Here is an 88,703-nt window from a genome sequence, read left to right as displayed (position 1 = left end):
GAATAACCCTAAAGAAGAAAAAAGAATGAAAATGAAGCTATTTAAAGTAATAGTAATGATTTTTTGTTTTTCAGGTTTTCCAAGTGCTCCTAAAATAATCTCTATGATAGGAAACGTTATTTCTACCACAAGTATATATTTTAAATAATTACAGCAATGACTGCGATAAAAAGGAAGACAATAATGAAAAAAGTGTAGTTCGTCTTTTCATTATTGTCTTCCTTATAAATAAAATGAATATAAATGATATGCTTTATATTAAAGCATAGGGAATAAGTATACAAACCGTTATGTGTACAATAGATCTCTAGAAATATATATTCTAATTTCTTATCCTTTTTGCATATAGTTACAATTCTTCTTTTGAATATAACTAAAACACGAACGTTATTGGTGAGTAATAAAAAAACATTCGATTATTTATTGACATTGTTTATGAAATATTGTTAATATAGCCATAGAAACAATAATATATAAGACCTCATATAATCGCGGGGATATGGCCTGCAAGTCTCTACCTAACGACCGTTATTCGTTAGACTATGAGGGAAAGTCACTCGGTATTTTTCTATTCACAAGGGATACGTATGCCTGAGTAGAGCGCTTTCTCTCATAGTAAAAGAGAAACTGTTCTATTTCAGGCTTTTTTTATTTGAATCGGGGGGATTCTAATATGAAATCACTAGTTGGAGTCATAATGGGAAGCACGTCAGACTGGGAAACAATGAAATATGCTTGTGACATTTTAGATGAATTAAATATACCGTATGAGAAAAAAGTTGTATCTGCTCATCGGACTCCGGATTATATGTTTGAATATGCAGAGACGGCTCGTGAACGTGGGTTGAAAGTTATTATTGCTGGAGCTGGTGGAGCAGCGCATTTACCAGGAATGGTTGCAGCGAAGACGAATCTTCCTGTAATCGGAGTTCCAGTTCAATCAAAAGCGTTAAACGGCTTAGATTCATTATTATCCATCGTCCAAATGCCAGGAGGGGTTCCAGTTGCAACTGTTGCAATTGGTAAGGCTGGTTCAACAAATGCTGGTTTACTTGCTGCACAAATACTTGGATCATTCCATGATGATATACATGATGCATTAGAATTGAGAAGAGAAGCAATTAAAAAAGATGTGCGCGAAGGTAGTGAGCTAGTATGACGAGAATCATTTTACCTGGAAAAACAATCGGCATTATTGGAGGCGGCCAGCTAGGAAGAATGATGGCATTGGCAGCTAAGGAGATGGGATATAAAATTGCTGTTTTAGATCCTACAAAAAATTCACCATGTGCACAAGTTGCTGATATTGAAATTGTTGCACCATATGACGATTTAAAAGCAATTCAGCATTTAGCGGAGATCAGTGATGTTGTGACATATGAATTTGAGAATATTGATTATAGATGTTTACAATGGCTTGAAAAACATGCTTACTTACCGCAAGGCAGTCAGTTGTTAAGTAAAACACAAAATCGTTTTACAGAAAAGAATGCGATTGAGAAAGCTGGGCTACCAGTAGCAACGTATAGATTAGTTCAAAATCAAGATCAGCTTACTGAAGCAATCACTGAGTTATCATATCCTTCCGTCTTGAAAACGACGACAGGCGGATATGATGGGAAAGGTCAAGTTGTTTTAAGAAGTGAGGCTGACGTTGATAAAGCACGAGAGCTTGCGAATGCAGCAGAGTGTATTTTAGAGAAATGGGTGCCTTTTGAAAAAGAAGTATCAGTTATTGTGATTCGTAGTGTAAGTGGTGAAACGAAAGTATTTCCGGTAGCGGAAAATATTCATGTAAATAACATTTTGCATGAATCTATCGTTCCAGCTCGCATTACAGAAGAACTTTCTCAAAAAGCAATTGCTTATGCACAAGTGCTCGCGGATGAACTAGAACTTGTGGGAACACTAGCGGTAGAGATGTTTGCTACAGCTGATGGTGAGATTTACATTAATGAATTAGCACCAAGACCTCACAATTCAGGACACTATACACAGGATGCATGTGAAACGAGTCAATTCGGTCAACATATTCGAGCAATCTGTAATTTACCTCTTGGAGAAACAAATTTGTTAAAACCAGTTGTCATGGTAAACATTTTAGGCGAACATATAGAAGGGGTCCTAAGACAAGTGAATAGATTAACCGGGTGCTATTTACACTTGTATGGAAAAGAAGAAGCAAAAGCGCAGCGAAAAATGGGGCATGTTAATATTTTAAATGATAATATTGAAGTCGCTCTAGAAAAAGCGAAGAGTTTGCATATTTGGGACCATCAAGAACAACTGTTGGAGGGAAAAAAATGATTAGTCGTTATACACGCCCAGAAATGGGTGCAATTTGGACGGAAGAGAACAAATTTAAAGCGTGGTTAGAAGTTGAGATTTTAGCTTGTGAAGCATGGGCTGAGCTTGGCGATATTCCAAAAGAAGATGTTAAAAAAATTCGTGAGCATGCATCATTTGATATTGATCGTATTTATGAAATTGAAAAAGAGACACGTCATGACGTAGTTGCATTTACTCGTGCTGTATCAGAAACACCAACATTAGGTGAGGAACGTAAATGGGTTCATTACGGTTTAACATCTACAGACGTAGTAGATACAGCGTTATCTTACATCTTAAAACAAGCGAATGAAATCATATTAAAAGACTTAGAAAACTTTGTAAGCATTTTAGCTAACAAAGCGAAAGAGCATAAATACACGATCATGATGGGAAGAACACACGGTGTTCATGCAGAACCAACAACATTTGGTTTAAAAATGGGTCTTTGGTATGAAGAAATGAAACGTAACGTAGAGCGTTTCAAACAAGCTGCTGATACAGTTCGCGTTGGTAAATTATCTGGTGCGGTTGGTACATACGCAAATATCGATCCATTTGTAGAAAAGTATGTTTGTGAAAACTTAGGATTAGAAGCAGCACCAATTTCAACACAAACATTGCAACGTGATCGCCATGCTCATTACATGTCAACACTTGCACTAATCGCAACATCTATCGAAAAGATGGCAGTTGAGATTCGTGGTTTACAAAAGAGTGAAACACGTGAAGTTGAAGAGGCTTTTGCAAAAGGCCAAAAAGGTTCTTCTGCAATGCCACATAAACGTAATCCAATCGGATCAGAAAATATGACTGGTTTAGCTCGTGTTATCCGCGGTTATATGATGACAGCGTATGAGAATGTTCCATTATGGCATGAGCGTGATATTTCTCACTCTTCGGCAGAACGCGTAATTTTACCAGATGCTACAATCGCATTAAATTACATGTTAAATCGCTTTGGTAATATCGTTAAAAACTTAACTGTATACCCAGAGAATATGAAACGCAATATGACAAGAACATACGGCTTAATTTATTCTCAGCGTGTAATGCTTACATTAATCGACAAAGGTATGGTACGTGAAGAAGCTTATGATATCGTACAGCCTAAAGCGATGGAAGCGTGGGAAACACAAGTACAATTTAAAGAGCTTGTAGAAGCTGATGAGCGTATTACGAGCAAGTTATCACAAGAAGAAATTAATGAATGTTTCAACTATGAGCATCATATGCAACACGTTGATACAATCTTTGAACGCCTTGGGTTAAACGAAGCGTAAAATTTCATATGGCACAGAATAGAGTCATTCTGTGCCATTCTTTATTAAAAAATTATTCACATTTTTCAAACTACAGGGGGCTTGCGAAATGCAAAAGCTAGAAATGCTGTATGAAGGTAAGGCAAAAAGAATTTATCGTACAGAATCAGCAGATATGGTTTGGGTAGAGTACAAAGATAGTGCGACTGCTTTCAATGGGGAGAAAAAAGAGACGATTACAGGAAAAGGTCGTTTGAACAATGAGATTACAACTTTATTGTTCAGAAAGTTACAAGAAGTAGGAATAAAAACACATTTTGTAGAGAAGTTATCTGAAACAGAGCAACTTGTTAAAAAAGTGAGTATTATTCCTCTAGAAGTTGTCACAAGAAATGTAATTGCAGGAAGTCTTTCAAAACGATTAGGAATGGAAGAGGGAACTGTACTTGCAGAACCAATCGTAGAATTTTACTTCAAAGATGATGATTTAGGAGATCCGCTTGTAACGGAAGATCATATTCGTGTATTAAACGTTGCATCACCAGAGCAAGTAAGCGTATTACGAGATATGGCTCTACAAATCAATCAAGTGTTGATTGATCATTTCGCAAGCTGTCGTGTAAGATTAGTAGATTTTAAATTAGAGTTTGGTGTAACAGATGAAGGGGAAATCATTTTAGCAGATGAAATTTCACCAGATACTTGCCGTTTATGGGATGAAACGAGCAATGAAAAATTTGATAAAGACGTATTCCGTCGTGACCTTGGAAATTTAACAGAAGCTTATGAAGAGATTTTAAAACGTTTAGGGGGAATTTCACATGTATAAAGTTAAGGTATATGTAACGTTAAGAGAAAGCGTATTAGATCCACAAGGAACAGCAGTAAAAGGGGCACTTCATAGTCTTTCGTTCACAGAAGTACAAGACGTTCGAATCGGAAAATATATGGAATTAACAATTGATAAATCAGTATCTGACCTTGACGCAAAGGTAAAAGAAATGTGTGAAAAACTATTAACAAACGTTGTAATGGAAGACTTCCGTTATGAAGTTGAGGAGGTTGTCGCACAGTGAAATTTGCAGTCATAGTATTCCCAGGTTCGAACTGTGATGTCGATATGTTCCATGCAATTAAAGATGAGCTTGGTGAAGAAGTAGATTACGTTTGGCACGATAGAGAGAATTTAGATGAATATGATGCAATTTTACTACCTGGTGGATTCTCTTACGGTGACTATTTACGTTGTGGTGCTATTTCTCGCTTCGCGAATGCAATGAAAGCAGTGCAAAAAGCTGCTGAGCAAGGAAAGCCGATTTTAGGTGTATGTAATGGATTCCAGATTCTTGTTGAATCAGGATTACTACCAGGAGCGTTAATGAGAAACGAAAACTTAAAATTTATGTGCCGAACAGTTCAGCTGCGTGTTGAAAATAATGAAACGATGTTTACATCACAATATGAAAAAGATGAAGTAATCAATATTCCAATCGCGCATGGTGAGGGGAATTACTACTGTGATGAAGAGACTCTTAAACAATTAGAAGAGAATAATCAAATCGCATTCCGTTACGTAGAAAACCCGAATGGAAGCGTTTCAGATATTGCTGGTATTGTAAACGAAAAAGGAAATGTACTTGGTATGATGCCACACCCAGAGCGTGCTGTAGATGAATTACTTGGCGGTGCTGAAGGGTTAAAAGTCTTTCAATCTATCTTAAAACAGTGGAGGGAAACATATGTCGTTAATGCTTGAACCAAATCCAACACAAATTAAAGAAGAGCGCATATATGCGGAAATGGGGCTAACAGACGAAGAGTTTGCCATGGTTGAAAAGATTTTAGGCCGTCTGCCAAATTATACAGAAACAGGATTATTCTCTGTTATGTGGTCTGAACATTGCAGTTATAAAAATTCAAAACCAGTACTTCGAAAATTCCCAACAACAGGTGAGCGCGTTCTGCAAGGACCTGGGGAAGGTGCTGGAATTGTAGATATCGGTGATAATCAAGCGGTTGTATTTAAAATGGAAAGTCATAACCATCCTTCTGCTATTGAACCATATCAAGGAGCAGCAACAGGCGTTGGTGGTATTATCCGTGACGTATTCTCTATGGGAGCACGCCCGGTAGCTCTATTAAACTCACTTCGCTTCGGTGAATTACAGTCACCACGTGTGAAATATTTATTCGAAGAAGTAGTAGCAGGGATTGCAGGATACGGTAACTGTATCGGCATTCCGACTGTTGGCGGCGAAGTACAGTTTGATCCATGTTATGAAGGAAATCCACTTGTAAATGCAATGTGCGTAGGCTTAATTAATCATGAAGATATTAAAAAGGGGCAAGCGCACGGTGCTGGAAATACAGTAATGTACGTAGGAGCATCAACTGGTCGTGACGGTATTCACGGTGCAACATTCGCATCTGAAGAGTTATCTGAAAGCTCAGAAGCGAAGCGTCCAGCAGTTCAAGTAGGAGATCCATTTATGGAGAAACTTCTTATTGAAGCTTGCTTAGAACTTATTCAGTCGGATGCACTTGTTGGAATTCAAGATATGGGGGCAGCTGGTTTAACATCATCTTCTGCAGAAATGGCAAGTAAAGCAGGTATGGGTATTGAAATGTACTTAGATGATGTACCACAACGTGAAACAGGAATGACACCATATGAAATGATGCTATCTGAATCACAAGAACGTATGCTAATCGTTGTGAAAAAGGGTAGAGAGCAAGAAATAGTAGATTTATTTGAGAAGTATGGTCTTGCAGCCGTTACGATGGGGAAAGTAACGGAAGACAAAATGCTTCGCTTATTCCATAAAGGTGAAAAGGTAGCTGAAGTTCCAGCAGATGCTCTTGCAGAAGAAGCACCAATTTATCATAAGCCATCAAAAGAAGCAGCATACTTTGCTGAATTCCAGGCAATGAAAATGGAAACACCAAAAGTAGAAAATTATAAAGAAACGTTATTCGCTCTATTACAACAACCGACCATTGCAAGTAAAGAGTGGGTTTATGATCAATATGATTATCAAGTTCGCACAAGCACAGTTGTTACACCAGGTTCAGATGCAGCAGTTGTACGTGTACGCGGTACAGAAAAAGGATTAGCAATGACGACAGATTGTAACTCTCGCTACATTTATTTAGATCCAGAAGTGGGCGGTAAAATTGCAGTAGCAGAGGCAGCACGTAATATCGTATGTTCTGGGGGAGAGCCACTTGCAATTACAGATTGCTTAAACTTCGGTAATCCAGAAAAACCAGAAATCTTCTGGCAAATTGAGAAATCAGTAGATGGTATGAGTGAAGCTTGTCGTACATTACAAACGCCAGTTATCGGCGGAAACGTATCAATGTATAACGAACGTAGTGGTGAAGCTGTATATCCAACACCGACAGTTGGGATGGTTGGACTTGTACACGATTTAAAACATGTAACAACACAAGAGTTTAAGCAAGCTAGCGATTTAGTTTATGTAATTGGAGAGACGAAAGCTGAGTTTGGTGGAAGTGAATTACAGAAAATGATTCACGGCAAAATTTTCGGTCAGTCACCAAGCATCGATCTAGATGTAGAATTAAAGCGCCAAAAACAAGTATTAGCAGCAATTCAAGCTGGCCTTGTTCAATCTGCTCACGATGTTGCAGAAGGTGGCTTAGCAGTTGCAATTACTGAAAGTGCAATTGGTGCAACAGGTTTAGGTGCTACTGTGAAATTAGATGGAGAAGCAACAGCAGCATTATTCGCTGAATCACAATCGCGCTTCGTTATAACTGTAAAACGTGAAAATAAAGAAGCGTTCGAGAAAGCGGTAGAAGCAATTCAAGTTGGAGAAGTGACAAATACAAATGAAGTAACAATTCATAATGAAGAAAATGAAGTATTACTTACGGCAAATGTAGATGAAATGAGAAAGGCTTGGAAAGGGGCAATCCCATGCTTGCTGAAATAAAGGGGTTAAATGAAGAATGTGGCGTTTTCGGAATTTGGGGGCATGAAAATGCAGCACAAGTTTCGTACTACGGATTGCATAGTTTACAGCACCGTGGACAAGAAGGCGCAGGCATCGTTGTAAATAATGGTGAGAAAATCGTCGGTCACAAGGGGTTAGGTTTAATATCGGAAGTATTTTCAAGAGGTGAGCTAGAAGGCTTAAACGGAAAATCAGCAATTGGACACGTACGATATGCGACAGCTGGCGGAAGTGAAGTTGCTAACGTTCAACCATTATTATTCCGCTTTTCCGATCATAGTATGGCATTAGCTCATAACGGAAATTTAATTAATGCAAAGATGCTTCGTCGTGAATTAGAGGCAGAGGGAAGTATTTTCCAAACAAGTTCAGATACAGAGGTACTTTTACATCTCATTAAACGTAGTACGAAAGATTCTTTAATTGAAAGTGTAAAAGAGGCCCTAAATAAAGTGAAAGGTGCGTTTGCATATCTTTTACTAACTGGAAATGAAATGATCGTTGCGCTAGACCCGAATGGATTCCGTCCTCTTTCAATTGGAAAGATGGGAGATGCTTACGTTGTAGCATCAGAAACATGCGCTTTCGATGTAGTAGGTGCAACATACATTCGTGATGTAGAACCAGGTGAATTACTTATCATCAATGATGAAGGAATTCACGTAGATCGTTTTACAAACGAAGTAGATCATGCAATTTGTAGTATGGAGTACATTTACTTTGCACGTCCGGATTCTAATATTGCAGGTATTAACGTCCATGCAGCGCGTAAAAACATGGGAAAACGTTTGGCGGCAGAAGCCCCTATTGAAGCTGATGTTGTTACTGGTGTACCAGACTCTAGTATTTCAGCGGCAATTGGTTATGCGGAGGCGACAGGAATTCCGTATGAGTTAGGATTAATTAAAAATCGTTACGTTGGACGTACGTTTATTCAACCTTCTCAAGAACTGCGTGAGCAAGGGGTTAAGATGAAGCTTTCAGCAGTAAGAGGCGTAGTTGAAGGAAAACGAGTTGTGATGATTGACGATTCTATCGTAAGAGGAACGACGAGTAAACGAATTGTTCGTATGCTTCGCGAGGCTGGAGCGACAGAAGTCCATGTAAGAATTGCTTCACCACCTCTTAAGTATCCATGTTTCTATGGCATTGATATTCAAACGAGAAAAGAATTAATCGCAGCAAATAATTCAATAGAAGAAATCCGTCAAATCATCGGAGCAGATTCTTTAACGTTTTTAAGTGAAGATGGATTAGTAGATGCAATTGGACGTCCATATGAAGGGAAATATGGCGGTCTATGTATGGCGTACTTCAATGGAGATTATCCAACAGCTCTTTATGATTATGAGCAAGAGCTTTTAGAAAGTATGAAATAAGAAGAAAAAAGCTTCTACTTCTTTTGATGTAGAAGCTAGCTTCTTTCTTAAAACGGCCGGCCCTGTATAGGGAGAAATTAAAAGACGAGGTGTAGATAACGATGGCGAATGCATATAAGCAAGCAGGAGTAGATATTGAAGCTGGATATGAAGCGGTATCTCGCATGAAAAAACACGTACAAACAACAATGAGAAAAGAAGTACTAGGCGGTCTAGGCGGTTTTGGAGGTATGTTTGATCTATCAAAATTTGCATTAGAAGAACCTGTATTAGTATCTGGAACAGATGGCGTGGGAACGAAATTGATGCTCGCTTTTATGGCAGATAAACATGACACAATAGGTATTGATGCAGTAGCAATGTGTGTAAATGATATTGTTGTCCAAGGAGCAGAACCGCTTTTCTTCCTTGATTATATTGCTTGTGGTAAAGCTGAACCTAGTAAAATTGAAAACATCGTCAAAGGTATATCAGAGGGCTGTCGCCAAGCTGGTTGTGCATTAATTGGTGGAGAAACAGCTGAAATGCCAGGAATGTATTCTACGGAAGAATACGATTTAGCTGGTTTTACAGTTGGAATTGTTGATAAAAAGAAAATTGTAACAGGTGAAAAAATTGAAGCTGGTCAAGTATTAATTGGCTTAGCATCTAGCGGTATTCATAGTAACGGTTATTCTTTAGTACGAAAAGTATTACTAGAAGATGGAGAACTATCTTTAGATCGCATTTACGGACGCTTAGAACTACCTCTTGGTGAAGAATTATTAAAACCAACGAAAATTTATGTCAAACCTATTTTAGAACTATTGAAGAAATATGAAGTATACGGTATGGCGCATATTACAGGTGGCGGATTCATTGAAAATATTCCACGTATGTTACCAGAAGGAATCGGTGCAGAAATTGAATTAGGATCTTGGAAAATTCAACCGATCTTCAGTTTACTTCAAGAAGTGGGAAAACTAGAAGAGAAAGAAATGTTCAATATTTTTAACATGGGTATTGGTATGGTAGTAGCAGTGAAGGAAGAAGAGGCAAAAGATATTGTTCGTCTTCTTGAAGAGCAAGGAGAAACAGCTCGCATTATTGGACGTACTGTACAAGGGAATGGCGTTACCTTCAATGGGGGCACAGCACTATGAGTAGATTAGCAGTTTTTGCTTCTGGAAGCGGCTCTAACTTTCAATCTCTCATCAATGCGGTGGAAGAAAATAGATTAGACGCAGATATTAGTTTATTAGTATGTGATAAACCAGAAGCACGTGCTGTTGGACGGGCACATTATCATCATATTCCATGTTTCGCTTTTTCAGCGAAAGCATATGAGTCAAAAGAAGCATTTGAAAAAGAAATATTAAAGAAGCTAGAAGAGTATGAAATTGATTATGTTATTTTAGCTGGATATATGCGTTTAGTTGGGCCGACATTACTAGAAGCTTACAGCGGGAAGATTATTAATATTCATCCATCACTATTACCAAGCTTTCCAGGGAAAGATGCTGTTGGTCAAGCGTTAGAAGCAGGTGTGAAAGTAACTGGAGTAACGATTCATTATGTAGATGCAGGTATGGATACGGGACCAATTATTGCGCAAGAAGCAGTAGTTGTTTCTGAAGGGGATACGAGAGAAAGCTTACAAAAGAAAATTCAACAAGTTGAACATAAATTATACGTAAATACAGTGAATCAAATTGTTCAATCTGTGAAAGAACCAACTGTTAACTAACATACAACCAGGGGTGAAGGATAAATGAAAAAGCGTGCATTAGTAAGTGTTTCAGATAAAACAGGAGTAGTGGAATTTGTTAAAGGTTTACTAGAACAAGGGATCGAAGTTATCTCAACAGGTGGTACGAAAAAATTACTAGAAGAAAATGGCTTACAAGTAATTGGTATTTCTGAAGTAACTGGGTTCCCAGAAATTATGGATGGCCGCGTAAAAACATTACATCCAAACATTCATGGTGGTCTATTAGCAGTTCGCGATAATGAAACGCATGTAGCGCAAATGAATGAGTTAGGTATGCAGCCAATTGATTTTGTTGTTGTTAACTTATACCCATTCAAAGAAACAATCGCTAAGCCTGATGTAACATTTGCTGATGCAATTGAAAATATTGATATCGGTGGTCCAACAATGATTCGCTCTGCTGCGAAAAATCATAAATTTGTATCAGTAATTGTAGATCCAGTAGATTACGATGTTGTATTAGCGGAACTGAAAGAGAACGGTGAAGTAAAAGAAGAAACGAAACGTAAATTAGCAGCGAAAGTATTCCGTCATACAGCGGCATATGATGCGTTAATCTCTAACTACTTAACAGAGCAAATGGGTGAAGAAAGTCCAGAAACATTAACAGTGACATTTGAGAAAAAACAAGATTTACGCTATGGAGAAAATCCACATCAAAAAGCAACATTCTATAAAGCGCCATTCGCTGTAACTTCTTCTGTTGCATACGCAGAACAATTACACGGTAAAGAATTATCTTACAACAATATTAACGATGCAGATGCAGCACTTAGTATTGTAAAAGAATTTACAGAGCCAGCAGTAGTAGCGGTAAAACATATGAATCCATGTGGTGTTGGAGTGGGTACTGATATTCATGAAGCATACACACGCGCTTATGAAGCAGATCCAGTATCAATCTTTGGTGGTGTTATTGCAGCAAATCGTGAAATTGATAAAGCTACAGCAGAAAAGTTACACGAAATTTTCTTAGAAATCATTATTGCACCTTCTTTCTCAAAAGAAGCTTTAGAAGTATTGCAAAGTAAGAAAAACTTACGTCTACTAACTGTAAATATTGAAAAAGCGACAAGTGCAAGCAAAAAACTAACTTCTGTACAAGGTGGTCTTCTCGTTCAAGAGGAAGATACGTTATCATTAGATGAAAGTACAATTTCAATTCCGACAAAACGTGAACCATCAGAGCAAGAGTGGAAAGATTTAAAACTAGCTTGGAAAGTTGTAAAACATGTGAAATCAAACGCAATTGTTTTAGCGAATGATAACATGACAGTTGGTGTAGGTGCAGGACAGATGAATCGTGTAGGTTCTGCAAAAATCGCAATTATACAAGCTAGTGAAAAAGCACAAGGTAGCGCACTTGCATCTGATGCTTTCTTCCCAATGCCAGATACAGTAGAAGAAGCAGCAAAAGCAGGGATTACAGCAATCATTCAACCAGGCGGATCAATCCGTGACGAAGATTCTATCAAAGTGGCGGATAAGTATGGGATTACGATGGTGTTCACTGGCGTACGTCATTTCAAACACTAGTAGAGGATGTTTAAAAGGTCCGGTCAAGATAACTGTCGCATGTCGTCGTTGCATTGCCAGTGCGGTACTCATGTAGGAAAGCTACATTCCGTGTCCTCCTGTCAAATGCGCCTCGACCTGCTCGGTTCTCTGATCCTCCTTTTTAAACCTTTATTGATATGAAAACAAACTAGGAGCAGAGCTTCTAGTTTGTACTTATTTAAGTATTGGGGGATGAAATATGAATGTTTTAGTAATTGGCCGCGGTGGGCGTGAGCATGCTTTAGCTTGGAAGTTTGCGCAATCTGAAAAGGTGGAAAAGGTATATGTAGCACCGGGTAATGAAGGTATGCGCGATGTTGCAACACCAGTTGATATTGATGAAAATGATTTTGATGCATTAGTTTTATTTGCTAAAGAGAATAAGGTTGAATTAACTTTCGTTGGACCAGAAATTCCACTTATGAATGGAATTGTTGATCGGTTTAACGAAGAGGGACTTCGCGTATTTGGTCCGAATAAAGCGGCTGCTGTTATTGAAGGTAGTAAAGCTTTTACGAAAGAATTGATGAAAAAATATGATATTCCAACTGCGGCGTATGAAACTTTTACAGATTATGAAGAAGCAGTACAGTACATTCAAAAAGTTGGTGCACCAATCGTTATTAAAGCTGACGGCCTAGCTGCTGGTAAAGGCGTGACAGTAGCAATGACACTTGAAGAGGCATTACAAGCTGCGAAAGAAATGCTACAAGATGTAAAGTTCGGCGAAGCAAGTAAGAAGGTTGTTATTGAAGAGTTTTTAGATGGACAAGAATTTTCATTAATGGCATTTGTAAATGGAACGACTGTGCATCCGATGGTAATTGCGCAAGATCATAAACGAGCTTTTGATGGTGATAAAGGTCCAAATACAGGTGGAATGGGTGCGTATTCTCCAGTACCACAAATTCCAGAATCAGCAGTTCAAGAGGCGATAAAAACGGTATTACATCCAACTGCTAAAGCGATGATTGCAGAAAACCGCTCGTTTACAGGAATTTTATATGCGGGACTTATTTTAACAAATGATGGCCCGAAGGTAATTGAATTTAATGCACGCTTTGGCGATCCTGAAACGGAAGTTGTATTACCACGCTTAGAAAATGATTTAGTTGATGTATGTAACGCTGTATTAGATGAAAGTGAGTTAACGTTACAATGGTCAGAAGAAGCCGTAATCGGTGTCGTACTTGCTTCGAAAGGATATCCAGAAGCATATAAAAAAGGTGACATTATTAACGGATTAGACGCATTGCAAGATGTAATTGTTTTCCATTCAGGCACAGCGATGAAGCATGGTGATTTTGTAACAAATGGTGGCCGTGTACTATTTGTTGCTTGTAAGGCGGACAGTTTACAAGTAGCGAAAGATAAGGTGTATAAAGAAATCGGTAAAATTGAGAGTGATGGTCTATTTTACCGAAGTGATATAGGATATCGTGCAATTGATCATGAGATGACGAGAAGCTAATATGTAAAAATCCCGCTGATTTCTCAGCGGGATTTTTTATGCATCTTTATCTTTCTTCAATTTTCCTTTTTGCTTTGCCATTTCTCGAAGCAAATACTCGATGTGTGCATTGACGCTACGAAACTCATCATTCGCCCATTTTTCGATGACTGCGTGTAATTCAGGATCAATACGTAATGGAAAGCTTTTCTTTTTAGCCATAATGATTTACAACCCTTTAGTATAGGCTTCCTGTATTAATAACTGGTTGCGCACCTTTATCTGAAACGATGGCAACTAATAAGTTGTTCACCATATTTGCTTTACGCTCGTCATCGAGTTCCAGTACGCCTTCTTCATCTAACATATGGATTGAATCTTTCGCCATCTTCACAGCACCTTCAACAATCTCTTTTCTAGCAGCTAATACTGCTTTTGCTTGTTGACGTTGTAGCATTGCATGGGCAATTTCTGTTGCGTAAGCTAAATGTGTTAAACGAGTTTCTAATACTTCTACGCCAGCGATTTCAAGGCGTGCTTCTAACTCACGCTTTAATTCTTCAGAGATTTCTTCAGTGTTTCCGCGTAACGTGATACAAGTTTCATCTTGGAAATTGTCATAAGGATATTTTGTTGCGACGTGGCGGATTGCTGTTTCGCTTTGAATTTCTACAAATCGATCGTAATGTTCAACACCGAACATTGCTTTTGCAGAATCAACAACTTTATATACGATAACGGCTGCAATTTCAATTGGATTTCCCTCAATATCGTTTACTTTTAACTTCTTACTATTAAAGTTTTCAACACGTAACGATACAGTTTGACGGAATGCGAATGGAATTGTTAAAAATAAACCGTTTTGACGAATTGTTCCTAAATAATTACCGAAAAACGTAATAACTTTTGCTTGGTTTGGTTGAACAATACCAATACCTGTAGCAAGAACTGCGGCTAAAATAATAGTTAATGCCGCTCCTATGAAAATTTCTTGTACAAGGAAAAATACACCGATAGCGGCTAAAATTAAAATCCCGATAATACCGAGAAAACCATTTACATAAAAAACTTGTTTTTCTTTCATATGATCGCCTCCTGATATAAGAATGATATCACTTTTATATCATTTTATGCAAGTGCTTTACACCTAATTTTCTGAAATTATTGATAAGGTATCTCTTATGTATATTTTGAGGTCCGAAACAAGAATATATGTTCTGTTTTATGGTAAAATAAAGAAGACTTAACCGCCCACTGCAGCAGCTAAGTCCCCTTGAGAGCATCTTGCATCGTGACAAATGATTCAAAGCGGTTTTGCCAGGATTATATCTTCAATCGCTGACTCAATCTCTTTGTCAGAAGCGTCAAAACTTCCATTTGACTGTGGTTTGTCGTGATTGGAAGTTTGATTCACTTCTTCTTTAGCATGTCCCTTTTCAGTAAAATTCATGCTAGGCATTTTAAATGCCCCCATATTCATGTATTTTCCGAATTTCCACATTTCAACAACGGGGCAGAAACGAACAATTCCCTCTGCGATTTTCATTGCACCAATCCATAGCAAGACGTTAGACCAAGTGCACCACGGCTTGCGTACAAGTTTAGCACTACTACAGCCGAAGAGGATAAGTCCGAGTGTAATTCGAATTAGGGCATTTATTGTACCGATGTTTTGCTTCATTAGAAAAACACTCCTTTTTATGAAAGTTGAAATAGATAATACTATTTCTCTTATTAGTATCCCGTGTGATTTTTGGGATATGTAATCCAACATTTGACGTTGAAAAAGATGTTGGAATGTGCGTGTGTGTAAGTAGCTTTTTTTGTTATAATGAAAGAATGCACAAAAGGAAATTCAAAATTAAATCCTCTCGTTTGAAAAACTATGGAAGAGGGAATTCCAAACTTAATTCTCCGTTTTAAACAAATATTTAAGATGAAGTTAAAAAAATCCTGATGAAAATAAACTGTTATTTTGACCAGAAATATATAACTAGAGAAAAGAAAGGGTGTTTTCATGTACGATATTTCCGGGTGGAAACATGTATTTAAGCTTGATCCGAATAAGGAGTTAAGTGACGAACATTTAGAAATGATTTGTGAGTCTGGAACAGATGCTGTTATTGTAGGCGGAAGTGATGGAGTGACAATTGATAATGTACTACACATGCTAGTTAGCATTCGTAGATATGCGGTTCCTTGTGTGTTAGAGGTTTCTGATGTGGAAGCAATTACACCAGGATTTGATTTTTATTATATCCCAAGCGTTTTAAATAGCCGAAAAGTAGAATGGGTAACAGGCGTTCATCATGAGGCTTTGAAAGAATTTGGGGATATTATGGATTGGGACGAAATTTTCATGGAAGGGTATTGTGTTTTAAATCCTGAAGCGAAAGTAGCCCAACTTACAGATGCGAAATGTGATGTAACAGAAGATGATGTGATTGCATACGCGCGTTTAGCAGACAAGTTATTGCGATTACCAATATTTTACTTAGAATATAGCGGTACGTATGGAGACAGTGAACTTGTTAAAAATGTAAAAGCAGAATTAAAACAAGCGAAGTTATATTATGGCGGCGGTATTTCTAATGCTGAACAAGCGAAGGAAATGGCACAATACGCTGATACAGTAGTTGTTGGAAATATTATTTATGATGATATAAAAGCAGCGTTAAAAACAGTTAAAGCAGTAAAAGGAGAGTAGGTGCAGGCGTATATGAGTAAGACAGATAGGTTATTAAATGGTTTAAATCCGCAGCAACAAAAAGCAGTACAAACAACGAACGGACCACTTCTATTAATGGCAGGTGCAGGTAGTGGTAAAACACGTGTGTTAACACATCGTATTGCGTTTTTACTTGGTGAAAAAGGTGTAGCGCCATGGAATGTACTAGCTATTACCTTTACAAATAAAGCGGCTCGTGAAATGCGCGAGCGTATTGATACACTTGTCGGACCAGAAGCAGAAGATATTTGGATTTCTACGTTCCACTCTATGTGTGTACGTATTTTACGACGTGATATCGATCGTATTGGTATTAATCGTAACTTTACAATCTTAGATTCAGGCGATCAGTTAACTGTAGTCAAAAAAATTATGAAAGAGCGCAATATTGATCCGAAGAAATTTGAGCCGCGCTCTATTTTAGCTGGTATTAGTAATGCGAAAAATGAATTGTTATCTGCAGATAAATATGCGAAAAAAATTACAATCGCTGATCCATATGAAAAATTAACGAGCGATGTATATACAGAATATCAAAAACGTCTTCTGAAAAATAACTCATTAGATTTTGATGATTTAATTATGACAACGATTCAGCTATTTGAACGTGTTCCAGAAGTACTAGAGTTTTATCAGCGTAAGTTCCAATATATTCACGTGGATGAGTATCAAGATACGAACAAAGCGCAGTACCTTCTTGTAAAACATTTAGCAGCACGTTTTAAAAATTTATGTGTTGTAGGTGACTCAGATCAGTCTATTTACCGCTGGCGCGGGGCTGACATTTCTAACATTTTGTCATTCGAAAAAGACTATGAGAATGCGCAAGTTATTCTGTTAGAACAAAACTATCGTTCGTCACAAAATATTTTAAATGCAGCGAATGCTGTTATTGAAAAAAATTCAAACCGTAAACCGAAAAAATTATGGACAGACAATCAAGTTGGAAGCAAAATCTCATATTACCGTGCTGCGACGGAAAAAGACGAAGCATATTTTGTTGCGAAAAAAATTCGTGACGATATTCAAATGGGAAAACGAAAATATACTGATTTTGCAGTGTTATATCGTACAAATGCGCAGTCTCGTATGGTCGAGGAGATTTTCCTGAAATCTAATATTCCTTACAAAATTGTCGGCGGTACGAAGTTCTACGATCGTAAAGAGATTAAAGACATTTTGGCGTATTTACGTTTAATTGGGAATCCAGATGATGAGATTAGTTTCGCACGTATTATTAACATGCCAAAGCGCGGAATTGGTGCGACTTCTATCGATAAAATTATTAATTACGGTGTACAAAATGGAATTTCATTAACTGCTGTATTCGATGAGATTGAGCATGTTGGAGTAAGTGCAAAAATTACAAAGGCAGTAAAAGAATTCGCTGGTTTATTACACAACTGGGTAAATATGCAAGAGTATTTATCTGTTACAGAATTGGTAGAAGAAGTTATTGAAAAAACAGGCTATCGCGATATGTTGAAAAACGAGCGTACCTTAGAAGCAGAAGGTCGTTTAGAGAACTTAGATGAGTTTTTATCTGTTACGCAAACATTTGAATCTCAAAGCGAAGATAAGAGCCTTGTTGCATTCTTAACAGACTTAGCGCTTGTTGCTGATATTGATCGTGTCGATGAAGATCCAACTACTGGTGAGGAAGTTATTTTAATGACGATGCACTCAGCGAAAGGATTAGAGTTCCCAGTTGTCTTTATTGTTGGGTTAGAGGAAGGAATATTCCCGCATACTCGTTCTCTAATGGAAGAAGATGAAATGCAAGAAGAGCGTCGCCTTGCTTATGTAGGTATTACTCGTGCAGAAGAAGAGTTATATTTATCTAATGCACAAATGCGTACTTTATTTGGTAGAACAAGTATGAACGCTGCTTCTCGATTTATTACAGAAATCCCGGCAGAGCTAGTAGAATCGTTAAATGAAACAGCGCCAAAGCGTGAAACTTCGTTTGGTGCAAAAGGCAGAACGACAACTACAAGTAAAATGACAACTACAACCACAACACGCTCTCGTTCAGCTTTCGCGCGTCCTGCAGCTAAGACGACAGGCGGCGAGCAAATTGGCTGGGCAGTAGGTGATAAAGCTTCCCACCAAAAATGGGGAGTCGGTACAGTTGTCAGTGTAAAAGGTGAAGGTGATGCAAAAGAATTAGATATTGCGTTCCCAAGCCCAATTGGTGTTAAACGTTTGTTAGCTAAATTTGCACCTGTGACGAAACAATAGGAAAGGAATGAGGATATGTCAAAAGAGATAGCAAAACAACGTATAGAAGAACTGCGTGATTTGTTAAATACATTTAACTATCAGTATCACGTATTAGACAATCCTTCTGTTTCTGATGCGGAGTATGACCGTAATATGCAGGAGCTTATAAAATTAGAAGCAGAGAATCCAGAGTTTATGAGTGAAGACTCTCCCTCCATTCGCGTTGGGGGAACTGTTCTTGATATATTTGAAAAAGTAACACATAAGTCACCGATGTTAAGTTTAGGAAATGCATTTAACGAAGGAGATTTACGTGATTTCGACCGACGAGTACGCCAAGGAATTGATGATGCGAATGTAAGATATATATGCGAATTAAAAATTGACGGACTTGCTGTTTCACTTCATTATGAAAAAGGACGCTTCATTCAAGGGGCAACACGTGGTGATGGTGTAACAGGTGAAGATATTACCCAAAATTTAAAAACGATTAAAGCGATCCCGCTCCGTTTAAATGAAGAAGTAACGTTAGAAGCACGAGGCGAAGCTTATATGCCGAAGCGTTCATTCGTTAAGTTAAATGAAGAAAAAGAACAAAATGGTGAAGATGTATTTGCGAATCCGCGTAATGCGGCAGCAGGTTCAATACGCCAACTTGATCCAAAAATTGCAGCGAAGCGTAACTTATCTATGTTTGTGTACGGTCTTGCGAATGTAGAAGAAAAAACAATTCCATCACATAGTGAATCGCTTGATTTCTTAGGTGAACTTGGATTCAAAACAAATCCAAATCGTCGTACATGTGAAACAATTGAAGAAGTTATAGCTTATGTAGAAGAATGGCAAGAAAAACGTCCGTATCTTGATTATGAGATCGATGGAATCGTTATAAAAGTAGATGATGTTGCTCTTCAAGAAAGTTTAGGAACTACAGCAAAGAGTCCAAGATGGGCGATTGCTTATAAATTCCCGGCTGAAGAAGTTATAACAAGATTAACAGGTATTGAATTAAGTGTTGGTCGCACAGGGGTTGTAACACCGACTGCAGAGCTAGAGGCAGTGCGAGTGGCTGGTACTATCGTTCGTCGTGCCTCTTTACATAACGAAGATTTAATTCGTGAAAAAGACATTCGAATTGGTGACTATGTTGTTGTGAAGAAGGCAGGAGATATTATTCCTGAAGTTGTGAACGTTATTTTTGATAAGCGTACTGGTGAGGAAGAAGAATATCATATGCCGACGCATTGCCCAGCATGTGAGAGTGAACTAGTTCGTTTAGAAGAAGAGGTAGCACTTCGCTGTATAAATCCCACTTGTCCGGCTCAAATTCGAGAAGGATTAATCCATTTCGTTTCAAGAAATGCAATGAATATTGATGGACTTGGAGAGCGTGTCATTACACAACTCTTTGATGCTGATTACATTCGTACATTCGCTGATTTATATTCGTTGACGAAAGAGCAATTATTACAGCTAGAAAGATTCGGTGAAAAATCAGCAACGAATTTAGTACAAGCAATTGAGAATTCTAAAGACAACTCATTAGAGCGATTATTATTTGGTCTTGGTATTCGCCATGTCGGAGCAAAAGCAGCACGTACATTTGCAGAGCATTTCGAAACGATGGATGCACTTGTGAAAGCAACGGAAGAAGAACTAAAAGCAATTAATGAGATTGGTGAAAAAATGGCTCAATCCGTTGTGACGTATTTTGATAATGAAGACGTATTAGAGTTATTACAACAATTTAAAGAGTATGGCGTGAATATGGCGTACAAAGGTATAAAAATTGCTGATTTACAAAATGTTGAGTCGTACTTCGCAGGAAAAACTGTCGTTTTAACAGGGAAATTAGAAGTTATGGGACGTAGTGAAGCGAAGAAAAAGATTGAGGCATTAGGTGGAAAAGTAACAGGAAGTGTTAGTAAAAGTACGGATTTAGTTGTTGCAGGTGAAGCGGCAGGTTCAAAATTAGCACAAGCAGAGAAGCATAATGTTGAGGTTTGGAATGAAGAGAGGTTCTTACAAGAGCTAAATAAGTAAGAGGTGCAAACTTACCATGAAAAAAATAGCATTAGCGGTATTAAGCCTTGGCCTACTCGTAAGTGGATGTAGTACAGGTGCCGATAAAGATGAAAAAGTGGTTGAGAAATCGGGGAAAGCAAAAGAACAAGCAATCGTTCCGAAGTACTCTATTTCGGATGAATATTATAAGACGACTATTCCATTTGACGCAGGAGCTGCACGTGGTTTAGTTGTACAAGGAGTAAGTAATCGTCTTGATATAGATGAATTTGAAACAGGATTAATGCGTATTGCAAAAGAATCCTTTAGTACGAAAGATCATTTCTTTAAAGGTGGAAGTGCTCTAGATACTCAAAATTTGCAGATGCTTGTTAAAAGAAAGCGTACAGATGCTGAACAAAAGGAACTAGAGGACAAGTTAAAAAAAGATGCAGTTAAATTTCCAAACATTGGGTTAAACCCAGCGTTAGGTGGAGGATCTGAATCATTAGAGGAAAAAAATAAAAAAAATCCAATATATATTTCAAATATTTTAGAGCATGATTATTATGTGAAAAAAGACGAGAAAGATGAGAAAGGTGAGCGCCAAGGCATTGTAGTTGGCTTAGCGATGAACTCGGTTCATTATTATGAGGAAGAGCATGGTTATCCGCGTGAAGCTAAAATTGAACAAGAAAAAATGTTAGCTGAAGGGAAAAAAATGGCGCAAGAAATCATAAAAGTTATGCATAAAGAAGATCCTGAAACAAAAACTCTTCCGATAACATTTGCGATTTATCGTCAGGCTCCAAAGGCTTCACTCGTGCCAGGTAACTTTGTTTCTTATGCGAATGTTGAAAAAGGCAGTGAAACGGTTGAGGATTGGAAACAAATTAATGAGAAATATTATTTGTTCCCATCTGAACAAGCGAAAACAGATAATAAACGTGAAGATCTGGCGAGAGTATCGAACTTTAAAGCAAAACTAAGTGATTATTTCCAAGGCGACTATACAGCTGTTATCGGTACTGGTATGTATAGAGACGATGAATTAAGAGAAATAAAGCTTGATATTCCTGTCCAGTTTAATGGGAAAGCAGAAATAATAGGCTTTACACAATATGTAGCCGGGCTTGTTATGGAATACTTCCCGAATTATATGAAAGTACAAGTAACGATTAAATCTGTAGAACGCCCAGAAGCGATTATTATACGTGAAGCGAAGCAAGATGAACCGTTTGTGAAAATTTTAGATTAAATAGGAGGGCCGTTCCTTTATGGAACGGCTTTTTTTCTTGAATAATTTTGTTATAATTTAAAATGTTATAAATAATGGGGGTAAGGGGTAAGGCACATGGACGAATTAAGTTTCCAAGTCATTATTTTATTAATTGGATTCGGCTTTTTAGCAGCTTTTATTGATTCAGTTGTTGGTGGTGGAGGATTAATTTCGCTTCCGGCACTTATGTTTGTTGGTTTACCACCAGCTTCGGCAATTGCAACAAATAAATTAGCGGCAACGATGGGGACGTTTACGAGTGCAATTTATTTTATTCGATCAGGAAAGGTCGATTTTAAAATTGTAGGAAAGTTAATCCCGTTAACTGTTATAGGAGCGGTCGCAGGTGCTTTAGTAGTAAAGTTTATTCCGCCGGATATTTTACGTCCGTTAGTGCTTGTGATGTTGGTGTTTATTGCCATTTATATTATTGCGAAAAAGGATTGGGGAAGTGTATCCACCTATAAGAAGATGACGAAAAGAAAAACATTAATATTTTTCTTTGTTATTTTAATGATAGGGTTTTACGATGGATTTTTTGGCCCAGGGACAGGATCTTTTTTAATTTTTGCATTTTTATTAATTGGTTTGGATTTTATTCAAGCGGCAGCATCTGGAAAACTTTTGAACTTTGTTAGTAATATCGTATCTTTAATTACTTTTTTATTTTTAGACGTAATTCATTTTGAATACGGTATTATTATGGGATTATCAATGATCTTAGGTGCTTATTTTGGATCAAAGTTTGCAGTTCAAAAAGGTGTTGGATATGTTAGGACTTTATTTTTATTAGTAACTATTTTATTAATTGGAAAAAATGTTTTGGAATATACTCATATTTTGTAGAGTTATACTTTTGTATAACTCTATTTTTTTATTATATTTTAAAAATTTATTAATTTTTAAAATATAAGTCTAGGAATATTTGAATAAATCTAAATTATCGTGTAGAATAATGTTGTAAAATGTAAACGTTTTTCTAAGGGGAGGCTAAAAAAATGGTAGTAGCATACAAACATGAGCCATTTACAGATTTTTCAGTGGAGGCTAACAAATTAGCGTTTGAAGAAGGTTTAAAGAAAGTAGAATCTTATCTTGGACAAGACTATCCATTAATTATTGGGGGAGAAAAAATCACTACAGAAGACAAAATTGTTTCTGTAAACCCTGCAAATAAAGAGGAACTTGTTGGTCGCGTTTCAAAAGCAAGCCGTGAGTTAGCTGAAAAAGCAATGCAAGTAGCGGATGAAACATTCCAAACTTGGAGAAAATCAAAGCCAGAAATGCGTGCAGACATTTTATTCCGTGCTGCAGCAATCGTTCGTCGCAGAAAACATGAATTCTCTGCTATTCTTGTAAAAGAAGCAGGTAAACCATGGAATGAGGCAGATGCTGATACAGCAGAAGCAATCGACTTTATGGAATATTATGGTCGTCAAATGTTAAAATTAAAAGACGGTATTCCAGTAGAAAGCCGTCCAATTGAATATAATCGTTTCTCTTACATTCCATTAGGAGTAGGTGTTATCATTTCTCCTTGGAACTTCCCATTCGCAATTATGGCAGGTATGACAACAGCTGCTTTAGTTTCTGGTAACACAGTATTACTAAAACCAGCTAGTACAACTCCTGTAGTAGCAGCGAAATTCATGGAAGTATTAGAAGAAGCTGGCTTACCAGCTGGCGTAGTAAACTTCGTTCCAGGTAATGGTTCTGAAGTTGGTGACTACTTAGTAGATCACCCTCGTACACGTTTCGTGAGCTTCACTGGATCTCGTGATGTAGGTATCCGTATTTATGAGCGTGCAGCGAAAGTAAACCCAGGCCAAATTTGGTTAAAACGCGTTATCGCTGAAATGGGTGGTAAAGATACAATCGTTGTTGATAAAGAAGCAGATCTTGAATTAGCAGCTAAATCTATCGTTGCATCAGCATTCGGATTCTCAGGACAAAAATGTTCTGCATGTTCTCGTGCAGTAATCCATGAAGATGTATACGATCACGTATTAAATCGTGCTGTTGAATTAACGAAAGAATTAACAGTTGCTAACCCAGCTGTATTAGGTACAAACATGGGTCCTGTTAATGACCAAGCTGCATTCGATAAAGTAATGAGCTATGTTGCAATTGGTAAAGAGGAAGGTAGAATCTTAACAGGTGGCGAAGGAGACGATTCTAAAGGCTGGTTCATCCAACCAACAATCGTTGCTGACGTTGCAGAAGATGCTCGCTTAATGAAAGAAGAAATCTTCGGACCAGTAGTAGCATTCTGTAAAGCAAAAGACTTTGATCATGCACTTGCAATTGCAAACAATACAGAATACGGTTTAACAGGTGCTGTTGTTACTAACAACCGTGACCATATTGAAAAAGCACGTGAAGAATTCCACGTGGGTAACTTATACTTCAACCGTGGATGTACTGGTGCAATCGTAGGTTACCAACCATTCGGTGGCTTTAACATGTCTGGTACAGACTCTAAGGCTGGTGGCCCTGACTACTTAGCACTTCACATGCAAGCAAAAACTACTTCTGAAACTTTATAAGAAATAATAGAAGAGATCTTCGCAGCCTGCGAAGATCTCTTTTTTTTGAAAAACTTGCTATATGTGAATTAAGATAGATATACGTAGAAAAACTAATAAGGTTTACTTCAGTAAATAAGATATATTATATTTGTTGAATAGATTCTCTTTACGGACAAGAAAAGTAGGTGAACAAAGTGGGAAAATATCAATTGGATTACAAGAGTCAGGTAGCTGTGGCAAAGTTTCATGAAAAACAGACGCCTGCCAAATTTGATAAAAAGCAGCAAATTGAAAATTTGCGTGCGGAGTATTTGAAAAAGAAGCAAAAACAAACAGATAAATAATATGTTACGTTTTTGATAGGAGAAACTAGTTCTAATTACCATATATTACTATTCGGTAATTAGAACTAGCTAAACCCTATTAATATCTGGATAAACATGTAAATAGAAACAAAACAACGAGAAAAGTTGACTTATTAGTCATATTTTTTAGTATTCATTTTAAGGATTTCCTGTATAATACAATTTGAAAGAAAATCTATGGTTTGACAAGAAACACTCTTTTCGGTTTTGCTCACTGAAGGGAGTGTTTTTTTGTAGCCAAAAACTCCTCTGTACTCATTACATTTGCATATACTCCATTTAAACTAGCCAAAATTGTGTTGTGAATATAAACGGCTGGTATCGTAGCATTCTTAAAAGAAAGATCTTTTGTAGCACAAGCATCATGTATAACGGTACATGGAAAGCCGAAATCAAAAGCAGCTCTTACGGTAGCATCAATACACATATGAGTCATCATCCCGCATATGACGACGTGCTTAATGTCTAAACGTTGTAATTGTTCTAGAAGATCAGTTTCGCGAAAACTATTAGGATAATGTTTGAGTATAACGGTTTCTTCTCTAAGTGGACGTACGCTTTCATGAATATGTACACCTTCTGTATTGGGTAGGAAAAAAGTAGCGCCATCTTTTATTGCTACATGTTGGATATGAAAAATAGGTTCGTTTTTCGTTCTAAAGAGTTGTAGCAGCTGACTAGCATATTCGCTTGCTTCTACTGGATTACGCAATTCCATCTTTCCATGTGGAAAATAATCATTTTGAATATCAACGAGTAAAAGAGCTGTTTTCATATATTTATCTTCCTCCGATTTCATATTCAAATAATGGTATTCAATTTATAGAGAGGATTCTCCTTTTAAAAAATATGAAGGAGGAGAATTTAACATAACTTTAAAAATCATTATTGTATGTGATTTTTTATTTGAAAATTTCAATAGAGAAATAATTAATATTTTCTAAAAAATGTATTGACTCTTATTATTCTGAGTTCTATAATGAGAATTAATTAAACGACAATTAAATCGATACATTCTTATCCAGAGAGGTGGAGGGACTGGCCCTACGATACCTCAGCAACGGGTTTTTTAATACCGTGCTAACTCCAGCAAGCCTATAAAGGCTTGGAAGATGAGAAGATGTGAACGAGTACATATAAGTGCTCTCCTTCTTATCTTTATGGTTGATAAGAAGGAGAGCACTTTTTATTTTACCTCGAAAGCTCTACTTCAAGTTTTTACAGCATATAGGAGGGAAGAAAATGATTTCTTTTAACAACGTAAGTAAAGTATATGAATCAGGTGGGCAATCTGTTCATGCGGTGGAGGATGTAACATTATCAGTTGAGAAGGGCGAAATTTTCGGTATCATTGGTTTTAGTGGCGCTGGAAAGAGTACGTTATTACGCCTAGTAAATATGTTAGAGAGACCAACGGCAGGAACGATTTCAATAGATGATAAAGATATTACATCTTTATCGACGAAAGAATTACGGAAGTTAAGACAAAGAATCGGGATGATTTTTCAAAGTTTTAATTTATTTAATTCAAGAACAGTGTTTGGGAATATTGCTTATCCATTAAGGTTAGCGAAAGTACCAAAGAATGAGATAAAAGAAAGAGTAAACGAACTGCTGAAATTTGTAGGATTAGAAGATAAAGCAAACTATTATCCAGAGCAACTATCAGGTGGTCAAAAACAACGTGTTGGCATTGCTAGAGCACTTGCAACATCGCCAGACATTCTTATATGTGATGAGGCAACATCAGCTTTAGATCCAGAAACAACGACAGAGATTCTGAACTTATTAAAGAAAGTAAATCGAGAATACAATGTAACGATTCTACTCATTACACATGAAATGCATGTTGTGAAAGAAATTTGTCACCGTGTAGCTGTAATGGAGAAGGGAAAGGTTATTGAAGAAGGAAAACTGTTTGACGTTTTCACACAACCAAAAACAAAGACAACTCAAAACTTTGTACGCTCCATTATTAATGATCATTTACCGGAAAGTGTTCTAGGGAAAATTCAAAATGGTGGACAAATTTATCGCTTAACATTTACTGGTGAAGAGACAGGGCAGCCGGTACTATCATATATCGCGAAAAACTATAACGTCGATGTAAACGTACTATACGGAAATATTATTGAACTTCAAAATGTGCTATTTGGAAATCTACTTGTAGAACTGCAAGGTGAGCAGAAAGAAATTCAAAAAGCATTACAACATCTACGACTACAAGTGCAGCTGAAGGAGGTAGAAGCTCATGCGAGTTGATTGGAGTATATTTTGGCCTCGCATAGTAGATGCGACGGGGGATACCCTCTTAATGGTAATTGTAACCCTTATATTTGCTACAATTCTTGGTATACCTCTAGGTTTACTTTTATATGTAACGAGAAAAGGGAACTTTTTAGAAAATAAATGGGTCTTTTCTATTCTTAATATCATTATTAACACAATTCGTCCGGTTCCATTCATTATCTTCTTAGTAGCTTTAAGCCCACTAACAAGAAGTGTTATCGGAACGACGATTGGAACAGCAGCAGCAATCTTTCCAATGACGTTAGTTGCATCAATTGGTATTGCTAGAATGGTTGAAACAAATCTTGTTTCAGTTCCAAAGGGAGTCATTGAAGCAGCTCAAGCGATGGGTGCTTCACCATTTAGAATTGTTTTTGAAATTCTTGTGCCAGAAGCGTTAGCTCCATTGATTTTAGGTGTTACGTTTATGACAGTTGGTTTAATTGAATTTTCTGCAGTTGCTGGGCTTGTCGGTGGTGGCGGTCTTGGTGACTTAGCGATGACATATGGTTATCAACGTTTTGATACATCAGTTATGTTCGTAACGGTCGTTTTACTTATTATTCTTGTACAGGTAGCTCAAAATTTAGGAAACTACTTTGCGAAAGTCTTTTTACGCAGATCATAAAAAGGAAGAGGGAAAAAGAAAATGAAGAAAATTTTAGCATTTGCATTATCAGCGATTGTAGGAATTTCAGCGTTAAGCGGCTGCTCAAGTGGAGACACGGGGGCAGGAGCAAAAGAGAAAGTAGTTCGCATTGGTGTAACTGGAACGGATGGAAACGCTTGGGAAATTGTAAAGGAAAAAGCTGAAAAAGAAGGGATTAAAGTTAAACTAATTGAGTTCTCTGATTACACAACGCCAAATAAAGCGTTAGCTGATGGAGATATTGAACTAAACTCATTCCAGCACGTTGCTTTCTTAGAGCAATTTAAAAAAGAGCATAAGTTAGATATTACAGCTGTTGGTACAACGCAAATTGCACCAATGGGCTTATACTCTGAAAAATATAAGAAGGCAAATGAAATTCCAGATGGTTCAGAAATTGCGATTCCAAATGATCCAACGAACCAAGCTCGTGCATTAAAACTTCTTGATGCAGCAGGTTTATTAAAGCTTAAGAAAGACTTTGGTTTATTTGGAGATCCAAGCGGCATTGCTGAAAATCCGAAGAAGTTAAAAATTACACCGGTTATCGCACAGCAAACACCTCGTGTATTAAAAGATGTAGCAGCTTCAGTCATTAATAACGGTGTTGCTGGTCAAGCTGGATTAGATCCAGCGAAGGATCCAATTTTCTTAGAAGATCCAAAGAATGAAAATGCGAAGCCATATATTAATATTTTCGCAGCTCGTACAAAAGATAAAGATGATCCAACACTGAAAAAAGTAATTGAACTATATCATTCAAAAGAAGTAACAGATGCAATTAAGAAAGAAACAAACGATGGTTCCATTTCAGTAGATCTTTCACTTGATGAGCTTGAAAAAATCGTAAAATAACTATCGGGTTTAACGATTAACAGTAGGAACCCCTCCGCTGTTAGCTCGTTCAACATATAATCTACTTAACAAACAAAACCCTAATTCTGTACCTTCCAATTCTGTATAACGTAGAATCCAATGTTTGTTAAGTAGAGTGATGGACCAGGAGTTTTCCTGGTCTTTTTTTATGAATGAAAGTAGCTAGCGAATAGTAAAGTAATCCAAATTATAACAGGGTAAGAAAATAAGCTGAAAATGAGTGTAAGTATGAATTGTTTTTTTAAAATGAGGTGTTTTTCGAATGAAAAAAAGAAAATAGAAAAGATAACAATGAAAACTGCTGATATTACGCCAGGATTATAAGAACGATATATGGAAAACAAAATAATATGTTGAACGGAGTTGAAGAAGATAGCCCCTTGTATAAAAATAATCCAGTATATAGAAGACAAGAAGTTTAGTTGATATAGAAAGGTGATAAGTAAGACAAAGATTGTTAGTGCGGAAATGGCAATGAAAAATTGTTGGCTTGTTATAAAATGAATTGAAAATTGATTAGCAAGATATTGAGGCATTTGGAAAGATTCTTCTAGATTATGAATGAAAAATAACAAGGGAATAACCCAAAGCATAATAGTGGAATGTTTTTTCAACAACTTACATCACTCCAATATGGAGATAGAAAGCCTAGAGAGGCTCTCTATCCAGAGATGTTCATTCAATTATGATACTTTTTAAATTATTTTCTTGGTGCTCTTGTTCTTTCGGATAAGCAGCTAGCTCCTCTTGCAAAATATTTAGTATTTGCTTAGCTGATTGTTGGATTGGGGTAGGGAACTCTTCTAATATATTCATACCGATTTTTATTTTTGTACGAATTACCTTTCTTAGTAGTTCCTCATGCATGTACTACACCTCCAAATCGAATATTTAGTACATCTTCTTCGAACTTAGCTCCTTGAATAGAAAGGTGTGTTAACGTTTTTGGCAATGTGATGTTCCGTTTCACAGAACCTGAACGAATGATAAGTTCATCACCTTTTTGATTTAATGAAAGTTCACTTTTGTTTGAGAAGGGAATGGAGAGAACGAAAATATACTCATCGCCATCTTTTTTTACATATTGAGTGCGCCCGTTAAATTTCACTTTCGTAGGAGAAGAATCTGATTTAAATAAAGCGTCTCCTACACGCTCTAACATGGACAAACCGACAACTTCTTGTTCAAACATAGGAGCTTCGTAAATAGGAAGCGGCTGAAAACTATCTTGAATTAATGTTTTATATTTTTTTTGAGTATCTTTCCATGCTTGAAAATAAGGATCGGTGACAGTGTTAGGGATGACGCGGTTAATCATAATGGCATCTACGTTATAATCGTATAAATTTAAATAAGTAAAGCTACGCTGAGCTTCTTTAATGACCATTTTTTCGGGATTTACAACGATGCGGATACTTGTTATTTCTCGGTTTGATAAAATATCTCTCATTTCTCCGAGCTGTTCAAGTGTATTCGTTAATTCATCCATAATATCATCGGTTGGAAGAGGAACACCAAGAAGTGGTTGAGCTACAGGGCGAACAACTTTTAAAACTTTTCTTTTAATAGGAAAGAGTTTTTCCATCCACCAGCTGAGCATGTCTGGAAAGCTGAGCATTGCTAATGTTTCTCCTGTTGGAGCACAATCAATGATAATAACATCATATGTGTTTTGTTTATAATAATCGAGTACGCGAAGTAAGCTAATTAAATCTTCCATACCAGGAAACATCGTTAACTCTTCTGTTGTAATATCATCAGCTGCTTTGGAAGTGAAGAGTAACGTAATATATTTCTGTAATTTCCCCCAGCCTTTTTCCATCTCATAAATCGTATTAATTTCTTGTGCCCACAAATTTTCACGAATTTCTAATGGCTCAGAAGATAGCTTTATACCAAATGAATCTCCTAAACTATGAGCAGGATCTGTACTCATTACTAATGTTTTTAATCCTTGTTTTGCGCTTTGAAGCGCTGTTGCTGCTGAAATGCTAGTTTTTCCTACGCCGCCTTTACCTGTATACAAAATAATTCTCATTATTCTATCCCCTTTGTTTCGAGTGTCGAATATTACGAGTATCGAAATAAAATATTGAATAAAAACCCAACTAGGGTTTTATTCAATCGGAATGTTTTTCATTTTAGGTGTAGAAACCTTTTCTTCTGTTTTTTGCTGTGACGTAGCGATGTGATTCATGATCTTTTGGAAGATTTGTAGTAAGAATGCTTTTTCTTCTTCTGATAATGCTTCTGTCACTAGGTTAAAGTAATGGGCTGCATTTTGTTTTACTTCTTGGACGAGCATTACGCCGTTTTCTGTTAAACGAATTAATACAATGCGTCGGTCGTTTTCATCACGGTACCTTTCAATATATCCCTTTTTTACGAGGCGATTTACAACACCTGTCGTTGTACTCATCGGTATATCAAGAAGGTCAGCAATTTTTGTCATTGTAATATCTGTATTTCGCTCCATCCAAAGTAAACAAAATACTTCTGTTTTAGAAAGTGTTAAATCTAGGCTTACCCATTCTTCAGGATAAAAAAGCTTCTTGGCGTTATCTAGCAGCAAGTCTAAAAAATGTTCATATTGCAACAATTATTTCCACTCCCGTATATTTCGAGGTTCGTAATATTTGTTTTTATTTTATGTAGAATTGAAATAAATGTCAATGATTTTAAATGTTTTTTCAGATTAGACAGAAAACTAACTTTAAAATAGTATTCTTTTATGATAGATTTATAAATATAAAACTAGAATTTACATAAAAATCCATCGTGGTAAATATACTTATCTATAATGGATGTACAGCTAACGAGGGGGAGAACGATGAGAAGACGTAATACGCAAGCGTTCACGTTTTTAGCATGGACTTCATTTGTTTGTGCACTTTCAGGTATGCTAATTGGAATTTATACGTTAGATGAAACGCTTAGTGTAAAAGGATATTATTTAATTGGAACATTATTTTTAACGATGTCTTGTTTTGTATTACAAAAAACAATTCGTGATAATGAAGAAGATAACGAGAGATTTCCGAAAAATAAACCGTTAGATAAGGAGTAAATTGTAAAGAAAGGCATTTGCCTTTCTTTTTTTATGTAAAAATGCCGTAAGTGCCGTGTGTTGACTTGCTTGAAGTACTGAAAATTTGGTATCATCAATAGTATTGTAGATTGAACGATATATTATGGAGGTGGCCTAGCCGTGTCAAGAATTTCCGTTGAGAATGTAAAGCACGTAGCACATTTAGCACGTCTTGCAATTACTGATCAAGAAGCAGAAAAATTTCAAAAACAACTGGATGCAATCGTTACATTTGCAGAACAGTTAAATGAATTAGATACAACAGATGTAAAACCAACAACTCATGTATTAACTATGAAAAATGTTATGCGTGAAGATGTACCAGAAAAAGGTTTACCAGTTGAAGAAGTATTAAAAAATGCACCGGATCACAAAGATAATCAAATCCGTGTTCCAGCAGTATTAGAATAGAGGAGGGGAATTTCGATGTCATTATTTGATCATTCCGTATCAGAGTTACATAAGAAATTAAACAACAAAGAAATTTCCGTTACGGATTTAGTAGAAGAATCTTACAAACGTATTGCGGATGTTGAAGATAACGTAAAAGCTTTTCTTGCATTAGATGAAGAAAACGCACGCGCGAAAGCGAAAGAATTAGACGCGAAAATTGGTGCTGAAGATAATGGTTTATTATTCGGTATGCCAATTGGTGTAAAAGATAACATTGTAACTAACGGTCTTCGTACAACTTGTGCGAGCAAAATGTTAGCAAACTTTGATCCAATTTATGATGCAACAGTTGTGCAAAAGCTAAAAGCTGCTGACACAGTTACAATCGGTAAATTAAATATGGACGAGTTCGCAATGGGTTCTTCAAATGAAAACTCAGGTTTCTACGCTACGAAAAATCCATGGAACTTAGATTACGTTCCAGGTGGATCTAGTGGTGGTTCTGCAGCAGCTGTAGCGGCAGGAGAAGTATTATTTTCTCTAGGTTCTGATACGGGTGGTTCTATCCGTCAGCCAGCTGCATATTGCGGCGTTGTAGGTTTAAAACCAACTTACGGACGCGTATCTCGTTACGGATTAGTAGCATTCGCATCTTCACTTGACCAAATCGGACCGATTACACGTACAGTAGAAGATAATGCGTACTTATTACAAGCTATTTCAGGTATTGACCGTATGGATGCAACTTCTGCTAACGTTGAAGTCGGAAACTACTTAGCTGGTTTAACAGGCGACGTTAAAGGTTTACGCATTGCTGTACCGAAAGAATACTTAGGAGAAGGTGTTGGCGAAGAAGCTCGTGAGTCAGTACTAGCTGCTTTAAAAGTATTAGAAGGTATGGGCGCAACTTGGGAGGAAGTATCTCTTCCGCACTCTAAATACGCTCTAGCAACGTATTACTTATTATCTTCTTCTGAAGCATCAGCTAACCTTTCACGCTTTGATGGCGTACGTTACGGTGTTCGTTCTGATAATGTAAATAATTTATTAGACCTTTACAAAAACACACGTAGCGAAGGTTTCGGTGATGAAGTAAAACGCCGTATTATGCTTGGTACATTTGCACTTAGCTCTGGTTACTATGATGCATATTACAAGAAAGCACAACAAGTACGTACATTAATTAAAAACGACTTTGAAAATGTATTTGCTAACTATGATGTTATTATTGGACCAACAACGCCAACTCCGGCATTTAAAGTGGGCGAGAAAGTTGATGATCCAATGACAATGTATGCAAATGACATTTTAACAATCCCAGTAAACTTAGCGGGTGTTCCAGCGATTTCTGTTCCATGTGGATTCGGTGCTAACAACATGCCACTTGGTTTACAAATCATTGGTAAACACTTCGATGAAGCGACAATTTACCGCGTTGCACATGCGTTTGAGCAAGCAACAGACTATCATACAAAAAAAGCAAGTCTGTAAGGAGGCGAGCATAGATGAATTTAGAAACAATTATTGGTTTAGAGGTTCACGTTGAGTTAAAAACAAATTCGAAAATTTTCTCTGCGAGTCCAACAGAATTCGGAGCGGAGCCAAATACACAAACAAGTGTAATTGACTTAGGATACCCAGGGGTACTTCCTACTTTAAATAAAGAAGCAGTTAACTTTGCAATGAAAGCTGCAATGGCATTAAACTGTGAAATCGCAACGGAAACGAAGTTTGACCGTAAAAACTATTTCTACCCAGATAATCCGAAAGCTTATCAAATTTCTCAATTCGATAAGCCAATTGGTGAAAATGGTTGGATTGAAATTGAAGTAGACGGTAAAAAGAAACGTATCGGTATTACACGTCTTCATTTAGAAGAAGATGCTGGTAAATCAACGCATACAGCTGATGGTTCATTAGTAGACTACAACCGTCAAGGTATGCCTTTAATCGAGATCGTATCTGAGCCAGATATGCGTACGCCAGAAGAAGCATATGCATACTTAGAGAAGTTAAAATCAATCATTCAATATACTGGCGTATCTGATTGTAAGATGGAAGAAGGTTCTCTACGCTGTGATGCGAACATTTCCCTTCGTCCAGTTGGACAAGAGAAGTTCGGTACAAAAGCGGAACTGAAAAACTTAAACTCATTCACTTACGTACAAAAAGGTCTTGAGCACGAGCAAGTGCGCCAAGAGAAAGAATTGTTATCTGGTGGTATCATCCAACAAGAAACACGTCGTTATGATGAAGCAACGAAGAAAACAATCTTAATGCGTGTGAAAGAGGGATCTGACGATTACCGTTACTTCCCAGAGCCAGACTTAGTTGAACTTTACATCGATGATGAGTGGAAAGAAGAAATTCGTGCTTCGATTCCAGAACTTCCAGATGCACGTAAAGCTCGCTACGTTGCAGAAATTGGCTTACCAGCTTATGATGCACACGTATTAACATTAACGAAAGAAATGTCTGATTTCTTTGAAGCAACTGTTGCAGACGGTGCTGACGCGAAATTAACATCAAACTGGTTGATGGGTGAAGTGCTTGCATACTTAAACAAACAACAAAAAGAATTAAAAGACGTTGCATTAACGCCTGCTGGTTTATCTAAAATGGTTCAATTAATTGAAAAAGGTACAATTTCTTCTAAAATCGCGAAGAAAGTATTTAACGAATTAATTGAAAAAGGTGGAGACCCAGAGGAAATCGTTAAAGCAAAAGGTCTTGTTCAAATTTCTGACGAAGGTACACTTCGTAAGGTTGTAACAGAAATTCTTGATAATAATGAGCAATCTATTGAAGACTTTAAAAACGGTAAAGACCGTGCAATTGGCTTCTTAGTTGGTCAAATTATGAAAGCTACAAAAGGACAAGCAAATCCGCCGCTTGTTAACAAAATCTTACTTGAAGAGATTAATAAGCGATAATAGTAGTAACTTTTAAAGATTAAGCAGAAAAACACCCGTACATGGGTGTTTTTCTAGGTTAATCAAACGTTTGTTTAAATGAGAGAAGATCGTTTAAACAAACGTTTGATTAACTGTCAAAAGTGGAAAAATGTTTGTATAGCAACTATGGTATGATAGTTGCAAAAAGGTGGGAATAATGATAAATCTAGACATAGAGGTTTTTTTCATCTCATGAAATAATAGATAATTATTATTCGTTATATGTAAATTGTTGTGAGGAAATAGATAGACATAAATTTTTTGTCAAATAAAACAAAACCATTGAAATGAATATTTACTTTTGATGGACTACACGAATCGGGTTCTTACTGCCTGTTTGAGCGGGATAAAAGAAGGATAGGAAGATGAGAGGAGGTAGGCATAGGAATACTGAATAGAAGTTCGGTATGTTCTTTTTGATATATAAAGAAATTTCCTGTGCTAATAAATGATGAAGCGAGCAAGAATTATTTATAATCCTACTTCTGGGCGCGAGCTATTTAAGAAGAGCTTACCGGAAGTATTACAAAAATTAGAACAAGCTGGATATGAAGCGTCTTGTCATGCGACAACTGGTCCTGGAGATGCGACTGTGGCAGCGAGGCAAGCTGCGGATCGTAAGTTTGATGTTGTTATCGCAGCTGGTGGTGATGGTACATTAAATGAAGTGGTGAACGGTTTAGTAGGACATGAACATCGTCCAAAGTTTGGAATTATTCCAGTTGGAACGACAAATGATTTTGCGCGTGCGATCGGTGTACCTCGTGCTATTGAAGAGGCTGCGGATATTATTTGTGAAGGGAAAACAGTTCCGTTAGATCTTGGTAGAGCGAATGATACATATTTCATTAATATCGCTGGTGGCGGCCGTATTACAGAATTAACATATGAAGTGCCAAGCAAGCTAAAAACGGTATTAGGCCAACTTGCTTATTATTTAAAAGGAATCGAAATGCTACCATCATTACATCCAACATATGTTGAAATCGAGTATGATGGAAAGTTGCTACAAGAAGAAATTACGATGTTTTTAATTACGAATACTCGTTCAGTTGGTGGATTCGAAAAAGTAGCACCATATGCATCGATTAATGATGGCTTATTTGATTTATTAGTACTGAAAAAAGGTTCTATCGCTGACTTAATTAAAGCAGCAACACAAGCGCAGCGTGGTGAACATATTAATAACCCAAAAGTGCTATACACACAAGCAAATCGAATTAAAGTGCATTCACCAGATAAACTAATGATTAACTTAGATGGTGAATACGGTGGAGATGCACCGATGGAATTCGAAAATATATATCATTGTCTTGAACTATTTGTTCCTGAACAACAAGAGGATGCCCTGTAAAGGCATCCTTTTTATTATATAGAGGAATTGTAAATTGGAAGTTAGTTTGATTTTCATGGTATTTTTACAATTCGTTTATTTTATATCCATACTTTATTGATACACTGGAGGAGATAAGAAACGAGAGGTAGGGTGCTATGGAGAAGGTAAAAGCAATATTATTTGATAAAGACGGGACATTAATGGATTTTCATTCAATTTGGATAAAAGTAGCTGAAGAACTTGTGGCGGAATGTATAAATCTATATCAACTTCCAAAGTCAATGCAGCAGGATTTATTAAAAGAGATCGGTGTGGATGGGGCATTTGTAAACCCTCGTAGCGCAATAGCGGCAGGAACAAGCCTTGATGTTGCAAAGGGGCTTTGTAAGTATATTACGTCATCTAAGGAAGAGGAGATGCATGAGTGGGTAAGTGAAAAGTTATTTTCTCTTATGTATGAGCATCGTTCTTATATGAAAATGACGGCGGATTTACCGAGAATTTTACAAGTTTTAAAGGATAGAGGATTTATTTTAGGTGTTGTGACAGCCGATGATTTTGCACCAACAGAATTGTTTTTGAAACAATATCAATTAGAGTCTTTTTTTGATTATGTTGTAGCTTCAGATACATTTCCGGCACAAAAACCAGATAAAAGAATTGTAGAATCTTTTTGTGAGAAGTTTCATTTAGAAGCATGTGAAGTAGCCGTCGTTGGAGATACACCAACTGATTTACATTTAGCGAAAAACGGTGATTGCTATGCAATTGGGGTGCTATCTGGTACGGGAGACCGTCAAACATTAGAACCACTTGCGGATATGCTCGTACAATCTATTGGGGATTTTATTTCTCATTCGGGTGAGTTGACTTGGGAACAAGGAAAGTCTAATGTGTAAGGAAAATAAGTCTATAAGGACTCTTAATGAGTCTTTATAGACTTATTTTTTATGTCGACATAGAAGGTAAGTAGGATGAATGCTGGAAAAGAATGTTGGCATACATTTTGCAACGAAAAGAGAAAACAATGTAAAGAAAAGGATGGGATACGTAATGAACACAAAAAAATTTGCTAAAGTAAATGAACAAATTCCTGGACCGAAAGCAGCGTCTTTATTAGAACGCCGCCAAAATATAGTACCAAAAGGAGTAAGTAACGGCATCCCAACGTTTGTACAGTCTGCAAATGGTGCTCTTTTAACAGATGTTGATGGTAATCAGTACATTGATTTCGCAGGAGCAATCGGAACAATTAACGTAGGGCATTGTCATCCAGCTGTTAAAGAGGCGCTCCATAAACAAGTAGATCAATATATTCATACTGGATTTAATGTCATGATGTATGAGCCATATATTGAATTAGCAGAAAAACTTGCGGCATTAGCACCAGGAAGTTTTGATAAGCAAGTACTATTTTTAAATAGTGGTGCAGAAGCGGTTGAAAACGCAGTGAAAATCGCTCGTAAATATACAAAAAGGCCTGGTATTATTGCATTTTCTAAAGGATTCCATGGGCGTACATTAATGACAATGACGATGACAAGTAAAGTAAAACCATATAAATTTGGATTTGGCCCATTTGCGCCTGAAGTCTATAAAGCACCATTTCCATATGAATATCGCCGCCCAGAAGGATTAACGGAAGAGCAGTACGATGACTTTATGATTGAAGAGTTTAAGAATTTCTTCATATCAGAAGTAGCGCCAGAAACAATTGCAGCCGTTGTAATGGAACCTGTTCAAGGGGAAGGCGGATTTATCGTTCCAAGTAAGAAATTTGTGCAAGAAGTACGCAATATTTGTTCAGAACACGGCATCTTATTTGTAGCGGATGAAATTCAAACAGGATTTAGTCGTACAGGAAAATATTTTGCCATTGATCATTATGATGTCGTTCCAGATTTAATTACGGTATCTAAATCATTAGGCGCTGGTGTACCGATTAGTGGTGTTATTGGGCGCAAGGAAATTATGAATGAGTCTGCGCCGGGAGAGCTTGGTGGAACGTATGCAGGAAGCCCACTAGGATGTGCGGCAGCATTAGCAGTGCTTGATGTAATAGAAAAAGAGAATTTAAATGATAGAGCGATAGAATTAGGGAAAGTTGTAATGAACCGATTCGAAGAGATGAAAAATAAATATAATTGCATCGGTGATGTGCGCGGCTTAGGAGCAATGTGTGCATTCGAGCTCGTTCAAGACCGTAAGACGAAAGCACCTGATAAAACGTTAACAGCTAACTTGTGCGCAGAAGCAAACAAACGCGGATTACTTCTACTATCAGCAGGGACATACGGTAATGTTATTCGTGTGTTAATGCCATTAGTTATTACAGATGAGCAACTTGAAGAAGGATTAACAATAATTGAAGAATCATTGCAAGTCTGTTATGAGAAAGCAAATACTGCTCGTGTTTAAAAGCTAAATAATAAATCGCAAACATTCTAGCTGACTCTATATAAAATGCAGAAAATTCACTTTATAATAAAGGTAGTGAAGTGAATCGATGGATTGGAAGTTAGGGGTGGCTAGGATGGTTGGAGAAAAGGAACGAGTGTTAATGGATTTACAAGATGTATTTGAATATGCGTTTGACGAAATTTTTGTGACTGACGAAAAGGGAATCGTTGTGCGTGTAAATAGTACATGTGAAAGGCACTATCAACTAGCTGCTAAAGAGTTAGTAGGTAAGCATGTGAAAGAATTGCAGAAGGATGGTATCTTTTATCCATCGGCAACGTTAGAAGTAATTGAAAAAAAGAGACCGATTGAACTCGTTCAAACGACAAAATCAGGAGAGTATTTACACGTTCGTACAAGGCCTGTTTTTGATAATGAGGGAAATTTAAGAAGAGTAATTAGTTATTCTCGTGATCTTACAGAACTCTACCAATTACGTCAAAAGGTAGAGGAAATGGATAATCAGTTAAAAACATATAAAAAAGAATTAAGAGAAACATATGAACATGAAGGACTTATTTTTAAAAGTATCGCTATGCAAAAAATAGTCGAGACAATCAAGAAAGTATCCGTGGTAGATAGTACAGTTCTCATTTTAGGTGAGACAGGAGTAGGGAAGAGTCGATTAGTACGTCATTTACATGAAGTGAGTAACAGGAAGAATGAAAGTTTCTATGAAATTAATTGTGCGGCATTGCCAATGAATTTAATTGAATCAGAGCTTTTTGGATACTCAGGTGGATCTTTTACAGGTGCGAATCGTGAAGGGAAAAAGGGACTATTAGAATCAGCGCATAGAGGAACTCTTTTCTTAGATGAAATTGGCGAAATGCCGCTTGAAATTCAAGCGAAACTTTTGCAAGTATTGCAAGAAAAAACGTTTCGCCCTATAGGCGGAAGAGAATTAAAAAAAGTTGATGTTAGAATTGTAGCGGCAACAAACCGAGATTTAAGTATGATGGTGAAACAAGGAACATTCCGGAAAGATTTATATTATCGTCTGAATGTCATTCCAATTTTAATTCCGCCACTTCGGGAAAGAACCGAAGACATTTTGCCACTCATTTATCATTATTTACAGCACTTTAACGAGAAATATGGCCGAAATGTAAAATTAGCACCTAGCACATTGCAAATGTTTGTTGGTTACCCATGGGAAGGAAATAATAGAGAAATTGAAAATGTGATTGAGCGAATTGTTATAACTGCTGATGATATCGTTACGATAGAAGATTTGCCAATAGCGATGCAAGAATCAACGGTTGAACAGTCCGGTCAAAGTCTCTATAAAATGTTAGAAGAAGTAGAACGTAATATTATTTTGAAAGCATATAAAACATATGGATCGAGTTATAAAGTAGCGGAGTTTTTAAAAATAAGTCAATCTGCTGCCACTAGGAAGATAAAGAAACTTTTAGAGGAGGAAGAAAACATTGGATAAAAAAGCGGCGTTTGTAAATGTAGAGAAAAAGGCGATGTATATAAATGGTGAGTGGATTACATTGCAAGAACAAATCGAAGTAAATAATCCAGCAACGAAGGAAATATTTGCGACGGTACCAAAGGGCGGGGTAACAGAGGCAAAGCAAGCTGTTGATGCTGCTCATGAAGCTTTTAAATTATGGTCTAATTTAACAGCAGCAGACCGTGCAGTGAAGTTGAAAAAATGGTTCACACTTATCGATGAAAATAAAGAAGAGATTGCAGCGATCATGACGAGAGAACAAGGAAAGCCATTTGCAGAAGCACTTGGTGAAGTGAATTATGCAAATAGCTTTGTTGAATGGTATGCGGAAGAAGGAAAACGCGTATACGGTGAAATGATTCCTGCTTCTCATCCGAATAAACGTATTTTAGTTATGAAGCAACCAGTTGGAGTTATGGCAGCTATTACACCTTGGAACTTCCCGGCTGCTATGATTACGAGAAAGGTAGCACCGGCACTTGCGGCAGGATGTACGGCAGTTGTAAAACCTGCAAGTCAAACGCCGTTAACTGCGTTGAAATTAGCTGAATTAGCTCATAAAGCGGACATTCCAAAAGGCGTAATAAATATTGTAACAGGTAGTGCGAAAGCAATTGCTGATACGTGGATGGAAGATGGACGTGTTCGAAAAGTTTCCTTTACAGGATCAACGGAAATTGGGAAGGAATTAATGGCCAGTGCTGCACAAACGATGAAAAAGGTTTCACTTGAGTTAGGTGGTCACGCGCCGTTTATTGTTATGAATGATGCGGACTTAGATAAAGCGGTAGAGGCGGTAATCGGTTCGAAATTCCGTAACGCAGGACAAACGTGTATATGTACAAACCGCGTCTTTGTTCAAGAAGAAGTTTACGAAGAGTTTGCAGGAAAGTTCACAAAAGCTGTAGAGCAGCTTAAAGTTGGAGACGGATTTGGCGAAGGAACAACTGTAGGTCCACTTATTGATGCGAATGCAATTTCGAAAGTACAAGAACATATTGAAGATGCAATTCAAAAGGGTGGAGAAGTTTTATACGGTGGCCATAAATTTGCAGAGTTAGATGGATATTTCATTCAGCCAACCGTAATTGGATTGGCAAATGACACGATGCTTTGTATGAATGAAGAAACATTCGGTCCGGTTGCACCAGTTGCTAAATTTAAAACGGTTGAAGAAGTAATCGAACGTGCAAATAATACACCATATGGCTTGGCTGCTTATATTTTCACAAAAGATATTAGTCAAGCATTCCAAATTAGCGAAGCGTTAGAGTACGGAATTATTGGCTTAAATGATGGACTTCCATCAGTTGCACAAGCACCGTTCGGTGGCTTTAAAGAAAGTGGTATCGGCCGTGAAGGAGGCCATTTCGGTATCGAGGAATATTTAGAAATTAAATATATTTCGTTAGGGCTATAAGTAGTATACTAGAATCTCTATAAGGTAACAGAGAAGGAGATTCTAGTATGGTATATTGGCTATTATTACTCGTAACAATTATTTTTGAAGTAGCAGGAACAATTGCGATGAAATTATCAAACGGTTTAACAAAGCTCGTTCCAAGTGTACTTATTTTCGTATTTTATGGAATTTGTTTCAGCGTATTTGCTATCGTTGTCAAAAAAATTCATTTAAGTATCGCTTATGCCATTTGGTCTGGCGTAGGAACATTACTTATTACAATCATTAGCGTATATTTCTTTAAAGAACACATTAGCTTATTCCAAGCGTTTTGTATTCTATTTATCGTTTTAGGAGTAATTGGACTTAAGGTTTCATCAGCATCATAAAAGGCTATCTTCCAGTGTGGAAGATAGCCTTTTGTTTTTATTAAAATGCCCAGTTACCTTTACGGAAAATCGGTTCATGTCTTCCGTCAGCTGTAATACCATCGATATCAAGCTCAGCTGATCCGATCATGAAGTCGTTATGTGTAATACTAGTGTTTGCTCCGTTTTCAGCAAGTTCTTCTTTAGACATTGTTTTTCCGCCTACTAAGTTGAATGCATAAGCACTTCCGATTGCAAGGTGGCAAGATGCGTTTTCGTCAAATAGTGTATTGTAGAATAAAATATTTGTATTTGAAATTGGTGAATCATGAGGTACTAAAGCAACCTCGCCTAAGAAGTGAGAGCCTTCATCTGTTTCTACTAAATGTTTTAAAGCTTCTTCTCCGGCTTCCGCTTTGTAGTCTACGATACGCCCGTTTTCAAATGTTAACGTGAAGTTATCGATAATGTTACCTGCAAATGCTAACGGTTTTGTGCTAGATACTTGGCCGTTTACACCTGTTTTAAGTGGCATTGTAAATACTTCTTCAGTTGGGATGTTCGCCATAAATGGTACGTTCTTTTCATTTAAGCTACCAGCACCAGCCCATACATGCTTTTCTGGAAGTTCGATCGTTAAATCTGTTCCAGGAGCTGTATAGTGAAGGGCTTTATAATGCTTTTCGTTTAAGTAATCAACTTTTGTATGTAACGTTTCATCGTGTTCTTTCCATGCTTCCACAGGATTTTCTAAATCCGCACGAGTAGCTTTGAAAATAGCATCCCATAGTTTTGCTTCTTGTTCTTCTGGTGCAACGTCAGGGAATACTTTCGCAGCCCATTCTTTCGTAGGAACAGAAATGACACACCAGCTTACTTTATCAGCTTGTACGTAATCACGGTATACTTTCATTGCTTCACCAGCTACTTTATGAGCTGTTGCGATACGCGTTGATTCTACACCTTTTAATAAATCAGGGTTTTCTGCATAAATAGACATAAATGCAGCACCTTCTTTTGCTAATTCTTCACGAGCGTGTGCTTTCCAAGATGGGAACTCAGCGAATGCTTCTTCAGGAGCTAGATCGAACTTTAAGCGTGTTAACGTCTCATCATTCCAGTCCACATATACGTGTTTTGCACCAGATTTATATGCTTTTTCTGTAACGAGGCGTACAAATTGTACAGCCTCAAGAGGTGCACTAATTGATAATGTTTGTCCTGGTTGAATATTAACACCAACATTGACTGCAAGGGCAGCATATTTCTCTAACGTTTGTTCAAATGACATATGTATAATCTCCTTTAATTTGAAAGATTTCTTACTATATATAATACAAGAAAATTCAAAAAATATATATAAATATAGCGTGAAAAGAGAGCTCAAAATATATTGAGCTCTCATCGTTATTTAATCGAAGAAGCAAATTGTTCTACAGTCGTCGAATTGTGTATGCGAACACGCTTCATTTTTAGTAATTCATCGGGTTCACCTTTCGTAATGAACTTTCCGGGTTTTGTTGTCGTCGCAAATTGATAATATTTCTTCGTTTCTGCAACAACTTTATCATCCACATGACCGAATGGATAAGCAACTGCAATAACAGGCTTACCTGTTATTTTCTCTAGCTTTTCCTTTGATTCTTTTAATTCTTCTTCATAGTTTGTAATTTTCGGCAAGTCTGCATGTGTTGCAGTATGAGATTGCATAGAGAAAATGCTGGAATCAACCATTTCTTTTATATCAGATGTAGAAAGTGATCCTTCTACATCAACGTTATCAACAATCATATATTCTGTTGCTGTAGGTTTAAACGTATCGTCTTTTAGTTTTTGTAAAACATGAAATGCATTCATATTATTTTTCATACCGTCATCAAATGTAACAAAGATAGGTTTATTTACTTTATTAATATCGCCCCAACGTTCAAAAGTTAGTAATGTATAGCCGTTGTCCTTTAAATATTTCATTTGGGCTTCAAAATTAGCAGGTGATACGAATAAGTCTTTAATGCCTTGTCCATGATAATCATCGATTGCATGGTACATAAGAACGGGAACCTTTTGCTCGAAAGTAATAGTAGATTTTGTGAGTGGAATGTTTTTCCCATCTTCTTTCATTCCTATTGCTTCAATTTGAAACTCACCGCGTTTTCCTTCAAATTCTTTTATGTCAAAAGGAAGTGTAAATTGTTTCTCCTTTTCTTTAGAAGAAAAAGATTTAGCACTTTCCTTCCCATCAGCTGTGCGCCAAATTTTATATTGTACCTCACTTAAAGTATCCTTTATATCTGTCATATGAATAGTAGTGTTTGTAGATTCGTGTGTAATCGGATGATAAGAAATTTTACCTTGTTCTTGCACAGTCTCTTCTTGTTTCTTAACTTCTTGAACCTTTTTCTCTTTTTTAGGCTCTTGACTTACATCGCTAGTATTACAACCTGCTAGAATGGCAGACGTACATAAAGCGATTGCTGCGTATTTTCTCATAAGATCACCTTCTATTGTGTATTATGTTGCATACGTATTTAAAATCCCCACCGCTGTAAGAGAGGTGGGGACATACCCTTGTTCATCATATCATTTTAGTAATGAGATAGGTTAGTGACTTTTAATAGAGCTATTTCTATCATCTTTTAGTAAAGTTTACTGTATCCCGCTATTTGTGGGCAGTAAGACCCCACCTCAGAATTCAGCAAAAGCAAAGAGGTTAGGTGGGATCAGCTGCCCGTAAAAGCCCGATTGGTGAGGGCTAATAATCAGTGGGGGTGAACAAAACCCCCACTGATTAAAGTTTTACTTTATAAGAGATATGAATTTTTCCATTGATGTATTAGGCCCTACAAAGTGGCGTTTAATTAAGTACTGTTCGTTTGGCATCCCTTTTGTAATGTGATTACCGTGATCAGTAGTTACTGCGAACTCATAATGTTTTTTTGTTTCTTCAACAGCTGGGTCATTATAAGAACCTACTGGATAGGCGAGAGCGATGACCTTTTTACCAGTAAGGGCTTCGATTTTTTCTTTCGAACTACGTAATTCCTCATCATAATTGCTTGAATGAGCCATCATCGTATGATTAGCAGTATGTGATTGAATAGAAAAAATGCCTGAATCCATCATTTGTTTTATCTCATCTGTTGATAGACGATTTGGTTTGTCTATCTCATTTGCAGTAAGAAATTCAGTAGCCGTAGGTTGGAATCTATCATCCTTTAATTTTTGTAAAATATGAAGAGCATTCATATTATTTTTTCGACCATCATCCATCGTTACAAAAACAGGTTTATTTACACGATTTATATCATTCCAACGTTCAAACGTAAGCATCGTATAACCGTTATCTTTCAAATACTGCATATGCTTTTCGAATTGCTCAGGTGGTACATATAAGCCGTAATCCCCATCACTTGGCCCAGGGTATTTTTCAATCGCATGGTACATTAAAACGGGTACATGTTGCTGGAATGTAATTTTAGATGTTACTAGATTTGTTTCAGTATGATCTTCTTTGATTCCTACTGTTTCAATTTGAAATTCGCCACGTTTTAAATGAAATGATTTTAAATGTAGTGGGAGGGCAAAGTCACGCTCTTTTTCTTGTGAAGTAAAAGCTTGTTTGCTTTCAGGACCGTCAGCAGTACGCCAAATAGTGTAACGTACTTGTTTGAAGGAATCTCTTAAATCCTTTGTATAAAGCGTGGTGTTTTGTGCGTTATATTCATACGGATCCCATGTAATAATCCCTTGCGTTAAAGGCAGTTCAACCGCTTTCGCTTTTTTTTGTTCAACTGTTTGTTTCGCCGTTGCTTCTTTTATTTGTTTATCACTAGTGCTACTAGTGTTACAACCTACGAGAATAGCAGAAGAAAGTAAAGCGATATATGTATATTTTTTCATTCTATCATCCTTCTATTGTGTTTTAATTATCATCACTTATGTCTTGAAATTATCATTCGTATAAGTGAAACTAACTCAAATTTTCGATTTTAAAAATTTGAATTATACCCTTGTACATCATATCACTATAGAATATAGAGGGGAATACATTTTTGGAATAATTCGGAAAAAACCTTATATTTTTCTGGTGGAGTTTACATAAAAATACATATAGAAGAAAGTAAAAAACTCCACCTAAATTTCCTTTTGAAAAAGGAGAAGTAAGGTGGAGTTTTTTATTATATAAACAATCCAGCGATTGTTGCAGATAAGATAGAAGCAAGTGTTGATGCAAATAACATTTTCCAACCGAATCTAGATACGACACTTCCCTGTTTTTCAGAAAGAGCACGGATTGTCCCAACGATCGCACCAATTTGGCTAATACTTGCGAAGCTAATTAAGAATACTGTAACGATTCCAACTGTACGTGGAGATAATGTTGATGCAACACCTTTTAAATCAAGGATTGCTACAAACTCGTTTAATACGATCTTCGTACCCATAATTCCACCAGCTGGGATAATATCTTGAGTTGGAATACCCATTAAGAATGCGAATGGAGCAAGTATATAACCGAAGATTTGTTGTAAAGTAACAGCATATCCCATTGCACCTGAAGCTGCGCTAATTACGTAGTTTACAACTTCCATCACACCGATGAAGGCAATCATTAATGCAGCAACGATACCAGCTACTTTTAAACCATCAAGCGCACCGTTAATCATTGCGCCGATAAAGCTGTCTCCGAATAAAGTTCTATCAAATTTTTGAATCACTTCATCTTCTTTCTTCGTATCAACTGGTGTTAATAGCGAACAAACGATTAAGCTTGAGAATAAGTTTAGTGGAAGAGCTGCTAGTACATATTTCGCATCTAACATCATTACGTATGATGCTGTAACAGAAGCAGAAACGGAACTCATTGCAGAACAACAAATGATGAACATACGGTTTTTGTTAAAATGCTGTAAATCGTTTTTAATAACGATTAACGCTTCACTTGAACCGAAGAATACAGAGTTTACTGCGTGGAATGACTCGACGCGTGGTAAACCAGTAATTTTTGAAATTGCACCGCCGACAACGCGAACGATGAATGGTAAAACACCTAAATAACTAAAGATAGAAAGTAGTGCTGAGAAAAATACGATAATTAATAATACATTTAAGAAAAAGACAAAATCTCTTTGAATTCCATTAAAGAGAAAATCGACACCTGTCGTACCAAGTTTAATTAGTTTGTTGAAAACTTTACTAATGAAGATGATAATTTGTTGACCAATTTTTGTGCCAAACATAAACCAACCGATTAAAATTTGGAAACCAATCATAATAGCAATTGCACGGAAGTTGATTTTACTTCTATTGTTTGACAAAGCAAAGCATAAACCTAAAACGACAAGAATACCGATAATGCTCATTACATATTGCATGTAGTTGCCCCTTTCAGAAGTTCGTATAAAGTTTGTACATAAAACGCTCGTTATATTACTAAAAATAAAACAAAGAGGTTTTATGTCATACGTAAGATGTCTGACCTTTTAGAAAAATAAAAATAAAAAAAGACCCATATGGATTCACTTTCATCTATGAGAGAAAGCTAATCAATATGAGTCCTTTTTTGCACATAGGCTAATATTCATTAGTTTTCCCCATAGTCCAGCAATTTAAGGTTGCCGGGTAGAAACTCTCGATCCATATTATCGAATATATATGAGGTAACATCGTCCGTATTAAATTAGTAGTAGCGTAACATTAACAGAGAACTATCGTCAATAGCTTTTTTTCTTCCGATAGAAATAGACCATATAAGTATGATAAAATGTAACGCAGTGTTATGAAAAAGAGAGGTCGGAAAATGAGTACAAAAATGACGCCACCAGTTGAGAAAAATGAGTTTATAGATGTAGTATTTGAAGATTTAACACATGATGGTGCCGGTGTTGCGAAAGTAAAGGGCTATCCTATTTTCGTTAAAAACGGATTACCAGGTGAAGAAGCACAAATTAAAATTATTAAAGTGAAGAAAAACTTCGCATTTGGTCGTTTAATGAAGCTTCATACAGAGAGCCCATATCGTAAAGATGCAGAATGCCCAGTGTACAATCAGTGCGGCGGTTGTCAGCTTCAGCACTTAACATATGAAGGACAATTACAAGCGAAAGAAAAACAAGTACGTGACGTTATGCAGCGCATTGGCGGATTAAGCGATGTTCCTGTGCACCCTGTACTTGGTATGAAGAACCCATGGGTATACCGTAACAAAGCACAAGTACCAATTGGAGAACGTGAAGGTGGACTTGTAGCTGGTTTCTATCGCCAAGGAACACATGACATTATTAATATGGAATCATGTTTAATTCAGGCAGAAGAAAACGATACATTAATCCAGGAAGTAAAACATATTTGTGAAAAACATGGTATTTCGGCATACAACGAAGAGCGTAATAAAGGAACACTTCGCCACGTAATGGCTCGTTACGGACAAGTAACAGGGGAAATCATGCTTGTCTTCATTACTCGTACAGCAGAATTACCAAACAAAAAAGCAATCATTAAAGAAATTGCAGCGAAATTCCCAGAAGTAAAATCGATTGTTCAAAACGTAAACACGAAACGTACAAATGTAATCTTTGGAGACACAACGACAGTACTGTACGGATCCGAATACATTTATGACTTTATCGGTGACATTAAATTTGCAATTTCAGCACGTTCATTCTATCAAGTAAATCCAGAACAAACGAAAGTACTATACGATAAAACGTTAGAATATGCAAAATTAGATGGCAACGAAACAGTAATTGATGCCTATTGCGGAATTGGATCAATTTCCTTATTCCTAGCGCAAAAAGCGAAAAAAGTGTACGGCGTTGAAATCGTCCCAGAAGCAATCGAAGACGCAAACCGAAACGCAGCACTAAACAACATGACAAACGCTGAGTTTGGCGTAGGAGAAGCAGAAGTAGTTATTCCAAAATGGTACAAAGAAGGCATAGTCGCCGACACAATGGTCGTAGATCCACCGCGTAAAGGTTGTGATGATGCACTACTAAACACAATCATCGACATGAAACCAAAACGCGTCGTATACGTATCATGTAACCCAGCAACGTTAGCACGTGACTTAAAAGTACTAGAAGAAGGCGGATATAAAACGCAGGAAGTACAACCTGTTGATATGTTCCCGCATACGACTCATGTGGAGTGTGTGGCTTGGCTTAAGTTGGTATAATAGGAAAGCAGTTGATATAGGAGAATCTATACCATCTGCTTTTTGGTTTATTGAGAGTTTGAAATTGTATTCATAGTGAGAGGATTTGAATTTGAAATGATAGATAATTTTTGGCGTGATTTACCACGACCATTTTTCGTACTTGCACCAATGGAAGATGTGACAGACGTTGTTTTTCGTCACGTAGTAAGTGAAGCTGGTAGCCCAGACGTATTCTTCACAGAGTTCACAAACTCGGATAGCTATTGTCATCCAGAAGGTATGAAAAGTGTACGTGGCCGTTTAATTTTTACAGAAGATGAACAACCAATCGTGGCGCATATTTGGGGAGATAATCCTGAATATTTCCGTCAAATGAGTATTGGTATGGCAGAGTTAGGATTTAAAGGTATTGATATTAACATGGGTTGCCCTGTACCGAACGTAGCATCAAGAGGAAAAGGTAGTGGTCTTATTCTACGTCCAGACGTTGCGGCAGAACTTATTCAAGCAGCAAAAGCGGGCGGACTACCTGTCAGTGTAAAAACACGACTGGGCTTTAAAGAATTAAGCGAATGGGAAGATTGGTTAACGCATATTTTCAAACAAGATATTGCAAACCTTTCTATTCACTTACGTACAAGAGAAGAAATGAGCCAAGTCGATGCGCACTGGGAGCTAATTCCGGAAATTAAAAAATTACGTGATCGTATTGCACCAAATACGCTAATAACAATAAACGGAGACATCCCTGACCGTAAAACAGGGCTAGAACTTGCTGAAAAATATGGCATTGATGGCGTTATGATTGGAAGAGGAATCTTTAAAAATCCGTTTGCTTTCGAAAAAGAGCCAAGAGAGCATAGCAGTAAAGAACATTTAGATCTTTTAAGACTACAACTTGATCTTCAAGATCAATATGCAGAAGTACTGCCACGCTCCATCACAGGGCTTCATCGCTTCTTCAAAATTTATGTAAAGGGCTTCCCTGGAGCTGCTGAACTAAGAAATCAATTGATGAACACAAAATCAACTGATGAAGTACGCGCATTACTTGATAAGTTTGAGACGAGTGTTAATGTGGTAGAAGGTAGTGAAACAGTGTAACTTTTGAAAGTTACACTGTTTCATTTTAATTAAGGTAAACCGTATCATAAGTAAGTGAGGTATTCTATGTAAAAAAGGGTAAGAAAAGAATACAGGAGAAAAGTGAAAATGGTAGGTTGGTCTTGATTTTCAATGATAGTATCATGTTTATTTTATTATGCCTATAATTGGAGGCCATGTGAATGTTAAGTGATCAGGCGAGATATTCTAGGCTCGCGAATATAACAAAAATAATAAATACAAAATTAGAACTACGTGAAGTATTGCAGCGTGTAACAATGGCGATATCAGAGGAGATTGTTAAGTGCAACGCTGTTGGAATCTATTTACCCCAGGAAGATGGAACATTTAGAGGATTTGCAGGAAAACCAGAGACAATAAATGGCGTAACGCTCGATACTCAGGTAATTGATCCTGAAATAGACTTACTGGCAAAAGAAGTTATTGAAACTAAAAAAACCATTTATATTCCTGATACATCAAAGGATCATCGGCCGGATCCGAGACCAGTTGCTGCGTTCAAAATTAAGTCCTTATTAGCTCTACCTATCTCATTTGGGCAAGAGTTATTTGGTCTGGTTTTTTTATTTGATTATGGAATTCCAATGAACTTAACAAATTCAGAAATTCAAAGTGTTGAAGCTTATGTAAATATGGCTGCGGTCGCAATTCAAAACGCAAATAATTTAACACAAAAGGAAAACCTTATTGCCGAGAAGCAGCTGTTACTAAATGTTACCCGTGATTTATCAATGTGTTCCTCGATACAGGAGAGTTTTGATAAATGTTTTCTTTACTTAGGACAGATTTTAGAGAGTAAAAACATGGCAGCCCACCTTTTAGCCCCCCTAGACAAAACAACGATTAAAACAACGAAGTTAAGCAAGAACTGTGATTGGACAGAAGCGGATTGGATGGAGAAAAGCTATGAAGCTAGGATCCAAGAGGTTATTCAAACAAAAAATATAGATAGTAAGGGTCTACTGATGATTCCATTGGTTTCAATGGGAGAAGTATTAGGGGTAATCGTCGTTGGCAAAGAGGGAAAAGCTCACAATTATGATAATTCCCAAATGCAACTGGCAAAATCTATCGTTGATGCCACAGCGCCTACGTTTTCCAACTTGTTATATATGGATCGACTTGAAAGCATGGTGGAAGAGCGAACGAGAGAACTAGCTGTTGCTAATGAAAAAGTTACAAGTGTTATTGAAAGTATTACGGATGGATTTTTTACTTTGAATAATACATGGGAATTTACGTACGTAAATAAGCATCAATATTTTCCACAAAGAAAAACAGCAAATGATGTATTAGGTAAGAATATATGGGAGATTTTCCCGAGTAGCGTGGACGAAGTTATGTATAAGGAACTTCATCGTGCAATGTCAGAGCGAACTACAGTGTATTTTGAATTTTTTTCTACCTCTGATGAATATTGGCACGAAGCTATTGCATACCCGTATGATGATGGTATTTGTTGTATTTTTAAAAACATAACGGAAAAAAAGCAATATGAGCAGGAATTGAAAAGGTTATCGAACATAGATTTAATAGGGCAAATGGCAGCAGGTATCAGCCATGAGATTAGAAATCCAATGACAACAGTACGAGGATTTTTGCAGTTATTAAAAGAAGAGCCCACCTATGAGAAACATAATAAGCACTTAAATTTAATGATTGAAGAACTTGACCGTGCCAATTCTATTATTACTGAATTTCTCTCAATGGGTAATACAAGGAAATCGGATTTGCAGATGTTAGATTTAAATTCAATTATCCGCGATATTATTCCTTTAATAAAGATTGATACGTATAATCAAAATAAAGATATTCAAGTCGATACAAATGACATTCCGGAATTACTGTTAAATCGTAATGAGATACGGCAATTATTAATAAACCTATATCGTAATGGCTTAGAAGCGATGGGCACAGAGAAAGTTCTAACCATTAGCACCTACAAAGAAGGTCGAAATTGTGTGGTGCTTGCAGTGAGGGATCAAGGAAAAGGTATCAGGCCTGAAGTATTAGAGAAACTGGGTACTCCATTTTACACGACAAAAGATAATGGAACTGGATTGGGGCTAGGCATATGTTATGCCATTGCTGCCCGTCATAATGCAAAAATAGAAATTCAAACAGGATCGGAAGGCACGACCTTTTTTGTTAAATTTAATCATGAAAATAATGAATAATAACCTCATTTAGATTAGTTACGGTGAACCGTACCACAAATAAAAAGTAAAACCTAAGTAAACATAATCAATCTATTTCACCTGGATTTTGCGTAACATTTACGTTTGAGTTGCCTACTAAATTAGAGTTGCATAAAAAGAAATGGACTAACCTATATCAGGTTAGTTCATTTTTTAGTGTGTTAATTAATAGTAAATCCCCATCTTTTTTTGCTTTATTACTATCATCCTTAAAGGAAGGAGTTATCCGACTACCAACTAAAATACTTTTTACAGTATTTGATTGAAGGCGTTTCTATCGATAGGACCTTTCTTAATTTCTAATACAATAAATTCGTTATTAGAAATATCTCTTAATAAATAAAATCACCCCCATAAGCATTAATCCACCTAAGACTACAAAACCTCCCATTAAAATGTTAAAGTAGTAACTTGACGACATTAATTTATACATGCTAAAAGCATTACTATAATCAACATTTCAGGAGGAAAAACAATGGCAATGAGCAACAACGATATATTAAAGAGAGTAAGGTACGCTTTAGATATAAGAGATATAGATATGGTAGAAATCTTTAAACTTGGTGGTATGGAAGTAACGAAAGAAGACGTAGTTGATATGCTTACAAAAATAAAGAGAGCACCTCAGCATGAATCTGAAAATGATGATGTAATAGAAGATGAGTACGTATTAACATGCGACATGATGATGTTAGAGGCATTTTTAAATGGATTTATTACTTTAAAAAGAGGGAAGCAAGATCCGAAACCAGGACAACCGGCACCTGTACAAAGCAAAGAGAGTGCGAATAACCTTCTGCTAAAGAAAATGAAAATCGCACTATCTTTAACGAGTGAGGATGTACTTGATATATTAGATAGCGTAGGCGTTATAGTAACAAAGGGAGAACTAGGCGCACTATTAAGAAAAAAAGGCCATAAAAATTACAAAGAGTGCGGCGATAGATATGCAAGGAATTTCATTAAGGGATTAGGTGTAAAGTATAGAGGGTAATGAGTCCGATGAATTGGTAAATGATATAATAGGTAGAGTAGGGCTTTTGTGTCCTATTCTTTTTTATTTGTAAAATAATACACTAGGTGATGAAATGGTACATACATATTTAGGTGAGACAATTAATTTTCATATAACTTATAAAAAGAAAAAGTCGGTGCGTCTTTTTGTAGATTCGTACGGAAATGTGGAAGTGCAGGCTCCAAAGGGAACACCTGTTGAATACTTAGTCCAGTTGCTAGAGGAGAAATGGGATTGGATTCAGAAAACACGTAAGGAAATGCAAGAGCGAGCGCTTGGACCACAGGAAAAGGATTATGATCAAGGAGAGGGATTTCTGTATTTAGGAAGTACGTATCCGATACAGATTTCTCAAGATGCAAGTATTACGCAAGACAATGCAGTATTTGAAGGGAATAAGCTACATATTTATGTGAAAGAGCTTAAGGATGAGAAAATACAACAAGCGTTAAAACGATTTTACTATAAGCAGTGTAAGTCATTAGTAGAGAAGAGTATTAAAGTGCATCAAAGTAACTTCAAAACAAAACCGCGTTCTATTCGTATTACAGATAGTAGTCGTACGTGGGGAACTTGTGATTCAAATCTACAACTAACATTCAATTGGAAGCTAGCGATGGCACCACAGCAAGTAATTGATTACGTAGTTGTTCATGAAATGTGCCATATGGTTCATTTAAATCATGATCGATCTTTTTGGCGTCTTGTCGGGAAAATAATGCCCGATTATAAGGAAATGGAGAATTGGTTAGCGTTATCTAGTTGGAAGATGACGGTTTAATGGTGAACTTTATATAGGTTGCGATTATTATCAATACTTGTCGGTAAGTCGATATATTTCAAAAATCGCTGATATATTTGGAGTTACAATCGATATGTTCAAAAAAACGCTTATATAATTTCATTTACCAATGCATTTTTCAATGAAGAGAAAGTAAAAGGAGATGTCACAGCAGACATCTCCTTTTTTTCAGGTATATAAATCATCGTCCAAACTTCACAACAAAATCTCCGTCTACTTTCTCCATTCCATACCCACGATAACCGTTCGAAAGTAAAGCCTGCTGTCCAACAGCGTCACTCATCGGAACACTCTTAACATCCGTCCAATTTCTTTCCTTGCCTCCACGCAATTCCTTCACAAAAACATACCGCATACTCCCGCCATATTTCGCCTTCAATGCAGCCATCTCCATTCCTTGCGCAAACTTATCTTTTAAACTTGGAATGTTAAAAGGAGCAACGGTGCAGCAAACGTAATCGTATTTGCTATCTTTGTTTTGTAATTCGTCCATGATGACTGTCGCTAATATTTTTTGCATCCCATTTCCTCGGCTGTTCGGGTGAACATTTGAAATTTCTTGATAGATGACGCGATGTAGTTCGCTTTCTGCTATGCCAATATCAAGTCCTAAATGTTCGTCGTCGATAGGAGGGACGAGTAGGGCACGAAATGCGATGAGTTTGTTCTCGATAAAAGCACCGATCATCATACCGTTTCCTTCTAGAATGTATTGAAACTCTTCTAGCGAGAGTGGTTGTAAGCGACTTTTATCTTCTAGCGCCTTAACTACAACGTTTTGTAGTGATAAGATGTGTTCGATATGCTCAAGTGATAGTAATGTAACGTGAAATGACTCGTTATTTTGTTTTAATGCTCCTTTGTATAGAACTGTCATGCGTTAGTCCTCCTTTAGCGTACAACGTCTTGAAAGACGGTTAGTTCTTGTAATATATCTTCATTTATTTCAATGCCGAGTCCTGGCTTTTCGTTTAAGCGAATAAATGGTACGTCGTAATGTAAGTTTCCGATGTCTTTCGTGAACTTTAATGGACCTGTAAGTTCAACGCTCGTAATGATTTTTTTCGAGAAAGCGACATGGAATCCTGCGGAAGAGGCAACGGATGATTCGACCATGGATCCAACTTGGCATTCAATGCCGACCATTTCTGCTTGATGAGCGAGTTTTACAGCGGGATATATGCCGCCGCATTTCATTAGTTTTATATTTACTTTATCAGCCGCATCTAATTTAATGATTTGGCGCATTTCACGAGAACCTTTTAATCCTTCATCAATCATAAGCGGAAGGTCTGTTTTAGAACGAATGTGAGCCATTGCGTCAATATCTTCTGCGACAACAGGCTGTTCAATCCAGTCGATGTTTAAATGACCTAATGAACGAAGTGCCGTTAATGTGTTGGCGCTATTTTTCCATCCTTGGTTTACATCAACACGAATCGCGATATCATTTCCTACACGTTCACGTACCGCTTCAATTCTTTTTACATCTTCTATTACATTTGTACCGACTTTCATTTTGAAAGATTGGTAACCTTTTTGAATCATAGAGGCAGCCTCTTCAGCCATGTCTTCAGGTTCGGCGATACTTAAGACGTGAGTGACAGGGAAGTCTTCATGGTAGCGTCCGCCAATTAATTGATATACAGGTTGATTTAGTTTTTTGCCCATTATATCAAAACAAGCAATATCTATTGCGGCTTTTGCAGTAGGAACACCGTAAATTGTATTGTCCATTATATCGTGTATTTTCTCGATATTCATTGGATTTTGCCCAATGAGCGCAGGAGCAAGTGTATGTTTTAAAGTATGGAAAGTACTTTCCCATGATTCGCCTGTAACGTGATCATCAGCGACGCCCTCACCGTATCCGATAATGCCTTCATCTGTTTCCATTTTGACGATAATAGAAGGCATATCAGAATAAGAACCATAACTAATAACAAACGGATCGCGAAGTGGTAAACGAATTGCGTAAAGATGAATAGCTGTAATTTTCATTAGGTAGAGACCCCTTTCTGTTTACAATAGTTTTGTACATTTGATATAGTTGACGTTAAATAGTCGTTAATTAATGATAAGGAGTTAGAGAAATGATGATAAAAATTGCAGTTGTCGGTTCAAAAGAGTTTATGGAGACACTTTTACCTGTCGCTCATAAACTAGAAGAAATAGAGATTGATCCATATATTTACCTTCATCCGGCGGAATCTTCTGAACTTTTAAAGCGTTTAAAGCCTTGTGACTTCATCTTTTTCTCAGGTGCTTTACCTTATTATATGGCAAAAGAAATAAGAGAACAATTACGAATTCCAAGTACGTACTTACAGCAAGACGAGACAACGGTCGTATCTTCCATTCTTTCTGTCATGTATCACCAAGGTATTCAACCACATAACATTTCAATTGATTTAGTAGACCGCTCATTCATTACAAATGTGTTCCATGATATCGGTATAAAAGAAAGTCCGCAAGTGTTTGATTATGAAAATATGCTGTGGAGTAAAGATGAAATAAAGAGAGTTATTGATTTTCATGTAACTAAACATCGATCTGGGGAAGCTCATTTAGCTTTAACTAGTATTCATGCTGTCTATGATGAACTTCAAAAAATAGGTATTCCTTCAGAGCGTATGATAGATCTGAAGCAATCGATTATAAATGGGTTAAAAGATGCGAAAATAAAAGCTGAGCTAGCGAAAAGCCATTCAGCTACTGTTGGTGCTTGTATGATTTCTTCTTTAGAATTACGAGAAGGTTTGCTTGAACAATTAGATGTCATTTCAAAAGAACTGCGTGGTTCATTTAAAAAAGTTGATGAAATGACGTTCATTTTGTATACGACTCGTGGTGATATTGAATCGATTATAAAAACAAATATGATAAATAATTTATTTGCGAGTATAAAAGGAACGATAGCTATTGGGTTTGGTTACGGAAAAACTGTGAAGGAAGCAGAGCAAAATGCTAAAATCGCTCAAAGTTTCGCGAAGAATAATCCAATAGACCACTGTTTTTATATACTAACAAGTGATAAAGAACTATTTGGTCCGTTCCCGAAAGAACAGAGAGTACAAAGTTTGAAGAATGAAAACCCGGAACTCATGAAAATAGCGAAGGAAACGAAACTGAGTCCAGCAAACTTATCAAAAATTATTCAATTTAGTCAATCACATCCGTCATTGAAGTTTACAGCAGCGGATCTTTCTGAATACTTACAAGTGACTCGGCGATCAACAGAAAGGTTATTAAAGAAACTAGTTGATTATGGGTATGCTCATATTTGCGGCGAGGAAATGCCCTATCAACAAGGGCGCCCTCGCGCAATATATGAAATGAATTTACCGGTATCTTTAAGCTTCTAGTTGTGCCTTTTGTTTTTTTAGTAGTTCCGCTTTTTCAATGTCTGATAGTTTCGTAATTGTGAGACCAGTTATGCCGTAAATGATTGAAATAATAGGTACGATGAAATTCAATATAGCATAAGGAGCATATTCGAATGCGCCAACTCCAAGTGTTGCGAGTATAAATACACCACATGTATTCCAAGGTACGAAAACAGAAGTTAATGTTCCGCCATCTTCTAATGCTCTGGATAAATTTTTAGAATGTAGTCCTTTTTCTGTGTATGCATTTGCGTACATTCTTGAAGGAACAACAATTGAAATATATTGTTCAGAGCAAGTAAGGTTGGTTGCAAAGCAAGACGCGATAGTAGAAGCGATAAGTCCTTTTGCTGATGTCGCTAATTTTAAAATTTGATTTACAATTGAGCGAAGAATGCCAGTATGTTCTAATACTCCTCCAAAAGTCATAGCGACAATTGTCATAGAAACTGTATTCATCATCGAATCTAAGCCACCGCGGTTAAAGAGTTCGTCTACTAGCTTGTTGCCAGTGTCTATGACAAATCCATTTTGGAGTGCACCGACAGATGCGGAGACAGAACCACCTTGAATAAAGACTTGTGATAAAAATCCTAAAATAATACCTACGAGAATAGCTGGTATAGCAGGAACCTTTTTAGCGACCAATACCATAACGACTACAGGTATGATTAGTAGGAAAGGTGAGATAACAAAGTTTTGTTGCAATACTTGTAACGTTTGATCGATACCTTTTGCATCAATATTGTTATCGCCGAAGCTTCTTCCTAAGAAAGCATAAACGATAAGAGTAATAATTAAACCTGGAATTGTAGTAAATAACATATGACGAATATGTGTGAATAGATCTGTATTTGTTAATCCCGCGGCTAAGTTTGTTGTGTCTGAAAGCGGTGACATTTTATCGCCGAAATAAGAACCGGAAATGATAGCACCGGCAACCATTGGAGCTGGGATTCCCATACTTAGGCCAATCCCCATTCCTGCAACACCAATTGTTCCCATTGTAGACCAAGAGCTACCGATAGCTAATGCAACAATAGAACAAATAATTGTAATTGAAACTAAAAATAGTGATGGAGTTAAAAGATTTAAACCGTAATAGATCATTGTTGCGACGATTCCGCCGCCAATCCAAGCACCGATCGTTAAACCTACTAGAATAATGATAACGATAGCGGGTAATGCGAGGCGAATTCCTTTATACATTGCTTCTTCGATATCGTGCCATTTGTAACCGTAACGCCAAGCGACAATAGAAGCAACGGTTGTACCGATAATAAGTGGGACGTGAGGGCTTTGTTTTAATACAACAATTGTAACCATCATAACTGCAACTGTAATGATAATAGGGATTATTGCTACGCCAAAAGGTATTTCTTTTTTCATAAACTGCCTCCTCATTATGTATGTTTGTATTTTTAGAATTGTCGCAAAATAGACGTTATTAAATTATAATAACTAAAAATTGATATGAGCGTCAATAAAAAACAGAAAATAAGGAATGTTCTATCGTTATGAAGTGAGTTGTCGATCGTATTTAAAAATAAACAATTGACTTTTTTCTTAAAATTCAATATGTTCATAAAAATATCTGTTTTTCATAAGTATAATTAACCTGAATGGTTTTGGAATTTGGGAAGGAGAATGTAGCTTTGAAAACATTAGAACTACAAGAGCGGTTAACTGAAATTTTTCAGCATTTACATGAAAACCCTGAAGTGAGTTGGAAAGAGTATGAAACGACAGCGTATATTACTAACTTTTTAAAAGAAGAAGGAATTTCATATAAAATATTTGATGATTGCCCAGGCGTGATTGCTGAAATTGGAAGCGGAAATCCAGTTATTGCAATTCGTGCCGATATGGATGCACTTTGGCAAGAAGTGGACGGAGAGTTTAAAGCGAATCATTCATGTGGTCACGATGCTCATATGACAATTGTGATGGGGCTTATTTTACAATTGAAGAATACGAGATGGGATAGCGGTACTGTTAGATTTATTTTTCAGCCGGCAGAGGAAAAAGGAAATGGTTCTTTAAAGATGGTAGATAAGGGTGCTGTGGATGATGCTGATTTCTTATTTGGTGTTCATCTAAGACCGATTGAAGAACTACCTTTGAAACAAGCTGCCCCATCTATTCGTCACGGAGCAGCAGGATTTTTAGAAGGAACGATTCATGGAGATGATGCACATGGGGCACGCCCACATCAAGGGATAAATGCAATTGATGTCATTTCTATGATCAATATCGGTTTGAAAAATATATGGCTACCACCGCAAAGTTCATATTCAGTGAAGATGACAAGGTGCCAGGCTGGCGGGGATAATTTGAATATTATTCCGGGTAACGGGCATTTTAGCTTAGATGTTAGAGCAGAAAATAACATATTATTAAATGAATTGAAGCAAAAAATAGAACGAGTAATTCTATCAGCGGAATCAATGGGATCTAAAGTATCTTATGAGTGGATTGATCTCGCACCAGGAGCTGAAGTGTCAGAAGAAGCTGAGCGCTTTATGCGAAAAGGCATTCTTGAAGTGTACGGGGAAGAGGGATGCACTGGACCACTGTATACGACAGGAAGCGATGATTTCCATTACTACACAGTGAAGAGACCACATTTAAAAGCTGTCATGCTTGGGCTAGGGGCCAACCTACAACCTGGATTACACCATCCATATATGAAGTTCGATCATAGTTGTATTATGGATGGAGTAGAAATATTGAAACAAACTGTATGGAAAGTATTAGAGGACAGGGGCTAGAGAGCTCCTGTTTTTTTGTAGTAATTTGTCGTTAAGTCGATATATTGAAAAAATCGTTGATATATTCTAAGTTACGATAGATATATTCAGAAAATCATTTATATAATTTTACGTACCAGTAAACTTGATGCAAAATGAGTCTCCAGTACATGGTGTATAATAATAAGTACCATTTTCTAATAGGAGAAGACGAATGAACGAACAATATTACGATGCTGTATTACATATAAAAACTGTCGGTGAGCAAAAGGGCTTTAATAAATCTATGCATTATCACCGTTATGAACCGACGCCATATAGCGGATTAGATGAGTTATTGAATCAATATGAAATAAGAAGTAGCGACCGAATTGTAGATTTTGGGTGCGGAAAAGGACGATTAAACTTTTACATGCACCATAAGTGTGGTGCTTCAGCGGTTGGAATTGAAATGAATGAAGAGTTTTATAAAGAAGCAATGGATAATCTAGAGCGCTATGCACGAAAGGTAAGAAACAGTAAAGATAAAATTGGGTTTGAATGCTGTTTAGCGCAAGAATATGAGATTGATTCACGTGATAACCGGTTTTATTTCTTTAATCCATTTTCTGTACAAGTATTTATGAACGTAGTAAATAACATTTTACTTTCGGTAGAAGAAGCGGAGAGAGAAGTGGATATTATTTTATACTATCCTTCTGAAGATTATATTTTCTTCTTAGAGAACCAGACTGCGTTTGAGCTGAAGAGGGAAGTAAGGTTGCCGGGTGCTTATGAGAAGAATGGGAATGAGAGATTTTTAGTTTATACATTAAGAATATAAAAAAGCAGGTGCCTTGGCACCTGCTTTTCTTTACTCACGTCTATATACTTAGTTACGGATTAAGTAATCAAATGCACCTAAAGCTGCGTTTGCACCTGAACCCATAGAGATGATGATTTGTTTGTACGGATTATTTGTACAGTCACCTGCTGCAAACACTCCTGGTACGTTTGTAGCGCCGTGCTTGTCTGTTACGATTTCACCGCGAGCGCGTTCAACTGTTTCGCCTAACCAGTCTGTGTTTGGCACAAGACCGATTTGTACGAATACACCTTGTAATTCAACGTGATGAACTTCTTCAGTTTCACGATCGATGTAAGAAATACCGTTTACTTTATCAGTACCAGTGATTTCTTTCGTTTGAACGTTTTTCAAAACAGTTACGTTTGGTAAGCTGTCAAGACGCTCTTGTAATACAGCATCAGCTTTTAATTCTGGCATGAATTCAAGAACAGTAACGTGCTTAACAATACCTGCTAAGTCGATAGCTGCTTCAATACCAGAGTTACCTCCGCCGATAACAGCTACGTCTTTTCCGATGAATAATGGACCGTCACAGTGTGGGCAGTATGCTACACCTTTATTTTTGAACTCAGCTTCACCTGGTACGCCAACGTTACGCCAGCGAGCACCTGTTGAAACGATTACGCTCTTACTTTTCAGAATAGCGCCGTTTTCAAGTTCCACTTCAATAAGTTCTTTTTTCTCTAAACGTTTTGCACGTTGTAGATTCATTACATCGATGTCGTATTCTTTTACGTGCTCTTCAAGACTTGCTACTAGCTTAGGACCTTCAGTGCGTTTTACGCTGATGAAGTTCTCAATACCCATAGTATCCATTACTTGACCACCGAAGCGCTCAGCAACGATACCAGTACGGATGCCTTTACGTGCTGCATAAATCGCTGCACTTGCACCAGCAGGGCCGCCACCAACAACAAGAACATCGTATGGATCTTTATCAGAAAGCTCTGATGCATCTGGACCGTTACCCATTTTAGCTAAAATTTCTTCAAGTGTCATACGACCGCTTCCGAAAGATTCGCCGTTTAGGAAAACTGTTGGTACTGCCATGATGTCTTTGCTTTCTACTTCCTCTTTGAATGCAGCGCCATCAATCATAGTATGTGTAATACCAGAGTTTAGAACGCTCATTACGTTAAGAGCTTGTACAACATCAGGACAGTTATGACAACTTAGGCTGATATAAGATTCAAAATGATATTCGCCTTGAATGTTTTTGATTTGATCGATTAATTTTTGTTCAACTTTTGGAGCGCGTCCACTTACTTGTAGTAAAGCTAACACTAATGAAGTAAATTCGTGTCCTAATGGAATACCAGCGAATACGACACCAGTGTCTTCACCAGGGCGATTTACGCTAAAGCTTGGTGTTCTCTCTAATTCAACTTTTTCTACTGTAATCTTAGATGACATAGTAGCTAATTCGTCTACTAGAGCTAACATATCTTTAGATACGTCGTCGTCTCCAGCGCTTACTTTAAGTAAAATATCGTTCTCCATTAACTGAAGGTATTGGGATAGTTGTGTTTTTATATCTGCATCTAGTATCATTTTGATCGAACTCCTTAGATTTTGCCTACAAGGTCAAGGCTTGGTTTAAGTGTTGCAGAACCCTCTTGCCATTTAGCTGGGCAAACTTCACCTGGGTTGTTACGTACGTATTGAGCTGCTTTAATTTTGTTAACAAGAATGCTTGCGTCACGGCCGATACCGTCAGCATTGATTTCCATAGATTGGATAACGCCGTCTGGATCGATGATGAATGTACCACGAGCAGCAAGACCTTCTTCTTCCATTAAAACGTTGAAGTTTGTAGTGATTGTGCGAGTTGGGTCACCAATCATAATGTATTCGATTTTGCCGATAGTTTCTGAGCTATCATGCCATGCTTTGTGAGTGAAGTGAGTGTCTGTAGATACAGAGTATACTTCAACGCCTAAGTCTTTAAGAGCTGCGTATTGGTTTTGTAAGTCTTCAAGTTCAGTTGGGCAAACGAATGTGAAGTCAGCTGGGTAGAAACAAACTACACTCCATTTTCCTTTTAAACTTTCGTCAGTAACTTGGATAAATTCTCCATTATGGTAAGCATTAGCTTTAAACGGTTTTACTTCTGTGCCGATTAATAACATATTAAAATTCCTCCTAAATGTTGGTTTTGAGCATCAAAAAATAGTGTGCTCATAAAATATATTTTTTAATTAACTATAATAATTCTAATTCGATATTAATTATCATATAGAAGTGGTTATTTTGTCAAGAGAATAAACCAACTTTATACCAATTTAATTAATATTTATTCTCAATTAAGGTTGTTAGGGAATTAAAAGGTAATTTTCATGTCATAAATTTTCAATGAGTGTTTGAAAGAGTAGTGTGTATGTTAGAGATATGGTGTAAGTATAAATTCTTAGGAAGGAGATATTTCTTAGAAGTTGTAGATTTGAAAAGGAACTGCTTATTTCTATTTTACAAAGAATTGTGCGATAAATAAAATAAAATGTATCGGAATCTTTGTGAACAATTATTGTCATCTTAAATGCATATAATAAGAAGTAGATTGCAATGAGAAATAGAAATATTGACGCTCATTTCTAACAAGATATAATAAAAACGAGATATGTATTGCAACAATAAAGATATAGTATAGATCGAAAAGATTTCAGTCTATTATTTTTTACGGCTTTTAGAAAACGCTTACAATTAGTGTGGAGGGGAAACCATGTCTAAGTTCACGAAGTATTTTTTAATGGAAGCTAACGATGTGATTGCATATGTGAAAGAGAAATTATGTAAGTTTGAGAGTGCAAAGGGGTTACAGTGTAAAGAAATTGGTGATGGGAATTTAAATTATGTGTTCCGCGTTTGGGGTGAACAGAAGAATATTTCTGTCATTGTAAAGCAAGCTGGGCATACAGCGCGTATTTCAGATGAGTTTAAGTTGTCGACGAATCGTATTCGTATAGAATCGGATGTTTTGCAGTTAGAGGAGGAGTTAGCACCTGGGCTTGTTCCAACGGTGTATTTGTTTGATAGTGTTATGAATTGTTGCGTAATGGAAGATTTATCGGACCATACAATATTACGTACAGCACTTATAAATCATCAAATGTTTCCAAAGCTTGCGGATGATGTAACGACCTTTTTGGTAAACACACTCTTATTAACATCAGATGTTGTAATGAATCATAAAGAAAAGAAGGAACTTGTGAAAAATTATATAAATCCTGAGTTATGTGAAATTACAGAAGAACTCGTCTACGCTGAGCCATTTACAAATCATAATAAGCGTAACGAGTTATTTCCGTTAAATGAAGGATGGATTAGAGAGCATATTTATAGTGATAAAGAGCTTCGTATGGAAGTAGCAAAACTTAAGTTTTCTTTTATGACGAATGCACAGGCGCTTATTCATGGTGATCTGCATACTGGTTCTGTTTTTGTGAAAAATGATTCCACGAAGATTATTGATCCTGAGTTTGCCTTTTATGGACCGATGGGATATGACGTTGGGAATGTAATGGCAAATTTAATGTTTGCTTGGGTGAATGCAGATGCGACCATGGCGCTTGGAGCTGAGAAAGATACGTATATGGGTTGGCTACAATCGACAATGGTAGAGGTAATTGATTTATTTAAGAAGAAGTTTTTAGATGCTTGGAATATCCATGTGACCGAGATTATGGCGAAGGAAGAAGGCTTTAACGAAGTATATTTACAATCTGTATTAGAAGATACGGCTGCAGTGACGGGCCTTGAGTTAATTCGTCGTATTGTTGGGCTAGCGAAAGTGAAAGATATTACTTGTATTGAGAATGAGGAAGCACGTGCTAGAGCGGAACGCATTTGTCTTCAAGTAGCGAAGAAGTTTATTTTACGAGCGAATCAATATAAAACAGGCACAAGCTTTGTAGAAACGTTAAAAGAACAGTCAATGCACTACGCGAAGTAAGGGGAGAAGATGATGGAAGAGCAATTAATACCAATTCAGTGGAAAGAAGATGCTTTAGTTTTATTAGATCAAACATTATTACCGAATGAAGTTGTCTATGAATCTTTCAAGACAGCTGAAAGTGTGTGGGATGCCATTCAAGTAATGAAAGTAAGAGGAGCACCAGCGATTGGTGTTTCAGCAGCTTATGGTGTGTATTTAGGAGCTAAGGAAGTTAATCAAAGTACGGTGGAAGAATTTATAGAGGAAGTCAAAAAAGTATGTGCATATTTGGCAACATCAAGGCCGACAGCAGTAAACTTATTCTGGGCACTTGAAAGAATGGAGGCGGTAGCGACAGAGAACGCGCACTTATCAATCGCCCAGTTGAAAGATAGATTACTAGAAGAGGCAAAAGAGATTCATAGAGAAGATGAAGAAATTAACCGTCAAATTGGAGAACATGCATTAACATTATTCCATGATGGAATGGGGGTATTAACACATTGTAACGCTGGTGCGTTAGCGACGACTAAGTATGGTACTGCGACGGCTCCAATGTACTTAGCGAAAGAAAAAGGATGGGACTTAAAAATCTTTTCGGATGAAACACGTCCTAGATTACAAGGTTCAACGTTAACAGCACTAGAACTACAGCGAGCGGGGATTGATGTTACTGTTATTACGGATAATATGGCAGCTATGGTCATGTCACAAGGAAAAATCGACGCTGTAATCGTTGGGTGTGACCGTGTGGCAGCAAACGGTGATGTAGCAAATAAAATTGGGACATTAGGCGTATCTATTTTAGCGAAATACTACAACATTCCGTTTTATGTAGCAGCACCAACACCGACAATCGACTTAAAAACACCGACAGGAAAAGAAATTCCAATTGAGGAAAGAGATGCTTCTGAAGTGATTAATCGCTTCGGACAATATTCTGCTCCGAAAGAAAGTAAAGTATATAATCCGGCATTTGATGTCACATCACATGAAAATGTAACAGCGATTATTACGGAAAAAGGGATTGTAAAAGCACCGTTTACGGAGAATTTAAAAAAGCTATTTCAATAAGTAGATAGATTTAAAAAGTCAGTCATCATAAGCTTCATACTTAGGGGGATGTATATGTTATTACAAAAAGAAAGAGAAGAAATTGTAGCGTATGGAAAGAAAATGATTTCTAGCGGTTTAACAAAGGGGACAGGCGGCAATATTAGTATTTTCAATCGCGAGCAAGGTCTTGTTGCAATTAGCCCAAGTGGTTTAGAGTATTATGAAACAAAACCTGAAGATGTAGTTATATTAAACTTAGATGGTGAAGTGGTAGAGGGAGAGAGAAAGCCATCAAGCGAGTTAGATATGCATCTTATTTATTATAGAAATCGTGAAGATATAAATGCGCTTGTGCATACACATTCACCTTATGCGAAGACGATTGCATCATTAGGATGGGAGCTTCCTGCTGTATCGTACTTAATTGCTTTTGCAGGCCCGAATGTTCGCTGTGCACCGTATGAAACATTTGGTACGAAGCAATTAGCAGATGCTGCTTTTGAAGGAATGATAGATCGCCGTGCCGTTTTACTTGAGAACCACGGTTTAATTGCAGGTGCAAATAACATAAAAATGGCATTTACTGTTGCGGAAGAAATCGAGTTTTGTGCGCAAATTTACTATCAAACAAAAAGCGTCGGAGAGCCGAAACTATTGCCAGAAGATGAGATGGCGAATTTGGCTAAGAAGTTTGAAGGGTATGGGCAGCAGTAGAATGAAATAAAAACCCCCTCAAGAAAAAATCTTGAGGGGGTTTCTTTACGCCTTCTTAAGCAACAAATACATAAAGTAAGGAGCACCAATTAAAGCAACGACAATACCTGCTGGGATGCCATTAGGTTCAACGATGTTTCGGCCAATTGTATCTGCTAATAGCAATAGCCATCCGCCGATTAAAAGGGCGATAGGCATGAAAATTTGATGTCTTGGACCTACTAAAGATTTCGCGATATGAGGAGCCATTAGTCCGATAAAACTAATTCCTCCTGTTACGGAAACAGCTGCAGCAGCAAGCGCAACGGCTGCAACTAATAAGTATCTGCGTTCTTTTTCAATTTCAATTCCAACACCGATTGCGACTGGCTCGTTTAATGCTAGAATGTTTAATCGATTTGCTTTATAGAAAACGAACGGAATTAATACGATTAACCATGGGAGCATTGCTAAAACGAAGACCCAGTCATCTCCCCAAATGTTTCCGGCAATCCACTTGGCGATAAAGTCCACTTTCATACGATCAGCGGATGAAATAAGGACAATCATCATTCCAGATAGTGCAAATGAAAAACCAATACCAGTTAATGTTAGTCGAATTGGCTGAAGCCCAGTTGATTTGCTATATGAAAATACGTAGATTAGAACAGCTGTAAGAAAAGCTCCAATAAATCCAACGACTGGTAGTAAGTAAAGAAATGAACCTACATCTATTGGAAAGTATAAAAAGAAAATAGCAACAGCAACACCGGCCCCAGAGTTGATTCCGAGAATACCAGGTTCAGCTAAATCATTTCGAGTAATTCCTTGGAAGATAGCCCCTGATAAAGCGAGAGCCATACCAGCTAATAATGTAATAACAATTCTAGGTAGTCTTAAAGAGTATAAAACAAACTCCTCTTTAAAAGTCCCTTGTCCCATTAATGTTGGGAGTAGTCGATCATAAGATAAAGATGCTGAACCAAGTCCCATTCCAACTACAATGGTGGTGATGGTCAGTATTAGTAAAGCGAGTATAATAAGACGTTGTTTTCTTAGAATAGATTGCATCATGAGAATGTTTTTCCTCCTTTACGTACAACGAATAGGAAGAATGGCAGCCCTACAATTGCGACAATAGCGGCAACTGGTGTTTCATATGGAGCGTTAATAGTACGTCCGATTGTATCTGCAAGTAGCATAAAGGAAGCTCCAGCAATTGCTGACATCGGTATAACAAATCGGTAATCTGGACCGACAATTGGGCGTACCATGTGAGGTACCATTAAACCGATAAATGCCATATTTCCGACAAGCGCTACAGAAGCACCAGCAAGTAAGATAATAATGATAAATAGAATGGTTTTAATAACAATAATTTTTTGACCTAGTCCAATAGCCACTTCTTCACTGAAACTAAGAACTGTCAATTTTTTTGCTAGTAAGATAGCGATAAAGATACTAATTGAAATGACTGGAATAATAATTTTCAATTGGCTCCAAGTAGTTCCAATTACGCCCCCGGCAGTCCAAAGTGATACATCTTGTGAAATTTTGAAGTAAATACCGACTCCTTCTGAAATTGCGAGTAGAAATGCTGAAACGGCAGCACCGGCTAATACAATTCGAAGAGGGGACAGCCCGCCTTTTTTCACCATACCAATTCCAAATACCATAATCGCGCCAATTGCAGCACCGATAAAGCAAGCAAATGTTAAGTAAAGATAGCTTATGGAAGGGTTGAAGGCTAGCGTTAACGCAAGTGCAGCATTTGCTCCACCAGATAGCCCTAATAATCCAGGATCTGCAAGTGGATTTCGTGTTAATCCTTGCATAATTGCTCCAGAAACAGCAAGGCCCGCTCCTACAAAAATAGCAGCAACTTCACGTGGCAAACGTATTTCGCGAATAATAGATATTTTGTCCCCTTTAGCGGAGGATGTGAGTGCTAACCATACGTCTTTTATTGAAGTATCTGCAGCACCTAATACCATTGCCACCATAAAAATAAGAAAGAATGCAATTATGCTCAAAATGAGTTTGTATGTAAAAGCTATAGAACGTGGATTGTCGTGATCTTTTGTCATTCGTTTCACATCTTTTCTGTTCATAGAATAAAGGAAGAGGAATTCTTAATTTAAGAATTCCTCATGTTTGTATTATTTACCAAGAAAGCTCTTCTTGAAGAAGTCTAGTTGGAAGTCTAATGTAAGTGGATCATTGAAATAGAATTCCATCATGTTTGCTTCGTATACGCGATTATTTTTTACTGCTGGGATGTTTTTATATGATTCTGTCTCTTGGAATGAGTTATCAGTATCTTTGTTTTTACTTACGATTAAGTAATCACCAGCAAATTCAGGTAATACTTCAGTAGATAATGCGTAGTAACCTTCTTTTAATGCTTTTTCTTTTACTTTTTCAGGCATTTTTAATTTCATTTCTTGGTACAGAATTTCTGTTCCACGGCCCCAGTTTTCGCCGTATACATAAAGCTGTTTGTTGAAGTTTTCTACAACAGAAACTGTTGCATCTTCACCAATTTTTGCTTTAATTTCTTTACCAGCGTCTTGTGCACGTTTCTTGAAGTCATCAACCCAAGTTTTTGCTTCTTTTTCTTTGTTTAATAACTTACCGATTTCTAAATGCTGTGTTAAGTAATCAACTTTTCCGTAAGTGTACGTTACAGTAGGAGCGATCTTCTTTAACTTATCAACATTTTTAATATTTGATAAACCAATGATTAAATCTGGATTTAGTTCAGCGATTTTTTCAACGTTTTCATCTGATACTTCAGCAACATCTTTAAGTTTGCTATCAAAGCGTGGGTTTTGTTTAGACCATGAATCTACCCCAACAAGATTTACATCTAATGACATTACGTTACCAGCGAATGATGATAAAACAACAACGCGTTTTGGATTTGCAGGAACTTCTACTTTACCATTTTCAGATTGGTATGTAATTGTTTCTGATTTACTACCTTTTGCATCGTTCTTTTTGTCTGTAGAGCCATTACTACAAGCGCTCATAACAAGAACGAAAAGAACTGTTAGTGAAATAAATAACTTTTTCATTGTCTTTCTCCTTTAACATAGATGATATGTGTATATAATAATTTGTTTAACTGCAATCTTTTTGAAAGAGTAGTGGTAATGCAAAATGCTTATTAAAAATCTTGAATATGAGATACTACAATATAGTATTAACCATATTAATAAAAGAAGATGTAATCTCAAATTTGCTAATTATTAACAAATTGATAATGATTATCACTATTGATTCTTTAAATAATATAATTTTATATAGGTGTATTGTCAATAGTAATTTTGATTGTAAATTTTGCGGAAACAGGTTATATTTTATTGAGAATGATAATCAATGACTAGTAGCTGAGGAGTGACACGAATGAATCAAGAAGAATTGTTTGATGTAACTGTGATAGGCGGAGGACCTGCAGGGCTTTATTCAGCTTTTTATAGTGGACTCAGAGAGATGAAAACGAAAATAATAGAATTTCAACCACAGTTAGGTGGAAAAATACATGTTTATCCAGAGAAGATGATATGGGATGTAGGAGGGCTGCTGCCAGTTACAGGTGATAAACTAATTGAACAACTTGTACAGCAAGGGCTAACATTTAAGCCAGAAGTGGTATTAAATACAAAAGTAGAATCGATTATTCGTAACGAAGATGGCACTTTTACGTTAAAAGCGATCACTGGAGAAGAACATTTTTCAAAAACAGTTATCGTCGCAACTGGAAGTGGTATATTGAAACCTCAAAAGTTATCAATTGAAGGTGCTGAGCGATTTGAAGTATCTAATTTAAATTATACAGTGAAATCTTTAAAGCGTTTCAAAGGTAAGACGGTCATTATTTCCGGCGGAGGAAATTCTGCTGTTGATTGGGCAAATGAATTAGAACCAATTGCGAAAAAAGTGTATGTAACATATAGAAAAGAAGAATTATCTGGTCATGAAGCACAAGTAAAACAACTGCTGAACAGCTCGGCGGAGTGTTTCTTTAATACATCGATTACAAAACTCATTGCTGGTGATAATCATGAAGCGATCGAATATGTAGAATTAACGAATCATGAAACAAGTGAAATTTCACATTTACCTATTGATGAAGTGATTATTAACCATGGATATGAACGTGACATTACGTTATTAGAAAATAGTGAGTTAGACGTTGCAATTATAGATAATTATTATATTGCAGGTAATGCGAATAGTGAGTCCTCTGTAGATGGATTATATGCTGCGGGAGATATTTTAAAGCACGAAGGGAAATTACACTTAATCGCGGGAGCATTCCAAGATGCTGGAAATGCTGTAAATAAAGCGAAACAATTTATTCAACCAGATGCAAGTGAGTACGGAATGGTTTCTTCGCATAATGAAGTATTTAAGAAGAGAAATCGTGAATTGATCAAGCAGATGATGAAATAATAAAAAAACAAGTATACCCCCATTTACTTCTCTATTCGAGTGATAAGAGAGGTAAATGGGGGTTTTCCTGTTTACTATATTTTCAATCATTATAATGACACCGGTTTCATCAGTTCATGTGATATGAACGTTTTATTTGTAAATCTTCCTAGAAAACAATAAATCTATGTTTTGCTGACGCAGAACAATATTACATTATGCTGTCCCTTTAGCTCGTTCGTTAGGAAATGGCATATTTAATATAGACGCAATATACTGTTTTCCATGCATTCGAGCTAATGATTCTAATATTTGACGGACGCGTTTTGTAAGATGTCCTTGTCCCTTTATAGCTTCACAATATGCGTCATAGAAAGCGTATTTAGCCCAAAGGAAATCATCTTGTTGGAATAAAAAATGATTTTTGTACCATTCCCCAATTGTATGGTAACAATTGTTTTCATGTATTACTGAGCTTTGAGAAAGAATACGATCAGATAAAGATGTAGTTAAATGAGAAATTGTGTTTTCAGTTTCAACCTGTAATGTTTTTTCTAACATTGTAATGATGTGACGAGTAGCCATATGTTAACTCTCCTTTGTGTAAATGGGTAATACCATTCTATATTTAAAAAAATCCTTACTATATTATTATACAATATATGGAATGCATCCACCTTCTTTTTAAATTGCATTTACAAAATCTTTTTTATTTGTTTACAAAAATAAAGTAAGATACAGTATATATGAAAAAATAATAAAGGAATGAACGCGTTGTATATAACAGTAGAAGAAGCTGCGGAGTATTTGAATTTACCAAAGTCGTATATTGAAGAGCTAATTCAGCAAAAGAAAATTCGTGCATTATTTGATGGAGAGCAATATTTATTAAATAAAGAACAATTCAATACACATTTAGAACAAATGGAGAAATATAAGCAATTAGTGGAAGATATATTGAACGAACCAATTCCAGAAGATATGGATGTTAAAGACGAAGATTAAACTATGGGAGATCCCGTATGAAGATATGCAGAAATGTATCTTCATACGGGATTTTTAGTTTCAAGATATCAAAATTTTAAGGAGTCCCCAGGATTTTTTGGAATTTGATAGGTAGTAGTCTACCATGTTAAAAGCATATTTTTTTACAGCTAGGACAAACATAGAGCACGTAACCTGTACAGATACATATACTATCAGTGCAAAAGCTTATAAATTAATGGAAGGGGTTTTCTCGTGAGTTTATTTCATTGTGATTTTCTGAAAGACTTAATTGGATCTTATGTGAGAGTAAACAGGGGTGGTCCGGAATCTCAAAAAGGAACAATAATATCAGTATGTCCGGACTACTTCGTATTGCAGAATGAAAAAGGTGAGCTTTATTACTATCAACTTAGTCATCTAAAAAGTATTACAAAAAATGCGAAAGACTGTGGATCAAGTGATTCCGAGTGGGAAGATTGCGAATGTGCAGAAGACTTTGAGGCACTACTTCAAACTTTCAAATATTGCTGGGTAAAAATTAATCGCGGTGGTCCAGAGAAAGTAGAAGGCATTTTGCAAGATGTATCTTGTGATTTCGTAACATTAATCGTAAAAGAGGAACTTATATTAATTGCAATAAAGCATATTAAAAGTGTTAACTATAACGCATTAGCATGCGGAGAGAGCGATGAGAGCGACGATAGTAGCAGTAAGGAAAGTAGTAGCAGTAGCAATAATTCAGGTCGCGCTCGTGCACAAAGACAATCAAGTAGAGGAAGATAAGAGGAAAGGGGGATACGAAATTGGAGAATGTATTATGCTGTGAGCAAATTAAATGTTTAGTTGGTGAGACTGTAAAAGTAAATCTTCGCGGACCAGAAAGTCGAGTGGGTGAGCTCATATCGTTAGGCAAAAATTATCTAACGCTACAATTACCTCATGGTGAATTAGTATATTATCAGTTGAAACATGTGAAGAGTCTAGTTAAGAAAGTGAAAGAAAGTAAATGTGGCGATTGTTATAGTTCATATTTCTGCTCTGATGAAGATACTTTTGTCGATGTATTACGTGACTTGAAGTATAAGTGGGTAAAGATTAATCGTGGTGGCCCAGAGTGCGTGGAAGGTTTATTAAGTGAAGTGCATGAAGAATGTATTACACTAGTAAACTGCGATGAAGTCATTTATATCATTAATTATCATATTAAGAGTGTGAGTCAAGTAGTGAAATGTAAAAAGAATGAAGATGAATAATGTTTAATAAATAAGAGGGGCATTATGAGGGAAAGAGAAGAACAATTTCTTATTTCGATAGTATGAAAAGGAATTACTTACTATTAAAACAGAACTTTGCCCTGATTATTTTTTTAGAAATGAAAGACAGGAAAGAAGAAATCCATAGGAAGGAGGATACAGATGAATGAGTTAAACAAAAGTATTGGAGAAAATATATATGTTAAATTAATCGGTGAAAAAAGATTTAAAGGTGTATTAATAGACGTAGGAAATGATATTGTTGTTCTTTACAACGGACAAGACTACGTATATATATCTTTATACCATGTACAATATTATAAATTTTTAAGACCACATGATGAAGAAATATCAAAACCAGATGTTGATTCTGTAATTAAGAGGGAATCACCTTCCATTTCTTTGAGAAAAGTATTAAGTACTTCTAAAGGGATTTTTACAGAAGTTTATGTAGCAGGAAATGCTCCAATACATGGTTATGTTACAAGTGTAATGAACGATTATATTGTTTTTTATAGTCCAGTTTATAAAACAGTATATATATCTTTAAAGCATTTGAAATGGTTAATTCCGTATAAAGAAAATCAAGTCCCGTACGCCCTCAATAAAAATGAACTCCCCGTGAATCCATTAAATATTACGTTAGCTAGAACATTTGAAGAACAGCTTATTAAAATGTCCGGCAAAATCATGGTGTTCGATTTAGGTGAGGAATCTAATAAGATCGGAAAGATGGCAAAGATTGGTGAAGGGCATATTGAAATATTAAAAGCACGTGATGCAAAAATGTATGTGAATATTCAACACGTGAAATCTGTCCATTGTCCGTAGACTAGTTGAAAGGGCTGGCTTTTTCTTTTATATGCAGAAGAAAAGGTCGAGCCTATTTGTTTAGCTCGATTTGAATATGAGGGGGAAAAATGAATTGAATATAAATGTGTTAGTGTGAACGTTGAAGAGGAAATCTTGTGCTAAATCATAAAAAATATGTACGAGCTGTCTTTTGATGTATTCAATTTATTTTTTGAGGGAGAACTGCTTAACTAATTTATTAAAGGGGTTTTGTTTGTGGAGCAGTTTCCAAATTCGTTATCGATTACATTACTTGGTAGTGCTGGTGGAGCAGCAAAAGCAGTTTTAGCAATTTTAAATCAAGCGATAGTAAATGAAAAAGACCCGATTTATGAAGTGATAAAGAATGTTACATTTCATTTGGTTGATATAAAACAAAAAGATAGGACTTATTATGATGAGTTGTTTCCAAATTTGAAAGATCAATTGTTTTTATATGAAATCGACCTTCAAGATGTAGTGACATTTAAACAGCATTTAAAAGAAAGTAGTACGAGTGTTGTTATTGATGTTTCAGGGGCAGATATAATCAGAGTATTAAGTTGTTGTAATGAACTTGGAATTTGTTATATTAATTCAGCTTTGGAAAATGAGGCAGTAGATCAGGACGATAGTTTAATCGGCTTTCAGCTTACGGAAAGATATACGAGGTTTGAGAAGGAGAAAGAGAAATTTACAGATACAAAAGCAATTATAGGCTCAGGTATGAATCCAGGTGTTGTTCAGTGGATGGTTGTTGAACTTATGAAGGAACGCCCACAGGAAAAGCCAAGAGCATGCTATATAGTAGAACATGATACGTCATTTTTGAATGATACAGCACTAATAAAGCCACATACACTGTATGCTTCATGGGCAGTAGAGCGATTTCTAGATGAAGCGATATGGAGTTATCCGATGTATATGAGTCATCATCGTCCCCTTTATTTTTATGAAGATGTATATGCTTCAGAGTATAAAGTAAAGTTAGGAGAGAAAGAGTTTTATGGTTGTTTAATGCCACATGAGGAAGTTTTAATTTTAGGGAAAAACTTCAATATGGAAGTTGGGTTTCTTTACCGAATTAACGAGTATACAACAAATGTAATTAGGCAGAATTTAGATAAGGTAGAAGATTTATGGAACTGGAATCGTAAAGTATTTAATCCAGCGGAAGAAGAGATTGCTGGCGAGGATCTAGTTGGTGTATTACTCGTTTATGAAAATAGCGAGACATATATGTATAACGTGATGAATAGCAGTCAAGTTTTTCGTAAATATAAAACAAATGCAACTTACTTCCAAGTAGGATGCGGAATTTATGCTGGTTTGTGTAGTTTACTTTTCGATAACTTTAAACAAGGTGCCTATTATGTAGAGGAATTATTATTAAATACAGAAAGTAAGTATGGAGAATATTTAAATTTATATATGAAGGATTTTGTAGTAGGGGGAAATGATTTTACGGATGGATTGCTACATGATCGGGTAAGATGGATATAAGTTATAGTGAAAAGGGAGGGGGATGGGGATCCCCTTCCTTTTCGTATTGCCCTGAAAGCAATTTCATACTGATAATTTAAGGAGATAATATGTAGAGTGTTTGTATAGAACATGAGGAGTATTTATATGAACAAATTTAAAAGCTTTATTTATGAGGAAAAAGAAGCCTTAAAAGTATTTGAAAGAATTAACGGGTTTGTTAGTGAATTGATGTTATTAGGAAAACCGAAATCAACGAATTATGAATGGTGTAATATACGAGAATCCTTTTATATGTTGTACAGCTAATGGAAAGTTATGCAGCGCGATATAGAGTGAAATTTCATATGCAAGTAGATGGAAATCTACCTGTTATAAATGGTGATGATAAAAAATTAAAACAAGTGTTATTAAAAATGGAATAGAATCAATGCCAGAAGGTGGAGATATTCATATTCGTGCATATCAAAAAACTGAAAGGCATTTGTATATTTCTGTTGAAGATCAAGGCTTTGGTATAGAGAAGGTTGAAAAGGCTTTTTACACAACAAAGGAGAATGGTACGGGACTTGGGTTAATGATTACATATAAAATTATTTAGGAACATCAAGGAAGTATCGCGATTTAAAGTAGCATGGGAATAGGAACGAAAGTGGAAATTTTTTTACCGACAGCATAATATGCTAGAGGAAAATATTTTTCAGAAAAGTGTTCTTGTTGTGTAAATATAAACATTTTATAAAATGTTTCAAGAAGGGTTTTTTTTATAAAATACTTCGTTTATAATGGAGGAAAATATCGACATGAGATTTGTTATTCATGTAACGGTTCGGTAGTGTTAGAGAAAGAAGGGGTGCACGCGCATCCTTTTTTCTATGCAGATATTATGAAAGAGGTGGTATGATGGAATTAACATTAAATTCGACTGTATGTTTACACACGATTCAATTTCGAAAAGAGCAAAAGAATTATATTGTAAAAGATACAATTACAGGAGAAAAATATGAAATGCCGCCACTTTGGATTGATGCATTGGCAATGATGCGTGACGGTTTTTTATTAGGGGAAATTGAGGAGAAATTAAAAGAAGAGTATCCAGACGAAGAAATAAATATGCTAGCATTTACGAGGCAACTGTTAGAGCTAGAGCTTGTCGGAATGGTAGATGGGGAAGAAATAGCTTGTACAAAGAAGAAAGAGAAAGATTATTTAGCTTGGTTACGTCCTCGTGTTGAGCAATTCTTTCTTAGTTTAAATAAAAAAAATAGAAGCAAAGGTCAATGATGATCTTTGCTTTTTTGTATAGTTTGTTTAAAAAATTACAGCGAATGCTCTTGCGAAAGCACCGTCGCTATCTTTAATTTTTAAAGGTGCCGCTGAGAAAAAGAAACGTTTCGTGTGAATTGCATCTAAGTTTGTTAAGTTTTCAATTAAATAAATATTATTCCCAAGTAGTATGTGATGTATTGGTGATGTTTCTGTCGTTACCTCATCAGGAGAAATGAAATCTAGGCCGACCGATTTTACTTTTAATTGAACTAATTCCTCGGCTAATTCTTCAGAAAGATAAAAAGCTTCTTGCTCATACGCCTCTGTATTCCATTTAGTAGATAGATTGGAATGGAAAATAACAATATCTCCTTCTTTTATGTCAGCGTTGTGTAATACTTCCTTACGTAACTTTCGCTCTTGAATATGAGTTACATCAATAAGAACAGCTTCGCCTACAAATTGATCTAGGGGTAATTGATCAATAGTCGTTGCGCCTGAAATGAAATGAGCAGGAGCATCACAATGCGTGCCAACATGAACGACAGAATGAAAATCTGTAACTTGATAGCCTGTCTCTTCAACGCTTGTAATGGCTCCTAAATTGATTTTTGGTGTTCCAGGGAATTGGGACATATTGTTTTCAAATGTTTGTGATAGGTCAATTACTTTCATTTTAAATACCTCCAATATATGTTTTGAAATAAAAAAACTCACCCTTCATAATCAAGAAAGATGAGTTTTGCACACAATAGTTACGTTTTATCTTTCAAAATGCAATGCATTTTGCAGGAATTAGCACCTATTCAGTTTATATAAACTGAGGTTGCTGGGCGTCAAAGGGCCGGTCCCTCTGCCTCTCTTGATAAAGACATATTAAGTTTTTGTTTCTGAATATTCACTACTTTTAAATTGTAATTCATTTCCTTTTTTCGTGCAATACAAAATAGGTATTCACCCAAATAAAGTTGCTCGCATATTGTAGCTTATGTAAATAGAATGCTGCGAAGGAGTGAGTGCAGTGACAGGAAATGTATTGAATTATTACGCTGGTGGAAATACAGCTAGAGGATTTCATAATTTATACGACGAGAATTTAAAAGGGCTAAACAGGTTATTTATTTTAAAGGGTGGTCCTGGAACCGGGAAATCTTCTTTAATCAAAGCAATAGGTCGTGAGTGGGTTGAAAAAGGATATGATATTGAATTTTTACACTGTTCTTCTGATAATAAATCGGTTGATGGTGTAATTATCCCGAAGTTAAAAGTAGGAATTGTTGATGGAACATCACCGCATGTTATTGAGCCGAAAATGCCAGGAGTTGTCGAAGAGTATATTAATTTAGGGGTTGCTTGGGACTCAGATAAATTAAGAAAGCAGAAGGTGGAAATTGAACGATTTGTTTCAGAAGCAAGTAAGGCTTTTCAAACTGCTTACGCATGTTTTAACGAGGCACTAGTTATACATGATGAGTGGGAGAACATATATATTAATAATATTGATTTTAATAAAGCAAATGAACTAACCGATCAGCTGATTCAGAAGTTATTTACAGATAAAGGCGGGAAACAATCGCTTGTGAAACACCGGTTTTTAGGGGCAGCTACACCGAAAGGAGCAGTTGATTTTGTTCCGAATTTAACAGAGGGATTACCACATCGTTATTTTATAAAAGGACGCCCAGGCTCTGGGAAATCAACAATGCTTAAAAAATTAGCTAAGGCAGCAGAAGAAAAAGGATTTGAAGTTGAAGTATATCATTGTGGATTTGATCCAAATAGTCTTGATATGGTTATCGTAAGAGAATTAGGGTTTGCAATTTTTGATAGTACCGCACCACATGAATATTTTCCGAGCCGCGAAGGTGATGAAATTATAGATATGTATGCCTTGATTGTGACACCAGGGACAGATGAGAAGTATGCGACAGAAATTCGTGACGTGTCGATTCAATATAAAGCAAAAATGAATGAGGCGATGTCTTTCCTAGCGAAAGCGAAATCAGTTCGTGATAAATTAGAACGAATTTATATTGCTGCTATGGATTTTTCAAAAGTAGACGCATATAAAGAGGAGATTCAAAAAGAGTTTGAACGAATTGCGGTTAGTGTAACAGAAAAGAACAAGTAAAAAATAAGGAACTTTGGTAGGCTGTCGGGAATTTTCTGACAGCTATTTTAGTATGTAGTAAACTTAGTAGTATATTTGTCGAATTTCCAAGGAAATAATCAAAAAATGGAGAGGGTATGAAATGAGAGAGAAAATTAGGTTGGAGTTAGCAAGAATTGAACAAGAGAATGATGTGAAAATTTTATTTGCAGTGGAATCAGGGAGTCGTGCTTGGGGATTTCCATCGAAAGATAGTGATTATGATGTTAGATTCGTTTATATGCACCCGGTCGAATGGTATTTATCAATTCATGATAAACGAGATGTAATTGAGTATCCGATTAGTGATGATTTAGATATAAGCGGATGGGATATTAAAAAAGCGTTACAATTATTCGCAAAGTCAAACCCAGCTTTACTCGAATGGATTCGATCACCGATTTTTTATTCGAAAAACTCTCATTTTCCAGAACAACTTCAGCAAATGAGTGATAAGCACTTTAATCCAAAAGCAACGATATATCATTACCTACATATGGCTTCAAAAAATTATCGTGAATTTTTGCAAGGTGAGAATGTAAAGTTGAAAAAGTACTTCTATGTATTACGTCCTATTTTAGCTTGTAAATGGTTAGAGGAGAAAGAGACTTTACCACCTGTAGAATTTGATCGGTTGATTACAGAGTTATCATTAGAACGCAGTGTATTAGATGAAATTGAACAGTTGTTAATAAAGAAAAAGGCAGGTACTGAATTAGATATTGGATTAAAAATTGAGGTGTTGAATCAATTTTTAGAAGAACAACTTCATTACTACCAGCAATATGTAAAAGGAATTGAAAAGGGATTAGGAATCGACATTGAGAGTTTAAATACATTGTTTCGAGATATGTTGTTTGCAGTAAATGAAAAAGAGCACAAGTGAGTTTGTGCTCTTTTTCATTTTGTAGGAATAAAGAAAACAGATATAGCTGCGAGAAGACCTGCGAATGAGAATAAGTAAAAATTCCATGCTAAGTCGTACTGCATTGTCATAATAATACCGACAAGAATAGGACCAGCAATTGCACCAACTCGGCCAAGTCCAAGTCCCCAGCCTAAGGAAGTAGCCCGGATATGGGATGGGAAGTATTGTGTTACATATGCATTTAATATTTGAGTAATGCCGACTGATCCAATTCCAGCAAGACCAATTAAAAGGTAGATGGTTGTAACAGATGGTTTAATTGTTAATAGTCCAATACATATAGCTGCCATAAGATAGGAGATGCTAATAACAATTTTAGCTCCTATACGATCCGCAATTGCTCCAGCAAATAATGCACCGATAGCGGCAGTAATATTTAGCATAAGTAGAAATGATAAACTAGATCCAAGAGGGTATCCTGCTTGGCGCATCATCTGCGGTAACCAAGTATTTAAACCATATATTAAAAACATTCCCATTATATAAGTGATCCAAAAAAGCAGCGTTGCTTTTATGTATTCTTTTGAGAATAAAGTAAGAAATCCATTTTTCTTTCGTATATTAGATGAGGTTTGATGAGTTTCATCGTTTTCATGGAATTCAATTTGAAAACGATGAAGGATTTTTTCTACTTCTTCTTGGCGATTACGTGATAATAAAAATTGAATGGATTCAGGTAAATAACGAATGATGAAAGGAATGAGGAGCAGTGGAATCATTCCGATGCCAAACATAGTTCTCCATCCGAAATCTTCTAACAGAAACATAGACAAAATAGCGCCTAACACGATACCTAAAGGATAGCCAGTAAACATAAGAGCATAAATAAAAGATTGCCGCTTTTTTGGTGAATATTCAACGGTAAGTGCTGAAGCTGTTGGAATAACACCGCCTAATCCGATTCCTCCAATAAATCGAGATAAACCAAATAATTCAGGAGAAGGAGCAAGTGCAGCTAGACCCATTGTGATAGAAAAAAGTGCTAAACAGCATATAAGCGTCCATTTTCGCCCAATTAGATCTGTAATGGTTCCAACTAGAATAGCGCCAATAAACATCCCAAATAAAGCATAGCTAGCAATTGTACCAGCGTGTGCTGGTGAAAGTGCCCAGCTTTTGTCTTCTAGGAGCTTTGGCAGAACGGCCCCGTAAATACCTAAATCATATCCATCAGCTAGAATAGCTAGCCAACAAATAAAAACAACAAGTTTTGTAATAGAGCTCGAAAAGATAGTTTCTGTAGATTCTAGATGAGGTGGAGCTGAAGGTTGCATAATATTCACTCCTTTTAATTTGTAGATGAATATATTATTTTATTTTATGTTAATATTTTCCTTCTTGTATCGGGATTTATCTGAAAATGTTTTATAACAAATAAAGAAGTTCAACAGGAAACCTGTTGAACTTCTTTATTTGTTTACTCATTATCAACTCGTTTTAACGGTTGACCTGCTGGACCTTCCATAACATCTCCCTCAATTGAAAAGCGTGAACCGTGGCAAGGACAGTCCCAAGTACAATCACCATTATTCCATTCAACTTCGCAGCCGAGATGTGTACAAGTTGTATCGACAATATGTAATTTTCCATCTTTGTCTTTATAAGCACCTGCTCGTTTTCCGTTAACATGTACGACAGATCCTTCACCAACTTCGAGATCTTCTGGCTTACGTAATGTGGTTTCAATCTTTCCTTCAATTAAATGTTTCGCAACATCAATGTTCTGGGAGAGGAATGTTTTTATATCTGGATTTGCATGGAAGCGTGATGGTGCATACAGTTCCTTATAGGGATTGTGGACTTTTAGAATGGAGTCCTTCAGTAAATGAGCGGCAGCAGTTCCAGTTGTCATTCCCCATTTACGATATCCAGTTGCAACAAATATATTTGGATTTCTTTCGTTAATATGTCCGATATAAGGAAGCTTATCTAGCGTGATTAAATCTTGTGCTGACCATCTATAGGGAACTTCATCTACTCCAAACGTTGCTTCCGCAAAAGAATACAGTGCTTCATAATGAAGCATTGTGTTTATTCCTTGTCCTGTTTTATGACTTTCTCCGCCAATTAAAATTAATTTTTCTCCATTGTTTGTTGTATAGCGCAAGGAACGTTTTGGGTCATCAATACTTAAATACATGCCACCTGGATAATCCGTTTTTGCTTTGATTGCAAGAGCATAAGAGCGTTCGGCATACATTCGCGTAAAGAAAAAGCTATTCGCATCATAGAAAGGAAAATGTGAACAAGAGACAACATATTTGCAAGTGATGCGATGTCCGCCCTTTGTAATGACTTGTGGATAATCACCCTTTTCCACATCAATAGCTGTTGTTTGTTCATAAACTTTTCCGCCCATCTCCACAAACTTTTCTAAAAGTGTTTTCAAATAAAGGAGGGGATGGAATTGTGCTTGGTTTTTCATGACAAGTGCAGATTGTACTGGGATCGGAATTGATAGAGATTGAACATAGTCACAAGGTATATTTAATTTTTGATAGGCTTCATATTCTTTCGATAAACTTCTTAATCCATTATCAGTAGTTGTATATAAATATGAATCTTCATTTGAGAAATTACAGTCGATTTTATATGTTTGCACCGTCTCATTTATGAATTGTAGAGCATGATTATTTGATTCATAGTAAAGCCTCGCTTTTTCCACACCGAAATGATTTATTAATTCATCATAAATAAGATCGTGTTGTGCTGTTACCTTTGCTGTTGTATGCCCAGTCGTTCCATTCAAAATAAGCCCAGAATCAATTAAAACAACGTTCATACCTTCTTTTGCAAGTAAATAGGCAGTCGTAATGCCTGTAATACCAGCTCCGATAACAGCAACTTCTGTCTTTGTATCTTCAGATAAAGGGGGAAAAGCAGGGACCTGAGTAGATTCAATCCAATAAGATAATGGGAATTGTGGAAATGTATCGCTTGTCATTATAAAACCTCCCGATTTTAGAACAATTTTCCTTTTAATATTTCCATATGATATGAAATTCATGTGCGCTGTTTTAGAAAGAGTCTATTTTTATTAAAAGAGAGATATAATTATTTTAATATAATTATTTGGTGTTGTCGGTATGAAGAGGTATGAGTTGTGTAAAGCTAGATTCAGGTGAGTTTATTTGTTGTTTATAACGAGAGTTCTTGAATAAAATAGAGTTTGTAGGATGGAATTGTATGTATATAAATAAGGAGCGAAACCTTATAAAATATATGTTTATTCTTTAGTGAAATAAAGTATAATTATAAAAATATAACCAACTTTTATTACTAGGTCATAAAAGTTGTTGACAATATAGAAATTCTATTGATATGATTCATCATGTGGAAAGGTTGATAGAGAGTAAAAAGAGAAATGTTTTTCATTGATAATAAAAGCGAAAAATAAGTGACGATAGAGTGAGTATATTTTCCTTATAATAGATGCTTTTTTAATCACCTAGTAAAATCAATCTGGAAGCAAGAATTGATATATGTAAGTTGCGCAAGGCGCGGCATAAGAAAGGGGCAAAAGGATGAAGGAGCTTCATACGTTTGGGTGGTATGCAGCACGTGTATCACCACATTTGCCGAAAAAAGCATTTAAACCAGTTCCTACTCGTTTATTTGGTGGACTGGCTTATTTGCTTGTGGCATTGGCGGGGTTAATATCGATTGGTGTATTTGAATTGAATGTGTGGGCGAATCTAGGAATTGCGATTGTTCTTGGATTATGTTTTGCTTCACTTGGATTTTTAGGACATGAAATTTTACATGGAACAGTGGTAAGAAAAGCATGGCTTCGTGATTTTTTAGGCGCGATAGCATTTATGCCATTATCAACTGGCCCGAAGCTTTGGAGAAAGTGGCATAATGCAACGCATCATGTTCATACACAACATGAAGAGAATGACCCAGATGCATGGCCTACACTGGAGAAACTGAAAAAGAGTAAGTTTTTGAGGTGGGTATATCGCATGCCTCTTCATGTTCGTTCATTCTTTAGTTTTCTGTCACTAACCATTCAATTTACGTTACATTCGACTCGAATGTTCTTTCATTTTATAAAGGAATTTAAGTCATCCAATCAAAAATCTGTATGGCTTCAACTTCTTTTGCCTTGGACTGTTTGGATTAGTTTATTGTTTATTATGGGACCTGGAAAATGGTTATTTGCATATGTAATTCCATTGTTAATTGCTAACTTTATTGTAATGGCATATATCGCAACAAATCATCGCTTAAATCCAATTGTTCCAGTAAATGATCCGTTAGCGAACTGTTTATCAGTAACAGTGCCGCGCTGGGTAGACGTTTTACATTTCAATTTCTCATATCATACAGAACACCATTTGTTCCCTGCTATGAGCTCTAAATACTATCCGTTAGTAAAAGAGAAAATTAAAGAAATGTGGCCGGAACGCTATCATGAGATGCCAATGACAAAAGCTTTGGCAGCGCTATGGAATACACCACGTGTGTATTATCAAGGAAGTGAATTAGTGGATCCGCATAGAGAGCATTTCTATGGTTCTTTAGGAAATGGACTAGATCCTCATAATATTTCATATCGTGAGGAACATATAGAGGAAGAAGAGAGTATTAAAAAAGTAAATCAGTAAAAATTGATATATTTTGCAGTGAAAAAGCAAGCCATTTCAGGCTTGCTTTTTTTTATAAAGAGACTTCTTTTTTATTCTTTTTACTAAATTGAACTGAATTTGTTTCTTTTCGTTGTAGGCGTTTTTCTAAAAGATTAACAAAATAAGTAAATACAAGAACAAGTACGAGGTAATATAAACCAACGATTATGTATGTATCTAACTGTTGGAAGTTACTTGCAGCAATTGATAAACCTGATCCCCATAATTCGGACAATCCTACATATGCAACGAGAGAAGAGTCCTTTAATCCAATAATAAACTGATTTCCTAAAGGAGGAAGAGATTGACGAAATGCTTGTGGTAATACAATACGGCGCATAGCTAAAGGATAAGGCATGCCTAAAGAACGAGCAGCTTCCAATTGTCCACGGTCGACAGATTGAATGGATCCGCGGAAAATTTCAGTAATATATGCACCGTTATGGATTGCTAAAGCAATTGCTCCTGCCCAAAAAGGAGTGAAGACAATAATCGATGTAATACCGAAATAGAGAATGGCAATTTGAACAATTAAAGGTGTACCACGAATAATGGCGATATATACATGAGCAATACTATTTAAAATCTTATTGTTAGAGATTCGAAAAAAAGCGAATAGTAATCCAATTAGTGAACCAATTAATAGGGATGTTAGTGTTAATTGTAATGTGACAATAGTAGCCTTTAAGAGTGTGGGATAAGTAGACATAAAAATTTCAAACATATGTGTCACCTCATATTGTATGGATTTTGGTAGGGAATGAAATACCCCACATAAAAAGTGGGGCATAATGTCTGAAACATTTGACTAGCTAATTTACTTCGTTTTTTCCTCTTCACCGAGAATATTACGTCCAAACCATTTTTTACTGATCTTTTCATACGTACCATCTTTAATGATTTCATCTAAAGCTTTATTTACTTTCTCAACCATTTCTTTATCATCTTTACGAATAGCAATTCCCATTTCATCAAGATTTAATGGTTTTCCAGCTTCTTTTATATTTGATTTACCTTCTTTGATCATGCGTAAACCAACCATTTGATCAGTGATTACTGCATCAATACGTCCAGGTTCTAAGTCCATAAGTGCAGTAATATCGCTATCATATTCTGTGATTTGATTTGTATGTTTTGCAACAAGGTCTTTAAAGGTACTAGCTTTTACAACACCAATTTTCTTACCTTTCAAATCTTCTGGAGAAGAGATAGATGTATTCTTTTTAGCAACAAAAATTTGGGCACCAGAACGATAATAAGGATTGGAGAAACTAACGGCTTTTAAGCGTTCTTCTGTAATTGCCATACTGCCCAATATAGCATCATATTTTTTCGATTGTAGACCTTGAATTAGCGTTTCCCACGGATTTGTAATAGGAGTGGGTTTCATATTCATTTTTTTCGCAAGTGCCTCACCAATTTCCACATCAAAACCGGCAAGCTTTCCGTCATTTTCTTTATAGTTAAAAGGTTTATATAAGCCACTCATCGCATAACGAAATTCTTTTTCACCATTTGAAGTAGTAGCACTTTCCTTACTACAGGCTCCTAGTATGAAGGATGTACATAATGTAATACTCGCAACAATGGTTAATAGTTTTCTTTTCATAAAACCCCTCCTATATATTGATCATACGGATGGTTTTAAGTATGTTACTGAGATATTTTATTTGGACAATTAGTTGTGCACCGTATGAATGTATTTCTTTTCATTTGAAACAGAAGTTACATTATAAAACGTTGCGTAAAAATTGCTTTGCTCGTTCATGTGATGGAGCTGAAAAGAATTGTGCTGGCGGAGCGTCCTCTACAATCTTTCCATCATCCATAAATATGACGCGATCTGCTACATCTCTTGCGAAATTCATTTCATGAGTAACAATAACCATGGTCATTCCTTCTTCAGCAAGTTCTTTCATAACTTGCAATACTTCTCCAACAAGTTCAGGGTCTAAGGCTGAGGTAGGTTCATCAAATAGCATAATTTTAGGATTCATAGCAAGAGCTCGTGCAATGGCAATACGCTGCTTTTGACCACCTGACAGGAGGTGGGGAGTTACATCTGCTTTATCTTGTAGACCGACTTTTTGCAAAAGCTGATTTCCAATTTCCTTTGCATTTGTTGTTTCTAATTTTTTTACATGGATAGGTGCTTCTATGATGTTTTCTAGCGAGGTCATATGGGGAAAGAGGTTAAAGTGCTGAAAAACCATTCCGACATTTTCACGGACTTTGTTTAAATTTGAATGCTGTGGATCAATTCGTTCACCTTGTAAGTGAATTTCACCTTCATCATACATTTCTAAAAAGTTAAGACAGCGAAGTAATGTACTTTTACCGGAACCACTGGCACCAATTAAAACAACAACCTCTTTTTCTTTTACTTGTAAATCAATTCCTTTTAAAACATCAAGCGAGCCGAATGATTTTACTAGATTTCGAACCTGAATCATACAAAACCCCCAGTCAAAAATATATTTTACAAATGTTTCCCCTTATTTCTGTTATTAGCCACAAATTGTCAGAATCCTTCATTTTTTTCGTGGGATTTGATATTCAAGGAAATAATAAATTTTAAAAATCCCTATATCCTTCTATAATGAAAATATGGATAATAATATATAGGTAGTATTTATATTGCTTATAAAAAGGGGGAAAGAAAAAATGGAAAAAGAAAGGAAGACATTTTCCTTTGGCTTACGTATGCAGCTTATGCTATTCACTACAATTTTAGCTTTTATTACATATTCGACAAGTTTAATTTTTATTTACGTTATATATGATTATTTTCAAGATTATGTAAGTCAAACCGTTTATAATATCATTGTTATGCTATTAGGCGTAGTATGGTCTGGAATATTAGCGTATGGAGCAGCCATATTTCTAATTAAACCGCTTCGAAAGTTAGAGGAGGCGGCAAGGAAAGCGGCTGAGGGTGATATTCGTGAAGATGTTCCATTACCGAAGGCAGATGATGAAATTAAATCTTTAAGTGTCGCATTTAATATGATGTTAGGAAACTTAAGGGGCATGGTAAAAAATATTGATACAACATTTTCGTATACAAACAATCAAGTACAGCAAATTAGAAGGCAAACAGGGGAAGCAACAAAGCAAGCACGAGGTGTGTCTGAAACTCTTACAGAGATTTCTTCTGGCGCTGAGCAATCAGCTGCTTCCATTCAGGCGATTGTTTCTGCTGTTGATACAACAACTTCTATTGCGAGTGAAGTAGAAGAAAAAGCAAAACAGTCTGACGAGTTGTCTTTAGAAATGGTTCAAGCTTTAGGGCAAAGTATACGAGTCTTTACTTCTTTAATTCAAGGTATTCAAGCATTGGCAAAAGAAAATGAAAATTCGATGCAAAATGTACAGAAATTAGAAGAACGAATGAAACAAGTAGAACATATTGTTTCTGTTGTGAGTGAGATTGCTAGTCAAACGAATTTGTTAGCACTAAATGCTTCTATTGAGGCGGCTCGTGCTGGAGAGCATGGAAGGGGCTTTGCAGTTGTTGCGGAGGAAGTACGGAAACTTGCTGATGAAAGTGATCATTCTGCAAGAAACATATCGCAGTTATTACGAAATATGCAAGATGAAGTACAACAAGTTGCAATGAAAATGACAGAACAAGTGACAATAGCTAAAGAAGAGGCACAAC

General features: G+C 36.5%; 80 protein-coding genes, 3 pseudogenes and 4 riboswitches (1 of these 87 cut by a window edge). Of the genes and pseudogenes, 56 read left to right on the top strand and 27 right to left on the bottom strand.

Annotation, left to right across the window (positions count from 1 at the left end):
* Positions 1-461: 461 nt before the first annotated feature.
* A riboswitch (purine riboswitch) is annotated at positions 462-563 on the top strand.
* 110 nt (positions 564-673) lie between these two features.
* From purE to purD, 12 genes are all read left to right on the top strand, one after another.
* A complete protein-coding gene (purE, locus tag ILS93_RS26200; protein WP_000839368.1) occupies positions 674-1,159 on the top strand; it encodes a 5-(carboxyamino)imidazole ribonucleotide mutase in 486 nt (161 codons plus the stop codon).
* Positions 1,156-2,307 (top strand): 5-(carboxyamino)imidazole ribonucleotide synthase, encoded by a 1,152-nt coding sequence (gene purK, locus ILS93_RS26195; RefSeq protein WP_222661608.1) that lies wholly within the window; start codon positions 1,156-1,158, stop codon positions 2,305-2,307. The genes purE and purK overlap by 4 nt, the downstream gene beginning before the upstream one ends.
* On the top strand, positions 2,304-3,611 hold the full coding sequence (gene purB, locus ILS93_RS26190; RefSeq protein WP_064477167.1) for an adenylosuccinate lyase: 1,308 nt from the start codon (positions 2,304-2,306) through the stop codon (positions 3,609-3,611). The genes purK and purB overlap by 4 nt, the downstream gene beginning before the upstream one ends.
* 88 nt (positions 3,612-3,699) lie before the next feature.
* Positions 3,700-4,419 carry a phosphoribosylaminoimidazolesuccinocarboxamide synthase gene (purC, locus tag ILS93_RS26185; protein WP_064477168.1) on the top strand — a complete coding sequence of 240 codons (720 nt, stop codon included), beginning with the start codon at positions 3,700-3,702 and terminating at the stop codon, positions 4,417-4,419.
* Entirely contained in the window at positions 4,412-4,666 is a 255-nt protein-coding gene (gene purS / locus ILS93_RS26180; protein ID WP_000278821.1) for a phosphoribosylformylglycinamidine synthase subunit PurS, read from the top strand. The genes purC and purS overlap by 8 nt, the downstream gene beginning before the upstream one ends.
* A complete protein-coding gene (purQ, locus tag ILS93_RS26175; RefSeq protein ID WP_000666772.1) occupies positions 4,663-5,346 on the top strand; it encodes a phosphoribosylformylglycinamidine synthase subunit PurQ in 684 nt (227 codons plus the stop codon). The genes purS and purQ overlap by 4 nt, the downstream gene beginning before the upstream one ends.
* The gene (gene purL, locus ILS93_RS26170) at positions 5,330-7,549 is read left to right on the top strand and encodes a phosphoribosylformylglycinamidine synthase II (protein WP_222661607.1); all 2,220 of its coding nucleotides are present in this window, start codon (positions 5,330-5,332) and stop codon (positions 7,547-7,549) included. The genes purQ and purL overlap by 17 nt, the downstream gene beginning before the upstream one ends.
* Positions 7,534-8,949 (top strand): amidophosphoribosyltransferase, encoded by a 1,416-nt coding sequence (purF, locus tag ILS93_RS26165; RefSeq protein WP_000879030.1) that lies wholly within the window; start codon positions 7,534-7,536, stop codon positions 8,947-8,949. Before purL ends, purF begins: the two co-directional genes overlap by 16 nt.
* A 101-nt stretch (positions 8,950-9,050) precedes the next feature.
* Entirely contained in the window at positions 9,051-10,091 is a 1,041-nt protein-coding gene (purM, locus tag ILS93_RS26160) for a phosphoribosylformylglycinamidine cyclo-ligase (RefSeq protein ID WP_064477170.1), read from the top strand.
* Positions 10,088-10,675, top strand: a complete 588-nt coding sequence (purN, locus tag ILS93_RS26155; protein ID WP_064477171.1) for a phosphoribosylglycinamide formyltransferase — start codon at positions 10,088-10,090, stop codon at positions 10,673-10,675. Before purM ends, purN begins: the two co-directional genes overlap by 4 nt.
* Before the next feature lie 24 nt (positions 10,676-10,699).
* A complete protein-coding gene (purH, locus tag ILS93_RS26150) occupies positions 10,700-12,235 on the top strand; it encodes a bifunctional phosphoribosylaminoimidazolecarboxamide formyltransferase/IMP cyclohydrolase (RefSeq protein ID WP_222661606.1) in 1,536 nt (511 codons plus the stop codon).
* A 220-nt stretch (positions 12,236-12,455) separates the two neighbouring features.
* Positions 12,456-13,727, top strand: coding sequence for a phosphoribosylamine--glycine ligase (gene purD, locus ILS93_RS26145; protein ID WP_222655689.1), 1,272 nt, complete (start codon positions 12,456-12,458; stop codon positions 13,725-13,727).
* 36 nt (positions 13,728-13,763) lie between these two features.
* On the opposite strand, the gene ILS93_RS26140 is transcribed toward purD, so the two are convergent.
* The 3 genes from ILS93_RS26140 to ILS93_RS26130 all read right to left on the bottom strand — a co-directional run bounded on the left by ILS93_RS26140 (position 13,764) and on the right by ILS93_RS26130 (position 15,387).
* Positions 13,764-13,928 (bottom strand): type II toxin-antitoxin system antitoxin, encoded by a 165-nt coding sequence (locus ILS93_RS26140; RefSeq protein ID WP_001085171.1) that lies wholly within the window; start codon positions 13,926-13,928, stop codon positions 13,764-13,766.
* A 16-nt stretch (positions 13,929-13,944) separates the two neighbouring features.
* A complete protein-coding gene (locus tag ILS93_RS26135) occupies positions 13,945-14,790 on the bottom strand; it encodes an SPFH domain-containing protein (RefSeq protein ID WP_000660682.1) in 846 nt (281 codons plus the stop codon).
* 219 nt (positions 14,791-15,009) lie between these two features.
* On the bottom strand, positions 15,010-15,387 hold the full coding sequence (locus tag ILS93_RS26130; protein WP_000812332.1) for a YgaP family membrane protein: 378 nt from the start codon (positions 15,385-15,387) through the stop codon (positions 15,010-15,012).
* A 336-nt stretch (positions 15,388-15,723) separates the two neighbouring features.
* On the opposite strand from ILS93_RS26130, the gene pcrB reads away from it, so the two are divergent.
* From pcrB to ILS93_RS26095, 7 genes are all read left to right on the top strand, one after another.
* Positions 15,724-16,413 carry a heptaprenylglyceryl phosphate synthase gene (gene pcrB, locus ILS93_RS26125; RefSeq protein WP_000272087.1) on the top strand — a complete coding sequence of 230 codons (690 nt, stop codon included), beginning with the start codon at positions 15,724-15,726 and terminating at the stop codon, positions 16,411-16,413.
* Between the two features lie 12 nt (positions 16,414-16,425).
* Positions 16,426-18,675, top strand: coding sequence for a DNA helicase PcrA (gene pcrA, locus ILS93_RS26120; protein ID WP_142315102.1), 2,250 nt, complete (start codon positions 16,426-16,428; stop codon positions 18,673-18,675).
* Positions 18,676-18,690: 15 nt separating this feature from the next.
* Complete coding sequence (gene ligA / locus ILS93_RS26115; protein ID WP_098103422.1) at positions 18,691-20,700, top strand: NAD-dependent DNA ligase LigA; 2,010 nt, start codon at positions 18,691-18,693, stop codon at positions 20,698-20,700.
* 16 nt (positions 20,701-20,716) lie between these two features.
* Entirely contained in the window at positions 20,717-21,919 is a 1,203-nt protein-coding gene (locus ILS93_RS26110) for a CamS family sex pheromone protein (protein WP_064477175.1), read from the top strand.
* 96 nt (positions 21,920-22,015) lie between these two features.
* Positions 22,016-22,786 carry a TSUP family transporter gene (locus ILS93_RS26105; RefSeq protein ID WP_064477176.1) on the top strand — a complete coding sequence of 257 codons (771 nt, stop codon included), beginning with the start codon at positions 22,016-22,018 and terminating at the stop codon, positions 22,784-22,786.
* Between the two features lie 152 nt (positions 22,787-22,938).
* Positions 22,939-24,486 carry an L-glutamate gamma-semialdehyde dehydrogenase gene (pruA, locus tag ILS93_RS26100; RefSeq protein ID WP_000259557.1) on the top strand — a complete coding sequence of 516 codons (1,548 nt, stop codon included), beginning with the start codon at positions 22,939-22,941 and terminating at the stop codon, positions 24,484-24,486.
* A 176-nt stretch (positions 24,487-24,662) separates the two neighbouring features.
* Positions 24,663-24,812: a hypothetical protein gene (locus ILS93_RS26095; protein WP_000521652.1), complete on the top strand. Its 150-nt coding sequence runs from the start codon at positions 24,663-24,665 to the stop codon at positions 24,810-24,812.
* Positions 24,813-25,044: 232 nt separating this feature from the next.
* Here ILS93_RS26095 and ILS93_RS26090 read toward each other — a convergent pair whose 3' ends face one another.
* Positions 25,045-25,608, bottom strand: a complete 564-nt coding sequence (locus ILS93_RS26090) for a cysteine hydrolase family protein (protein WP_064477275.1) — start codon at positions 25,606-25,608, stop codon at positions 25,045-25,047.
* A 239-nt stretch (positions 25,609-25,847) separates the two neighbouring features.
* A riboswitch (SAM riboswitch) is annotated at positions 25,848-25,952 on the top strand.
* Positions 25,953-26,075: 123 nt separating this feature from the next.
* Between ILS93_RS26090 and ILS93_RS26085 the strand changes: the two genes are divergently transcribed.
* The 3 genes from ILS93_RS26085 to ILS93_RS26075 are packed head-to-tail and all read left to right on the top strand — an operon-like array spanning position 26,076 to position 28,626.
* Positions 26,076-27,095 (top strand): methionine ABC transporter ATP-binding protein, encoded by a 1,020-nt coding sequence (locus ILS93_RS26085; RefSeq protein ID WP_046953719.1) that lies wholly within the window; start codon positions 26,076-26,078, stop codon positions 27,093-27,095.
* Positions 27,085-27,750, top strand: coding sequence for a methionine ABC transporter permease (locus ILS93_RS26080; protein ID WP_001261880.1), 666 nt, complete (start codon positions 27,085-27,087; stop codon positions 27,748-27,750). The genes ILS93_RS26085 and ILS93_RS26080 overlap by 11 nt, the downstream gene beginning before the upstream one ends.
* 21 nt (positions 27,751-27,771) lie before the next feature.
* Positions 27,772-28,626, top strand: coding sequence for a MetQ/NlpA family ABC transporter substrate-binding protein (locus tag ILS93_RS26075; protein WP_098102438.1), 855 nt, complete (start codon positions 27,772-27,774; stop codon positions 28,624-28,626).
* 167 nt (positions 28,627-28,793) lie between these two features.
* Here ILS93_RS26075 and ILS93_RS26070 read toward each other — a convergent pair whose 3' ends face one another.
* The 4 genes from ILS93_RS26070 to ILS93_RS26055 all read right to left on the bottom strand — a co-directional run bounded on the left by ILS93_RS26070 (position 28,794) and on the right by ILS93_RS26055 (position 31,246).
* Complete coding sequence (locus ILS93_RS26070; RefSeq protein WP_081257440.1) at positions 28,794-29,264, bottom strand: HXXEE domain-containing protein; 471 nt, start codon at positions 29,262-29,264, stop codon at positions 28,794-28,796.
* Between the two features lie 58 nt (positions 29,265-29,322).
* Positions 29,323-29,514 carry a DUF3926 domain-containing protein gene (locus tag ILS93_RS26065; RefSeq protein WP_088046900.1) on the bottom strand — a complete coding sequence of 64 codons (192 nt, stop codon included), beginning with the start codon at positions 29,512-29,514 and terminating at the stop codon, positions 29,323-29,325.
* Positions 29,507-30,688, bottom strand: a complete 1,182-nt coding sequence (locus ILS93_RS26060) for an ArsA family ATPase (protein WP_081257452.1) — start codon at positions 30,686-30,688, stop codon at positions 29,507-29,509. The genes ILS93_RS26065 and ILS93_RS26060 overlap by 8 nt, the downstream gene beginning before the upstream one ends.
* A 75-nt stretch (positions 30,689-30,763) precedes the next feature.
* Positions 30,764-31,246, bottom strand: coding sequence for a MarR family winged helix-turn-helix transcriptional regulator (locus ILS93_RS26055; protein ID WP_000942477.1), 483 nt, complete (start codon positions 31,244-31,246; stop codon positions 30,764-30,766).
* A 231-nt stretch (positions 31,247-31,477) separates the two neighbouring features.
* Here ILS93_RS26055 and ILS93_RS26050 point away from each other — a divergent pair, with 231 nt between their 5' ends.
* The 10 genes from ILS93_RS26050 (at position 31,478) to ILS93_RS26005 (ending at position 42,134) form a co-directional block, all read left to right on the top strand.
* On the top strand, positions 31,478-31,714 hold the full coding sequence (locus ILS93_RS26050; protein ID WP_001254393.1) for a YiaA/YiaB family inner membrane protein: 237 nt from the start codon (positions 31,478-31,480) through the stop codon (positions 31,712-31,714).
* Between the two features lie 141 nt (positions 31,715-31,855).
* On the top strand, positions 31,856-32,146 hold the full coding sequence (gatC, locus tag ILS93_RS26045) for an Asp-tRNA(Asn)/Glu-tRNA(Gln) amidotransferase subunit GatC (RefSeq protein WP_000086999.1): 291 nt from the start codon (positions 31,856-31,858) through the stop codon (positions 32,144-32,146).
* Between the two features lie 15 nt (positions 32,147-32,161).
* Entirely contained in the window at positions 32,162-33,619 is a 1,458-nt protein-coding gene (gene gatA / locus ILS93_RS26040; RefSeq protein WP_103655504.1) for an Asp-tRNA(Asn)/Glu-tRNA(Gln) amidotransferase subunit GatA, read from the top strand.
* A 14-nt stretch (positions 33,620-33,633) separates the two neighbouring features.
* Complete coding sequence (gene gatB, locus ILS93_RS26035; RefSeq protein ID WP_046958896.1) at positions 33,634-35,061, top strand: Asp-tRNA(Asn)/Glu-tRNA(Gln) amidotransferase subunit GatB; 1,428 nt, start codon at positions 33,634-33,636, stop codon at positions 35,059-35,061.
* Positions 35,062-35,530: 469 nt separating this feature from the next.
* Positions 35,531-36,436: a diacylglycerol kinase gene (locus tag ILS93_RS26030; protein WP_000977669.1), complete on the top strand. Its 906-nt coding sequence runs from the start codon at positions 35,531-35,533 to the stop codon at positions 36,434-36,436.
* Between the two features lie 137 nt (positions 36,437-36,573).
* Entirely contained in the window at positions 36,574-37,317 is a 744-nt protein-coding gene (locus ILS93_RS26025) for an HAD family hydrolase (RefSeq protein ID WP_098102439.1), read from the top strand.
* A 154-nt stretch (positions 37,318-37,471) separates the two neighbouring features.
* Positions 37,472-38,836 carry a 4-aminobutyrate--2-oxoglutarate transaminase gene (gabT, locus tag ILS93_RS26020; protein WP_064477276.1) on the top strand — a complete coding sequence of 455 codons (1,365 nt, stop codon included), beginning with the start codon at positions 37,472-37,474 and terminating at the stop codon, positions 38,834-38,836.
* A 115-nt stretch (positions 38,837-38,951) separates the two neighbouring features.
* Positions 38,952-40,319, top strand: coding sequence for a sigma-54 interaction domain-containing protein (locus ILS93_RS26015; RefSeq protein WP_088046905.1), 1,368 nt, complete (start codon positions 38,952-38,954; stop codon positions 40,317-40,319).
* Positions 40,312-41,763 carry an NADP-dependent succinate-semialdehyde dehydrogenase gene (gene gabD, locus ILS93_RS26010; RefSeq protein ID WP_088046906.1) on the top strand — a complete coding sequence of 484 codons (1,452 nt, stop codon included), beginning with the start codon at positions 40,312-40,314 and terminating at the stop codon, positions 41,761-41,763. The genes ILS93_RS26015 and gabD overlap by 8 nt, the downstream gene beginning before the upstream one ends.
* Before the next feature lie 47 nt (positions 41,764-41,810).
* Positions 41,811-42,134 (top strand): DMT family transporter, encoded by a 324-nt coding sequence (locus ILS93_RS26005; RefSeq protein ID WP_000263262.1) that lies wholly within the window; start codon positions 41,811-41,813, stop codon positions 42,132-42,134.
* 40 nt (positions 42,135-42,174) lie between these two features.
* Here ILS93_RS26005 and ILS93_RS26000 read toward each other — a convergent pair whose 3' ends face one another.
* The 4 genes from ILS93_RS26000 to ILS93_RS25985 all read right to left on the bottom strand — a co-directional run bounded on the left by ILS93_RS26000 (position 42,175) and on the right by ILS93_RS25985 (position 47,488).
* Positions 42,175-43,404 carry an aminopeptidase gene (locus ILS93_RS26000; protein WP_064477184.1) on the bottom strand — a complete coding sequence of 410 codons (1,230 nt, stop codon included), beginning with the start codon at positions 43,402-43,404 and terminating at the stop codon, positions 42,175-42,177.
* A 116-nt stretch (positions 43,405-43,520) separates the two neighbouring features.
* Entirely contained in the window at positions 43,521-44,603 is a 1,083-nt protein-coding gene (locus ILS93_RS25995) for a polysaccharide deacetylase family protein (protein ID WP_064477185.1), read from the bottom strand.
* 306 nt (positions 44,604-44,909) lie between these two features.
* Positions 44,910-46,013: a polysaccharide deacetylase family protein gene (locus ILS93_RS25990; RefSeq protein ID WP_064477186.1), complete on the bottom strand. Its 1,104-nt coding sequence runs from the start codon at positions 46,011-46,013 to the stop codon at positions 44,910-44,912.
* A 278-nt stretch (positions 46,014-46,291) separates the two neighbouring features.
* The gene (locus ILS93_RS25985; RefSeq protein WP_001200511.1) at positions 46,292-47,488 is read right to left on the bottom strand and encodes a NupC/NupG family nucleoside CNT transporter; all 1,197 of its coding nucleotides are present in this window, start codon (positions 47,486-47,488) and stop codon (positions 46,292-46,294) included.
* 202 nt (positions 47,489-47,690) lie between these two features.
* A riboswitch (purine riboswitch) is annotated at positions 47,691-47,792 on the bottom strand.
* 121 nt (positions 47,793-47,913) lie between these two features.
* On the opposite strand from ILS93_RS25985, the gene rlmD reads away from it, so the two are divergent.
* The 5 genes from rlmD to ILS93_RS25960 all read left to right on the top strand — a co-directional run bounded on the left by rlmD (position 47,914) and on the right by ILS93_RS25960 (position 54,391).
* Positions 47,914-49,290: a 23S rRNA (uracil(1939)-C(5))-methyltransferase RlmD gene (gene rlmD, locus ILS93_RS25980; RefSeq protein ID WP_222661605.1), complete on the top strand. Its 1,377-nt coding sequence runs from the start codon at positions 47,914-47,916 to the stop codon at positions 49,288-49,290.
* Between the two features lie 96 nt (positions 49,291-49,386).
* Positions 49,387-50,376 carry a tRNA dihydrouridine synthase gene (locus ILS93_RS25975; protein ID WP_064477188.1) on the top strand — a complete coding sequence of 330 codons (990 nt, stop codon included), beginning with the start codon at positions 49,387-49,389 and terminating at the stop codon, positions 50,374-50,376.
* A gap of 182 nt (positions 50,377-50,558) precedes the next feature.
* The gene (locus ILS93_RS25970; RefSeq protein ID WP_222661604.1) at positions 50,559-52,574 is read left to right on the top strand and encodes a GAF domain-containing sensor histidine kinase; all 2,016 of its coding nucleotides are present in this window, start codon (positions 50,559-50,561) and stop codon (positions 52,572-52,574) included.
* A 496-nt stretch (positions 52,575-53,070) separates the two neighbouring features.
* Positions 53,071-53,589: a YehS family protein gene (locus tag ILS93_RS25965; protein WP_064477190.1), complete on the top strand. Its 519-nt coding sequence runs from the start codon at positions 53,071-53,073 to the stop codon at positions 53,587-53,589.
* Positions 53,590-53,683: 94 nt separating this feature from the next.
* Positions 53,684-54,391, top strand: a complete 708-nt coding sequence (locus tag ILS93_RS25960) for a M48 family metallopeptidase (RefSeq protein WP_048560153.1) — start codon at positions 53,684-53,686, stop codon at positions 54,389-54,391.
* Between the two features lie 202 nt (positions 54,392-54,593).
* Here ILS93_RS25960 and ILS93_RS25955 read toward each other — a convergent pair whose 3' ends face one another.
* Both ILS93_RS25955 and ILS93_RS25950 read right to left on the bottom strand, forming a co-directional pair.
* Positions 54,594-55,289: a GNAT family N-acetyltransferase gene (locus ILS93_RS25955; RefSeq protein ID WP_222661603.1), complete on the bottom strand. Its 696-nt coding sequence runs from the start codon at positions 55,287-55,289 to the stop codon at positions 54,594-54,596.
* Positions 55,290-55,303: 14 nt separating this feature from the next.
* The gene (locus ILS93_RS25950; RefSeq protein ID WP_222661602.1) at positions 55,304-56,413 is read right to left on the bottom strand and encodes a mandelate racemase/muconate lactonizing enzyme family protein; all 1,110 of its coding nucleotides are present in this window, start codon (positions 56,411-56,413) and stop codon (positions 55,304-55,306) included.
* A gap of 92 nt (positions 56,414-56,505) precedes the next feature.
* Here ILS93_RS25950 and ILS93_RS25945 point away from each other — a divergent pair, with 92 nt between their 5' ends.
* On the top strand, positions 56,506-57,777 hold the full coding sequence (locus ILS93_RS25945) for a hypothetical protein (RefSeq protein ID WP_064477194.1): 1,272 nt from the start codon (positions 56,506-56,508) through the stop codon (positions 57,775-57,777).
* On the opposite strand, the gene nhaC is transcribed toward ILS93_RS25945, so the two are convergent.
* Entirely contained in the window at positions 57,766-59,187 is a 1,422-nt protein-coding gene (gene nhaC / locus ILS93_RS25940) for a Na+/H+ antiporter NhaC (RefSeq protein ID WP_064477195.1), read from the bottom strand. The two genes, ILS93_RS25945 and nhaC, sit on opposite strands and share 12 nt — an antisense overlap.
* 266 nt (positions 59,188-59,453) lie before the next feature.
* Between nhaC and ILS93_RS25935 the strand changes: the two genes are divergently transcribed.
* Entirely contained in the window at positions 59,454-60,569 is a 1,116-nt protein-coding gene (locus ILS93_RS25935; protein WP_098093640.1) for a M20 peptidase aminoacylase family protein, read from the top strand.
* Between the two features lie 193 nt (positions 60,570-60,762).
* Positions 60,763-61,371 (top strand): SAM-dependent methyltransferase, encoded by a 609-nt coding sequence (locus ILS93_RS25930; protein ID WP_064477197.1) that lies wholly within the window; start codon positions 60,763-60,765, stop codon positions 61,369-61,371.
* Positions 61,372-61,419: 48 nt separating this feature from the next.
* Here ILS93_RS25930 and ahpF read toward each other — a convergent pair whose 3' ends face one another.
* Both ahpF and ahpC read right to left on the bottom strand, forming a co-directional pair.
* Entirely contained in the window at positions 61,420-62,946 is a 1,527-nt protein-coding gene (gene ahpF, locus ILS93_RS25925) for an alkyl hydroperoxide reductase subunit F (RefSeq protein WP_222661601.1), read from the bottom strand.
* 14 nt (positions 62,947-62,960) lie between these two features.
* Positions 62,961-63,524 (bottom strand): alkyl hydroperoxide reductase subunit C, encoded by a 564-nt coding sequence (gene ahpC / locus ILS93_RS25920; RefSeq protein WP_000924417.1) that lies wholly within the window; start codon positions 63,522-63,524, stop codon positions 62,961-62,963.
* Between the two features lie 590 nt (positions 63,525-64,114).
* Here ahpC and mtnK point away from each other — a divergent pair.
* The 3 genes from mtnK to ILS93_RS25905 are packed head-to-tail and all read left to right on the top strand — an operon-like array spanning position 64,115 to position 67,096.
* Positions 64,115-65,344: an S-methyl-5-thioribose kinase gene (mtnK, locus tag ILS93_RS25915; RefSeq protein WP_088046912.1), complete on the top strand. Its 1,230-nt coding sequence runs from the start codon at positions 64,115-64,117 to the stop codon at positions 65,342-65,344.
* A 12-nt stretch (positions 65,345-65,356) separates the two neighbouring features.
* Entirely contained in the window at positions 65,357-66,400 is a 1,044-nt protein-coding gene (gene mtnA / locus ILS93_RS25910) for an S-methyl-5-thioribose-1-phosphate isomerase (protein WP_098102449.1), read from the top strand.
* Positions 66,401-66,454: 54 nt separating this feature from the next.
* Positions 66,455-67,096 (top strand): L-fuculose-phosphate aldolase, encoded by a 642-nt coding sequence (locus tag ILS93_RS25905; RefSeq protein ID WP_000926561.1) that lies wholly within the window; start codon positions 66,455-66,457, stop codon positions 67,094-67,096.
* A 45-nt stretch (positions 67,097-67,141) separates the two neighbouring features.
* Here ILS93_RS25905 and ILS93_RS25900 read toward each other — a convergent pair whose 3' ends face one another.
* Genes ILS93_RS25900 through ILS93_RS25890 form a run of 3 tightly spaced genes read right to left on the bottom strand, consistent with a single transcriptional unit; the run spans position 67,142 to position 70,152 of the window.
* On the bottom strand, positions 67,142-68,149 hold the full coding sequence (locus ILS93_RS25900; RefSeq protein ID WP_000983741.1) for a FecCD family ABC transporter permease: 1,008 nt from the start codon (positions 68,147-68,149) through the stop codon (positions 67,142-67,144).
* On the bottom strand, positions 68,146-69,186 hold the full coding sequence (locus tag ILS93_RS25895) for a FecCD family ABC transporter permease (RefSeq protein ID WP_002096896.1): 1,041 nt from the start codon (positions 69,184-69,186) through the stop codon (positions 68,146-68,148). The genes ILS93_RS25900 and ILS93_RS25895 overlap by 4 nt, the downstream gene beginning before the upstream one ends.
* A 48-nt stretch (positions 69,187-69,234) precedes the next feature.
* On the bottom strand, positions 69,235-70,152 hold the full coding sequence (locus ILS93_RS25890) for an iron-hydroxamate ABC transporter substrate-binding protein (RefSeq protein ID WP_000732569.1): 918 nt from the start codon (positions 70,150-70,152) through the stop codon (positions 69,235-69,237).
* A 331-nt stretch (positions 70,153-70,483) separates the two neighbouring features.
* Here ILS93_RS25890 and ILS93_RS25885 point away from each other — a divergent pair, with 331 nt between their 5' ends.
* The gene (locus ILS93_RS25885; RefSeq protein WP_064477200.1) at positions 70,484-71,533 is read left to right on the top strand and encodes an NAD(P)/FAD-dependent oxidoreductase; all 1,050 of its coding nucleotides are present in this window, start codon (positions 70,484-70,486) and stop codon (positions 71,531-71,533) included.
* A gap of 195 nt (positions 71,534-71,728) precedes the next feature.
* Here ILS93_RS25885 and ILS93_RS25880 read toward each other — a convergent pair whose 3' ends face one another.
* Positions 71,729-72,097 carry a hypothetical protein gene (locus ILS93_RS25880; RefSeq protein ID WP_048541984.1) on the bottom strand — a complete coding sequence of 123 codons (369 nt, stop codon included), beginning with the start codon at positions 72,095-72,097 and terminating at the stop codon, positions 71,729-71,731.
* A 180-nt stretch (positions 72,098-72,277) separates the two neighbouring features.
* On the opposite strand from ILS93_RS25880, the gene ILS93_RS25875 reads away from it, so the two are divergent.
* From ILS93_RS25875 to ILS93_RS25845, 7 genes and pseudogenes are all read left to right on the top strand, one after another.
* The gene (locus tag ILS93_RS25875; protein WP_002006755.1) at positions 72,278-72,517 is read left to right on the top strand and encodes a helix-turn-helix domain-containing protein; all 240 of its coding nucleotides are present in this window, start codon (positions 72,278-72,280) and stop codon (positions 72,515-72,517) included.
* A gap of 234 nt (positions 72,518-72,751) precedes the next feature.
* On the top strand, positions 72,752-73,282 hold the full coding sequence (locus ILS93_RS25870; RefSeq protein ID WP_222661600.1) for a spore coat protein: 531 nt from the start codon (positions 72,752-72,754) through the stop codon (positions 73,280-73,282).
* A 20-nt stretch (positions 73,283-73,302) separates the two neighbouring features.
* Positions 73,303-73,752, top strand: a complete 450-nt coding sequence (locus tag ILS93_RS25865; protein ID WP_103655493.1) for a spore coat protein — start codon at positions 73,303-73,305, stop codon at positions 73,750-73,752.
* 162 nt (positions 73,753-73,914) lie between these two features.
* Positions 73,915-74,583: an LSm family protein gene (locus tag ILS93_RS25860; protein WP_222661599.1), complete on the top strand. Its 669-nt coding sequence runs from the start codon at positions 73,915-73,917 to the stop codon at positions 74,581-74,583.
* 237 nt (positions 74,584-74,820) lie between these two features.
* Positions 74,821-76,086: an S-adenosylmethionine decarboxylase related protein gene (locus tag ILS93_RS25855; RefSeq protein WP_222661598.1), complete on the top strand. Its 1,266-nt coding sequence runs from the start codon at positions 74,821-74,823 to the stop codon at positions 76,084-76,086.
* A 168-nt stretch (positions 76,087-76,254) separates the two neighbouring features.
* Positions 76,255-76,693: pseudogene (locus ILS93_RS25850) on the top strand (ATP-binding protein); the annotation flags it as partial.
* Between the two features lie 275 nt (positions 76,694-76,968).
* Entirely contained in the window at positions 76,969-77,349 is a 381-nt protein-coding gene (locus tag ILS93_RS25845; RefSeq protein ID WP_000424111.1) for a hypothetical protein, read from the top strand.
* A gap of 27 nt (positions 77,350-77,376) precedes the next feature.
* Here the strand turns inward: ILS93_RS25845 and ILS93_RS25840 are convergent, their stop codons facing one another.
* A complete protein-coding gene (locus ILS93_RS25840) occupies positions 77,377-78,009 on the bottom strand; it encodes a cyclase family protein (protein WP_064477205.1) in 633 nt (210 codons plus the stop codon).
* An 84-nt stretch (positions 78,010-78,093) separates the two neighbouring features.
* Positions 78,094-78,206: riboswitch (SAM riboswitch) on the bottom strand.
* A gap of 149 nt (positions 78,207-78,355) precedes the next feature.
* On the opposite strand from ILS93_RS25840, the gene ILS93_RS25835 reads away from it, so the two are divergent.
* Both ILS93_RS25835 and ILS93_RS25830 read left to right on the top strand, forming a co-directional pair.
* Positions 78,356-79,465 carry a PRK06851 family protein gene (locus ILS93_RS25835; protein ID WP_098102451.1) on the top strand — a complete coding sequence of 370 codons (1,110 nt, stop codon included), beginning with the start codon at positions 78,356-78,358 and terminating at the stop codon, positions 79,463-79,465.
* 121 nt (positions 79,466-79,586) lie between these two features.
* Complete coding sequence (locus ILS93_RS25830; protein ID WP_222661597.1) at positions 79,587-80,369, top strand: nucleotidyltransferase domain-containing protein; 783 nt, start codon at positions 79,587-79,589, stop codon at positions 80,367-80,369.
* A 14-nt stretch (positions 80,370-80,383) separates the two neighbouring features.
* Here the strand turns inward: ILS93_RS25830 and ILS93_RS25825 are convergent, their stop codons facing one another.
* Positions 80,384-81,685 (bottom strand): MFS transporter, encoded by a 1,302-nt coding sequence (locus ILS93_RS25825; RefSeq protein ID WP_088046917.1) that lies wholly within the window; start codon positions 81,683-81,685, stop codon positions 80,384-80,386.
* A 143-nt stretch (positions 81,686-81,828) separates the two neighbouring features.
* On the bottom strand, positions 81,829-83,355 hold the full coding sequence (locus ILS93_RS25820; RefSeq protein WP_222661596.1) for an FAD-dependent oxidoreductase: 1,527 nt from the start codon (positions 83,353-83,355) through the stop codon (positions 81,829-81,831).
* A gap of 580 nt (positions 83,356-83,935) precedes the next feature.
* Here ILS93_RS25820 and desB point away from each other — a divergent pair.
* Positions 83,936-85,021, top strand: a complete 1,086-nt coding sequence (gene desB / locus ILS93_RS25815) for a Delta(10) desaturase DesB (RefSeq protein ID WP_064477210.1) — start codon at positions 83,936-83,938, stop codon at positions 85,019-85,021.
* Between the two features lie 52 nt (positions 85,022-85,073).
* On the opposite strand, the gene ILS93_RS25810 is transcribed toward desB, so the two are convergent.
* From ILS93_RS25810 to ILS93_RS25800, 3 genes are all read right to left on the bottom strand, one after another.
* Positions 85,074-85,766, bottom strand: coding sequence for an amino acid ABC transporter permease (locus ILS93_RS25810; protein ID WP_064477211.1), 693 nt, complete (start codon positions 85,764-85,766; stop codon positions 85,074-85,076).
* A 93-nt stretch (positions 85,767-85,859) separates the two neighbouring features.
* Positions 85,860-86,651 carry an ABC transporter substrate-binding protein gene (locus ILS93_RS25805; protein WP_064477212.1) on the bottom strand — a complete coding sequence of 264 codons (792 nt, stop codon included), beginning with the start codon at positions 86,649-86,651 and terminating at the stop codon, positions 85,860-85,862.
* Between the two features lie 121 nt (positions 86,652-86,772).
* A complete protein-coding gene (locus ILS93_RS25800) occupies positions 86,773-87,495 on the bottom strand; it encodes an amino acid ABC transporter ATP-binding protein (protein WP_064477213.1) in 723 nt (240 codons plus the stop codon).
* 211 nt (positions 87,496-87,706) lie between these two features.
* Between ILS93_RS25800 and ILS93_RS29230 the strand changes: the two are divergent.
* Positions 87,707-88,057: pseudogene (locus ILS93_RS29230) on the top strand (HAMP domain-containing protein); the annotation flags it as partial.
* 369 nt (positions 88,058-88,426) lie between these two features.
* Positions 88,427-88,703: pseudogene (locus tag ILS93_RS29225) on the top strand (methyl-accepting chemotaxis protein) (its annotated part continues 296 nt past the right edge of the window); the annotation flags it as partial.

Source organism: Bacillus sp. 16GRE42, from assembly GCF_019837435.1.
In the GTDB taxonomy this organism is placed as follows: domain Bacteria; phylum Bacillota; class Bacilli; order Bacillales; family Bacillaceae_G; genus Bacillus_A; species Bacillus_A wiedmannii.
This window is presented reverse-complemented; position numbering and strand designations above follow the sequence as displayed.

What these genes read in the sequence shown, in the direction of transcription:
- ILS93_RS25970 (WP_222661604.1), top strand. Translation starts at nt 50,559, where the DNA reads ATGTTAAGTGATCAGGCGAGATATTCTAGGCTCGCGAATATAACAAAA.
- ILS93_RS25880 (WP_048541984.1), bottom strand. Translation starts at nt 72,097, where the DNA reads ATGGCTACTCGTCACATCATTACAATGTTAGAAAAAACATTACAGGTT.
- ahpF (WP_222661601.1), bottom strand. Translation starts at nt 62,946, where the DNA reads ATGATACTAGATGCAGATATAAAAACACAACTATCCCAATACCTTCAG.
- ILS93_RS25800 (WP_064477213.1), bottom strand. Translation starts at nt 87,495, where the DNA reads ATGATTCAGGTTCGAAATCTAGTAAAATCATTCGGCTCGCTTGATGTT.
- ILS93_RS26110 (WP_064477175.1), top strand. Translation starts at nt 20,717, where the DNA reads ATGAAAAAAATAGCATTAGCGGTATTAAGCCTTGGCCTACTCGTAAGT.
- ILS93_RS26105 (WP_064477176.1), top strand. Translation starts at nt 22,016, where the DNA reads ATGGACGAATTAAGTTTCCAAGTCATTATTTTATTAATTGGATTCGGC.
- ILS93_RS25900 (WP_000983741.1), bottom strand. Translation starts at nt 68,149, where the DNA reads ATGATGCAATCTATTCTAAGAAAACAACGTCTTATTATACTCGCTTTA.
- purE (WP_000839368.1), top strand. Translation starts at nt 674, where the DNA reads ATGAAATCACTAGTTGGAGTCATAATGGGAAGCACGTCAGACTGGGAA.
- ILS93_RS25885 (WP_064477200.1), top strand. Translation starts at nt 70,484, where the DNA reads ATGAATCAAGAAGAATTGTTTGATGTAACTGTGATAGGCGGAGGACCT.
- purL (WP_222661607.1), top strand. Translation starts at nt 5,330, where the DNA reads ATGTCGTTAATGCTTGAACCAAATCCAACACAAATTAAAGAAGAGCGC.
- ILS93_RS26075 (WP_098102438.1), top strand. Translation starts at nt 27,772, where the DNA reads ATGAAGAAAATTTTAGCATTTGCATTATCAGCGATTGTAGGAATTTCA.
- ILS93_RS26015 (WP_088046905.1), top strand. Translation starts at nt 38,952, where the DNA reads ATGGTTGGAGAAAAGGAACGAGTGTTAATGGATTTACAAGATGTATTT.
- ILS93_RS25950 (WP_222661602.1), bottom strand. Translation starts at nt 56,413, where the DNA reads ATGAAAATTACAGCTATTCATCTTTACGCAATTCGTTTACCACTTCGC.
- gabT (WP_064477276.1), top strand. Translation starts at nt 37,472, where the DNA reads ATGAACACAAAAAAATTTGCTAAAGTAAATGAACAAATTCCTGGACCG.
- ILS93_RS25985 (WP_001200511.1), bottom strand. Translation starts at nt 47,488, where the DNA reads ATGCAATATGTAATGAGCATTATCGGTATTCTTGTCGTTTTAGGTTTA.
- ILS93_RS25825 (WP_088046917.1), bottom strand. Translation starts at nt 81,685, where the DNA reads ATGCAACCTTCAGCTCCACCTCATCTAGAATCTACAGAAACTATCTTT.
- ILS93_RS26030 (WP_000977669.1), top strand. Translation starts at nt 35,531, where the DNA reads ATGATGAAGCGAGCAAGAATTATTTATAATCCTACTTCTGGGCGCGAG.
- desB (WP_064477210.1), top strand. Translation starts at nt 83,936, where the DNA reads ATGAAGGAGCTTCATACGTTTGGGTGGTATGCAGCACGTGTATCACCA.
- ILS93_RS26025 (WP_098102439.1), top strand. Translation starts at nt 36,574, where the DNA reads ATGGAGAAGGTAAAAGCAATATTATTTGATAAAGACGGGACATTAATG.
- ligA (WP_098103422.1), top strand. Translation starts at nt 18,691, where the DNA reads ATGTCAAAAGAGATAGCAAAACAACGTATAGAAGAACTGCGTGATTTG.
- ILS93_RS26130 (WP_000812332.1), bottom strand. Translation starts at nt 15,387, where the DNA reads ATGAAGCAAAACATCGGTACAATAAATGCCCTAATTCGAATTACACTC.
- ILS93_RS25845 (WP_000424111.1), top strand. Translation starts at nt 76,969, where the DNA reads ATGGAATTAACATTAAATTCGACTGTATGTTTACACACGATTCAATTT.
- ILS93_RS25830 (WP_222661597.1), top strand. Translation starts at nt 79,587, where the DNA reads ATGAGAGAGAAAATTAGGTTGGAGTTAGCAAGAATTGAACAAGAGAAT.
- ILS93_RS25890 (WP_000732569.1), bottom strand. Translation starts at nt 70,152, where the DNA reads ATGAAAAAGTTATTTATTTCACTAACAGTTCTTTTCGTTCTTGTTATG.
- nhaC (WP_064477195.1), bottom strand. Translation starts at nt 59,187, where the DNA reads ATGAAAAAAGAAATACCTTTTGGCGTAGCAATAATCCCTATTATCATT.
- purH (WP_222661606.1), top strand. Translation starts at nt 10,700, where the DNA reads ATGAAAAAGCGTGCATTAGTAAGTGTTTCAGATAAAACAGGAGTAGTG.
- ILS93_RS26140 (WP_001085171.1), bottom strand. Translation starts at nt 13,928, where the DNA reads ATGGCTAAAAAGAAAAGCTTTCCATTACGTATTGATCCTGAATTACAC.
- ILS93_RS25995 (WP_064477185.1), bottom strand. Translation starts at nt 44,603, where the DNA reads ATGAGAAAATACGCAGCAATCGCTTTATGTACGTCTGCCATTCTAGCA.
- ILS93_RS25905 (WP_000926561.1), top strand. Translation starts at nt 66,455, where the DNA reads ATGTTATTACAAAAAGAAAGAGAAGAAATTGTAGCGTATGGAAAGAAA.
- purD (WP_222655689.1), top strand. Translation starts at nt 12,456, where the DNA reads ATGAATGTTTTAGTAATTGGCCGCGGTGGGCGTGAGCATGCTTTAGCT.
- ILS93_RS25930 (WP_064477197.1), top strand. Translation starts at nt 60,763, where the DNA reads ATGAACGAACAATATTACGATGCTGTATTACATATAAAAACTGTCGGT.
- ILS93_RS26000 (WP_064477184.1), bottom strand. Translation starts at nt 43,404, where the DNA reads ATGTCATTTGAACAAACGTTAGAGAAATATGCTGCCCTTGCAGTCAAT.
- mtnA (WP_098102449.1), top strand. Translation starts at nt 65,357, where the DNA reads ATGGAAGAGCAATTAATACCAATTCAGTGGAAAGAAGATGCTTTAGTT.
- ILS93_RS26090 (WP_064477275.1), bottom strand. Translation starts at nt 25,608, where the DNA reads ATGAAAACAGCTCTTTTACTCGTTGATATTCAAAATGATTATTTTCCA.
- ILS93_RS25955 (WP_222661603.1), bottom strand. Translation starts at nt 55,289, where the DNA reads ATGACAGTTCTATACAAAGGAGCATTAAAACAAAATAACGAGTCATTT.
- gatB (WP_046958896.1), top strand. Translation starts at nt 33,634, where the DNA reads ATGAATTTAGAAACAATTATTGGTTTAGAGGTTCACGTTGAGTTAAAA.
- ILS93_RS26135 (WP_000660682.1), bottom strand. Translation starts at nt 14,790, where the DNA reads ATGAAAGAAAAACAAGTTTTTTATGTAAATGGTTTTCTCGGTATTATC.
- ILS93_RS25975 (WP_064477188.1), top strand. Translation starts at nt 49,387, where the DNA reads ATGATAGATAATTTTTGGCGTGATTTACCACGACCATTTTTCGTACTT.
- ILS93_RS26005 (WP_000263262.1), top strand. Translation starts at nt 41,811, where the DNA reads ATGGTATATTGGCTATTATTACTCGTAACAATTATTTTTGAAGTAGCA.
- ILS93_RS26080 (WP_001261880.1), top strand. Translation starts at nt 27,085, where the DNA reads ATGCGAGTTGATTGGAGTATATTTTGGCCTCGCATAGTAGATGCGACG.
- ILS93_RS25820 (WP_222661596.1), bottom strand. Translation starts at nt 83,355, where the DNA reads ATGACAAGCGATACATTTCCACAATTCCCATTATCTTATTGGATTGAA.
- purS (WP_000278821.1), top strand. Translation starts at nt 4,412, where the DNA reads ATGTATAAAGTTAAGGTATATGTAACGTTAAGAGAAAGCGTATTAGAT.
- ILS93_RS26085 (WP_046953719.1), top strand. Translation starts at nt 26,076, where the DNA reads ATGATTTCTTTTAACAACGTAAGTAAAGTATATGAATCAGGTGGGCAA.
- ILS93_RS25965 (WP_064477190.1), top strand. Translation starts at nt 53,071, where the DNA reads ATGGCAATGAGCAACAACGATATATTAAAGAGAGTAAGGTACGCTTTA.
- ILS93_RS25960 (WP_048560153.1), top strand. Translation starts at nt 53,684, where the DNA reads ATGGTACATACATATTTAGGTGAGACAATTAATTTTCATATAACTTAT.
- pcrA (WP_142315102.1), top strand. Translation starts at nt 16,426, where the DNA reads ATGAGTAAGACAGATAGGTTATTAAATGGTTTAAATCCGCAGCAACAA.
- ILS93_RS25860 (WP_222661599.1), top strand. Translation starts at nt 73,915, where the DNA reads ATGAATGAGTTAAACAAAAGTATTGGAGAAAATATATATGTTAAATTA.
- purB (WP_064477167.1), top strand. Translation starts at nt 2,304, where the DNA reads ATGATTAGTCGTTATACACGCCCAGAAATGGGTGCAATTTGGACGGAA.
- ILS93_RS25990 (WP_064477186.1), bottom strand. Translation starts at nt 46,013, where the DNA reads ATGAAAAAATATACATATATCGCTTTACTTTCTTCTGCTATTCTCGTA.
- purK (WP_222661608.1), top strand. Translation starts at nt 1,156, where the DNA reads ATGACGAGAATCATTTTACCTGGAAAAACAATCGGCATTATTGGAGGC.
- ILS93_RS26065 (WP_088046900.1), bottom strand. Translation starts at nt 29,514, where the DNA reads ATGCATGAGGAACTACTAAGAAAGGTAATTCGTACAAAAATAAAAATC.
- rlmD (WP_222661605.1), top strand. Translation starts at nt 47,914, where the DNA reads ATGAGTACAAAAATGACGCCACCAGTTGAGAAAAATGAGTTTATAGAT.
- ILS93_RS26050 (WP_001254393.1), top strand. Translation starts at nt 31,478, where the DNA reads ATGAGAAGACGTAATACGCAAGCGTTCACGTTTTTAGCATGGACTTCA.
- gatA (WP_103655504.1), top strand. Translation starts at nt 32,162, where the DNA reads ATGTCATTATTTGATCATTCCGTATCAGAGTTACATAAGAAATTAAAC.
- purM (WP_064477170.1), top strand. Translation starts at nt 9,051, where the DNA reads ATGGCGAATGCATATAAGCAAGCAGGAGTAGATATTGAAGCTGGATAT.
- ILS93_RS25810 (WP_064477211.1), bottom strand. Translation starts at nt 85,766, where the DNA reads ATGTTTGAAATTTTTATGTCTACTTATCCCACACTCTTAAAGGCTACT.
- pruA (WP_000259557.1), top strand. Translation starts at nt 22,939, where the DNA reads ATGGTAGTAGCATACAAACATGAGCCATTTACAGATTTTTCAGTGGAG.
- ahpC (WP_000924417.1), bottom strand. Translation starts at nt 63,524, where the DNA reads ATGTTATTAATCGGCACAGAAGTAAAACCGTTTAAAGCTAATGCTTAC.
- ILS93_RS25840 (WP_064477205.1), bottom strand. Translation starts at nt 78,009, where the DNA reads ATGAAAGTAATTGACCTATCACAAACATTTGAAAACAATATGTCCCAA.
- ILS93_RS25805 (WP_064477212.1), bottom strand. Translation starts at nt 86,651, where the DNA reads ATGAAAAGAAAACTATTAACCATTGTTGCGAGTATTACATTATGTACA.
- ILS93_RS25945 (WP_064477194.1), top strand. Translation starts at nt 56,506, where the DNA reads ATGATGATAAAAATTGCAGTTGTCGGTTCAAAAGAGTTTATGGAGACA.
- mtnK (WP_088046912.1), top strand. Translation starts at nt 64,115, where the DNA reads ATGTCTAAGTTCACGAAGTATTTTTTAATGGAAGCTAACGATGTGATT.
- purN (WP_064477171.1), top strand. Translation starts at nt 10,088, where the DNA reads ATGAGTAGATTAGCAGTTTTTGCTTCTGGAAGCGGCTCTAACTTTCAA.
- ILS93_RS25895 (WP_002096896.1), bottom strand. Translation starts at nt 69,186, where the DNA reads ATGAACAGAAAAGATGTGAAACGAATGACAAAAGATCACGACAATCCA.
- purC (WP_064477168.1), top strand. Translation starts at nt 3,700, where the DNA reads ATGCAAAAGCTAGAAATGCTGTATGAAGGTAAGGCAAAAAGAATTTAT.
- pcrB (WP_000272087.1), top strand. Translation starts at nt 15,724, where the DNA reads ATGTACGATATTTCCGGGTGGAAACATGTATTTAAGCTTGATCCGAAT.
- ILS93_RS25875 (WP_002006755.1), top strand. Translation starts at nt 72,278, where the DNA reads ATGAACGCGTTGTATATAACAGTAGAAGAAGCTGCGGAGTATTTGAAT.
- purF (WP_000879030.1), top strand. Translation starts at nt 7,534, where the DNA reads ATGCTTGCTGAAATAAAGGGGTTAAATGAAGAATGTGGCGTTTTCGGA.